At 59.2% G+C, this 110459-nt stretch carries 116 protein-coding genes and 2 pseudogenes (2 of these 118 cut by a window edge); 56 read left to right on the top strand and 62 right to left on the bottom strand.

Annotation, left to right across the window (positions count from 1 at the left end):
* From FEZ21_RS22120 to FEZ21_RS22110, 3 genes are all read left to right on the top strand, one after another.
* Window positions 1-593, top strand: partial view of a molybdopterin-synthase adenylyltransferase MoeB gene (locus tag FEZ21_RS22120; protein ID WP_003439805.1) — the 3' portion only. The gene continues 163 nt to the left of window position 1, outside the view; 593 of the gene's 756 nt are visible here — the last part of the coding sequence; the start codon falls outside the window, past its left edge; the stop codon is at window positions 591-593.
* Window positions 586-1377 carry a glutamate racemase gene (murI, locus tag FEZ21_RS22115; RefSeq protein WP_160628411.1) on the top strand — a complete coding sequence of 264 codons (792 nt, stop codon included), beginning with the start codon at window positions 586-588 and terminating at the stop codon, window positions 1375-1377. The genes FEZ21_RS22120 and murI overlap by 8 nt, the downstream gene beginning before the upstream one ends.
* A gap of 114 nt (window positions 1378-1491) precedes the next feature.
* Window positions 1492-2010 carry an acyloxyacyl hydrolase gene (locus tag FEZ21_RS22110; RefSeq protein WP_160628409.1) on the top strand — a complete coding sequence of 173 codons (519 nt, stop codon included), beginning with the start codon at window positions 1492-1494 and terminating at the stop codon, window positions 2008-2010.
* Between the two features lie 55 nt (window positions 2011-2065).
* Here the strand turns inward: FEZ21_RS22110 and FEZ21_RS22105 are convergent.
* The 11 genes and pseudogenes from FEZ21_RS22105 to FEZ21_RS22055 form a co-directional block, all read right to left on the bottom strand.
* Window positions 2066-2188, bottom strand: a pseudogene (locus FEZ21_RS22105) (YkgJ family cysteine cluster protein); the annotation flags it as partial.
* 107 nt (window positions 2189-2295) lie between these two features.
* Window positions 2296-2601: a YkgJ family cysteine cluster protein gene (locus FEZ21_RS22100; protein ID WP_003439808.1), complete on the bottom strand. Its 306-nt coding sequence runs from the start codon at window positions 2599-2601 to the stop codon at window positions 2296-2298.
* 78 nt (window positions 2602-2679) lie between these two features.
* Entirely contained in the window at window positions 2680-3195 is a 516-nt protein-coding gene (locus FEZ21_RS22095) for a DUF2878 domain-containing protein (RefSeq protein WP_010656042.1), read from the bottom strand.
* Window positions 3188-4459, bottom strand: a complete 1272-nt coding sequence (locus tag FEZ21_RS22090) for a cyclopropane-fatty-acyl-phospholipid synthase family protein (protein WP_127196068.1) — start codon at window positions 4457-4459, stop codon at window positions 3188-3190. The genes FEZ21_RS22095 and FEZ21_RS22090 overlap by 8 nt, the downstream gene beginning before the upstream one ends.
* Window positions 4446-5246 carry a DUF1365 domain-containing protein gene (locus tag FEZ21_RS22085; protein WP_003439813.1) on the bottom strand — a complete coding sequence of 267 codons (801 nt, stop codon included), beginning with the start codon at window positions 5244-5246 and terminating at the stop codon, window positions 4446-4448. The genes FEZ21_RS22090 and FEZ21_RS22085 overlap by 14 nt, the downstream gene beginning before the upstream one ends.
* The gene (locus FEZ21_RS22080; RefSeq protein ID WP_160628407.1) at window positions 5243-6490 is read right to left on the bottom strand and encodes an NAD(P)/FAD-dependent oxidoreductase; all 1248 of its coding nucleotides are present in this window, start codon (window positions 6488-6490) and stop codon (window positions 5243-5245) included. Before FEZ21_RS22080 ends, FEZ21_RS22085 begins: the two co-directional genes overlap by 4 nt.
* Window positions 6487-7257, bottom strand: a complete 771-nt coding sequence (locus FEZ21_RS22075) for an SDR family oxidoreductase (RefSeq protein ID WP_160628405.1) — start codon at window positions 7255-7257, stop codon at window positions 6487-6489. Before FEZ21_RS22075 ends, FEZ21_RS22080 begins: the two co-directional genes overlap by 4 nt.
* Window positions 7250-8695 (bottom strand): deoxyribodipyrimidine photo-lyase, encoded by a 1446-nt coding sequence (gene phrB / locus FEZ21_RS22070; RefSeq protein ID WP_160628403.1) that lies wholly within the window; start codon window positions 8693-8695, stop codon window positions 7250-7252. Before phrB ends, FEZ21_RS22075 begins: the two co-directional genes overlap by 8 nt.
* A 10-nt stretch (window positions 8696-8705) precedes the next feature.
* Window positions 8706-9641: a MerR family transcriptional regulator gene (locus FEZ21_RS22065; protein WP_160628401.1), complete on the bottom strand. Its 936-nt coding sequence runs from the start codon at window positions 9639-9641 to the stop codon at window positions 8706-8708.
* A 2-nt stretch (window positions 9642-9643) separates the two neighbouring features.
* A complete protein-coding gene (locus FEZ21_RS22060; RefSeq protein ID WP_003439822.1) occupies window positions 9644-10612 on the bottom strand; it encodes a DUF523 and DUF1722 domain-containing protein in 969 nt (322 codons plus the stop codon).
* Between the two features lie 185 nt (window positions 10613-10797).
* Window positions 10798-11784 (bottom strand): NAD(P)/FAD-dependent oxidoreductase, encoded by a 987-nt coding sequence (locus tag FEZ21_RS22055; protein WP_003439824.1) that lies wholly within the window; start codon window positions 11782-11784, stop codon window positions 10798-10800.
* A gap of 205 nt (window positions 11785-11989) precedes the next feature.
* On the opposite strand from FEZ21_RS22055, the gene FEZ21_RS22050 reads away from it, so the two are divergent.
* Together FEZ21_RS22050 and hemH are read left to right on the top strand one after the other, a co-directional pair.
* Window positions 11990-12892 (top strand): TIGR01777 family oxidoreductase, encoded by a 903-nt coding sequence (locus FEZ21_RS22050; RefSeq protein WP_003439826.1) that lies wholly within the window; start codon window positions 11990-11992, stop codon window positions 12890-12892.
* A 13-nt stretch (window positions 12893-12905) separates the two neighbouring features.
* Window positions 12906-13931: a ferrochelatase gene (gene hemH / locus FEZ21_RS22045; protein ID WP_003439827.1), complete on the top strand. Its 1026-nt coding sequence runs from the start codon at window positions 12906-12908 to the stop codon at window positions 13929-13931.
* 70 nt (window positions 13932-14001) lie between these two features.
* Here hemH and FEZ21_RS22040 read toward each other — a convergent pair whose 3' ends face one another.
* Both FEZ21_RS22040 and upp read right to left on the bottom strand, forming a co-directional pair.
* A complete protein-coding gene (locus FEZ21_RS22040) occupies window positions 14002-15276 on the bottom strand; it encodes a uracil-xanthine permease family protein (RefSeq protein WP_003439829.1) in 1275 nt (424 codons plus the stop codon).
* 1 nt (window position 15277) lies between these two features.
* Complete coding sequence (gene upp / locus FEZ21_RS22035; RefSeq protein WP_003439846.1) at window positions 15278-15916, bottom strand: uracil phosphoribosyltransferase; 639 nt, start codon at window positions 15914-15916, stop codon at window positions 15278-15280.
* Window positions 15917-16081: 165 nt separating this feature from the next.
* Between upp and FEZ21_RS22030 the strand changes: the two genes are divergently transcribed.
* From FEZ21_RS22030 to FEZ21_RS22020, 3 genes are all read left to right on the top strand, one after another.
* On the top strand, window positions 16082-16639 hold the full coding sequence (locus FEZ21_RS22030; protein WP_003439847.1) for a hypoxanthine-guanine phosphoribosyltransferase: 558 nt from the start codon (window positions 16082-16084) through the stop codon (window positions 16637-16639).
* Between the two features lie 17 nt (window positions 16640-16656).
* Window positions 16657-17130, top strand: coding sequence for a WbuC family cupin fold metalloprotein (locus FEZ21_RS22025; protein ID WP_127196065.1), 474 nt, complete (start codon window positions 16657-16659; stop codon window positions 17128-17130).
* A 79-nt stretch (window positions 17131-17209) separates the two neighbouring features.
* On the top strand, window positions 17210-18151 hold the full coding sequence (locus tag FEZ21_RS22020; protein WP_003439849.1) for an AEC family transporter: 942 nt from the start codon (window positions 17210-17212) through the stop codon (window positions 18149-18151).
* 26 nt (window positions 18152-18177) lie between these two features.
* Here the strand turns inward: FEZ21_RS22020 and FEZ21_RS22015 are convergent, their stop codons facing one another.
* From FEZ21_RS22015 to gatC, 5 genes are all read right to left on the bottom strand, one after another.
* Window positions 18178-19218 carry a calcium/sodium antiporter gene (locus tag FEZ21_RS22015; RefSeq protein WP_003439850.1) on the bottom strand — a complete coding sequence of 347 codons (1041 nt, stop codon included), beginning with the start codon at window positions 19216-19218 and terminating at the stop codon, window positions 18178-18180.
* A gap of 49 nt (window positions 19219-19267) precedes the next feature.
* Window positions 19268-19639 carry a septal ring lytic transglycosylase RlpA family protein gene (locus FEZ21_RS22010; RefSeq protein WP_160628399.1) on the bottom strand — a complete coding sequence of 124 codons (372 nt, stop codon included), beginning with the start codon at window positions 19637-19639 and terminating at the stop codon, window positions 19268-19270.
* Between the two features lie 171 nt (window positions 19640-19810).
* Entirely contained in the window at window positions 19811-21256 is a 1446-nt protein-coding gene (gatB, locus tag FEZ21_RS22005) for an Asp-tRNA(Asn)/Glu-tRNA(Gln) amidotransferase subunit GatB (RefSeq protein WP_003439852.1), read from the bottom strand.
* A 10-nt stretch (window positions 21257-21266) separates the two neighbouring features.
* On the bottom strand, window positions 21267-22718 hold the full coding sequence (gene gatA / locus FEZ21_RS22000) for an Asp-tRNA(Asn)/Glu-tRNA(Gln) amidotransferase subunit GatA (protein ID WP_003439853.1): 1452 nt from the start codon (window positions 22716-22718) through the stop codon (window positions 21267-21269).
* Window positions 22719-22733: 15 nt separating this feature from the next.
* A complete protein-coding gene (gene gatC, locus FEZ21_RS21995; protein WP_003439854.1) occupies window positions 22734-23021 on the bottom strand; it encodes an Asp-tRNA(Asn)/Glu-tRNA(Gln) amidotransferase subunit GatC in 288 nt (95 codons plus the stop codon).
* A 210-nt stretch (window positions 23022-23231) separates the two neighbouring features.
* Between gatC and mreB the strand changes: the two genes are divergently transcribed.
* The 8 genes from mreB to tldD all read left to right on the top strand — a co-directional run bounded on the left by mreB (window position 23232) and on the right by tldD (window position 34529).
* Window positions 23232-24269 (top strand): rod shape-determining protein MreB, encoded by a 1038-nt coding sequence (gene mreB / locus FEZ21_RS21990; protein ID WP_003439856.1) that lies wholly within the window; start codon window positions 23232-23234, stop codon window positions 24267-24269.
* 144 nt (window positions 24270-24413) lie between these two features.
* On the top strand, window positions 24414-25493 hold the full coding sequence (gene mreC, locus FEZ21_RS21985) for a rod shape-determining protein MreC (RefSeq protein ID WP_081481299.1): 1080 nt from the start codon (window positions 24414-24416) through the stop codon (window positions 25491-25493).
* Window positions 25493-25981, top strand: coding sequence for a rod shape-determining protein MreD (gene mreD / locus FEZ21_RS21980; RefSeq protein WP_003439859.1), 489 nt, complete (start codon window positions 25493-25495; stop codon window positions 25979-25981). The genes mreC and mreD overlap by 1 nt, the downstream gene beginning before the upstream one ends.
* Window positions 25982-26033: 52 nt before the next feature.
* A complete protein-coding gene (locus FEZ21_RS21975) occupies window positions 26034-26639 on the top strand; it encodes a nucleoside triphosphate pyrophosphatase (protein ID WP_003439861.1) in 606 nt (201 codons plus the stop codon).
* 56 nt (window positions 26640-26695) lie between these two features.
* A complete protein-coding gene (gene rng, locus FEZ21_RS21970) occupies window positions 26696-28153 on the top strand; it encodes a ribonuclease G (RefSeq protein WP_060781831.1) in 1458 nt (485 codons plus the stop codon).
* A 72-nt stretch (window positions 28154-28225) separates the two neighbouring features.
* On the top strand, window positions 28226-32038 hold the full coding sequence (locus tag FEZ21_RS21965; RefSeq protein ID WP_127196064.1) for a YhdP family protein: 3813 nt from the start codon (window positions 28226-28228) through the stop codon (window positions 32036-32038).
* Between the two features lie 36 nt (window positions 32039-32074).
* The gene (locus tag FEZ21_RS21960; protein WP_160628397.1) at window positions 32075-32914 is read left to right on the top strand and encodes a carbon-nitrogen hydrolase family protein; all 840 of its coding nucleotides are present in this window, start codon (window positions 32075-32077) and stop codon (window positions 32912-32914) included.
* A 172-nt stretch (window positions 32915-33086) separates the two neighbouring features.
* Window positions 33087-34529 carry a metalloprotease TldD gene (gene tldD / locus FEZ21_RS21955; RefSeq protein ID WP_003439875.1) on the top strand — a complete coding sequence of 481 codons (1443 nt, stop codon included), beginning with the start codon at window positions 33087-33089 and terminating at the stop codon, window positions 34527-34529.
* Between the two features lie 45 nt (window positions 34530-34574).
* Here the strand turns inward: tldD and yjgA are convergent, their stop codons facing one another.
* Window positions 34575-35096 carry a ribosome biogenesis factor YjgA gene (gene yjgA / locus FEZ21_RS21950; RefSeq protein WP_003439877.1) on the bottom strand — a complete coding sequence of 174 codons (522 nt, stop codon included), beginning with the start codon at window positions 35094-35096 and terminating at the stop codon, window positions 34575-34577.
* Between the two features lie 107 nt (window positions 35097-35203).
* Between yjgA and pmbA the strand changes: the two genes are divergently transcribed.
* The 6 genes from pmbA to FEZ21_RS21920 all read left to right on the top strand — a co-directional run bounded on the left by pmbA (window position 35204) and on the right by FEZ21_RS21920 (window position 40470).
* Window positions 35204-36550 carry a metalloprotease PmbA gene (gene pmbA, locus FEZ21_RS21945; RefSeq protein ID WP_003439879.1) on the top strand — a complete coding sequence of 449 codons (1347 nt, stop codon included), beginning with the start codon at window positions 35204-35206 and terminating at the stop codon, window positions 36548-36550.
* 151 nt (window positions 36551-36701) lie between these two features.
* A complete protein-coding gene (locus FEZ21_RS21940; protein WP_003439881.1) occupies window positions 36702-37097 on the top strand; it encodes a hypothetical protein in 396 nt (131 codons plus the stop codon).
* Window positions 37090-38466 carry a lyase family protein gene (locus tag FEZ21_RS21935; protein WP_127196061.1) on the top strand — a complete coding sequence of 459 codons (1377 nt, stop codon included), beginning with the start codon at window positions 37090-37092 and terminating at the stop codon, window positions 38464-38466. Before FEZ21_RS21940 ends, FEZ21_RS21935 begins: the two co-directional genes overlap by 8 nt.
* Window positions 38467-38486: 20 nt before the next feature.
* Complete coding sequence (locus tag FEZ21_RS21930; RefSeq protein WP_003439884.1) at window positions 38487-38936, top strand: hypothetical protein; 450 nt, start codon at window positions 38487-38489, stop codon at window positions 38934-38936.
* Between the two features lies 1 nt (window position 38937).
* On the top strand, window positions 38938-39549 hold the full coding sequence (locus FEZ21_RS21925; protein WP_003439885.1) for a superoxide dismutase: 612 nt from the start codon (window positions 38938-38940) through the stop codon (window positions 39547-39549).
* 27 nt (window positions 39550-39576) lie between these two features.
* On the top strand, window positions 39577-40470 hold the full coding sequence (locus FEZ21_RS21920) for a ZIP family metal transporter (RefSeq protein ID WP_003439886.1): 894 nt from the start codon (window positions 39577-39579) through the stop codon (window positions 40468-40470).
* A 47-nt stretch (window positions 40471-40517) separates the two neighbouring features.
* Here the strand turns inward: FEZ21_RS21920 and FEZ21_RS21915 are convergent, their stop codons facing one another.
* The 10 genes from FEZ21_RS21915 to FEZ21_RS21870 all read right to left on the bottom strand — a co-directional run bounded on the left by FEZ21_RS21915 (window position 40518) and on the right by FEZ21_RS21870 (window position 47543).
* Entirely contained in the window at window positions 40518-40790 is a 273-nt protein-coding gene (locus FEZ21_RS21915) for an HPr family phosphocarrier protein (RefSeq protein ID WP_003439887.1), read from the bottom strand.
* Window positions 40791-40806: 16 nt separating this feature from the next.
* Window positions 40807-41664 carry an RNase adapter RapZ gene (gene rapZ, locus FEZ21_RS21910; RefSeq protein WP_003439888.1) on the bottom strand — a complete coding sequence of 286 codons (858 nt, stop codon included), beginning with the start codon at window positions 41662-41664 and terminating at the stop codon, window positions 40807-40809.
* A 5-nt stretch (window positions 41665-41669) separates the two neighbouring features.
* A complete protein-coding gene (gene ptsN / locus FEZ21_RS21905) occupies window positions 41670-42131 on the bottom strand; it encodes a PTS IIA-like nitrogen regulatory protein PtsN (protein WP_003439889.1) in 462 nt (153 codons plus the stop codon).
* Between the two features lie 12 nt (window positions 42132-42143).
* The gene (gene hpf / locus FEZ21_RS21900) at window positions 42144-42452 is read right to left on the bottom strand and encodes a ribosome hibernation-promoting factor, HPF/YfiA family (RefSeq protein WP_003439891.1); all 309 of its coding nucleotides are present in this window, start codon (window positions 42450-42452) and stop codon (window positions 42144-42146) included.
* Window positions 42453-42528: 76 nt separating this feature from the next.
* Complete coding sequence (locus FEZ21_RS21895; protein ID WP_003439892.1) at window positions 42529-44022, bottom strand: RNA polymerase factor sigma-54; 1494 nt, start codon at window positions 44020-44022, stop codon at window positions 42529-42531.
* 184 nt (window positions 44023-44206) lie between these two features.
* Window positions 44207-44932 (bottom strand): LPS export ABC transporter ATP-binding protein, encoded by a 726-nt coding sequence (gene lptB, locus FEZ21_RS21890; protein WP_003439894.1) that lies wholly within the window; start codon window positions 44930-44932, stop codon window positions 44207-44209.
* The gene (gene lptA / locus FEZ21_RS21885) at window positions 44932-45477 is read right to left on the bottom strand and encodes a lipopolysaccharide transport periplasmic protein LptA (protein WP_003439896.1); all 546 of its coding nucleotides are present in this window, start codon (window positions 45475-45477) and stop codon (window positions 44932-44934) included. The genes lptB and lptA overlap by 1 nt, the downstream gene beginning before the upstream one ends.
* Window positions 45464-46036, bottom strand: a complete 573-nt coding sequence (gene lptC, locus FEZ21_RS21880; protein WP_003439897.1) for an LPS export ABC transporter periplasmic protein LptC — start codon at window positions 46034-46036, stop codon at window positions 45464-45466. The genes lptA and lptC overlap by 14 nt, the downstream gene beginning before the upstream one ends.
* Window positions 46037-46044: 8 nt before the next feature.
* Window positions 46045-46569 carry an HAD family hydrolase gene (locus FEZ21_RS21875; protein ID WP_003439907.1) on the bottom strand — a complete coding sequence of 175 codons (525 nt, stop codon included), beginning with the start codon at window positions 46567-46569 and terminating at the stop codon, window positions 46045-46047.
* Entirely contained in the window at window positions 46569-47543 is a 975-nt protein-coding gene (locus FEZ21_RS21870) for a KpsF/GutQ family sugar-phosphate isomerase (RefSeq protein WP_003439908.1), read from the bottom strand. The genes FEZ21_RS21875 and FEZ21_RS21870 overlap by 1 nt, the downstream gene beginning before the upstream one ends.
* Before the next feature lie 291 nt (window positions 47544-47834).
* On the opposite strand from FEZ21_RS21870, the gene FEZ21_RS21865 reads away from it, so the two are divergent.
* The 10 genes from FEZ21_RS21865 to hisC all read left to right on the top strand — a co-directional run bounded on the left by FEZ21_RS21865 (window position 47835) and on the right by hisC (window position 55897).
* Window positions 47835-48644, top strand: a complete 810-nt coding sequence (locus FEZ21_RS21865) for an ATP-binding cassette domain-containing protein (protein WP_003439910.1) — start codon at window positions 47835-47837, stop codon at window positions 48642-48644.
* On the top strand, window positions 48644-49441 hold the full coding sequence (mlaE, locus tag FEZ21_RS21860) for a lipid asymmetry maintenance ABC transporter permease subunit MlaE (protein WP_003439912.1): 798 nt from the start codon (window positions 48644-48646) through the stop codon (window positions 49439-49441). The genes FEZ21_RS21865 and mlaE overlap by 1 nt, the downstream gene beginning before the upstream one ends.
* On the top strand, window positions 49441-49908 hold the full coding sequence (gene mlaD, locus FEZ21_RS21855; protein ID WP_003439913.1) for an outer membrane lipid asymmetry maintenance protein MlaD: 468 nt from the start codon (window positions 49441-49443) through the stop codon (window positions 49906-49908). Before mlaE ends, mlaD begins: the two co-directional genes overlap by 1 nt.
* Window positions 49909-49919: 11 nt before the next feature.
* On the top strand, window positions 49920-50579 hold the full coding sequence (locus FEZ21_RS21850) for a phospholipid-binding protein MlaC (RefSeq protein ID WP_003439915.1): 660 nt from the start codon (window positions 49920-49922) through the stop codon (window positions 50577-50579).
* The gene (locus tag FEZ21_RS21845) at window positions 50576-50881 is read left to right on the top strand and encodes a lipid asymmetry maintenance protein MlaB (RefSeq protein ID WP_003439917.1); all 306 of its coding nucleotides are present in this window, start codon (window positions 50576-50578) and stop codon (window positions 50879-50881) included. Before FEZ21_RS21850 ends, FEZ21_RS21845 begins: the two co-directional genes overlap by 4 nt.
* Window positions 50882-50995: 114 nt before the next feature.
* A complete protein-coding gene (locus tag FEZ21_RS21840) occupies window positions 50996-51235 on the top strand; it encodes a BolA family protein (protein ID WP_003439919.1) in 240 nt (79 codons plus the stop codon).
* Window positions 51236-51266: 31 nt separating this feature from the next.
* Complete coding sequence (murA, locus tag FEZ21_RS21835; protein WP_003439921.1) at window positions 51267-52532, top strand: UDP-N-acetylglucosamine 1-carboxyvinyltransferase; 1266 nt, start codon at window positions 51267-51269, stop codon at window positions 52530-52532.
* A 182-nt stretch (window positions 52533-52714) separates the two neighbouring features.
* On the top strand, window positions 52715-53350 hold the full coding sequence (hisG, locus tag FEZ21_RS21830; RefSeq protein ID WP_003439923.1) for an ATP phosphoribosyltransferase: 636 nt from the start codon (window positions 52715-52717) through the stop codon (window positions 53348-53350).
* 163 nt (window positions 53351-53513) lie between these two features.
* Window positions 53514-54842, top strand: a complete 1329-nt coding sequence (hisD, locus tag FEZ21_RS21825; RefSeq protein WP_003439925.1) for a histidinol dehydrogenase — start codon at window positions 53514-53516, stop codon at window positions 54840-54842.
* Window positions 54843-54844: 2 nt separating this feature from the next.
* A complete protein-coding gene (gene hisC / locus FEZ21_RS21820) occupies window positions 54845-55897 on the top strand; it encodes a histidinol-phosphate transaminase (protein WP_003439926.1) in 1053 nt (350 codons plus the stop codon).
* A gap of 57 nt (window positions 55898-55954) precedes the next feature.
* Here the strand turns inward: hisC and algW are convergent, their stop codons facing one another.
* The gene (gene algW, locus FEZ21_RS21815) at window positions 55955-57112 is read right to left on the bottom strand and encodes a Do family serine endopeptidase AlgW (protein WP_003439928.1); all 1158 of its coding nucleotides are present in this window, start codon (window positions 57110-57112) and stop codon (window positions 55955-55957) included.
* Window positions 57113-57213: 101 nt separating this feature from the next.
* Here algW and FEZ21_RS21810 point away from each other — a divergent pair, with 101 nt between their 5' ends.
* The 3 genes from FEZ21_RS21810 (at window position 57214) to cysN (ending at window position 61030) form a co-directional block, all read left to right on the top strand.
* Complete coding sequence (locus FEZ21_RS21810; protein WP_127196056.1) at window positions 57214-57972, top strand: Nif3-like dinuclear metal center hexameric protein; 759 nt, start codon at window positions 57214-57216, stop codon at window positions 57970-57972.
* Between the two features lie 232 nt (window positions 57973-58204).
* Complete coding sequence (gene cysD / locus FEZ21_RS21805; protein WP_003439932.1) at window positions 58205-59122, top strand: sulfate adenylyltransferase subunit CysD; 918 nt, start codon at window positions 58205-58207, stop codon at window positions 59120-59122.
* Between the two features lie 9 nt (window positions 59123-59131).
* A complete protein-coding gene (gene cysN, locus FEZ21_RS21800) occupies window positions 59132-61030 on the top strand; it encodes a sulfate adenylyltransferase subunit CysN (protein ID WP_003439933.1) in 1899 nt (632 codons plus the stop codon).
* A gap of 121 nt (window positions 61031-61151) precedes the next feature.
* Here cysN and FEZ21_RS21795 read toward each other — a convergent pair whose 3' ends face one another.
* From FEZ21_RS21795 to FEZ21_RS21785, 3 genes and pseudogenes are all read right to left on the bottom strand, one after another.
* A complete protein-coding gene (locus FEZ21_RS21795) occupies window positions 61152-62057 on the bottom strand; it encodes an acyltransferase (RefSeq protein ID WP_003439935.1) in 906 nt (301 codons plus the stop codon).
* Window positions 62058-64157 carry a phosphate acetyltransferase gene (pta, locus tag FEZ21_RS21790; RefSeq protein ID WP_003439937.1) on the bottom strand — a complete coding sequence of 700 codons (2100 nt, stop codon included), beginning with the start codon at window positions 64155-64157 and terminating at the stop codon, window positions 62058-62060.
* Window positions 64158-64216: 59 nt separating this feature from the next.
* Window positions 64217-64526, bottom strand: a pseudogene (locus tag FEZ21_RS21785) (DUF3565 domain-containing protein).
* Between FEZ21_RS21785 and FEZ21_RS21780 the strand changes: the two are divergent.
* Both FEZ21_RS21780 and FEZ21_RS21775 read left to right on the top strand, forming a co-directional pair.
* On the top strand, window positions 64525-65010 hold the full coding sequence (locus FEZ21_RS21780; protein WP_003439940.1) for a peptidylprolyl isomerase: 486 nt from the start codon (window positions 64525-64527) through the stop codon (window positions 65008-65010). The pseudogene FEZ21_RS21785 and the gene FEZ21_RS21780 overlap by 2 nt on opposite strands.
* A 133-nt stretch (window positions 65011-65143) precedes the next feature.
* Window positions 65144-65626, top strand: coding sequence for a glutathione peroxidase (locus FEZ21_RS21775; RefSeq protein WP_003439942.1), 483 nt, complete (start codon window positions 65144-65146; stop codon window positions 65624-65626).
* Here FEZ21_RS21775 and FEZ21_RS21770 read toward each other — a convergent pair.
* Complete coding sequence (locus FEZ21_RS21770; protein WP_037001364.1) at window positions 65623-66816, bottom strand: glycosyltransferase family 1 protein; 1194 nt, start codon at window positions 66814-66816, stop codon at window positions 65623-65625. The genes FEZ21_RS21775 and FEZ21_RS21770 overlap by 4 nt on opposite strands.
* Before the next feature lie 97 nt (window positions 66817-66913).
* Complete coding sequence (cysZ, locus tag FEZ21_RS21765) at window positions 66914-67669, bottom strand: sulfate transporter CysZ (protein WP_003439947.1); 756 nt, start codon at window positions 67667-67669, stop codon at window positions 66914-66916.
* Window positions 67670-67980: 311 nt separating this feature from the next.
* Here cysZ and trxB point away from each other — a divergent pair, with 311 nt between their 5' ends.
* Window positions 67981-68943: a thioredoxin-disulfide reductase gene (trxB, locus tag FEZ21_RS21760; RefSeq protein ID WP_003439949.1), complete on the top strand. Its 963-nt coding sequence runs from the start codon at window positions 67981-67983 to the stop codon at window positions 68941-68943.
* A 120-nt stretch (window positions 68944-69063) separates the two neighbouring features.
* Here the strand turns inward: trxB and FEZ21_RS21755 are convergent, their stop codons facing one another.
* From FEZ21_RS21755 to FEZ21_RS21730, 6 genes are all read right to left on the bottom strand, one after another.
* Window positions 69064-69399, bottom strand: a complete 336-nt coding sequence (locus FEZ21_RS21755; RefSeq protein ID WP_010656030.1) for a HopJ type III effector protein — start codon at window positions 69397-69399, stop codon at window positions 69064-69066.
* Window positions 69392-69688, bottom strand: coding sequence for a DUF1244 domain-containing protein (locus FEZ21_RS21750; protein WP_003439952.1), 297 nt, complete (start codon window positions 69686-69688; stop codon window positions 69392-69394). The genes FEZ21_RS21755 and FEZ21_RS21750 overlap by 8 nt, the downstream gene beginning before the upstream one ends.
* A gap of 15 nt (window positions 69689-69703) precedes the next feature.
* Window positions 69704-70090: a dihydroneopterin triphosphate 2'-epimerase gene (gene folX, locus FEZ21_RS21745; protein WP_003439954.1), complete on the bottom strand. Its 387-nt coding sequence runs from the start codon at window positions 70088-70090 to the stop codon at window positions 69704-69706.
* On the bottom strand, window positions 70090-70650 hold the full coding sequence (gene folE / locus FEZ21_RS21740) for a GTP cyclohydrolase I FolE (RefSeq protein ID WP_003439956.1): 561 nt from the start codon (window positions 70648-70650) through the stop codon (window positions 70090-70092). The genes folX and folE overlap by 1 nt, the downstream gene beginning before the upstream one ends.
* Before the next feature lie 21 nt (window positions 70651-70671).
* Window positions 70672-71382: a dihydromonapterin reductase gene (folM, locus tag FEZ21_RS21735; RefSeq protein ID WP_003439958.1), complete on the bottom strand. Its 711-nt coding sequence runs from the start codon at window positions 71380-71382 to the stop codon at window positions 70672-70674.
* 94 nt (window positions 71383-71476) lie between these two features.
* The gene (locus FEZ21_RS21730; RefSeq protein ID WP_160628395.1) at window positions 71477-72046 is read right to left on the bottom strand and encodes an antibiotic biosynthesis monooxygenase; all 570 of its coding nucleotides are present in this window, start codon (window positions 72044-72046) and stop codon (window positions 71477-71479) included.
* A 242-nt stretch (window positions 72047-72288) separates the two neighbouring features.
* On the opposite strand from FEZ21_RS21730, the gene FEZ21_RS21725 reads away from it, so the two are divergent.
* Window positions 72289-73221: a MerR family transcriptional regulator gene (locus FEZ21_RS21725; RefSeq protein WP_010656028.1), complete on the top strand. Its 933-nt coding sequence runs from the start codon at window positions 72289-72291 to the stop codon at window positions 73219-73221.
* Between the two features lie 3 nt (window positions 73222-73224).
* Here FEZ21_RS21725 and FEZ21_RS21720 read toward each other — a convergent pair whose 3' ends face one another.
* Both FEZ21_RS21720 and FEZ21_RS21715 read right to left on the bottom strand, forming a co-directional pair.
* A complete protein-coding gene (locus tag FEZ21_RS21720) occupies window positions 73225-73833 on the bottom strand; it encodes a hypothetical protein (RefSeq protein WP_003439965.1) in 609 nt (202 codons plus the stop codon).
* 52 nt (window positions 73834-73885) lie between these two features.
* A complete protein-coding gene (locus FEZ21_RS21715; protein WP_010656027.1) occupies window positions 73886-74359 on the bottom strand; it encodes a PAS domain-containing protein in 474 nt (157 codons plus the stop codon).
* A 134-nt stretch (window positions 74360-74493) separates the two neighbouring features.
* Between FEZ21_RS21715 and FEZ21_RS21710 the strand changes: the two genes are divergently transcribed.
* Window positions 74494-74949: a flavodoxin gene (locus tag FEZ21_RS21710; protein WP_003439968.1), complete on the top strand. Its 456-nt coding sequence runs from the start codon at window positions 74494-74496 to the stop codon at window positions 74947-74949.
* Here the strand turns inward: FEZ21_RS21710 and FEZ21_RS21705 are convergent.
* A complete protein-coding gene (locus FEZ21_RS21705) occupies window positions 74930-75826 on the bottom strand; it encodes a LysR family transcriptional regulator (protein ID WP_003439970.1) in 897 nt (298 codons plus the stop codon). The two genes, FEZ21_RS21710 and FEZ21_RS21705, sit on opposite strands and share 20 nt — an antisense overlap.
* A 99-nt stretch (window positions 75827-75925) precedes the next feature.
* On the opposite strand from FEZ21_RS21705, the gene FEZ21_RS21700 reads away from it, so the two are divergent.
* A complete protein-coding gene (locus FEZ21_RS21700) occupies window positions 75926-76312 on the top strand; it encodes a CidA/LrgA family protein (protein ID WP_003439974.1) in 387 nt (128 codons plus the stop codon).
* Complete coding sequence (locus FEZ21_RS21695; RefSeq protein WP_160628392.1) at window positions 76302-76988, top strand: LrgB family protein; 687 nt, start codon at window positions 76302-76304, stop codon at window positions 76986-76988. Before FEZ21_RS21700 ends, FEZ21_RS21695 begins: the two co-directional genes overlap by 11 nt.
* A gap of 258 nt (window positions 76989-77246) precedes the next feature.
* Here FEZ21_RS21695 and FEZ21_RS21690 read toward each other — a convergent pair whose 3' ends face one another.
* Complete coding sequence (locus FEZ21_RS21690; protein ID WP_003439978.1) at window positions 77247-78041, bottom strand: IclR family transcriptional regulator; 795 nt, start codon at window positions 78039-78041, stop codon at window positions 77247-77249.
* Between the two features lie 163 nt (window positions 78042-78204).
* Here FEZ21_RS21690 and hmgA point away from each other — a divergent pair, with 163 nt between their 5' ends.
* The 4 genes from hmgA to FEZ21_RS21670 all read left to right on the top strand — a co-directional run bounded on the left by hmgA (window position 78205) and on the right by FEZ21_RS21670 (window position 82674).
* Window positions 78205-79509, top strand: coding sequence for a homogentisate 1,2-dioxygenase (gene hmgA, locus FEZ21_RS21685; protein ID WP_160628390.1), 1305 nt, complete (start codon window positions 78205-78207; stop codon window positions 79507-79509).
* A 2-nt stretch (window positions 79510-79511) separates the two neighbouring features.
* The gene (fahA, locus tag FEZ21_RS21680) at window positions 79512-80816 is read left to right on the top strand and encodes a fumarylacetoacetase (protein WP_160628388.1); all 1305 of its coding nucleotides are present in this window, start codon (window positions 79512-79514) and stop codon (window positions 80814-80816) included.
* 11 nt (window positions 80817-80827) lie between these two features.
* Window positions 80828-81466, top strand: a complete 639-nt coding sequence (gene maiA, locus FEZ21_RS21675; RefSeq protein ID WP_160628386.1) for a maleylacetoacetate isomerase — start codon at window positions 80828-80830, stop codon at window positions 81464-81466.
* A gap of 167 nt (window positions 81467-81633) precedes the next feature.
* The gene (locus FEZ21_RS21670) at window positions 81634-82674 is read left to right on the top strand and encodes a Glu/Leu/Phe/Val dehydrogenase dimerization domain-containing protein (protein WP_003439985.1); all 1041 of its coding nucleotides are present in this window, start codon (window positions 81634-81636) and stop codon (window positions 82672-82674) included.
* 45 nt (window positions 82675-82719) lie between these two features.
* On the opposite strand, the gene FEZ21_RS21665 is transcribed toward FEZ21_RS21670, so the two are convergent.
* From FEZ21_RS21665 to FEZ21_RS21655, 3 genes are all read right to left on the bottom strand, one after another.
* Window positions 82720-83130 carry a MerR family transcriptional regulator gene (locus tag FEZ21_RS21665; RefSeq protein ID WP_127196051.1) on the bottom strand — a complete coding sequence of 137 codons (411 nt, stop codon included), beginning with the start codon at window positions 83128-83130 and terminating at the stop codon, window positions 82720-82722.
* Between the two features lie 38 nt (window positions 83131-83168).
* Window positions 83169-83744 (bottom strand): NAD(P)H-dependent oxidoreductase, encoded by a 576-nt coding sequence (locus FEZ21_RS21660; protein ID WP_160628440.1) that lies wholly within the window; start codon window positions 83742-83744, stop codon window positions 83169-83171.
* Window positions 83745-83822: 78 nt separating this feature from the next.
* Entirely contained in the window at window positions 83823-84080 is a 258-nt protein-coding gene (locus FEZ21_RS21655; RefSeq protein WP_003439988.1) for a YebG family protein, read from the bottom strand.
* 255 nt (window positions 84081-84335) lie between these two features.
* Between FEZ21_RS21655 and FEZ21_RS21650 the strand changes: the two genes are divergently transcribed.
* Window positions 84336-84836, top strand: coding sequence for a phosphate-starvation-inducible protein PsiE (locus FEZ21_RS21650; RefSeq protein WP_003439989.1), 501 nt, complete (start codon window positions 84336-84338; stop codon window positions 84834-84836).
* Between the two features lie 115 nt (window positions 84837-84951).
* Here FEZ21_RS21650 and FEZ21_RS21645 read toward each other — a convergent pair whose 3' ends face one another.
* Window positions 84952-85380 (bottom strand): HPF/RaiA family ribosome-associated protein, encoded by a 429-nt coding sequence (locus tag FEZ21_RS21645; protein ID WP_003439990.1) that lies wholly within the window; start codon window positions 85378-85380, stop codon window positions 84952-84954.
* Window positions 85381-85818: 438 nt separating this feature from the next.
* Here FEZ21_RS21645 and FEZ21_RS21640 point away from each other — a divergent pair, with 438 nt between their 5' ends.
* The 3 genes from FEZ21_RS21640 (at window position 85819) to FEZ21_RS21630 (ending at window position 89945) form a co-directional block, all read left to right on the top strand.
* A complete protein-coding gene (locus FEZ21_RS21640; RefSeq protein WP_160628384.1) occupies window positions 85819-86373 on the top strand; it encodes an RNA polymerase sigma factor in 555 nt (184 codons plus the stop codon).
* The gene (locus FEZ21_RS21635) at window positions 86370-87362 is read left to right on the top strand and encodes a FecR family protein (RefSeq protein ID WP_160628382.1); all 993 of its coding nucleotides are present in this window, start codon (window positions 86370-86372) and stop codon (window positions 87360-87362) included. Before FEZ21_RS21640 ends, FEZ21_RS21635 begins: the two co-directional genes overlap by 4 nt.
* A gap of 156 nt (window positions 87363-87518) precedes the next feature.
* Window positions 87519-89945: a TonB-dependent receptor gene (locus tag FEZ21_RS21630; RefSeq protein WP_160628380.1), complete on the top strand. Its 2427-nt coding sequence runs from the start codon at window positions 87519-87521 to the stop codon at window positions 89943-89945.
* Between the two features lie 297 nt (window positions 89946-90242).
* Here FEZ21_RS21630 and FEZ21_RS21625 read toward each other — a convergent pair whose 3' ends face one another.
* Entirely contained in the window at window positions 90243-91118 is an 876-nt protein-coding gene (locus tag FEZ21_RS21625; RefSeq protein WP_003440011.1) for a helix-turn-helix domain-containing protein, read from the bottom strand.
* Between the two features lie 134 nt (window positions 91119-91252).
* Here FEZ21_RS21625 and FEZ21_RS21620 point away from each other — a divergent pair, with 134 nt between their 5' ends.
* Window positions 91253-92149: a DMT family transporter gene (locus FEZ21_RS21620; RefSeq protein ID WP_160628378.1), complete on the top strand. Its 897-nt coding sequence runs from the start codon at window positions 91253-91255 to the stop codon at window positions 92147-92149.
* A gap of 120 nt (window positions 92150-92269) precedes the next feature.
* Here the strand turns inward: FEZ21_RS21620 and FEZ21_RS21615 are convergent, their stop codons facing one another.
* A complete protein-coding gene (locus tag FEZ21_RS21615) occupies window positions 92270-93259 on the bottom strand; it encodes a D-glycerate dehydrogenase (RefSeq protein ID WP_003440015.1) in 990 nt (329 codons plus the stop codon).
* Window positions 93260-93343: 84 nt separating this feature from the next.
* Window positions 93344-94276 (bottom strand): LysR family transcriptional regulator, encoded by a 933-nt coding sequence (locus FEZ21_RS21610; protein ID WP_003440018.1) that lies wholly within the window; start codon window positions 94274-94276, stop codon window positions 93344-93346.
* 213 nt (window positions 94277-94489) lie between these two features.
* On the opposite strand from FEZ21_RS21610, the gene FEZ21_RS21605 reads away from it, so the two are divergent.
* The 4 genes from FEZ21_RS21605 to FEZ21_RS21590 are packed head-to-tail and all read left to right on the top strand — an operon-like array spanning window position 94490 to window position 99278.
* Window positions 94490-96001: an efflux transporter outer membrane subunit gene (locus tag FEZ21_RS21605; protein WP_003440021.1), complete on the top strand. Its 1512-nt coding sequence runs from the start codon at window positions 94490-94492 to the stop codon at window positions 95999-96001.
* A 23-nt stretch (window positions 96002-96024) separates the two neighbouring features.
* Window positions 96025-98211 carry an FUSC family protein gene (locus FEZ21_RS21600; RefSeq protein ID WP_003440023.1) on the top strand — a complete coding sequence of 729 codons (2187 nt, stop codon included), beginning with the start codon at window positions 96025-96027 and terminating at the stop codon, window positions 98209-98211.
* Window positions 98201-98401, top strand: coding sequence for a DUF1656 domain-containing protein (locus FEZ21_RS21595; protein WP_003440024.1), 201 nt, complete (start codon window positions 98201-98203; stop codon window positions 98399-98401). The genes FEZ21_RS21600 and FEZ21_RS21595 overlap by 11 nt, the downstream gene beginning before the upstream one ends.
* Before the next feature lie 10 nt (window positions 98402-98411).
* On the top strand, window positions 98412-99278 hold the full coding sequence (locus FEZ21_RS21590) for an HlyD family secretion protein (protein ID WP_003440026.1): 867 nt from the start codon (window positions 98412-98414) through the stop codon (window positions 99276-99278).
* A gap of 52 nt (window positions 99279-99330) precedes the next feature.
* Here FEZ21_RS21590 and FEZ21_RS21585 read toward each other — a convergent pair whose 3' ends face one another.
* Window positions 99331-99726 carry a DUF4440 domain-containing protein gene (locus FEZ21_RS21585; protein ID WP_160628376.1) on the bottom strand — a complete coding sequence of 132 codons (396 nt, stop codon included), beginning with the start codon at window positions 99724-99726 and terminating at the stop codon, window positions 99331-99333.
* Window positions 99727-99740: 14 nt separating this feature from the next.
* On the bottom strand, window positions 99741-100964 hold the full coding sequence (locus FEZ21_RS21580; protein ID WP_160628374.1) for an MFS transporter: 1224 nt from the start codon (window positions 100962-100964) through the stop codon (window positions 99741-99743).
* A 109-nt stretch (window positions 100965-101073) separates the two neighbouring features.
* Between FEZ21_RS21580 and FEZ21_RS21575 the strand changes: the two genes are divergently transcribed.
* On the top strand, window positions 101074-101958 hold the full coding sequence (locus FEZ21_RS21575; RefSeq protein WP_003440032.1) for a LysR family transcriptional regulator: 885 nt from the start codon (window positions 101074-101076) through the stop codon (window positions 101956-101958).
* A gap of 50 nt (window positions 101959-102008) precedes the next feature.
* Here the strand turns inward: FEZ21_RS21575 and FEZ21_RS21570 are convergent, their stop codons facing one another.
* The 8 genes from FEZ21_RS21570 to FEZ21_RS21535 form a co-directional block, all read right to left on the bottom strand.
* The gene (locus tag FEZ21_RS21570) at window positions 102009-102827 is read right to left on the bottom strand and encodes an SDR family oxidoreductase (RefSeq protein ID WP_003440057.1); all 819 of its coding nucleotides are present in this window, start codon (window positions 102825-102827) and stop codon (window positions 102009-102011) included.
* Between the two features lie 10 nt (window positions 102828-102837).
* Entirely contained in the window at window positions 102838-103302 is a 465-nt protein-coding gene (locus FEZ21_RS21565; RefSeq protein WP_003440059.1) for a hypothetical protein, read from the bottom strand.
* A gap of 153 nt (window positions 103303-103455) precedes the next feature.
* Window positions 103456-104907 carry a mannose-1-phosphate guanylyltransferase/mannose-6-phosphate isomerase gene (locus FEZ21_RS21560; RefSeq protein ID WP_160628372.1) on the bottom strand — a complete coding sequence of 484 codons (1452 nt, stop codon included), beginning with the start codon at window positions 104905-104907 and terminating at the stop codon, window positions 103456-103458.
* Between the two features lie 124 nt (window positions 104908-105031).
* Window positions 105032-105688 carry an alginate O-acetyltransferase AlgF gene (locus tag FEZ21_RS21555; RefSeq protein WP_037001371.1) on the bottom strand — a complete coding sequence of 219 codons (657 nt, stop codon included), beginning with the start codon at window positions 105686-105688 and terminating at the stop codon, window positions 105032-105034.
* Window positions 105689-105719: 31 nt separating this feature from the next.
* Window positions 105720-106898, bottom strand: a complete 1179-nt coding sequence (locus tag FEZ21_RS21550; protein WP_010656010.1) for an alginate O-acetyltransferase — start codon at window positions 106896-106898, stop codon at window positions 105720-105722.
* Between the two features lie 12 nt (window positions 106899-106910).
* The gene (locus FEZ21_RS21545; RefSeq protein WP_160628370.1) at window positions 106911-108461 is read right to left on the bottom strand and encodes an MBOAT family protein; all 1551 of its coding nucleotides are present in this window, start codon (window positions 108459-108461) and stop codon (window positions 106911-106913) included.
* Window positions 108462-108700: 239 nt separating this feature from the next.
* Complete coding sequence (locus FEZ21_RS21540) at window positions 108701-109822, bottom strand: mannuronate-specific alginate lyase (protein ID WP_160628368.1); 1122 nt, start codon at window positions 109820-109822, stop codon at window positions 108701-108703.
* An 8-nt stretch (window positions 109823-109830) separates the two neighbouring features.
* Window positions 109831-110459, bottom strand: the 3' end of a protein-coding gene (locus FEZ21_RS21535) for an alginate O-acetyltransferase (protein WP_160628366.1). 805 nt of this gene lie beyond the right edge of the window; only the last 629 of its 1434 coding nucleotides appear in the window; its start codon lies beyond the right edge, outside the window; the stop codon is at window positions 109831-109833.

Raw genomic sequence — 110459 nt, 5'->3', positions numbered from 1 at the left:
AGCTGCACCTGGCCGATTTTGACAGCGTCGACCTGACCAACCTGCAACGCCAGATCATTCATGACAGCGCCAGCATCGGCCAGAGCAAAGTCGATTCGGCCATGCAGCGTCTGGCCGCGATAAACCCGCAAATCAAGCTTGTTGCCCACCGGTCGGCACTGGATGCCGACACGTTGGCAGATGCCGTGTCGCAGGTTGATCTGGTACTCGATTGCTGCGACAACTTCGGCACCCGCGAAGCCGTGAACGCGGCCTGCTTCGTGGCGCGCAAACCACTGGTCAGTGGTGCGGCAATTCGCCTTGAGGGGCAGTTGTCGGTGTTTGACTCCCGCCAGCCGGCGAGCCCTTGCTACCACTGTTTGTATGGTCATGGCAGCGAAGACGAACTGACCTGCAGTGAAGCCGGAGTCATAGGCCCGCTGGTAGGCTTGGTCGGCAGTCTGCAGGCCCTCGAAGCCCTGAAACTGCTGGCCGGCTTTGGTGAGCCGCTGGTGGGGCGTCTGTTGTTGATCGATGCCCTGGGCACGCGGTTTCGCGAACTGCGAGTCAAGCGCGATCCCGGGTGCAGCGTATGCGGTACGGGCCATGAATGAAGCACCGGTAGGTGTTTTCGACTCCGGTGTCGGCGGTCTGTCGGTGCTGCGGGAGATTCATGGTCTGTTGCCCAATGAGTCACTGCTATATGTGGCGGACTGCGGACACATTCCCTACGGCGAAAAAAGTCCTGAATTTATTCGCCAGCGCTGCGCCGTGATGGCGGATTTTTTTCAGCGCCAGGGGGCTAAAGCTCTGGTGCTGGCATGCAACACCGCCACCGTAGCCGGCGTTGCGCAGTTGCGTCAGTCTTACCCCGACTGGCCCATCGTCGGTATGGAACCTGCGGTCAAACCGGCTGCTGCGGCCACACGCAGCGGGGTGGTGGGGGTACTTGCAACCACCGGTACTTTGCAAAGTGCCAAATTTGCCGCCTTGCTTGACCGCTTTGCCAGCGATGTACGGGTGATCACCCAGCCGTGTCCGGGGCTGGTGGAGCTGATTGAAGCCGGTGACTTGCTCAGCGACGAGCTGCGAACCCTGTTGCGCGGCTATGTCGAACCGCTGGTGGCGGCGGGTTGCGACACCATTATTCTCGGCTGCACCCATTACCCCTTCCTCAAGCCCCTGCTGAGCCAGATGCTGCCGTCTTCGATCATCCTGATCGACACCGGCGCCGCAGTGGCCCGCCAGCTCAAGCGGTTGTTGAGTGAAAGAAGCCTGCTGGCAGCGGGCCCCGCCCGGCAAACACAGTTCTGGACCAGCGCCTCGCCGGAGCACATGCAAAATATCCTGCCGCTGTTGTGGAATAAATCAGGGAGTGTGCAAAGCTTCGGTTTGTGAAAAAAGTGTGAAAAGGTTCAAGACGGTTGAACTTTCGGGCGGAGACTGGATTCTTAGCGCTTGTCTGATGAGGCACACAACAATGATCTTTGCATACGGAAGCGGGATTTTCTTATGAAGCGATTTTTTTGCCTGGCTGCGCTGGCAGCCACTGTTCTGGGGCACAGCTACACAGCACAAGCGGCCGGTATCGAGTTTGGGGTAGGGCACACCAGTGAATCGACCATGACTTATCGGCTGGGCTTGAAGTCCGATTGGGACAAGAGCTGGCTACAGAGTGATATTGGTCGTCTTACAGGTTATTGGGATGGGGCTTACACCTACTGGGAAGGTGACAAGTCATCTGCGAACCACAGCTTGTCGTTCTCGCCTGTATTTGTGTACGAGTTTGCCGGTGAAACGGTCAAGCCTTATGTAGAGGCCGGCATCGGGGTCGCAGCGTTTTCCCACACTGAAGTTGAAGGCAACAAGCTGGGGACGGCTTTCCAGTTTGAAGATCGCCTGGGTTTTGGCCTGCGCTTTACCGGTGGGCATGAAGTGGGTATTCGAGCGACTCATTACTCCAATGCCGGGCTATCGAGCACCAACGACGGTATAGAGAGCTACGCCCTGCATTACACAATGCCGCTGTAACGTACGTCTTCCCCGTAGGAGCGAGACAAGCTCGCTCCTACAAGGGATCAAACCGCTACCGATAGGCGGTTGTGATGCCTTGACGTTCGTTCAGGCATTCAACATCACCCATCTCGAACTCGCGGCAAATCAGCGGACGTTTTTCGTAGATGGTGCACATCATGGTGTTGCGATCCAGTCTGCCGCTGTAACGTACGCCTTCCCTGTAGGAGCGAGCTTGTCTCGCGAGCTTTTCAGCGTGATATGCCATACCGCAAAAGCTCGCTCCTGCAAGGGATCAAACCGCTACCGATAGGCGGTTGTGATGCCTTGACGCTCGTTCAGGCATTCAACATCACCCATCTCGAACTCGCGGCAAATCAGCGGACGCTTTTCGTAGATGGTGCACATCATGGTGTTGCGATCCAGCGCTGCACACCAGCCATCATCGAGGCGCAGCATGACCTCGCCGCCCCAGTCATCGGTGTCGATAAAGCGCTCGGGCACACCGGTGTCGGTGATCAACATCACTTCCAGTTGGCAGCAGCATGCCGCGCACGTCGAACAGGTGACGGCGGGTTCGGTAATTTCGGTCAGGGGGATGTTGGTCATAGGCGCGCAGTGTAAGGCAGAGCAGCTGTCAGGTGTAAAACCGCTGACAAACCGCCATTCATCCCTGTAGGAGCAAGCTCATTCTCGCAGCGGAAGTTGGGCTGTCTGCTTGCCCGCCAGCCATTGCAGCGCCGGGAACAACCCCGCCCATAACACCGCGAGCAAGACCAGGGTCGGCCACAGTCCGAACCCGAATTGCACCGCCCCCAGCCGTTGCCCTGCGTAATACGACAATGGCCCGCCAACCGCGCCCAGCAGCACCGCCCGCCATGCCGGTCGTGCCGTCCATGCCAGGCAATGGTTCAGGGTGGTCGCCAGTAATGCCCAGAGCAGCATCAACCAGAACGGGATCAAAATCCCCTCCTGCCGGAACTCAAAAACCCCGGCATTGAGCAGCAGGCTGTCCACCAGGGTGCCGAGCAAGCAGACGCAAATGATCAAGCGCACTTCTGTCCACCGGGCACTTATCCACAGTCCGTTCACCAGTAGTACGCCCGCCGGCAGTAGTAACCACAGGCTATTGCCACCCAGCACACAGGCAAACCAGCCAAGCTGGAACATTCCGGCATTGGCCAGCAGCTTCAGATCAAGCATCAAAGCGCCCGAGCAAGGGTTGCGGCATGGCCCCGGGTTTGGCCAGCAACAATTGCGCGGTGCCGATACTGCGTTCGAGGAAGCCACCTTCGCAGTAGCACAGGTAAAATTCCCACAGACGCAGGAAGTATTCGTCATAGCCCAGCTCGGTCAGACGGCCGTGGGCGCGGCGAAAGTTCTCATGCCACAGGCGCAAGGTTCTGGCGTAGTGCAGGCCAAAGTCCTCCATATGCATCAGGTTCATGTCGGTATCGCGGGTGACGATCTCGAGCATTTTTTGCACGCTGGGCAGTGCGCCGCCGGGGAAGATGTAGCGCTGGATAAAGTCCACGCCGGTTTTGGCTTGCTCGTAACGCTGGTCTCGAATGGTGATGGCTTGCAGCAACATCAACCCCTGGCTCTTTAGCAGGTGCGAACACTGTTTGAAGTAGTTGGGTAAAAAATGATGGCCGACCGCTTCGATCATCTCGATGGACACCAGTTTGTCGTACTGCCCGGTCAGATCGCGGTAATCCTCCAGCAACAAGGTCACCTGATTCTGAAGTCCCAGTGCCTCGATACGCTTACGGGTGTAATCGAATTGTTCCTTCGAGAGTGTGGTGGTGGTCACTTTGCAGTGGTAATGCTGCGCGGCAAAAATTGCCATGCTGCCCCAGCCGGTGCCGATTTCCAGCAAGTGGTCTTCGGGCTTGAGGTCGAGCTTCTGGCAAATGCGTTGCAGCTTATTCAGTTGGGCCTGCTCCAGGCTGTCGTCAGGGCTGAGGAACTGCGCCGCTGAATACATCATGGTGGGGTCGAGAAACTGCTCGAACATCTCATTGCCAAGGTCGTAATGAGCCGCAATGTTTTTTTGCGAGCCTTTGCGGGTATTGCGATTGATCCAGTGCAAGCCCCGTATCAACGGGCGTCCCAGGCTGGCAAGCCCACCCTCCATGGCGTCCAGAACCTTCAGGTTGCTGACCAGTACCCGGACCACTCTGGTCAGGTCGGGCGAGCTCCAGTAGCCGTGGATAAATGCTTCGCCGGCGCCTATGGAACCGTTGCTGGCGATCATCCCCCAGACACCGGGGTCGCTGATGTGCACTTCGCCGATCAGTGTCGCGTTGCTGTCACCGAACAGATGGCGCTCGCCATTTTCAGTCAGCACCAATTGGCCGTGCTGCAGCTGGCTGAGTTGACGCATGACTCCGCGCCGCAGCAGTACGCTGGTCAGATTGTAGGTACTCAATCGTGAGGTTTTGCTCACCAGGCTAGGGCTTTTCATGACGTTTATCCTTGGGTTGCAGGGCGGCAATACGAAAGGCGCCGTCGGCGGCCTGATGGGAAAAGATCGGCGTACGTTTGAGAAACAGGCGCAAGGCTTGCCAGTAAATGGCCAGGCAAGTCTTTGCCGTCATCCATGGAAATTGCCGCAAGTAGCGATGCAAACCTGGACGGTCGAGAGCGCTGCGTTGCAGATTGAGGGTGGCATCGAACATTTTCAGCTCACCTTGCCAATCCGCCATATGCACACCGAGTCGGGCAGCGGGCGGGCTGAAACTCATGCGGTATTCCAGATCGCGGGGCAGAAAAGGCGAGACATGAAATGCCTTGGCCACGGCAAAATGCTGATGGCTGTCACCCAGGGCCGGGAGCACGTAGTGATAGTGCTCGCGCCACGGGGTATTGCTCACTTCGCACAGGATGGCAGCCAGTTGCCCGTCAGCCTCGTAGCAATAAAAGAAACTCACCGGGTTGAAACTCAAGCCCCAGCTGCGGGCCTGAGTCAGTAAGCAGATGGCACCTTGGGGCGTATGCCCGAGGGCCCGGGCGACTTGTTGGCGAACGGCATCCATCAGGCGCATGCCGGTCCTGGTGTAATCCTTCAGGTAATCGGTTTCGCGAAACGAGAAGGGTGCAAAGCGGCTTTTTCCAGCCAGTGGTGACAGCCCCAATACAGCATCCTGTTCGTCCAGGTCGAGATACAACAAGCCGATGCGGTAGCGGAATGCATGGCTGGTCGGCGCAAAACGCCGGTGGGCGATCCAGCCGCTGTACAGGGCGCTGTTCATAGCTGTTGGCCGAATGCTGAGGCGACACGCAAAGCGCTGACCACCCCGTCTTCGTGAAAGCCGTTAGCCCAGTAAGCACCGCAAAAATAGCTGTGCTGCGGCCCCAGCAATTCTTGCCAGCGCCCTTGGGCGGCTACGGCATCGAGGCTGTATTGCGGGTGGGCGTAGGTGTATCGGGCCAGCACTTGCAGCGGGTCGATGGCCTCGGTCTGGTTAAGGCTGACGCAGAATGTGGTCTCGCTCTCGATCCCCTGCAGGATGTTCATGGCGTAAGTCACGCTGGCGCGGCGTTGTCCGACATCGCCCAGTCGATAGTTCCAACTGGCCCAGGCCTGTTTTCGCTCAGGTAGCAGTCGGGTATCGGTATGCAGGACCACGTCGTTATCGGCGTAGGGCAGGGCGCCGAGGATTTGCTGTTCGGCGACTGTCGGCCGGGCCAACAGCTTTAAGGCCTGATCGCTATGGCAGGCAAAAATCACTTTGTCGAAGCGCTCGCTGCCTGCCGGGCTGTGGATGAGTACACCCAGGTCGTCGCGTTCAACCGCCGTAACCGGGCAGTTGAGGCGAATGTGTTCGGCAAAACCTGCGCTCAGCGGTTGTACATAGGCGCTCGAGCCACCTTCGATCACTCGCCACTGCGGGCGATTGGTGATGCTCAGTAAGCCGTGGTTCTTGAAGAAGCGGATAAACGCCTGCAGCGGAAATGCCTGCATCTCGGCCAGTGGCATGGACCAGATCGCCGCGCCCATCGGCACAATGTAGTGCTCGATAAACCGGGGGCCATAGCCACGCTGCTGCAGGTAGTCGCCCAGTCGGGTGTCGCTGGCAATGCGCTGTTGTTGCAGGTCGCGTACGGCCTGGCGATTGAAACGCAGGATATCGCGCAACATGCCCCAGAACCCGGGGGACAACAGGTTGCTGCGTTGGGCGAACAAACTGTTGAGGCTGTTGCCGTTGTATTCGAAATTGCGTCGGGGGTCGTGCACCGAGAAGCTCATCTCAGTGGCTTTGGAGCGCACCCCCAGTCGATCGATCAGCTTGATGAAGTTGGGATAGGTCCAGTCGTTGAACACGATGAAGCCGGTATCAATTTGATAGTGACGCCCGCCGATGCCGACATCCACCGTATGGGTATGCCCCCCCACCCAGTCACTGGCCTCGAACACGCGGATATCGTGTTCTTTATGCAGTAAATAGCCACAGGTCAGACCTGAGATGCCGCTGCCAATGATCGCGATTTTCATGATGGTGTCTCGTCAGAAGTCCGTGCCAGGCGTTTTCCAATCGCCAGTTGCAGGCGTTTTGGCAGGCTCGCCATCAGTTTGAGAGTGGCGATAAATGACCAGGGAAAAGCGATTTCCAGCGGGCGGTTTTCCAGACGCTGGCAAATATGCTGTGCGGCTTTGAGTGCAGGCCAGCGCATGGGCATGGGGAAATCGTTTTTTGCCGTCAGCGGGGTGTCAACGAAGCCGGGGCTGACCAGGGTGACATCCATTCCCTCGTGGGCGAGATCGATGCGCAGTGACTCCAGCAAGTAGCGCAGTCCGGCTTTTGACGCGCCATACGCTTCGGCCCGGGGCAGGGTCCAGAAGGTCACGGAACTGACCACGCCCACCAGGTGCGGGCGGGTGCCTGCACGCAGTAAAGGCAGCGCACTTTCAAGGCAGTAAGCGCTGGCCAGTAAATTGGTGCGCACCACGCGCTCGATCAGGGCTGCGTCGAAGTGCCGGACGTCGACATATTCACAGGAGCCGGCATTGAGAATCACGCAGTCCAGCGCGCCCCAGGTGTGCGCGATACGCTTGCCGATTTCCCGCACTTGCAGGCTGTCGGTCAGGTCGCCGGGCACCAGCAGCACCTGCCCCGGGTAGCGTTCGGATAACGCTTGCAGGGGGGGCAGGGTGCGGGCACTCAATGCCAGGCGGGCACCGCTGTTGAGCAGTTGTTCCGCCAGGTGAGCACCAATCCCGCTGCTGGCCCCGGTAAGCCAGATACGCCGTGTCTCAGCCATCGCACACCTCGTAAAGCTGGCGCGACGGCAGATTCTTGAACGCGCAGAGGGCCCGTTCGCGACTGTGTTTCAAGTCGACAATTGGCCGCGGATAATCGGCAACCCCAAACAGGCCGCCGGCAATGGCCGGGTTATGAATCTCTTTTTTATTCAGCGTCGCAAGTTCTGGCAGCCAGTGCTTGATGAAGCGACCTTCGGGGTCGAAGCGCTCGGACTGACTCAAGGGGTTGAAAATTCTGAAGTAGGGCACCGAATCGGTCCCGGTGGATGAGCTCCACTGCCAGCCGCCGTTGTTGGCTGCCAGATCGCCATCAATCAAGTGCTGCATAAAGAAGCGCTCACCCTCGCGCCAGTCGATCAACAGGTTCTTGGTCAGGAACATTGCCACCACCATCCGCAGGCGGTTGTGCATCCAGCCGGTTGCCAGCAGTTGGCGAATGGCCGCGTCGATGATCGGGATACCGGTGCGCCCCTCTTTCCATGCCGCCAGTTCTTGTGGGGCATCACGCCAGGGCAAGAACTCGGTGTCGGCTCTGAATGCGCGATGCCGGGAAACCCGTGGGTAACCCACCAGAATATGTTTATAGAACTCGCGCCAGATCAGTTCGATGATCCAGGTCGCGCAGCCGACACTGCCGCTTTCAAATTCGCCGTTGTTGCTGAGCAGTGCTGCATGCAGGCATTGGCGGGGTGAGATAACGCCTGCTGCCAAGTAGGGCGAAAGCTGGCTGGTGCCAGGTTTGGCGGGCAAGTCACGCTCTTCTTTGTAGTAGTGGATTTGCTCGTCGGCGAAGCGTGCCAGGCGCTGCCGGGCTTCGTCTTCCCCGGCCGGCCAGAGTGCGCGCAGGGTTTCGTCGGGCGGCGCAAAGCCGCTAACAGATTGAGCAATCGCATCCCGGGCAATGGTCAGCTGCGCCTGGGGCCGGGGTGTGGCCACGATGGGCGGCAGTCCCGTGTGCAGGCGCTCATAGCAAACCTTGCGGAACTGGCTGAACACCTGAAAGTAGGTCCCGGTTTTGGTCAGCACACTGCCGGGTTGAAACAGCAGTTGGTCGAGGTGACGATGAAAGCCGATGCCCTTGGCGTCGAGGGCACGGGCGACGGCTTGATCGCGCCGGGTTTCATGGATGCCGTATTCATCATTTACATGCACGTCCTCAATGCCCAACTGTTGGCACAGTTCAACCAGCACCGCGGGGGCCTGGTCCCAGGCGGGCGCGCTGCGAATCAGTAACGGGATATTCAGTTGCTCGAGGCTGTCGCTCAGGACGCTCAGATTACGCAGCCAAAAATCGACTTTGCACGGCGCGTCGTCATGGGCCAGCCATTGCTCGGGGCTGATGAGATACACGGCCACAGTGGGGCCGCGTTCAGCTGCGGCGTTCAGGGCGGTGTTGTCGTTTTGGCGCAAGTCGCTGCGCAGCCAGATCAGTTGCATGTTTATTCCTCTAGAACAGTCCGAGCTGGCTGAGCCGTTGATGGGCTTCAAGGGGATCGCGAGCAAGAGACAATCCTGCGATTTCAGTAGTACTTACGGCCAGCTCGGCGCTATGGATGCATACCGTCGGTCCGGCAATCAGGATCGGGCAGTCAACGCCCTTCAGTAGCTTTGGCAGTTGCTGGGGGTTCAGGGTCTGGCTCGAATAGAGGACCACGGCGGGTGATTTGAGGCGTTCCACCGCCAATGCCAGTTCACCGCCGGGCAGGGGCGCGTCGATGACTTCAACCGGGCAGTGGCTGCTGCTGACCAGCCAGGCGGTGAGCCACAGCTGGGCTTCGAAAGGCTGGGGTGAATGGTTGATCAGCAGGATGGGCTTGCCTTTGAGTGAGCGATTGTTGTGGTAGATACGGGCGCCCAGTTTGCTGCGTAGCCAGGAGCTGAAAAACACTCGCTCCAGTTGTGCCCCGAACTGGCCCTGCCAGCGTTGTTCCAGCGCGCTCAACAGCGGGATCAGCAGCTGTTCGCACAGGGTGTGGGCCGGATACAGCGACATGACCTGATTGAAGTTGTCGTCCAGTCTGCGCCCGGCCAGCTCAGTGATCGCCAGCGTCAGGGCCTGGCTCCATGCCAGCCAGTCGTTGTCGACGGGTTCGCGGTGGCTCGGGGCCAGGTCGAGCAGTGGCTTGACCTGGCTGACCGACACCCCGCGATTGAGCCAGGTCAGAATGTGCTGGATTCGCTGGATATGGGCGGCTGAGAACAGGCGATGACCTTTGGCGGTGCGGTGCGGGACGATCAGGCCATAACGCCGCTCCCAGGCGCGCAGGGTCACGGCATTGACCCCCGTGATGCGCGCCACTTCGCGTATCGGCAACCAGCCTTCGGCCAGGGCCTGGTTGTAGTCGGGTGCGGCAGAACTGGTCTGCGAAAGGTCCTGGTTCATGGTCAGATCGCATTGCGCAGGCTGAGGTTTTCCGGGTGCGGTTGCAGGTACACCTGCCGCGAGATATAGGGATCCGGATGCTGGCGAAAATGATGCTTGAGCAGTGTCAGCGGCACCACCAACGGCACAATGCCGTGCAGGTACTGGCCAATCAGGTACTGCATTTCTTGCTTGTCTTCGCGGCTGAGGGACTGTTTGAGATAGCCGCTGATGTGTTGCAGCACATTGGTGTGAGTGCGGCGCGTGGCGCATTTTTTCAGGGCTTTCATCAACTCGCTGAAATACTGCGGGGCAATTTCGCGAGGGTCGCCCTTGCCCAGGCTCCCCAGCATGTTGCCCAGGGTTTTGTACTGTTCGGGGTGGTGGGCCATAAGCTGGTATTTATAGCGGGCATGAAACTCGGTCAGGGAGCGGCGGGTGATGCCGTCTCCGAGCAACTGTTGCCAGGCGCTATAGGCGTAAACCCGGGTCAGAAAGTTTTCACGCAATACCGGGTCGTTGAGGCGGCCTTCTTCTTCAACCGGCAAGTCCGGGTGCGCGGCGCAAAACGCTTGTGCGTAAATCCCCCGTCCTCTCAACTCTGCGGGGCGTCCACCGTCCTGATAGACCTTGACTCGCTCGAGTCCGCAGGACGGCGACTTTTGCATAAAGATGTAGCCGCAAATGTCTGTGTGCGCTGCGGCCATGGCCACAGCGTAATCGTGCAGTGGCCGGGTTACGTCCATAGCGCTGTCGACACTGCCTACGGCTTGGGGTTGGGCAGGGTCGCCGATCAGGCGAATGGGCTGGCGCGGAATGCCCAGCCCGATGGCGACTTCGGGGCACAGCGGGACGAACTCGAAATACTCACTCAGGGCCTGGCTGCACAGTTGCGAAGCCTTATGCCCGCCGTTGAAGCGAACTTCGGCGCCCAGCAGGCAGGCACTGATGGCGATTTTCGGTTTGTCGCGGGCTGAGACGGCGCTGACCATGGGATGAACCTCCAGGAATTACTTGTACATCTTTGTAGCGATGTACAACCTGGTTTCATCTTAGGCTTTGCCTTGTACAAGTCAATTATCCTGTACAAGTATTTGGGGCTTCTACAGGAGCGAGCCGTTTTTAAAAGATCGCCAGCAAGCTCGCTCTCACAGAGGTTATACGCCAGCCCTGGGCTTCATTCGAGGTGTTCGATCAAGCGCCGGGCTGCCTCCTGGCCACTGAGCCACGCGCCTTCGACCCGGCCTGACAGGCACCAGTCGCCACAGGCATAAAGCCCCAGATCGGCATCGGTCAGTGCTCCCCATTCATGGGCGGTGGAAGGCCGGGCATAGAGCCAGCGGTGGGCCAGACTGAAGATCGGCGCAGGCATGGGGAAGTGCATCAGTTCGGCAAACGCACCGTGCAAGTGCTCGATGACTGCTTCTTTGGACAGATCCAGGTTTTGCCTGCTCCAGGCGCTGGTGGCATGCAGCACCCAGGTGTCGGGCTTGTGCTCACGCCCCGGTTTACTGCTGTTGCGGGCTAGCCAGTCCAGCGGGCTGTCTTGCACGAAGCAGCCATCCATTTTGGTTTCCAGGGGCGTATCGAAAGCCAGGGCGACGGCCCAGGTCGGGTCCATTTTCACTCCGGCCGCGGTGCTTGCCAGTTTGGGCGCACAAGCAAGCAGGGCGGTTGCCTGAGGTGCCGGCGTTGCCACTATCACATGGCTGTAGGGGCCGTGACTGACCTCGTCGGCATCCAGCAGGTGCCAGTGTTTTTCACCGCGTATCAAGTCAGTAATACGACATGCAAACTCAACCTTGAAATGGCCGAGCATGCCGCGGGTAATCGCGCTCATGCGCGGGCTGCCTACCCAGCGGGTCTGTTCGTCCGGTGACGGTGTGAGCTGGCCGTTCTTGTGGTTGTACAGATGAGGTTCCCATTCAGCAGCCCAGCCCAGGGCTTGCCACTGCTGGACCTCGTCGACAAAGCGGCGATCGCGGGCAGTGAAATACTGGGCTCCAAGATCCAGTGATCCCGCATCACTGCGCTTGCTCGACATGCGTCCGCCGCTGCCGCGGCTTTTATCGAACAGATGCACAGTGTGCCCGGCCTTGTGCAGTGCCCTTGCGGCCGACAATCCGGCGATGCCGGCCCCGATAATTGCGATAGGTACAGTCATATTGGCCTCAATCCCTATTTGCCCAGTCAGCTGCACAAACTACGATGCCGCCAATATCTGTACAAATTAATTTATTAGTATAAGTTTTAGTGCGCTTGCCGGGCCAGCCTAGCCTATTCTTTATGAAGCCAGCGGCCCAAAGAAATGGGAATTTCTTTAAAAATAGACCAGTGCACCCGATAAAACTCCCAGCGAGGATCAACTCATGCACATTTTGCTGACCGGCGGTACAGGCTTGATCGGGCGCCAGCTTTGCCGTCACTGGCTGGCGCAAGGTCATCGCCTGAGCGTGTGGAGTCGTCGCCCTGATCGCGTGAGCGAATTGTGCGGTGCCGGCGTAAGAGGCGTCGCCACACTTGAAGAACTTGGCCAGGAGCCGATTGATGCGCTGATCAACCTTGCCGGCGCGCCGATTGCCGATCGGCCATGGACACGCAAGCGCAAGGCGTTGTTGTGGGGCAGCCGGATTACGCTGACGGAAACCCTGGTGACCTGGCTGGCCAGCCGCGAACAAAAACCGTCGGTGCTGGTGTCAGGTTCGGCAGTGGGCTGGTATGGCGATGGGGGTGAGCGCGAGTTGACCGAAGAGTCGCCTCCGGTGAGCGAAGACTTCGCCAGCCATTTGTGTATTGCCTGGGAGGAAACCGCGCAACGCGCACAGGCCTTGGGCATTCGTGTGGTGCTGGTGCGTACCGGCCTGGTGCTGGCGGCCGAGGGCGGCTTTTTGTCGCGCCTGTTATTGCCTTTCAAACTGGCGTTGGGCGGGCCGATAGGTAATGGTCGGCAATGGATGCCATGGATTCATATCAATGACCAAATTGCCCTGATTGATTTTCTTGTGCATGAGAATGCCGCGTCGGGTCCTTATAATGCCTGCGCGCCGCATCCGGTACGCAACCTTGAGTTCGCCAAAACCCTGGGCAGCGTGTTGCACCGTCCGGCGTTCATTCCCGTTCCCGCCTTTGCCTTGCGCGTTGGTCTGGGCGAATTGTCACAGTTATTGCTGGGCGGCCAACGGGCCACGCCGGCCAAATTGCTGGCAGCCGGTTTCACTTTTCAGTTCACCGATTTGCGTGCGGCCCTGGATGATCTGTCCGCCCGCCTCTGAAATAGGATGTTGCATGACCGAGCACGCACTATTACTGGTTAACCTGGGTTCGCCCGCGTCTACTTCGGTAGCCGATGTACGCAGCTACCTGAACCAGTTTCTGATGGACCCGTATGTGATCGACATGCCGTGGCCATTGCGCCGCCTGATCGTGTCATTGATTCTGGTCAAGCGCCCCGAACAATCGGCCCATGCCTATGCCTCCATCTGGTGGGATGAAGGCTCGCCGCTGGTGGTGCTCAGCCGTCGCCTGCAGCAGGCGATGAGCAAGGAGTGGACCAAGGGGCCGGTAGAACTGGCAATGCGCTATGGCGAACCGTCCATTGAAACCGTGCTCACACGTCTGGCGGCCAAGGGCATTCACAAGGTCACCCTGGCACCTTTGTATCCACAGTTTGCCGACAGTACGGTCACCACCGTGATTGCAGAAGCCAAGCGGGTGATCAAAGCCGCAAAGCTGGGCATTCAACTCTCCATCGTGCAGCCGTTTTACGATCAGCCCGAATACCTCGACGCATTGGTGGCGAGTACCCGGCCGCATCTGGAGCAGGATTACGATCATTTACTGCTCAGTTTTCACGGTTTGCCCGAGCGCCATCTGCATAAACTCGATCCGACCGGTAATCACTGCTTCAAAAATGCTGACTGCTGCCAGAATGCTTCGCCGGCAGTATTGGCAACCTGCTACCGGGCGCAGTGCTTGCGTACGGCTCAGGAGTTTGCCGATCGCGCGGGGTTGCCGGCGGGCAAATGGTCGGTGGCGTTCCAGTCCCGACTGGGCCGGGCCAAGTGGATCGAACCCTATACCGAGGCACGGCTGGACGCTCTGGCCAAAGACGGAGTGAAGAAGATTCTGGTCATGTGCCCGGCGTTTGTGGCGGATTGCATTGAAACGCTGGAAGAAATCGGCGATCGCGGTCGCGAGCAGTTTATTGCGGCGGGGGGCGAGGAGCTGGTGCTGGTACCGTGTCTGAATGACAACCCTGAGTGGGCGGCAGCGTTGAATACCTTGTGTGAGCGGGCGCCGCTGGCGCTGTAAAACTCCGCTTGCAGATACCTTGTGGAAGCCTGGCAGGCCAGGCTTCCACAGGATCCTGGGGACTTGCCGATTAGATAACCGGCCCGTCACCTTTCTTGTGTTTCCAGCTGTCATTGCCCGGCAACAACAGATTCAGCGCAATGGCGACGATGGCACACAGGGCGATGCCCTTGAGGCCGAAGTCTTCCGGGCCCATGCCGGTGCCAATCAGCACTCCGCCGATACCGAACACCAGGGTCACCGAAACAATCACCAGGTTGCGGGCTTCGCTCAGATCGACCTGATGGCGAATCAGGGTGTTCATCCCGACCGCAGCAATTGAACCGAACAACAGGCATAGAATCCCGCCCATCACCGGCACTGGAATGCTTTGCAGCAGTGCGCCGAACTTGCCGACAAATGCCAGGCTAATGGCGAAAATCGCCGCCCAGGTCATTATTTTCGGGTTGTAGTTCTTGGTCAGCATCACTGCGCCGGTCACTTCGGCGTAGGTGGTGTTGGGCGGACCGCCAAGCAGGCCGGCAGCGGTGGTGGCGATGCCGTCACCGAACAGGGTGCGATGCAGGCCGGGCTTTTTCAGATAGTCGCGGCCGGTCACGCTGCCCACGGCAATCACTCCGCCGATGTGTTCAATGGCCGGGGCCAGGGCCACGGGGACGATAAACAGAATCGCCTGCCAGTTGAACTCGGGAGCAGTGAAGTGCGGCAGGGCAAACCATGGGGCGGCGGCAATCTTGGCCGTGTCCACTACGCCAAAGTAAAACGCCATCGAGAATCCCACCAGCACGCCGGCAATGATCGGCACCAGGCGGAAAATGCCTTTACCGAACACGGCTACGATCAGGGTGGTCAGCAGGGCTGGCATCGAGATCAGCATGGCGGTCTGGTAGTGGATCAGCTCGGTGCCATCTTCAGCGCGGCCCATGGCCATGTGCGCTGCAATCGGGGCCATTGCCAGACCAATCGAGATGATCACCGGACCAATCACTACGGGAGGCAGCAGGCGGTCAATAAAACCGGTGCCTTTGAGCTTTACCGCGAAACCGAGGAAGGTGTACACGAAGCCTGCTGCCATCACGCCGCCCATGGTCGCGGCAAGGCCGAACTGGCCTTTGGCGAGAATGATCGGGGTAATGAACGCAAAGCTTGAAGCCAGAAAAACCGGCACCTGGCGCCGGGTCACGATCTGGAACAACAGAGTCCCGAGACCCGCGGTGAACAGCGCGACGTTAGGGTCGAGGCCGGTAATCAAAGGCATCAGGACCAACGCGCCAAAGGCCACGAAGAGCATCTGCGCGCCAGATATGATCTGGCGCCAGAGCGGGTCGTTGAACTCGTCCTGCATGTTATGCGTCCTTTTGCTTGGTGCCGAAGATCTTGTCGCCAGCATCGCCCAGGCCAGGAATGATGTAACCGTGTTCGTTCAGACGCTCATCGATGGAGGCGGTGTAGATGACGACGTCCGGGTGAGCGGCTTCTACAGTGGCAATGCCTTCTGGCGCGGCAACCAGCACCATGGCGCGGATTTCTTTGCAGCCGGCTTTCTTCAGCAGATCAATGGTGGCAACCATGGATGCACCGGTGGCCAGCATCGGGTCGATGATCATCGCCAGACGTTCGTTGATTTCCGGTACCAGTTTTTCCAGGTAGGTGTGGGCCTGAAGGGTTTCTTCGTTACGGGCTACACCGACTGCGCTGACTTTGGCGCCCGGAATCAGGCTCAGTACACCTTCGAGCATGCCAATGCCGGCACGCAGGATCGGGACGACGGTAATTTTCTTGCCGGCGATTTTTTCAACTTTAACAGTGCCGCACCAGCCTTCAATCTCGTAGGTTTCGAGGGTCAGGTCTTTGGTGGCTTCATAGGTCAGCAACGCGCCTACTTCCTGAGCAAGCTCGCGGAAGTTCTTCGTGCTAATGTCTGCGCGGCGCATAAGGCCGAGCTTGTGACGAATCAGCGGGTGGCGTATCTCGCGAATGGGCATGGGGGAAAGGCTCCGTGGGCAGGCAAAAAAAGCGGCCTAGATTAATCTAATACGGGGTGATGTCCTACTAAACATTACTGCACGTTAGTCCATAAATACTTGATCTGAGCCATGCGGGTGCGTACCTTTGCCCGCTTTTCTTGCACAACCCCCCTGGAGAGCGTCATGTCTGCTGATCTCGAGCATATCCGTCAAATCATGCGAGAGGCTGACTGCCTGTACACCGAAGCTGAAGTCGAGGCAGCCATTGCCCGCGTTGGCGCGCAAATCACGGCCGAAATGGCCGAGACCAATCCAGTAGTATTTTGTGTGATGAATGGCGGCCTGATTTTTGCGGGCAAGTTGCTCACCCACCTGAAGTTCCCGCTTGAAGCGTCTTACCTGCACGCGACGCGCTATCGCAATGAGACCACTGGCGGCGATCTGTTCTGGAAAGCCAAGCCAGAAGTGTCGTTCATTGACCGTCATGTTCTGATCATTGATGACATCCTCGATGAAGGTCACACCCTGAGTGCCATCGTCGAGTTCTGCAAACACGCAGGTGCCCGTCAGGTGCACACGGCGGTGCTGATCGACAAGGACCATCAGCGCAAGGCGCGTCCGGACCTTAAAGCCAATTACGCGGGTCTGCCGTGCATTGACCGCTACCTCTTCGGTTATGGCATGGACTACAAGGGATACTGGCGCAATGCCGCCGGGATTTATGCCGTCAAAGACATGTAATAAAGGACGTTGAAACCATGACCCGCCCCAGCTTTCTCGATCAATCGCTCTTCAACGACCTGGCAGAGAAAGCTGCCGGCAACCCCCGTGGTCGCCAGCATCACAACTTGCATCAGATGGAAGAGGCCTGCCATCGCATGGTGGTGGGGCTGCAACCCTCAACCTATGTACCGCCGCACCGTCACCTGGGCAGCGACAAGGCTGAGACCCTGCTGGTACTCAAGGGCACGCTTGGCGTCCTGATTTTCGATGAAGAAGGTCGGGTGCTCGACAAGCGCGTATTGCAAGCCGGGGGCGGGAGTCTGGGGGTCGATCTGCCAGCAGGTATTTTTCATGGGCTGGTGGTGCTTGAGGACGACAGCCTGATGTTCGAGTGCAAAGCCGGGCCTTATCGGCCGGTTGGAGACGGCGAACTGGCACCCTGGGCTCCTCGCGAGGGTGAGCCCGCAGTGGCCGAGTATCATTGCTGGATGCGTGCGCAATTTGATTAAACTGCGGGTTGACGCTGGCTAACTAAACGTCTGATTCCGCATACGATCTTCCTCCCGATCGCCATCAGGCTGACTCGATATGCTGGCTATTTTCCTTCAGACACTCTCTATCACGGCTCCCGTGTTTGCCATGCTGTTTCTGGGCGTTGTGCTCAAGCGTGTGGGCTGGATCAATGACAACTTTATCCACACTGCGTCGGCACTGGTGTTCAACGTCACCATGCCGGCGTTGTTGTTTCTGGGTATTTTGCATGCCGATCTCAGGGCCGCCTTGCAGCCCAAGGTACTCGGCTATTTCACCGTAGCGACGCTGGTCAGTTTTGCCCTGGCCTGGGGCTGGTCGATCTGGCGTTGCCCTCGTGCTGAGCGGGGCATCTACACTCAGGGCGCGTTTCGCGGCAACAACGCGGTCATCGGCCTGGCCCTGGCGGCCAGCATGTATGGCGATTACGGTATCTCCCTGGGGGCAGTGCTCGCGGCCCTGGTGATTCTGCTCTACAACACCTTGTCGACCATCGTGCTGGCGGTGTACAGCCCGGTGATCAAGTCCGATCCCTGGAGCATCTGTAAAAGCGTGTTCAAGAACCCGCTGATCATCAGCGTGCTGGTGGCAGCCCCTTTTGCCGCGTTCAAGATCGGCCTGCCCCATTGGCTGCTGACCTCGGGTGAGTATCTGGCGTCGATGACCTTGCCGCTGGCGCTTATATGTATCGGCGGCACGCTGTCGTTGGCGAGTTTGCGTAAAAGTGGTGACCTGGCGCTGAGTGCAAGCCTGGTGAAAATGGTCAGCCTGCCATTACTGACCACGCTGGGCGCCTGGCTTTGTGGTTTCCGGGGGGCCGAGCTGGGGACTTTGTTTCTGTACTTTGCCAGCCCCACAGCTGCCGCCAGCTATGTCATGGCCCGGGCGGCCAACGGCAATCATGAACTGGCAGCCGCGATTATCGTGATCACCACCCTGATGGCTGCGATCACCACCAATATCGGGATCTTTGTGTTGCAGTGGGGCGGCTGGATCTAGCCAGCCCCGGGTGGTCACAGCGTGGCTCAGTGTTGTCGACGCCAGGCGCGCAAGGTGCTGAGCAGCAGAAACACCAGCAGCGCCGGCAAGACATAAAACAGCATCAGGTGCTCGAGCCTGCCGGCCAGGGGCATGCCGGTAGTAAAGGACACCACGTGCAGTCCGTAAGCCAGGTACAGCGCCAGAAGCAATATGCCTTCGCCGCGGGTGACGCGGTATCCGGTATAGAACACGGGCAGGCACAGTGCCGCGACGCCCAGCATGACCGGCAGGTCGAACGTCAGGGCATTGGGCGAGACCGACAGGGGCTCCGGTGCCACAAGCGCCGTGAGGCCGAGCACACCCAGCAGGTTGAAGACATTACTGCCGATCACGTTGCCGACGGCAATCTCGCGCTGGCCGCGCAGGGCTGCGATCAGCGAGGTGGCCAGTTGTGGCAGCGAGGTGCTGACAGCAATGATGGTCAGGCCGATGATGCGTTCGGACAGTCCCCACTCGGTGGCAATGTCGACCGCTGCGCCCAGCAGCAGGTGCCCGGCCAGACCCAGCAAGACCAGGGCGGCAAGCATTTGCAGGCCGTTGCGCAGGCTTGAAGTGCGGGGCAGGTCGTGGCTGGCGTGATGATGGCCGCTGTGGCGTGACTGGCGCAGCAGCAGACCGAAATAGACCAGCAGGCCGCAGAGCAATATGACGCCATCCAGGCGGTCGAGTTGCCTGTTCAGGGCCAGGGCGAACACCAGACCGCTGGCCAGGATCATCAGTGGAATGTCCAGGCGCACCAGCTGGCGTGACACGCGCAGTGGAATAATCAGTGCCGAGAGGCCGAGAGTGACCAGAATATTGAAGATATTGCTGCCGATGACGCTGCCGACGGCAATGTCCGGGGTGTCATTGAGCGCGGCTTGCAGGCTGACGGTCATTTGCGGCGCGCTGCTGCCCAGGGCGACCACCGTCAAGCCGATCAGCAATGGGCGCACTTTCAGATTGGCGGCTATACGCATGGCGCAGCGCACCAGCAGTTCGGCGCCAGCAATCAGTAAAACAAGGCCGCAGAGCAGTTGCAGCAAGCTCCACGGTGATAATGCGTTCAACCCTAAAATGTCCGGCACTCCTCAATTAATCGCTCAAGCCTTGAACCCTGACTTTGGCTATACCGCTGCTCAGCATACCCAACTGTTTTGCCGCCTGGCGTGAAAGATCGATCAGCCGGCCCCGGGTATGGGGTCCGCGATCATTGATGCGCACGATGACAGACTTGTTGTTGCCAAGGTTGGTGACCAGTACCCGGGTGCCGAATCGCAGGCCGGGGTGGGCGGCGGTGAGACCATGCTGGTTGAAGGGCTCGCCGCTGGCGGTCAGTTTGCCGTGATGGCGGGCGCCGTAATAGGAGGCAATGCCGGTTTTGTCATAGCCGCGGGGGTCTATGTCATGGCTGGCACAGCCGGCGAGCAAGCTGAGCAGGGCGCAGGCGCCGAGTAGCCGCTTCATGGGGGAATCCTTTTATTGCGGGGTGTGTGGGGTTACCCAAATCCTGTGGGGGGCTGGCTTGCCAGCAATGACATCGTCTCCGTTCAATGGACCAGTCGCTTTGCCTGAATCGCTGGCAAGCCAGCTCCCGCGGGAGATCCGGGGTCAACACATCTCCCGCAGGATTGTTGCTTAGCCTTCGAGCTTGCTTTTGAGCAGTTCGTTGACCTGTTGCGGGTTGGCTTTGCCTTTGGAAGCTTTCATCGCCTGGCCCACGAAAAAGCCGAACATCTTGCCGCGTTTGGCTTCATCGGCCGCGCGGTATTGTTCGACCTGTTCTGCGTTGGCCGCCAGCACGTCGTCCAGCACCTTCTCGATCGCGCCGCTGTCGGTCACTTGCTTGAGACCGCGCTTGTCGATCACTTCGTCGGCGCTGCCTTCACCATTGGCCATGGCTTCGAACACCACCTTGGCGATTTTTCCGGAGATGGTGTTGTCGGTGATGCGCAGCAACATGCCACCCAGTTGCTCGGCGCTGACCGGCGACTGGTCGATATCCAGGCTTTGCTTGTTGAGCAGGCTGCCCAGTTCAACCATGACCCAGTTGGCCGCCAGTTTGGCGTCGCCGGCGATGTTTACCACTTTCTCGAAGTAGTCGGCCTGTTCACGGCTCGAAGCCAGAACGCTGGCGTCATAAGCGGAAAGGCCGAACTGCGACTGGAAGCGCTCGCGCTTTTGCGGTGGCAGTTCCGGCAGGGTGGCGCGCACGTCTTCGATGAACGAATCTTCGATGACCACCGGCAGCAGGTCCGGATCGGGGAAGTAACGGTAGTCGTTGGCTTCCTCCTTGCTGCGCATGGCGCGGGTTTCGTCCTTGTTCGGGTCATACAGGCGCGTTTGCTGAATCACCTTGCCGCCGTCTTCGATCAGCTCGATCTGACGTCGTACTTCGCTGTTGATGGCTTTTTCGATAAAGCGGAACGAGTTGACGTTTTTGATCTCGCAGCGGGTACCGAACTCAGCCTGGCCAACCGGGCGAATCGACACGTTGCAGTCGCAACGCAGCGAACCTTCGGCCATGTTGCCGTCGCAGATGCCCAGGTAGCGCACCAGGGCGTGCATCGCCTTGACGTAGGCTACGGCTTCCTTGGCGCTACGCATGTCCGGCTCGGAAACGATTTCGAGCAGGGGCGTACCGGCACGGTTCAGGTCGATGCCGGTGGAGCCGCTGAAGTCTTCGTGCAGGCTTTTGCCCGCGTCTTCTTCCAGGTGCGCGCGGGTGATGCCGACACGTTTGACGGTGCCGTCTTCCAGAGTGATGTCCAGATGGCCCATGCCGACGATCGGCAACTCCATCTGGCTGATCTGGTAGCCCTTGGGCAGGTCGGGGTAGAAGTAGTTTTTGCGGGCAAACACGTTGTGCTGAACGATTTCGGCATCAACCGCCAGGCCAAACATGACGGCCATGCGCACGGCTTCCTGGTTCAGCACCGGCAATACGCCAGGCATGCCCAGATCAACCAGGCTGGCCTGGGTGTTCGGTTCGGCACCAAAGGTGGTGGCGCTACCGGAGAAAATCTTCGATTGGGTGGCGAGCTGAGAATGAATTTCCAGCCCGATCACAACTTCCCATTGCATGTGTTTCTCCTCAGAAGCCGGCAGGTGAGCGCAGATGCCAGTCGGTATTCAACTGGTACTGGTGCGCGACGTTGAGCAAGCGACCTTCCTGGAAGTAGGGCGCAAGCAGCTGCACGCCGACTGGCAGGCCATCGACAAAACCGGCCGGCATCGACAGGCCCGGCAGGCCCGCGAGGTTGGCGGTGATGGTGTACACGTCTTCCAGGTAGGCAGAAACCGGGTCGCTGTTTTTAGCGCCGATTTTCCAGGCCGGGTTAGGTGTGGTCGGGCCGAGGATGATGTCGACTTCATTGAATGCAGTCATGAAGTCGTTTTTGATCAGGCGACGGATTTTCTGCGCTTGCAGGTAGTAAGCGTCGTAGTAGCCAGCCGACAGGGCGTAGGCACCTACCAGGATCCGGCGCTGTACTTCCGGGCCAAAGCCTTCGGCGCGTGAACGCTTGTACAGGTCGGTGAGGTCTTTCGGGTCTTCGCAGCGGTGGCCGAAGCGCACGCCGTCAAAACGCGACAGGTTGGAAGAGGCCTCGGCAGGGGCGATCACGTAGTACGCAGGAATGGCGTGCTGCATGTTGGGCAGGCTGATGTGCTTGATCACGGCACCCAGTTTTTCGAGCTCTTTGATGCTGGTGTGGATCAGCTGCGCGATACGCGGGTCCAGGCCTTCGCTGAAATACTCTTTCGGCACGCCGATGCGCAGGCCCTGCAGCGAACCGTTGAGGCTGGCGCTGTAGTCCGGCACGGGTTCGTCGATGCTGGTGGAGTCCTGCGGATCAAAACCGGCCATGCCCTGCAACAGGATGGCGCAGTCTTCGGCAGTGCGGGCCAGCGGGCCGCCCTGGTCGAGACTGGAGGCGTAGGCGATCATGCCCCAGCGCGAAACCCGTCCGTAGGTAGGTTTCAGGCCGGTGAGGTTGGTCAGGGCGGCCGGCTGGCGGATCGAACCGCCGGTATCTGTGCCCGTTGCAGCAGGCAGCAGACGAGCGGCAACGGCCGCAGCCGAACCTCCCGACGAACCCCCTGGCACGTGCTCCAGATTCCACGGGTTTTTCACCGCGCCGTAGTAGCTCGACTCGTTGGCCGACCCCATGGCGAATTCGTCCATGTTGGTCTTGCCCAGGCTCACCGCGCCTGCAGCGGCCAGTTTGGCGACCACGGTGGCGTCATACGGGGCCTTGAAGTTGTCGAGCATCTTCGAGCCGCAGCTGGTGCGTACGCCCAGGGTGCAGAACAGGTCCTTGTGACCGATCGGTGCACCCAGCAGTGCGCCGGTTTCACCGTTGGCGCGACGTGCGTCAGCGGCCTTGGCCTGCTCGAGGGCGAGGTCTTCGGTGAGGGTGATGAAGCTGTTGAGCTGAGGATCGAGCTGGGCGATACGCGCCAGCAAGGTCTTGGTCAGCTCTTCGGAAGAAAACTTTTTATCGGCGAGTCCGCGGGCGATCTCGGCCAGAGTCAATTGATGCATGCAGGCTCTTTCCCTTTACTCGATGACTTTCGGAACCAGATAAAGGCCATTTTCGACCGCTGGTGCGATGGACTGGTAAGCCTCGCGATGATTGCTTTCAGTCACGACGTCTGCGCGCAGGCGCTGGCTGGCTTCCAGGGGGTGTGCCAGAGGCTCGATACCGGTGGTGTCGACAGCCTGCATCTGATCAATCAGCCCCAGAATGCTATTCAGGGCTTCGGTGGTGCGTGGGATATCAGCATCATTGAGACCCAGACGGGCCAAATGAGCGATTTTTTCCACGTCGGAGCGTTCAAGCGCCATGGGATTCTCCAGTGGAAAACAGGACGGATGCTATCCGTGTGTTAGATTGTCGGAACACTACCGCATTTCTACGGTCATATGGCCGCGATTGTGGGGGTTGGTGCTCTGAAAAGCTGCCAATTTAACATATTGGCGCCTTGCCCAAAATCCCTGTCGTTGTTAGAGTTTGCCGCACTTTTTTACCCACGCGTTGCCTAGGGTCCCTTTCCCATGTTCAAGAAACTGCGTGGCATGTTTTCCAGCGATCTTTCCATCGACCTGGGCACTGCCAACACCCTGATTTACGTGCGTGAGCGCGGTATTGTCCTGAATGAGCCATCGGTTGTGGCTATTCGGACGCACGGTAACCAGAAAAGTGTCGTTGCTGTCGGCACCGAGGCCAAGCGCATGCTGGGCCGTACACCGGGTAATATTGCAGCCATTCGTCCGATGAAAGATGGCGTTATTGCCGACTTCAGCGTTTGCGAAAAAATGCTGCAGTACTTTATCAACAAGGTGCACGAAAACAGCTTTCTGCAGCCAAGCCCCCGGGTTCTGATTTGCGTACCTTGCAAATCGACTCAGGTAGAGCGTCGCGCCATCCGCGAATCGGCACTCGGTGCCGGTGCCCGTGAAGTGTTCCTGATCGAAGAGCCGATGGCAGCTGCTATCGGTGCCGGCTTGCCGGTTGAGGAAGCACGCGGCTCGATGGTTGTCGATATCGGTGGTGGTACCACTGAAATCGCGCTGATCTCCCTGAACGGTGTGGTTTACGCCGAATCCGTACGGGTTGGCGGCGACCGCTTCGACGAAGCGATCATCACTTATGTGCGCCGTAACTACGGCAGCCTGATCGGTGAATCGACGGCCGAGCGCATCAAGACCGAAATCGGTACGGCTTTCCCGGGCGGTGAAGTGCGTGAAGTAGACGTGCGTGGCCGTAACCTGGCGGAAGGTGTACCGCGTGCCTTCACCCTGAACTCCAACGAAGTGCTCGAGGCTCTGCAAGAGTCGCTGGCAACCATCGTTCAGGCCGTGAAAAGTGCACTGGAACAGTCCCCGCCAGAGCTGGCTTCGGACATCGCCGAGCGCGGTCTGGTACTGACCGGTGGTGGCGCCTTGCTGCGTGACCTCGACAAGTTGCTGGCCCAGGAAACCGGTCTGCCGGTAATCGTTGCCGAAGACCCGCTGACCTGCGTTGCACGTGGTGGTGGCCGTGCGTTGGAAATGATGGATAAACACACGATGGACTTGCTTTCCAGCGAATAAGATCGCGTGGTGCAGTCCCATGGTTATCACCAGAAGGTAGCACTTTGCAGTGCTGCCTTTTGGCGTTTATCTTCTGTCAATCTTCATCCAGGCCGTTTTGAAGCCGTATGAATAAATTGAACACTTGCCTGGGAGGAGCGGCTTATTAAACCGCTCTTCGCCAAAGGCCCCTCATTGGGCGTGCGCTTGTTGGTGCTGGTCGTGCTATCGGTCGCGCTAATGGTAGTGGATGCCCGCTTCACATTGCTCAAACCCGTGCGCAGTCAGATGTCGCTGGTGCTGATGCAGTCCTACTGGATCACCGATTTGCCGCAGCGCTTGTGGCAGGGTGTGGCCAGTCAGTTCGGCAGTCGTACCGAACTGGTCGCGGATAACGAGAAACTCAAGACCGAAAACCTTCTGCTTCAGGGGCGCATGCAAAAGCTGGCCGCCCTGACCGAGCAGAACGTCCGCCTGCGCGAGTTGTTGAACTCTTCTGCGCTGGTTAACGAGAAGGTTGAGGTGGCCGAGTTGATCGGCATGGACCCGAACCCCTTTACCCATCGCATCATCATCAACAAGGGTGAGCGCGACGGCGTCGTGCTGGGCCAGCCGGTACTCGATGCTCGCGGCCTGATGGGGCAAGTGGTCGAGTTGATGCCCTACACCTCGCGGGTTTTGCTGCTGACCGATACCACCCACAGTATTCCGGTGCAGGTGAACCGTAACGGTTTGCGTGCCATCGCCAGCGGTACGGGCAATCCCGAGCGTCTGGAATTGCGCCATGTGGCCGATACTGCGGATATCAAAGTGGGCGATTTGCTGGTCAGCTCGGGCCTGGGGCAGCGTTTCCCGGCCGGCTATCCCGTGGCAACCGTCAAAGAAGTGATTCACGACTCGGGTCAGCCGTTCGCCATTGTGCGTGCCGTTCCGACCGCCGCCCTGAACCGCAGCCGCTATTTGCTGCTGGTATTTAGCGACAGTCGCACCCCCGAAGAGCGGGCCAACGATGCCGCCAAGGCCCAGGAGGCCGAGCAAAACGGTGAGGCGCCGCCGATCATTCCGGCAACCGTGCCCAAACCGGCAGCGCCTGTGGTTGTACCTGCGCCAGCGCCAGCGCCTGCTCCGGTTGCTACCCCGGTTGCGCCTGCGGTCAAAGCCGTGAAAAAACCTGTTCCAGCGCCAACCCCCGCCGCGGCCACCCCGCCAGCAGCTGCGCCGGCCACGACTCGGGAGAGGCAATAATGGCGAGTACTCGTTCGAATAATGGCTGGATCATCTGGCTAACGTTCGCCATCGGCCTGTTACTCAGCATTTCACCGATGCCGCAGTTCATGGAAATCCTGCGCCCGCTCTGGCTGGCGTTGCTGCTGGCTTTCTGGACCCTCTACATGCCGCATAAAGTGGGCATGGTCACGGCCTGGTGCCTGGGGTTGGCCGAAGATGTGCTGTACGGCACGTTGCTGGGGCAGAACGCGCTGATTTTGACCCTCATCACCTTCCTCGTACTGTCGCTGCAGCAGCGTCTGCGGATGTTCCCCATGTGGCAGCAGAGTCTGGTGATCCTGGTTATTTTCGGTCTGGCCCAACTGGCCCAGTTATGGCTAAGTGCTTTGACCGGCAACCGTCAGCCGACCCTGGCCCTGATTCTGCCTGCGTTGGTCAGCGCACTGCTCTGGCCATGGGTCAGTTACGGGCTTCGCGGGTTGCGCCGACGCTTCAAAATCAATTAACAGGAGCGCGAGCCATTTCCTGGTTTGTGCACTTTGACAGGGAGATGTCACGATGCTTTCGCTTTATCTGGCTTCCGGTTCGCCACGTCGACGTGAGTTACTGACTCAAATCGGCGTGCCGTTCAACACCATCAGTGCTGCCATTGATGAAACCCCTCTTGCGAATGAGTCCCCTGCGGCCTATGTCGAGCGCCTGGCGCACGAAAAGGCCAGGGCGGGATGCGATCGGCTGCTCAAATCCATACTCAGTAGCACTTTTTGTGTGTTGGGCGCCGACACTGCTGTGGTACTTGATGGCCAGATACTCGGCAAGCCGGTCGATGAGGTCGATGCCATGGCTATGCTCATGGCGCTATCCGGCCGCGAGCATGAAGTGCTGACGGCCATTGCGATTATGGATGCCGAGCGCTGCGAAACCCGCGTGATACGCAGCCGGGTCAGCTTTCGAAACATCAGCAAACAAGAAGCCAGACTGTATTGGGCCAGCGGTGAACCTCAGGATAAAGCAGGCGGTTACGCCATCCAGGGGTTGGCCGCAGTCTTTGTTTCAGGCCTCAATGGCAGTTATTCGGGCGTAGTGGGGTTGCCTGTGTGCGAAACCGCAGAACTGCTGGGGCATTTCGGCATACCCTGTTGGCAAAACCTTAACGTGCACTGAATTGTGCACCTACGAGACGTGGCACTAATGTGATGACGCCTGAACGAGACCCAGCCATGAGTGAAGAGATCCTGATCAACATCACGCCGATGGAATCGCGCGTGGCGGTGGTAGAGAACGGTGTTCTGCAAGAGGTGCATGTCGAGCGTACCCAGCGCCGGGGCATTGTTGGCAATATTTATAAAGGCAAGGTGGTCAGGGTTTTGCCCGGCATGCAGGCTGCCTTTGTCGATATCGGTCTGGATCGTGCTGCTTTTATTCACGCTTCTGAAATTTCCCTGCGCGAAGGCCAGGCCGTTGAAAGCATCAGCGCCCTGGTGCATGAAGGCCAGAGCCTGGTGGTGCAAGTCACCAAAGACCCGATTGCCTCCAAGGGCGCGCGTCTGACCACTCAGTTATCCATCCCTTCACGCTATCTGGTGTACATGCCGCGCACGGCCCATGTCGGTATTTCGTTGAAAATCGAAGACGAAGCCGAGCGTGAGCGCCTTAAACAGGTGGTCAGCGATTGCGTGGCCAAAGAGGGGATCAAGGAAGCCGGTGGTTTTATCCTGCGCACGGCGGCCGAGGGTGCCGGGGCAGATGAAATCCTGATGGATATTCGTTATTTGCGGCGGCTGTGGGACCAGATCGGAGCACAGATCAAAACCGTCGGTGCCCCGACCGTGATCTATGAAGACCTGGGCCTGGCGTTGCGCACACTGCGTGACCTGGTCAGCCCCAAGATTGAAAAAATCCGCATTGATTCCCGCGAGACCTTTCAACGGACCACGCAGTTTGTTGCCGAACTGATGCCGGAAATTGCCGATCGCCTGGAGCACTACCCGGGCGAGCGTCCGATTTTTGATTTGTATGGCGTCGAAGACGAGATCCAGAAAGCACTGGATCGCAAGGTACCGCTCAAGTCCGGCGGTTATCTGGTGGTTGACCCGGCAGAAGCGATGACCACCATCGACGTCAACACGGGTGCGTTTGTGGGGCACCGCAATCTCGAAGAAACCATCTTCAAGACCAATCTGGAAGCTGCCACCGCCATTGCCCGGCAACTGCGCCTGCGCAACCTGGGCGGTATCATCATTATCGACTTCATCGACATGGAAGATGAAGAGCACCAGCGTCAGGTATTGCGCACCCTCGAAAAACAACTCGAGCGTGATCACGCCAAGACCAACATCATCGGCATTACCGAGCTGGGTCTGGTGCAGATGACCCGCAAGCGCACCCGCGAAAGCCTTGAGCAGGTACTGTGCGAGCCCTGCGTGTGCTGTCAGGGGCGCGGCAAGCTGAAAACCGCAGAAACTATCTGCTACGAAATTTTCCGTGAAATTCTGCGCGAAGCTCGTGCTTATCAGGCTGTTGGCTATCGTGTATTGGCTAACCAGAAAGTTGTCGACCGCTTGCTGGATGAAGAATCGGGCAACGTCGCGGAGCTGGAAGGATTTATCGGGCGTACGATCCGTTTTCAGGTCGAAACCATGTATTCCCAGGAACAATACGACGTGGTGCTGCTCTGAAGTATCCTGCATGCCGCATTAAAAAGGGGCTAACTCCTGCCCCTTTGATCATCATTGAAGGGGCCGCCTGACATGGAGCGTCTGACACGCTTTTTTGCCGCGTTGACCCGCTGGGGATTAGGGGCCTGTGCCCTGATTTTGGTACTCACGGCTTTGTACGTCAGCCTGGGCCGCGAGCTCACGCCGCTGATCGCCGAATATCGCCTGGAAGTCCAGAACAAAGCCCGTGAAGCCTTGGGCGTGCCCTTGACCATTGGCAGCCTTGAAGGGCGCTGGGATGGCATGGGGCCGGTGCTGCTGGCCCACGATGTCATGGTCGGCGAGGGCAACAGTGCCCTGCGTCTGGATCAGGTACAGGTGGTTCCCGATGTCTGGGCCAGCCTGCTGAACCGCGACATTCGCCTCGCCCATGTGCAACTCGATGGCCTGCAACTGAGCTTGCGTCAGGACCAGGCCGGTCATTGGGCGCTTGAAGGTTTTGCGCTCCAGGACGATCAGCCGCTGGACCCGGAGCAATTGCTCAATCAACTGCAGCAGGTTGCCCGGGTGTCCCTGCTCGATAGCCAGGTAACTCTGGAACCCTGGAAGCACGCCCCGCTGACCCTGACTTATGTGGGGCTTACCCTTGATGCGGGCGCCTCTGATCAGCGTCTCGATACCCGCTTCACCCTGCCTGACGGCCAGCCTGTGGCGATGAGTCTCAAAACTCAAATCCAGGCCGGTCACTGGCGTGACGGTGCAGCCCAGGCTTATCTGAGCCTGCCACAAAGTGATTGGGCCAAATGGCTGCCAGCCAGCCTGATCAATCCCTGGAAAGTGTCTGAGCTAAAAGCCGGTGGCGAATTCTGGTTTAACTGGAGCAAGGGCTCGGTGCAAAGTGCCGTTGCGCGCTTGAACGCGCCATCCATGCGCGGTGCTTATGCAGAGCGCAAGCCTGAGGCGATTGAGGACCTGGCAATGCGTGCCTGGATTCAGCGCGCAGATCAGGGCTACAAGGTGGTGCTGGACTCGCTGGCGATGAATGTGGGCAAGAGCCGCTGGGAAACCCGCATGCAACTGCAACAGTTCGCAGCCACTGATAAAGAACTGGAGCGCTGGCATCTACAGGCCGATCATCTGGACCTGACCCCGATCACCCCGTTGATGGATTCCCTCGCGCCGGTGCCAGAGGCCGCCGCTGAAGTCATCGACCAGCTGAAAGTGACGGGCACATTACGTAATGTGCTGGTCGACTACCGGCCCGCTGCGACCGACGAGCAAAAGCTCAGTTTCGCAGCCAACTTGCAGCAAGTGGGCTTCAACGCCACCCACGGTGCGCCGGCGGCACGGAATGTCAGCGGATTGATCAGCGGCGACCTGGGCAAGGGCGAGCTGCGACTGGACAGCAAAGATTTCTCGCTGCACCTGGAGCCGATTTTTGCCAAGCCCTGGCAATACCTGCAGGCCAACGCCTTGCTCACGTGGAAGCTGGATGAAAACAGCTTCACCCTGATAGCACCTGCCATCAAAGTGCTGGGGGAAGAAGGCAAGATTGCCGCTGACTTCCTGATCCGTATTCATATGGATCACTCTGAAGAAGACTATATGGACCTGCGGGTCGGCCTGACCGATGGTGATGGGCGCTTCACTCCAAAATACCTGCCTGAGGTATTGAGCCCGGCGCTCACCGAATGGCTGAGTACGGCCATCATCAAGGGCTCGGTTGACGAAGGTTTCTTCCAGTATCAGGGCTCGCTCAGTCACGATGCGGTGGCCGCCGCGCGCAACATCAGCCTGTTCTTCAAGGTTCATGGCGCCGAGCTGGATTTCCAGCCCGGCTGGCCCCATGTGCGCAATGTGTCGGGTGATGTATTCATCGAAGACAGCGGCGTACGCATCATGGCCAGCAAGGGCCAGTTGCTCGACACCCAGGTGCGTAATGTCGCGGTCAGTATTCCCCACGTGCCGACTGGCAAGGTCAGCCATCTGTACCTGGACGGTGACTTCGACGGTGGCCTGGGCGACGGTTTGAAAATCCTCCAGGAGGCGCCGATAGGCACGGCTGAAACCTTTGCCGGCTGGCAAGGCGAAGGCTCGCTCAAAGGCCGGGTCAACCTTGATATCCCGCTGGAGAAAGGTGTCGAACCGAAAATTCTGGTGGACTTCAAAACCGACAAGGCGCGTTTGAAACTGAGCAATCCCGAACTTGAATTGACCCAGCTCAAGGGCGACTTCCGTTTTGACAGCGCCAAAGGTTTGAGCGGTAAAGGTATCAGTGCCAGGGCTTTTGATCGTCCGGTCACCGCGCAGATATTCGCCGATGGCAAACCTGGCAGGCTGAGTACCCGGGTTGTTGCCAGTGGTCAGGTCGGGGTCAAGAAACTCACCGACTGGCTCAAGTTCTATCAGCCGATTCCGGTCTCCGGGGATTTGCCTTATCAACTGCAACTCACCCTGGATGGTGCGGACAGCCAGTTGCGGGTCAGCTCCAGCCTCAAGGGGGCGGTGGTTGACCTGCCTGCACCCTTCGGTCTGGCCGCCAACCAGACCCGCAACAGCGTATTTCGCATGACCTTGCAGGGCGCCGAGCGCCGTTACTGGTTTGACTACGGTGATCTGGCAAACCTGACCTTCGCTGCGCCTGACGGCAAATTCGAAGACGGTCGTGGCGAGTTGTTTCTGGGGGCTGGCGATCCCGTGTTGCCACCCGGTAAAGGGTTGCGTATTCGCGGCGTGCTGTCGGAACTGGATGTTGCTCCCTGGCAGGCACTGGTCGAGCGTTATGCGGGCAAGGACCCCGGAGGCAGCGCCAAGCAGATGCTCAGCAGTGCGGATTTCAAAGTCGGCAAGCTGAACGCGTTTGGTACGCAACTGGATCAGGTCAGTCTGCAAATGAAGCGCAGCGCGGCGTCCTGGGGCTTACAGATCAATAGCAAACAGGCCACCGGCGCAGTGACCTTGCCCGATGCCAAAAATGCCCCGATCGTGATCACTATGCAGACCATTCGCCTGCCGGCGCCTGATCCCAAGGCGGTGACTGACGACAATGCTCCGGACCCGCTGGCTTCGGTTGATCCACGCAAAATACCGGCGCTGGACATCATCATTCGCCAGCTTTATCAGGGGTCTGACTTGTTGGGTGCCTGGTCGCTGAATGTGCGGCCGAACAACCGCGGCATCAGCCTCAACAATCTGAACCTGGGGCTCAAGGGCTTGCTGCTCGAAGGCTCGGGCGGTTGGGAAGGGGGAGCCGGTGCCAGCAACAGTTGGTACAAAGGCCGTATCGGCGGACGCAACCTGGCCGATGTCCTGAAGAACTGGGGCTTTGCGCCGAGTGTGACCAGTAACAATTTCCATGTCGACGTCGATGGGCGCTGGCCCGGCTCTCCGGCCTGGATCGGCCTCAAGCGCTTCTCGGGCACTCTGGATGCCTCGCTGAACAAAGGTCAGTTTGTCGAGGTCGATGGCAGCGCTCAGGTGCTGCGTATCTTTGGCCTGCTGAACTTCAATGCCATCGGCCGCCGCTTGCGTCTGGACTTCTCGGATCTGTTTGGCAAGGGCCTGAGCTATGACCGGGTCAAAGGTGTGCTGAATGCCACAAATGGCGTTTACAGCACCTCCAGACCGGTCCTGATGACCGGGCCGTCGACTAACCTTGAACTCAGCGGCACGTTGAATATGATCACCGACCAGGTCAACGCCAAGTTGCTGGTCACGCTGCCTGTGACCAACAATCTGCCCCTTGCGGCGCTGTTGGTGGGCGGGCCGGCGGCAGGCGGAGCAATGTTCTTGCTCAACAAGTTGATCGGTGATCAGGTGTCGCGCTTCGCCAGCGTGCAATACAGCATCCAGGGCCCGTGGGCCGATCCGAAGATCACCTTCGACAAGCCTTTTGAGAAAAACTAGGAGTAGCATGGCGTCAGACATTTCAAGGAGTGCGCCATGTCGTTTGCAGTGATTCAGATGGTCAGCCAGAGCGATGTGCTGGCCAATCTGGCCCAGGCCCGCCGCCTGTTGGAGCAGGCCGCCGGGCGTGGCGCGCGGCTGGCGGTATTGCCCGAAAATTTCGCGGCTATGGGTCGCCGGGATATCGCCGATATCGGCCGCGCCGAGGCCATGGGGCAGGGGCCGATCCTGCCATGGTTGAAACAGGCCGCCCGAGACCTCAACTTATGGATAGTGGCGGGTACTTTGCCGCTGCCGCCCGAAGGGCAACCAGATGCCAAGGTCAATGCCTGCTCATTGTTGATCAACGCCGATGGCGAGCAGGCCGCGCGATACGACAAACTGCACCTGTTTGATGTGGACGTGTCTGACAGTCGTGGCCGTTACCGTGAATCCGATGACTATGCGCCCGGGGCACAGGTAGTGGTGGCAGATACCCCGGTTGGCAAACTGGGCCTGAGCGTATGTTACGACCTGCGTTTTCCGGAGCTGTATAGCGAACTGCGGGCTGCCGGGGCTGAATTGATTACCGCGCCTTCGGCCTTTACCGCCGTTACCGGGCAAGCACACTGGGACATACTGATCCGTGCCCGGGCGATAGAAACCCAATGCTACCTGTTGGCTGCAGCCCAGGGTGGCGTGCATCCCGGGCCGCGTGAAACCTGGGGGCATGCTGCAATTATCGACCCTTGGGGGCGCGTGCTGGCAGAGCAGGCCCAGGGCGAAGGGGTGCTGCTGGCCGAGCGCGACAATGCCGAGCAGGCGGCCATCAGGGCGCGCATGCCGGTGGTGAATCATCGACGATTTTTTTCCCGGGGCGCTCAGGAGCAGGTTTAGAGGCGTTTCGGTCAGATGCATTTTTTGTGGGAGCTGGCTTGCCAGTGATAGCAGCACGGACAGAGACAGATCAACTCGTCTGCATCGCCGGCAAGCCAGCTCCCGCAGTAATTTTCAGGCCCGTGGGTTCAGCACTCAAAGATGCTGAAGCAGGGGCCAAGACGGAGTGAATATGAGCGACTTGTTGACCTCAGTCAGCGAACATCTGCTGGCACCGGGCGGTGTCACCATTGAAAGCCTGCAAAGTGTTTTGGGTGATCTGGCCGGGCCGGGCATCGACGCAGCAGATCTGTATTTCCAGGGCCAGATATCCGAGTCCTGGGCGCTGGAAGACGGCATCGTCAAGGAAGGCAGCTTCAGCCTTGATCAAGGTGTCGGCGTGCGCGCCCAGTCTGGCGAGAAAACCGGATTTTCCTACAGTAACGCCATCACCCTGGAAGCACTGGGCCTGGCTGCACGTGCTGCGCGCTCGATCTCGCGCGCCGGGCAAAACGGTACCGTTCAGGCTTTCACCACCCAGGACGTGGCGCAGTTGTATGCGCCCGACAACCCGCTGGAAGTGATCAGCCGCGCAGAAAAGGTCGAGTTGCTCAAGCGTATCGATGCTGCTACCCGGGCCCTTGATCCGCGTATTCAGCAGGTCACCGTGAGCATGGCCGGGGTCTGGGAGCGGATCCTGGTGGCATCCACCGACGGCGGTCTGGCTGCGGATGTGCGGCCTTTGGTGCGCTTCAATGTGAGTGTCATCGTTGAGCAAAATGGCCGGCGCGAGCGCGGTGGTCATGGCGGTGGCGGACGTACCGATTACCGCTACTTCCTCACTGAAGACCGTGCCATGGGCTATGCCCGTGAGGCGCTGCGCCAGGCACTGGTCAATCTTGAGGCCGTACCGGCTCCAGCGGGCACCATGCCGGTGGTACTGGGTTCCGGCTGGTCCGGCGTGTTGCTGCACGAAGCAGTCGGTCATGGCCTGGAAGGCGATTTCAACCGCAAGGGCAGTTCGGCCTACAGCGGGCGCATGGGCGAGATGGTTGCCTCCAAGCTGTGCACCATCGTTGATGACGGCACCCTGGCCGGTCGTCGTGGCTCGCTGAGCGTGGATGACGAAGGCACCCCGACCGAGTGCACCACGCTGATCGAAAATGGCGTACTCAAGGGTTACATGCAGGACAAGCTCAATGCCCGACTGATGGGTGTGGCCCGCACCGGCAATGGCCGTCGCGAGTCCTACGCGCATCTGCCGATGCCGCGCATGACCAACACCTACATGCTGGGTGGCGAAAGTGATCCGGCCGAAATCATTGCTTCGGTGAAGAAAGGCATCTACTGCGCCAATCTGGGCGGCGGACAGGTGGATATCACCAGCGGCAAGTTCGTGTTCTCCACCAGTGAGGCGTACATGATCGAAGACGGCAAAATCACTTACCCGATCAAAGGCGCGACCCTGATTGGCAACGGGCCGGAAGCGATGAGCAAGGTGTCGATGGTCGGTAACGATCTGACGCTGGACAGCGGCGTGGGCACGTGTGGCAAGGATGGGCAGTCGGTGCCGGTGGGTGTGGGTCAGCCAACCTTGAAGATTGACGCGATCACCGTAGGCGGTACAGGCGGGTGATAAAGACTGGGTGGACTGCAATGCAGCCCACCCATTGGTCGGGGATCAACGCAGACCGCGTTGAACCTCGTCCAGGTCACGAATGTACTTGAACAATTTGCGGCTTGCGGCCGGCGCCTTGTTATGGGCAAGTTCGTGTTGAGCCTGACGCACGAGCGAACGCAATTGCTGGCGGTCGGTCTCGGGGAAATCGGCAACGAACTTTTCAAGTACGTCGTCGGAGCCCGCAATCAAGCGGTCACGCCAGCGTTCGAGTCCGTGGAAACGTTCGTTGTATTGGCGCGAAGAGGCATCTACTTGATCAATCAATGCAAGGATTTCGTCGATCGGTTGATCACGCATCAGCTTGCCGATGAACATCATATGGCGCTTGCGCGCAATATTGGCCGTGTGTTTTGGAGCATCTGCCAGAGCCTTGCGCAAGGCGTCGGTCAAAGGCAGTTTTTTCAGCAAATCAGGCTTGAGTGTCGTGAGACGCTCGCCCAGATCAACCAGAGCATGCAGCTCTTTCTTGACCTGTGTTTTGCTTTTTTCGCCGTCGAAGGCGTCGTCGTAAGAATCAACCATGGTGGCAGTCCGCAAAGAAACGCCGCCATGATAACCAGTCGGGGGCCGCTTGTCCGGCCCGGTCGCTCGGCGGCCCTGCCGAAAACAGAATTTGAGTGGAGAAAACCATGAGTGCAGTACAAAGCGTCGGCCCGCAGGCCTTGCCGGCACTGCAGGAGCAAGTAGAGCAAATCATTGCTGAAGCCAGGCGTCAGGGGGCCAGCGCCTGTGAAGTGGCAGTGTCACTGGAGCAGGGGCTGTCGACTTCTGTACGTCAGCGCGAAGTTGAAACCGTTGAGTTCAACCGCGACCAGGGATTTGGCATCACGCTCTATGTGGGTCAGCGCAAGGGGTCGGCCAGCACTTCGGCCACCGGTCCCGATGCCATCCGCGAAACCGTTGCGGCGGCTCTGGCAATCGCCAAACACACTTCTGAAGATGAAAGCTCGGGCTTGGCCGACGCCAGCCTGATGGCGCGCGACCTGAAAGACTTTGATGTCTTCCACACCTGGGATATCACCCCGGAACAAGCCATCGAAAAAGCGCTGGCTTGTGAAGCCGCGGCATTCGAGGCCGACAGCCGCATCAAAAACGCCGACGGCACCACCCTGAGCACCCACCAGGGCTGCCGGGTGTATGGCAACAGCAACGGTTTTATCGGTGGCTCGGCTTCGACCCGCCACAGCCTGAGCTGCGTGATGATTGCCGAAGGCGACGGCCAGATGCAGCGTGACTACTGGTATGACGTTAATTGCCAGGGTGAGTTGTTGATGGATGCAGCAACCATCGGCAAGCGCGCTGCAGAGCGGGCGGCCCGGCGACTGGGTTCGCGTCCGGTGCCCACCTGCGAAGTGCCGGTGCTGTTCTCGGCCGAGCTGGCCGGCGGCTTGTTTGGCAGCTTCCTGGGGGCGATCTCGGGGGGCAACCTGTACCGCAAGTCATCCTTCCTGCTGGACGCGATGGGTCAGCAGATCTTCCCTGAATGGCTGACCCTGGATGAGCGCCCGCATTTGATGCGTGCCATGGGCAGTTCGTCGTTCGATAACGATGGCCTGGCCACCTACGCCAAACCGTTCATCAAAGACGGCGAGCTGGTGTCCTACATCCTCAGCACCTATTCCGGACGCAAGCTGGGCCTGCCAAGCACCGCCAACGCGGGCGGCGTGCACAACCTGTTCGTGACCCATGGCGATGAAGACCAGGCCGCGTTGATCCGGCGCATGGGACGCGGTTTGTTCGTCACCGAGCTGATGGGCAGCGGGCTTAACATGGTGACGGGGGATTACTCCCGTGGCGCCGCAGGTTTCTGGGTCGAGAATGGCGAGATCCAGTTCCCGGTTCAGGAAGTGACCATCGCCGGCAACATGCGTGACATGTTCAAGCAGATCGTTGCCGTAGGTAATGACCTGGAGTTGCGCAGCAACATCCGCACCGGCTCCGTGTTGATTGAACGGATGACGGTGGCTGGCAGCTAATTCCTCCCGGCGTACACCAGGGCGTATCACCTGTCGGGGGGATACGCCTTTTTTGTGTCTGCACAAGATTGCGCGGCACAGCCTTTAGCAGGCTTGTGTTGATAATCAATATCGCTTAATAATGAATCTCATTATCGAGTGAGCCTGGGTCATGAGTTCTGCCTTGCATGAAGGGCCTTATCTGGAAAGCTGGCGCTGGATGAGCCGCCAGATCCGTTGCGGGCTGGCGCCTGATGAACCGCGCCTGATTGAGCACTACCTGGCCGAGGGCCGCTATCTGGCCTGCTGCACGTCAACGTCGCCCTGGACGATTGCCGTGACCAGCTTCCGGCTGCTGCTGGACACCGCAAGCGACACTGCGCTGCCCTGGCAGTGGCGCACCCTGTGTCTGGACCACGCCTGGCGTCCGCTGCGCGATATCGAAACTCAAGCCCTGTGTGCCTGCCGCCTCAAGCACTGGCAAAGCTTTGCCTGGCGATTGGCAACCTGCGAGCTCGAGCCCTCCATTTCTCTAACAGAACTGCTGCAAGGATTTCCCGATGAGTAATACCCGTATCGAACGTGACAGCATGGGTGAATTGCACGTGCCTGAGGCTGCGCTGTATGGCGCCCAAACCCAGCGTGCGGTGAATAACTTCCCGATCAGTCATCAGCGCATGCCCGCGCAATTCATTCGCGCACTGATCCTGGCCAAGGCTGCCGCGGCCAAGGCCAACGTAGAACTCAAGCAGATCAGCGAAGCGCAGGGCAGCGCCATAGTCGAGGCCACGCAGATTCTTTTGGCCGGCGATTTCATGGAGCACTTCCCGGTGGATATTTTCCAGACCGGCTCGGGCACCAGCTCCAACATGAATGCCAACGAAGTGATTGCTACGCTGGCCTCCCGGGTACTGGGAGAGGCGGTCAATGCCAATGATCACGTCAACTGCGGGCAAAGCAGCAACGACATCATCCCCACCACCATTCACGTCAGCGCCGCGCTGGGCCTGCATGAGGAGCTGCTGCCGGCGCTGTCCCATCTGGTGCAGGTGATTGAGCATAAGGCTGAACAGGTTCACGTTTACGTCAAAACCGGCCGCACGCACCTGATGGACGCCATGCCGGTGCGCATGAGCCAGGTTCTCAATGGCTGGGCGCAGCAGCTGCGGGCCAATATCGGGCACTTGCACGACCTGCAGCCGGCCCTGCAATCGCTGGCCCAGGGTGGCACTGCTGTGGGCACCGGGGTCAACGCGCATGCGCAATTCGCCGGGCTGTTCAGTCAGCAGCTCAGCGCACTGACCCATGTGCAGTTCACGCCGGGTAAAGACCTGTTCGCCCTGATCGGTTCGCAGGATACCGCCGTATCCGTCTCGGGCCAGCTCAAGGCTACGGCCGTATCGCTGATGAAAATCGCCAACGACCTGCGCTGGATGAACTCCGGCCCGCTAGCCGGCCTGGGCGAGATCGAGCTTGAAGCCTTGCAGCCGGGCTCTTCGATCATGCCGGGCAAGGTCAACCCGGTGATTCCTGAAGCCACGGCCATGGTTGCGGCCCAGGTGATCGGCAATGACACGGTGATCACCATCGCCGGTCAGTCCGGCAATTTCGAACTGAATGTGATGTTGCCGGTGATTGCCCGCAACCTGCTGGGCAGCATCGAACTGCTGGCCAATTCCAGCCGTTTGCTGGCGGACAAGGCGATCGCCAGCTTCAAGGTTAACGACGCCAAGCTAAAGGAAGCGCTGTCGCGCAACCCGATTCTGGTGACGGCGCTGAATCCGATCATTGGCTATCAAAAGGCCGCTGAAATAGCCAAGACCGCCTATCAACAGGGGCGCCCGGTGCTAGACGTTGCCCTTGAATACACAGATCTGCCACGCAGCCAGCTTGAAGTCTTGCTCGATCCCGAGAAGCTGACAGCCGGCGGCGTTTAACCCCTCGCCTGGAGGTTCACATGGAGCACTGGAAACGCACGATCGAAAGAGCCAATCGCTGTTTCGCTGAGGGCGAGCTGGTCGATGCCCGCGAGCATTATCTGCAAGCGCTTGCGCTGGCCCAGGTACTGCTCGAGCGCTGGAGTGATGCCGATGAGGCGGTGGCGGCCTGCGTTATTTCGCACCACAACCTGGCAGATCTGCATCTGCGCCTCAATCAGCCAGAGGAGAGCGTCGAGTACCTCTGCGCCATTCACCAGCGCTTGTTGCAAACCATGCAGAACCCGCGTCTGGGGCCGGCATTGCGAGAAGCAGCGCTGCGTCAGAGCAGCAAAACCTATGTCGAGCTTTTGAACTTCATCAGCGATCACGGCGAATACCCGCGTTCCAATCTGTTGCTCAAAAGACCCGTGGCGCAGTCCGGTCACGGGTTTTCAACAGTCAGCGGCCATCATCCAGGAGCACATTGATATGACTTTTACCTTGCCTGCCTTGCCTTATGCCTACGACGCACTTGAGCCGCATATCGATGCGCAAACCATGGAGATTCACTACACCAAGCATCACCAGACCTATATCAACAACCTGAATGCCGCAGTGGAAGGGACTGAATGGGCGCAGTGGCCGGTTGAAAAATTGCTCGCCGGAGTTCAGCAACTGCCGGAAAAGCTGCGGGCCGCAGTCATCAACCAGGGTGGCGGACATGCCAATCACTCGCTGTTCTGGCAAGTCATGAGCCCGCAGGGCGGCGGTAATCCGGACGGTGCGCTGGCCAAGGCGATTGATCAGCAACTGGGTGGCCTGGAACTGTTCAAGGAGAACTTCACCAAGGCCGCCCTGACCCGTTTTGGCAGCGGTTGGGCATGGTTGAGCGTGACCCCGCAAAAGACCCTGGTGGTGGAAAGCAGCGGCAACCAGGACAGCCCGCTGATGAATGGCAACACCCCGATTCTGGGGCTCGACGTATGGGAGCACGCTTACTACCTGCGCTATCAGAATCGCCGTCCGGAATACATCAATGCGTTTTACAACGTGATCAATTGGCCAGAAGTGGCGCGCCGGTATCAAGCAGCGATTGCCTGAGCCTACTTAAAAGGATTCGGGCCGATTATGGGCACGCAAATATTGGCAGTCGGCGGGGTGCGGATGTTCCGTTATGCCCTCGGCATGCTCTTGCTGTTGGCGGGCACGGCCTTGTTGGTGGCCAAGGGACTGCTCTGGCTGGACCTTGAGCCAAGAATGTTGCGGGCGTTGCAGGGCGGATCGCTCTGCGCGCTGGGCACCGCTTTAGGCGCAGTACCGGTACTGGTTATCCGCAAAATGCCGGTGGCGGTGAGCGATACCTTGTTGGGCTTCGGGGCCGGGGTGATGCTGGCAGCCACGGCTTTCTCGCTGGTTGTGCCCGGCATTGCGTCGGCCCAAAGCCTGGGGTTGTCATCATGGGCGTCGAGCGGGCTGGTCAGCGCGGGCATCCTGCTGGGAGCGTTCTGTCTGTTTTTGCTCGATCGCAAGGTCAGCGGAGCGGGGCCGGAGATGTTCCTCAACCGGCCTGGCGAGCCGCTGATTGCGCCACGTATCTGGTTGTTTGTCATTGCGATTGTGGCGCACAACATTCCTGAAGGAATGGCGGTCGGGGTGTCGGCAGGGGGAGGCATGCCGGATGCCGATAGCCTGGCGATGGGCATCGCCCTGCAGGATGTGCCGGAAGGTCTGGTGATCGCATTAGTGTTGGCGGGTGCCGGGATGTCGCGGGTCAAGGCATTCCTGATTGGCGCCGCTTCCGGTCTGGTCGAACCGGTATTTGCGCTGCTCTGTGCCTGGCTGGTGAATTTGGCCGAGGTGTTGTTGCCACTGGGCCTGGCGCTGGCAGCTGGAGCCATGTTGCTGGTGGTGACGCAAGAAGTGATCCCCGAGTCGCGGCGCAATGGTCACGAGAAGCTTGCAAGCCTGGGGTTATGCGTCGGGTTCTGCTTGATGATGGTGATGGACACGGCGTTGGGGTAAACGCTGCAAACTGCCGGGGGAGCGTCTAGCGGCGCTCCTGCAATTGGTTATTCGCCCTCGTCAAAGTAGTTGTTGATGAGTTTGACCAGTGCATCCAGTGCTTCCTGCTCTTGTTCGCCCTCGGTCTTGAGGTGGATCTTTGTGCCCTTGCCAGCGGCCAGCATCATCATGGCCATGATGCTTTTACCATCGACCATGGATTCTGCGGTACGTCCTGCTCTTACCTGGCATGGAAACTGTCCGGCTATGCCTACGAACTTGGCGGATGCCCGAGCGTGCAAGCCCAGCTTGTTGATGATTTCAATTTCCAGTGCAGGCATCGCGGGGTTGATCCTTTCAAGTAAGGTCGCGGTGGCGAACCTGGACATTCTTCAGAGTTTGTTGCAGGCATTTGCCGAGTCGCTCGGTCAGATACACCGAGCGGTGATGACCGCCAGTGCAGCCGATCCCTATGGTGACATAGGCGCGGTTGCTGGCGGCGAAGCGGGGTAGCCATTTGAGCAGGTAGCTGGAGATGTCCTGGAACATCTCTTCGACATCAGGCTGCGCTGCCAGGTAATCCGCAACGGGCTGATCCAGTCCTGACAGCTCGCGCAGTTCGGGCTTCCAGTAGGGATTGGGCAAGCAACGCACGTCAAATACCAGGTCGGCATCGACCGGCATGCCGCGCTTGAAGCCAAACGACTCAACCAGAAAGGCTGTGCCGGGTTCAGGCTTGTTCAGCAGGCGCAGCTTGATGGTGTCGCGCAGCTGATACAGGTTCAGATTGGTGGTGTTGATCGTCAGGTCGGCAAGGTCGGCAATGGGCCCGAGCAACTGGCTCTCATCACGAATGGCCTCGGCCAGTGAACGGCTCGCGCTGCTCAGTGGATGCCGCCGACGGGTTTCCGAGAAGCGCTTGAGCAAGGTTTCTTCATCGGCGTCGAGGTACAGAACATCGCACTGGATATGCCGGTTGCGCACTTCTTCAAGCAATTGCGGAAAGCGTGACAAATGGCTTGGCAGGTTTCGCGCATCGATCGATACCGCCACCAGCGGCTGCGCCAGTTCAGTATGAATCAGTGCACGTTCCGCCAGCTCTGGCAGCAAGCCGGCGGGCAGGTTGTCGATGCAATAGAAACCGTTATCTTCGAGGACGGCGAGGGCGGTGCTTTTACCGGAGCCGGAGCGTCCGCTGACAATGACTAGGCGCATGATAATTAACCGTTCTGTACGTCCAGAACAACCTGATACAGCGCTTCGTTACTGGGTGCGCTGCGTAATCGTTCACGCACATCTTTGCGGTCGAGCATGCTGGCGATCTGCCGCAGCAGTTCCAGGTGTGCGTCGGTAGCAGCTTCTGGCACCAGCAAAACGAACAACAGGTCGACCGGCGCGCCATCGATGGCGTCGAAATCTATGGGAGCGTCAAGATGTAGCAAGGCACTGACAGGCGACTCGCAGCCCTTGAGGCGGCAATGGGGGATGGCGATGCCGTTACCAAAACCGGTGGATCCCAGTTTTTCACGGGCAATAAGGCTCTCGAAGACATCTTGCATTTCCAGACCCGGCACTTCGCGGCTGATCAGGGTGGCAATTTGTTCGAGTGCGCGCTTTTTACTGCCGCCCGGCGCGTTCACCAAGGAACGGCCGGGGGTCAGGATATTTTCAAGTCGAATCATGGTTATGGAGTATTAACGACCCGTGGCGCCCTGGAGCAGGCTTTGGGTCTTTTCCTTATGCTTTTTCAGTTGGCGATCAAGCTTGTCGTAGAGGCTGTCAATGGCCGCATACATGTCTGGATCGACGGCATTGGCGACAACTTCGCCACCGTGAATGTTGAGGGTGGCCTCGATTTTCTGTTTTAGTTTTTCAACAGAGAGAATCACCTGCACATTGGTGATCTTGTCGAAGTGACGTTCCAGCCGTGCGAATTTTTCGTTGATCGAGTCGCGGAGCGCTTGGGTGACTTCCAGATGTTGTCCACTGATGTTGACTTGCATGCAGTTTCTCCTTCTGTTGCCATTGCATAAAGTGGCAGGCCGACCAGCCTGCCACTGAAACGCTGTGGCCCGTGGCTTACATCAAACGCTTGCGTTCGCTCGAAGGCGCTATCCCTAAGGATTCGCGGTACTTGGCGACGGTGCGACGGGCCACCTGAATACCTTGTGCCTCCAGTAAACCAGCGATCTTGCTGTCACTCAACGGCTTTTTCTGATTTTCAGCCGCCACCAGTTTTTTGATGATGGCGCGTATCGCAGTGGACGAGCATTCACCCCCTTCGGAGGTGCTGACGTGACTGGAAAAAAAGTACTTCAATTCATAAATGCCCCGCGGGGTATGCATGAATTTCTGGGTGGTGACCCGGGAAATGGTTGATTCGTGCATGCCGACGGCTTCTGCAATGTCATGCAGTACCAAAGGTTTCATTGCCTCGTCGCCATACTCCAGAAAACCGCGCTGATGCTCCACGATCTGGGTCGCCACTTTCATCAGGGTTTCGTTGCGGCTCTGCAGGCTTTTGATGAACCAGCGCGCTTCTTGCAGCTGATTGCGCATGAAGGTGTTGTCGGCGCTGGTGTCGGCACGACGAACGAATCCTGCGTATTGCGGGTTGACCCGCAGGCGCGGTACCGACTCCTGGTTAAGCTCGACCAGCCAGCGTTCGTTGTCTTTACGAACGATCACGTCAGGCACGACGTATTCGGCTTCGCCGGATTCGATCTGCGACCCCGGACGTGGATTAAGGCTCTGTACCCGTTCGATGACCTGGCGCAGTTCGTCTTCTTTGAGCTTCATGCGGCGCATGAGCTGGCTGTAGTCGCGGGCGCCCAGCAGGTCGATGTAATCGGTTACCAGGCGCTTGGCTTCGTTCAACCAGGGCGTGTTGGCCGGCAGCTGGCGCAATTGCAGCAGCAGGCACTCGCTCAGGTTGCGCGCACCAATGCCGGCCGGTTCGAATTGCTGGATACGGTGCAGAACGGCTTCGATTTCATCGAGTTCAATGTCCAGCTCGGGATCAAACGCCTCAAGGATCTCTTCGAGAGTTTCGTCGAGATAGCCCTGGTTGTTGATGCAGTCGATGAGGGTGACGCCGATCAGTCGGTCGGTGTCGGACATCGGTGCCAGGTTCAGTTGCCACAACAGGTGACTTTGCAGGCTCTCACCGGCCGAGGTGCGGGTGGTGAAGTCCCATTCGTCATCATCGTTGCTGGGCAGGCTGCTGGCGCTGGTTTGATAAACGTCTTCCCAGGCTGTGTCGACGGGTAGCTCATTGGGAATGCGTTCGCTCCAGTCGCCTTCTTCTAGGTTGTCCACTGTAGGCGCGGACTCTTGATAGGAAGGTTCCTGGATGTCGCTGTTGGGTTTTTGCTCAATGTTGTCGGCTAAAGGATCTGAATTGTCGAAGTCGTCGCCGTCTTCCTGGCGCTCGAGCATCGGATTGGATTCCAGAGCCTCCTGGATCTCCTGTTGCAGGTCCAGGGTCGACAATTGGAGCAGGCGGATGGCCTGTTGCAGCTGCGGTGTCATCGTCAGCTGCTGGCCCATTCTCAGGACTAGCGATGGTTTCATGGCTGGGGCTTAAGACCTTATTCGCCGGCGCGCATGGCGCCATCCACTACCAAGGCGCGTGAGCGCCAAACATAAGCAAATTATATGCCTGAAACCGGTGCGTTTGCCTAGAGCACCAAGGTAATAAAAGTCGTGACGACTTTTTGCTGTCCTTGGCGCCCGGGAATTCGCGATGCATCTGGCCTTACAGGCGGAACTCGTGGCCCAGATACACTTCTCTGACCAATTCATTGGCCAGAATGGTTTCAGCATCACCTTCGGCTATCAACTGCCCGTCGTTGACGATATAGGCGGTTTCGCAGATGTCGAGGGTTTCACGGACGTTGTGATCGGTGATCAGTACGCCAATGCCCTTGGCCTTGAGGTGATGAATGATTTGCTTGATGTCGCCCACAGATATCGGGTCAACGCCGGCAAAGGGTTCGTCGAGCAGGATGAATTTCGGGGCGGTTGCCAGTGCCCGGGCGATTTCGACCCTGCGTCGCTCACCACCGGACAGGCTCATGCCGAGGCTGTCGCGGATGTGGCTGATGTGGAACTCCTGCAGCAGGCTTTCGAGTTCCTTGCGACGACCGGCCTTGTCGAGTTCTTTGCGCGTTTCGAGGATCGCCATGATGTTATCGGCGACCGAAAGCTTGCGAAAGATCGAGGCTTCCTGGGGCAGGTAACCGATGCCGGCGCGTGCGCGGCCGTGCATCGGCTGGTGGCTGACATCCAGGTCGTCGATCAGTACGCGTCCCTGGTCAGCCTGGACCAGGCCGACAATCATGTAGAAGCATGTGGTCTTGCCTGCACCGTTAGGGCCGAGCAAACCCACGATTTGCCCGCTGTCGATTGACAGGCTGACATCACGTACCACCTGGCGACTCTTGTAGCTTTTAGCCAAATGCTGGGCTTTGAGGGTTGCCATTACTGGGCCTTCTGCTGGTCGGTTTTCTTCTTCGGCTGGATCACCATGTCGATGCGCGGGCGTGGTGCGGTGACTGTGGAGCCATTGGCGCGTCCGGCGTTTGCGACCTGTTTCACCGTGTCATAGACGATCTTCTCGCCTTCGGTGGTGTTGCCGTCGTTGATGACCTTGGCCTTGTCGATCAGCACAATGCGGTTTTGCGGCGCATGGTACTGAATGGTTACGGCGTAGGCCTGAACCGGCTTGGAGTCGGTTGCTTTTTGCAGCTGCTCGAAATAGGCCAGGTTGCCAACTGAGGTCACGATATCAATTTCACCCGCAGCATTGCGGGTAATAGTGACGGTGTTGCCGGTGATTTTCATCGAGCCCTGGGTGATGATTACATCGCCCTTGTAGGTCGCGACGCCTTGTTTGTCATCCAGCTGGGCTTCATTGGCCTGGATGCGGATTGGCTGTTCGTTATCGTTCGGCAGAGCCCAGGCGCTCACGCTTCCCAGTGCTGCGCTCAGGCTGAGCAATAAAGGGAGGGATTTAACGAGACTCATACTGTCCTCTTACGTTGGACAGCAGGTCCATCCTGCCGTCTTTCAAATATGCTTTCATGCCCTTGCCAGTTGTTACGCCGCCAGCGCCGTCGATTCTAACGTCTCGCTCGGTCTGCGCATATTGCTTCTGGGGGAATACAGTCATGCGGGAACTGGTAATAACCGTAGTGCGATTTTTTTCATCTGTGCGGGCCACACGTACCGAGTCGATCAGCTCGACCTCGGTGCCGTCCGGATTAACTTCTCCGCGCTCGCTCTGTACGTGCCACGGGAAGGCCGTGCCGCGGTACATTTGCAGGTCGGGCTTGGTCATCAGGGTGACTTCCGATGACAGCACATGCTCGATTTTGTCGGATGTCATTTCATACTGCAGTTTGCCGTCCGGCAAGAACTGCAGGCTGCGCGCATTAAGCGCGTAATAGTCGATAGCGCTTTCATCGACGGCCGCTTTAGGGGTGTCGAGAAAACGTTCGGGGCTGATATTCCAGTAGCCAACTGATGCGAACAACGCAGCAATGACCGTGAATAACAGGATGTTACGGATCTTTTTGCTCAGCATGGAAAACTCTATAGGTAGGCTGCGTGGGCCGCGTCTAGACGGCCTTGAGCGCGCAAAATCAACTCGCAGAATTCGCGTGCGGCACCTTCTCCGCCTCGTGCCTGAGTGACGCCATGGGCGTGCTCGCGAACAAAGCTGGCAGCATTGGCAACTGCCATGCCCAGACCAACTCGGCGGATAACCGGTAAATCAGGCAGATCATCGCCCAAATAGGCGACCTGTTCATAGCTTAGGTTGAGTTGGCCAAGAAGCTCGTCCAATACCACCAACTTGTCTTCGCGCCCCTGATACAGGTGCGCGATACCCAGGTTTTGTGCGCGACGTTCAACCACCGGGGTTTTACGGCCGCTGATAATCGCGGTCTGAACCCCGGCGGCCATCAGCATCTTGATACCCAGACCGTCCAGCGTGTTGAAGGTCTTGAACTCGCTGCCGTCTTCAAGGAAGTACAGGCGGCCGTCGGTCAAAACCCCGTCAACGTCGAAAATGGCAAGTTTTATGTCTTTGCCGCGCTTGAGTAGTTCAAGGGTCATTACATCACTCCTGCGCGTAGCAAGTCGTGCATGTTCAAGGCACCAACCGGCCGGTCTTCCTTGTCGACTACAACCAGTGCGTTGATTTTGTGGTCTTCCATGATTTTCAAGGCTTCGGCGGCGAGCATGTCGGCCCGTGCGGTTTTGCCATGGGGGGTCATGACTGCATCAATGCTTGCGTTGCGGATATCGATTTCGCGATCCAGGGTTCTGCGCAAGTCACCGTCAGTGAAGATTCCGGCCAGGCGACCATCTTCTTCTATAACCACGGTCATGCCGAGACCTTTGTGCGTCATTTCCATCAATGCATCCTTGAGCAGCGTGCCGCGGACAACCTGCGGCAAGTCTGCGCCCGAGTGCATGACGTTTTCGACTTTCAGCAGCAGGCGGCGGCCCAGGGCTCCACCGGGATGCGAAAAGGCAAAGTCCTCAGCGGTAAAGCCACGGGCTTCGAGCAAGGCTATGGCCAGAGCATCACCCAGCACCAGCGCGGCAGTAGTCGAGGAGGTCGGTGCCAGGTTCAACGGGCAGGCCTCCTGAGCCACGCGGGCGTCCAGGCTGACATCGGCGGCTTTGGCCAGTGGCGACTCGGGGTTGCCGGTGATGCAGATCAACTGGATACCCAAACGCTTGATCAGGGGCAGCAGGGTGACGATCTCTGCAGTCGACCCCGAGTTGGACAGCGCGAGAATAATGTCATCTCGGGTAATCATGCCCATGTCGCCATGGCTGGCTTCGGCCGGATGGACGAAAAAAGCGGTGGTACCGGTGCTGGCCAGAGTCGCAGCAATTTTGTTGCCGATATGCCCGGACTTGCCCATGCCGACCACGACTACCCGGCCCTTGCTGGCCAAAATCATCTCGCAAGCGCGTACGAAGTCTGCGTCGATATGAGCCAGCAAACCTTCTACGGCTTGCAGTTCGAGGCGGATGGTACGCTGAGCAGATTGGATCAGGTCGCTGGATTGGCTCATGTTTGAAGTCAGATAGCCTGAGAAAAGGCAAAGATTATAGCGGTAATGCGCAATTCCCTCACGCTAGATCGTCGTGCTTTGTTGTCTGCGCTACAAACTACTGCCGGGATTACAGCTGAATCGAATTTATTTCGCTGTCTGGAACCTGATACGGCACTCCTTCGGCCTTGGGCGGTCACTATCAGCAGTGCTATAGTTCGCCGCCAGTTCGGCCCGCTCAGGGAACGCGCCTCCCGATAAAGGGGCAAAGTGTCCGGGTGAGAGGCAGAGGCTGCATCGCAAGGAGTTTAGATGAGCGCCGATAACGCCTACGCGGTCGAGCTGAAGGGAGTGTCCTTCAAGCGCGGTACGCGCAGCATCTTCAATAATGTCGATATTCTGATTCCGCGTGGCAAAGTCACGGGAATCATGGGGCCTTCCGGCTGCGGCAAGACCACCCTTTTACGTTTGATGGGAATGCAACTGCGTCCCAGCAGCGGTGAGGTGTGGGTCAACGGTCAGAACCTGCCGACGTTGTCGCGCAGTGATCTGTTCGATGCCCGTAAGCACATGGGGGTGTTGTTTCAAAGCGGGGCGTTGTTCACCGACCTGGACGTATTCGAGAATGTGGCCTTCCCGCTACGGGTTCACACCCAGTTGCCGGAAGAAATGATTCGCGACATCGTGCTGCTTAAATTGCAGGCGGTGGGACTGCGCGGAGCCATTGATCTGATGCCCGACGAGTTGTCTGGCGGCATGAAGCGCCGGGTTGCCCTGGCGCGTGCGATTGCCCTGGACCCGCAGATCCTGATGTATGACGAACCTTTTGTCGGGCAGGACCCCATCGCAATGGGGGTTCTGGTTCGCCTGATTCGTCTGCTCAATGATGCCTTGGGCATCACCAGCATCGTGGTTTCTCACGACCTGGCTGAAACAGCGAGTATCGCTGACTATCTGTATGTAGTCGGCGATGGTCAGGTACTGGGGCAGGGTACGCCCGAAGAGTTGATGAACGCCGATAACCCGCGTATTCGTCAGTTCATGAACGGCGACCCGGATGGTCCTGTTCCGTTTCACTTTCCGGCGTCGGACTACCGAACCGATCTTCTGGGGAAGCGCTGATGCGCAAGCATTCAATTATGGATCGTGTCGGACTATTCGGCCGGGCCGGTATCGATATCGTCTCGGTACTGGGCCGTTCGGGGATATTCCTCTTTCATTCTTTGCTGGGGCGTGGCGGCATTGGTGGCGGGTTCGGACTGTTGCTCAAGCAGCTGCACTCCGTGGGCGTCATGTCGCTGGTGATTATCGTGGTGTCCGGTGTGTTCATCGGCATGGTCCTGGCGCTGCAAGGCTTCAGTATCCTGTCCAGCTACGGCTCCGAGCAGGCGGTCGGGCAGATGGTTGCCCTGACGCTTCTGCGTGAACTCGGGCCGGTGGTCACTGCGCTGTTGTTTGCCGGGCGTGCGGGCTCTGCCCTGACCGCCGAGATTGGCAACATGAAATCCAGCGAACAACTGTCCAGCCTGGAAATGATCGGGGTCGACCCGCTTAAATACATCATTGCCCCGCGCTTGTGGGCCGGGTTCATTTCCCTGCCGATACTGGCGATGATCTTCAGCGTGGTCGGGATCTGGGGTGGTTCGTGGGTCGCGGTTGACTGGCTGGGCGTCTACGACGGCTCATACTGGGCCAATATGCAAAACAGCGTAACCTTCAGTGGTGACGTACTTAACGGGATCATCAAAAGCATCGTTTTTGCCTTTGTGGTGACCTGGATTGCCGTGTTCCAAGGTTATGACTGTGAGCCCACTTCAGAGGGGATCAGCCGTGCCACTACCAAGACCGTGGTGTATGCCTCGTTGGCAGTCCTCGGGCTGGACTTTATTTTGACTGCCTTGATGTTTGGAGATTTCTGATGCAAAACCGCACCATGGAAATCGGTGTCGGCCTGTTTTTGCTGGCTGGCATCCTGGCTTTGTTGTTGCTTGCCCTGCGAGTCAGTGGACTGTCCCCGACCGCCAGCACCGACACCTACAAGCTCTACGCCTACTTCGACAATATTGCCGGTCTTACCGTGCGCGCCAAAGTCACCATGGCGGGCGTGACCATCGGCAAGGTCACGGCAATTGATCTGGACCGGGACAACTTCACTGCCCGGGTCACCCTGCAGCTCGAAAAGAGCGTGGATAACCTGCCGACCGATTCGACAGCGTCTATCCTCACTGCTGGCTTGCTGGGGGAGAAATACATCGGTATCAGCGTCGGCGGCGAAGACGCTGTGCTCAAAGATGGTGGCACCATCCATGACACGCAATCATCGTTGGTCCTTGAAGATCTGATCGGGAAATTCCTGCTCAACACCGTTAGCAAAGAAGCCAAATAAGGAGCTTTTAGATGATTTCTCTCTTGCGCCGTGGCCTGCTGGTAATTCTGGCAGCAGCCCTTCCTTTGGTGGCAAATGCTGCTCCGGGGCAGTCTGCCCACGACATCGTTTCAGATACCACCAACCGCTTGCTGGCAGACCTGTCCGCCAATAAAGAGCTGTACAAGACCAACCCGAGCAAGTTCTACGATGCCCTGAACGGCATTGTCGGTCCTGTGGTGGACGTCGACGGTATTTCCAAAAGCATCATGACCGTGAAGTACTCGCGTAATGCCACCCCGGCGCAAATGCAGCGCTTCCAGGAAAACTTCAAGCGCAGCCTGATGCAGTTCTATGGCAATGCCTTGCTCGAGTTCAAGAACGAAGGCATTACCGTGTCGCCGGCCAAGGATGAAAGTGGCGATCGCACCAGCGTCGACATGACGGTGAAGGGCGACAAGGGCGCGATTTACCCGCTGTCCTACACCCTTAACAAGGTCAACGGCGAGTGGAAAGTTCGTAACGTGATCATCAACGGTATCAATATTGGCAAGCTGTTCCGTGACCAGTTCGCCGACGCCATGCAGCGCAATGGCAACAATCTGGACAAGACCATCGATAACTGGGCGGGCGAAGTTGCCAAGGCCAAGCAAGTTACCGATCAAGCGGCTCCCAAGGCTGCCGGCCAATGAGTGAGGCGGCAGTGACCCTGGCCGGCGAAAGCGAGTTGCGCCTCAGCGGCGTACTCGACTATCAGACCGGCCCTCGCTTGCGCAAGGAAGGTCAGGCCCTGATCAAAAAGGCTCTGGCCAAGACCCTGGTGGTGGATTGCTCGGCGGTCACCAAATCCAGCAGCGTCGGTTTGTCGCTGCTGCTCTGTTACATCCGTGATGCACAAGCCCTGAACAAGCCATTGAGCATCAAGGCAATGCCCGAAGACATGCGCGAAATCGCCCAGGTCTCGGGCTTGACCGAGTTGCTGGCACATCATTAATAGCCATTTATAGAAAAGCCCCCCGTCAGAGTCCTGTTAAGTGGGGTTCGCAGGCGCGGGGCTTTTTTGTATGATGGCCGACCCGCGCGCATCAGGCGCCGATTGAGGTTGAGCATGCAGGCCGTAGAAGTGAAGAGCTTTCTTGAAGGAAAGCTGCCTGGAACCCAGGTAGAAGTTGAGGGCGAAGGCTGCAACTTTCAGCTGAACGTGATTAGTGACGAACTGGTGGCCTTGAGCCCGGTTAAGCGTCAACAAAGCATCTATGCCCATTTGAACCCTTGGATTGCTGATGGCAGTATCCACGCGGTCACTATGAAATTCTTCAGCAGCGCGGCCTGGGCCGAGCGCACCTGAGCCCCCTGAGCCCATTGGCGTCGAGATTGTTATGGATAAATTGATTATTACCGGTGGTGCTCGTCTTGATGGCGAAATCCGCATTTCCGGGGCGAAAAACTCCGCTCTGCCAATTCTTGCTGCAACCCTGCTGTGCGATGGCCCGGTTACCGTTGCCAACTTGCCGCACTTGCACGACATCACCACCATGATCGAGTTGTTCGGTCGCATGGGCATCGAGCCTGTGATCGATGAAAAACTCAGCGTCGAAATCAACCCGAATACCATCAAAACCCTGGTGGCTCCGTACGAACTGGTTAAAACCATGCGTGCGTCGATCCTGGTACTGGGCCCGATGGTTGCCCGTTTTGGTTACGCTGAAGTTGCGTTGCCAGGCGGTTGCGCAATCGGTTCGCGTCCGGTCGACCTGCACATCCGTGGCCTTGAAGCCATGGGCGCAGAAATCGATGTTGAAGGCGGTTACATCAAAGCCAAGGCGCCAGAAGGCGGCTTGCGCGGTGCCAACTTCTTCTTCGATACCGTCAGCGTAACCGGTACCGAGAACATCATGATGGCCGCCGCACTGGCCAAGGGCCGCAGCGTTCTGCAGAACTCTGCCCGCGAGCCTGAAGTCGTCGACCTGGCCAACTTCCTGAACGCCATGGGCGCCAAGGTCAGCGGTGCAGGTACCGACACCATCACCATTGATGGCGTTGAGAAGCTGCACCCGACCACTTACAAAGTAATGCCGGACCGTATCGAAACCGGTACTTACCTGGTGGCTGCTGCAGTGACCGGTGGCCGGGTCAAGGTCAAGGACACTGATCCGACCATCCTCGAAGCAGTTCTTGAAAAACTCAAGGAAGCTGGCGCCGAGATCACCACCGGTGAAGACTGGATCGAGCTGAACATGCACGGCAAGCGCCCGAAAGCGGTGAACGTGCGTACTGCACCGTACCCGGCGTTCCCGACCGACATGCAGGCGCAGTTCATTTCGCTTAACGCCATTGCCGAAGGCACGGGTGCAGTGATCGAGACCATCTTCGAAAACCGCTTCATGCACGTATACGAACTGCATCGCATGGGCGCCAAGATCCAGGTCGAAGGCAACACGGCCATTGTCACCGGTACCGAAACCCTCAAAGGCGCGCCAGTCATGGCGACCGACCTGCGGGCATCGGCCAGCCTGGTGATCTCGGCGCTGGTCGCCGAAGGTGACACTCTGATCGATCGCATCTACCACATAGACCGCGGCTACGAGTGCATCGAAGAAAAATTGCAAATGCTGGGTGCCAAAATCCGCCGCGTTCCGGGCTAGTTTCTGGTATTTGGCATCATGGGCACAGGGATGGTGTCCAGCCGCCAGGTGACGTAACGGCTTGCAAGCGTTACCTTACCCGGCCTCGAATCGTTCAAGTCGAGCCTGATTATCAGGCTCGATGCATGTCCGGCACCGCTTGTGTCCGGACATAAGTACCCTGATAAGGACTTACGTTTCCCATGTTGACCATTGCACTGTCCAAGGGCCGTATCCTTGACGACACCCTGCCGCTTCTGGCTGAAGCAGGTATTGTGCCGACCGAGAATCCGGACAAAAGCCGCAAGCTGATCATCCCGACCTCCCAGCCCGACGTCCGCCTGCTGATCGTCCGCGCCACTGACGTGCCGACCTATGTAGAGCATGGCGCGGCCGACCTCGGTGTGGCCGGTAAAGACGTGTTGATGGAGTACGGTGGCCAGGGCCTCTACGAGCCGCTGGACCTGCAGATTGCCCAGTGCAAACTGATGACTGCCGGTGCCATCGGGGCTGCCGAGCCCAAAGGCCGGCTGCGCGTAGCAACCAAGTTCGTCAATGTCGCCAAGCGTTACTACGCCGAACAAGGCCGTCAGGTCGACATCATCAAGCTCTATGGCTCGATGGAGCTGGCCCCGCTGATTGGCCTGGCCGACAAGATCATCGACGTGGTCGATACCGGTAACACCTTGCGTGCCAATGGCCTGGAACCCCAGGAATTCATTGCCGCCATCAGCTCCCGTCTGGTGGTCAACAAGGCTTCGATGAAGATGCAGCACGCCCGTATTCAAGCCCTGATCGACACCCTGCGCAAAGCAGTGGAGTCGCGACACCGCGGCTGACTCACCTGCGCGGCCCGGGGTCTGTACCCTGAAGTCGCGCCCATCCATCCGTGTAAAAGCCAGAAATCTCAGGTACCCGCGCGGATGGCTTGGTAGTCTTGCGGTGCCTGTGCTGTGCAAAACCATAAACTCTAAGCATTCGCCAATTTCCGAGGCCCTCGCTATGACCGCTCCCACTGCAATTCGCCGACTCAACGCTGCTGACCCGGACTTCGCGCAGCATCTGGATCATCTGCTGAGCTGGGAAAGTGTGTCTGACGACTCGGTCAACCAGCGTGTGCTCGACATCATCAAAGCCGTACGCGAACGCGGCGACGCCGCACTGGTTGAGTTCACCCAGCGTTTTGACGGGCTGAGCGTCAAGTCGATGGCGGACTTGATCCTGCCCCGCGAACGCCTTGAGCTGGCACTGACCCGCATCACGGCCCCTCAGCGTGAAGCGCTGGAAAAAGCCGCGCAACGGGTTCGCAGCTACCACGAAAAACAGAAGCAGGAATCCTGGAGCTACACCGAAGCCGACGGCACGGTGCTGGGCCAGAAAGTCACGCCACTGGATCGTGCCGGCCTGTACGTACCGGGCGGCAAGGCGTCGTACCCGTCGTCGGTATTGATGAACGCGATTCCGGCCAAGGTGGCAGGCGTCACCGAAGTGGTGATGGTCGTGCCGACGCCCCGTGGCGAACTCAATGAACTGGTACTGGCAGCTGCCTGTATCGCCGGTGTCGACCGGGTGTTCACCATCGGCGGCGCCCAGGCGGTTGCGGCATTGGCCTACGGCACCGAAAGCGTGCCAAAAGTCGACAAGGTGGTCGGCCCCGGCAACATCTACGTTGCCACTGCCAAGCGCCACGTGTTCGGTCAGGTCGGCATCGACATGATCGCCGGCCCTTCGGAGATCCTGGTGGTGTGCGATGGCCAGACGGATCCGGACTGGATCGCCATGGACCTGTTCTCCCAGGCCGAGCATGACGAAGACGCGCAAGCGATTCTGGTCAGCCCCGACGCCGAGTTCCTCGACAAGGTGGCGGCCAGCATCGCCAAACTGCTGCCAACCATGGAGCGGGCCGAGATCATCAACACTTCGATCAATGGTCGTGGTGCGCTGATTCTGGTCAATGACATGCAGCAAGCCATAGACGTAGCCAACCGCATCGCCCCGGAGCACCTTGAGTTGTCGGTTGCCGACCCGCAAGCCTGGCTGCCGCAGATCCGCCACGCCGGTGCGATCTTTATGGGCCGTCACACCTCCGAGGCGCTGGGCGACTATTGCGCCGGTCCCAACCACGTATTGCCTACGTCCGGTACCGCGCGTTTCTCTTCGCCCCTGGGTGTGTATGACTTCCAGAAGCGCTCCTCGATCATCTTCTGCTCCGAGCAGGGCGCTTCCGATCTGGGCAAGACGGCCTCGATTCTCGCCCGTGGAGAATCACTGACCGGCCACGCCCGTAGTGCCGAATACCGGATCATTGCTGACAGCGAACAGGGGCAATAAGCATGAGTAAATTCTGGAGTCCGTTCGTTAAAGAACTGGTGCCTTACGTGCCGGGCGAACAACCTAAGCTGGCCAGACTGGTCAAGCTCAACACCAACGAAAACCCCTATGGCCCTTCGCCAAAAGCGCTGACAGCGATGCAGGCGCAGATAAACGACAACCTGCGCCTGTACCCGGACCCGAACAGTGACCTGCTCAAACAGGCGGTTGCCGAGTATTACGGCGTGCAGACCGGCCAGGTGTTTGTGGGTAACGGCTCTGACGAAGTGCTGGCCCATGTTTTCAACGGTTTGTTTCAGCACGACAAGCCGCTGCTGTTTCCGGACATCAGCTACAGCTTCTATCCGGTTTACTGCGGCCTGTATGGCATAGAGTTCGACGCGGTGCCGCTGGACCAACAGTTCCAGATCCAGCCTGCGGATTACGCCAGGCCCAATGGCGGCATCATCTTCCCCAACCCCAATGCTCCGACCGGCTGCCTGCTGGCACTGGATGCCATTGAGCAAATACTCAAGGCCAGCCCGGATTCCGTGGTGGTCGTGGATGAGGCCTATATCGACTTTGGCGGCGAGACGGCCATCAGCCTGGTCGACCGCTACCCGAACCTGCTGGTGACGCAAACCCTGTCCAAGTCCCGCTCGCTGGCCGGTTTGCGTGTAGGGCTGGCGGTGGGGCATCCCGACCTGATCGAGGCGCTGGAGCGGATCAAAAACAGCTTCAACTCCTACCCGCTGGATCGCATGGCGATTGCCGGTGCGGCGGCGGCGTTCGAAGACCGTGAGTATTTCGAGCACACCTGCAAAGTCGTGATCGACAGTCGCGAGCAAGTGGTCGGGCAGCTACAGGCGCTGGGGTTCGAGGTGCTGCCATCGGCGGCGAACTTCATCTTCGCCCGTCACCCGGAGCATGATGCGGCCGCGCTGGCGGCAAAATTGCGGGAGCAGGGGGTGATAGTGCGTCACTTCAAGCAACTGCGCATCGCCCAGTTCTTGCGCATCACTATCGGCACGCCGGAGCAGAATGCGGCGTTGATTGAAGGCTTGTCCGACCTGTAAACCTGCTCTCCTGCTCGCGAGCTTTTAAAAGATCGCGGGCAGGCTCGCTCCTGCAGGTTATTCCTCTTGCTGCGGCGGCTGCTCTTGCGGTGGACGCAGGCCAACCTCGGCGGTGAGCTTGATCTCTTTGCCATTGCGCATGACGACTATCGACACCTTGTCCGAAGGCTTGATGCGCGCCACTTGATTCATTGAGCGGCGGCCGTCGCTGGCCGGTGCACCGTCAATGCTCAAGATCACATCGCCCAGTTGCAGGCCGGCTTTCTGCGCCGGGCCGTCACGGAAAATCCCCGCCACCACAATCCCCGTGCGTCCGGCCAGGCCAAAGGACTCGGCCAGCTCAGCAGTCAACGGCTGCACCTCAATCCCCAGCCAGCCCCGAATCACTTGCCCGTGTTCGATGATCGACTTCATGACTTCCATCGCCAGGTTGATCGGGATCGCAAAGCCTATGCCTTGTGAACCGCCGGACTTGGAGAAGATTGCAGTGTTGATGCCGGTCAGGTTGCCATTGGCATCCACCAGTGCGCCACCGGAGTTGCCGGGGTTGATCGCGGCGTCCGTCTGAATGAAGTCTTCATAGTTGTTCAGCCCCAACTGATTGCGGCCGGTGGCACTGATGATGCCCATGGTAGTGGTCTGGCCGACCCCGAACGGGTTACCGATCGCCAGGGCGATGTCACCAATGCGCAGGGTGTCCGAGCGGCCGATGGTGATCGCCGGCAGGTTTTTCAAATCGATCTTGAGAACCGCCAGGTCTGTTTCCGGATCGCTGCCAATCACCCGGGCCAATGTTTCGCGGCCGTCCTTGAGTGCCACCACAATCTGGTCGGCGCCCGTTACCACGTGGTTGTTGGTCAGCAAATAGCCCTCGGGGCTCATGATGACCGCCGAACCCAGGCTGGACTCCATGCGTTTTTGCTTGGGCGCGTTATTGCCGAAGAAGTGCCGGAACTGCGGATCTTCGAACAGGGGCTTGGCGTTTTTGTTCACCACCTTGGTGGTGTACAGGTTGGCCACAGCGGGCGCCGCGCGGGTCACGGCGTCGGCATAGGTGACCGGGCCCTGCTGCACGTAAGTGGTTTGCGGGGCCTGCTGCAGATTGACGTCCTGGCTCGGCAACCCGACCCACTGCGGGTAGCGCTGAATAATCAGCATGGCGACAAGCACGCCCGCCAGTAGTGGCCAGCCGGAATAACGCAAAGCCTTAAACATTGAACTCAGTCCTGAAGGTTGCAGAGCCATCTTGACGGCCCATAATGGCGGCCATTATACGAGGGCCGAACGCCTCTGAACGCTATATTTAGGAGTCTTTTATGGCTGTTGCCCTGAGCACACTGGTAGAAGAAGCAAATCGTTACCTGAACTGCGCTGCAATCAGCGATTACTGCCCCAACGGGCTGCAGGTCGAGGGCCGGCCACAGGTGCTGCGAATCGTCAGCGGCGTGACCGCCAGCCAGGCGTTGCTGGATGCGGCAGTCGAGGCCCAGGCCGATCTGGTGCTGGTGCACCACGGTTACTTCTGGAAGGGCGAAGACCCCTGCATCACCGGGATGAAGCAGCGCCGCCTCAAAACCTTGCTCAAACACGATATCAGCCTGCTGGCGTATCACCTGCCCCTCGACCTGCACCCCGAAGTTGGCAATAACGTGCAACTGGCGCGGCAGCTGGACATCACTGTTGAAGGGCCGCTGGACCCGAACAACGCCAAAGTGGTGGGGCTGGTGGGTTCTTTGGCCGAGCCGGTGACGGCCCGTGATTTTGCCCGCCGCGTGCAAGAAGCCCTGGGCCGTGAGCCGTTGCTGATTGAAGGCAGTGCAATGATTCGCCGCGTAGGCTGGTGTACCGGTGGCGGTCAGGGTTACATCGATCAGGCGGTACTGGCCGGGGTTGATCTGTACCTGAGCGGCGAAGCGTCGGAGCAAACTTTCCACAGTGCCCGGGAAAACGACATCAGTTTCATTGCTGCCGGCCATCACGCCACCGAGCGTTATGGTGTGCAAGCCCTGGGTGACTACCTGGCCCGCCGCTTTGCCCTTGAACATTTGTTCATCGACTGTCCGAACCCGATTTAACCCTTATGCCCTCTGGGGAGCAGCCGGTCGGCACTCGATTGGCCGCGAGCTTTCAAGATCAAAACATCGCGAGGCAAGCTCGCTCCAGCAGAGGTAAAGAGGCAAACTCGTCGATCTATTCTTAGACCGTTTCGATCTAGTTGGCGCCCTCAATAGAAGAGAGCGCTGTGCTAGGATTCTCCCCTCGAACACGGCCCGCAGGCCGTTCATAAGATAGCTTTCGTGAGTAGCCATGGTCGACAAACTGACGCACCTGAAACAGTTGGAGGCGGAAAGCATCCACATCATCCGCGAGGTGGCAGCCGAGTTCGATAACCCGGTAATGCTGTACTCGATCGGTAAAGATTCTGCCGTGATGTTGCACCTTGCACGCAAGGCGTTTTTCCCTGGCAAGCTGCCGTTTCCGGTGATGCATGTCGACACCCAGTGGAAATTCCAGGAGATGTACCGCTTTCGCGACAAGATGGTTGCCGAGCTGGGCCTGGACCTGATCACTCACGTCAACCCGGACGGCGTGGCGCAAGGGATCAACCCCTTCACCCACGGCAGCGCCAAGCACACCGATATCATGAAGACCGAGGGTCTCAAGCAGGCGCTGGACAAATACGGTTTTGATGCCGCCTTTGGTGGCGCGCGCCGCGACGAAGAAAAGTCCCGTGCCAAAGAGCGCGTGTACTCTTTCCGCGACAGCAAGCACCGCTGGGATCCGAAAAACCAGCGCCCCGAGTTGTGGAACGTTTACAACGGCAACGTCAACAAGGGCGAATCGATTCGCGTGTTCCCGTTGTCGAACTGGACCGAACTCGATATCTGGCAGTACATCTATCTCGAAGGCATTCCTATTGTGCCCCTGTACTTCGCGGCCGAACGCGATGTGATCGAGAAGAACGGCACCCTGATCATGATCGACGACGAGCGCATCCTTGAGCACCTGTCTGACGAAGACAAGGCTCGCATCGTCAAGAAAAAGGTCCGTTTCCGTACGCTTGGCTGCTACCCGCTGACCGGCGCGGTGGAGTCCGAGGCTGAAACCCTGACCGACATCATCCAGGAAATGCTCCTGACCCGAACTTCCGAGCGCCAGGGCCGAGTCATCGATCACGATGGTGCCGGCTCGATGGAAGATAAAAAACGTCAGGGTTATTTCTAAGGGGTTGTCATGTCGCATGTATCTGATTTGATCAGCGAGGACATCCTCGCCTACCTGGGCCAGCACGAGCGCAAAGAGATGTTGCGCTTTCTGACCTGCGGCAACGTCGACGACGGCAAGAGCACCCTCATCGGGCGCCTGCTGCACGACTCCAAGATGATCTACGAAGATCACCTGGAAGCCATCACCCGTGACTCGAAAAAGAGCGGCACCACCGGTGACGACATCGACCTGGCGCTGCTGGTGGACGGTCTGCAAGCCGAGCGCGAGCAGGGCATCACCATTGACGTGGCGTACCGTTATTTCTCGACCGCCAAGCGTAAATTCATCATTGCCGACACCCCGGGCCATGAGCAGTACACCCGCAACATGGCCACCGGTGCTTCGACCTGTGACCTGGCGATCATTCTGGTGGATGCCCGTTACGGCGTGCAGACCCAGACCCGTCGCCACAGCTTCATCGCTTCGTTGCTGGGCATCAAACACATCGTGGTGGCCATCAACAAGATGGACCTCAAGGACTTCGATCAGGGTGTTTTCGAGTCGATCAAGGCCGATTACCTGAAGTTCGCCGAAGGCTTGCAGATGAAGCCCACCAGCATGCACTTTGTGCCGATGTCTGCCCTCAAGGGCGACAACGTGGTGAACAAAAGCGAGCGCTCGCCGTGGTACACCGGCCAGTCGCTGATGGAAATTCTTGAGACCGTTGAAGTGGCGGCCGATCGCAACCTCACCGACCTGCGCTTCCCGGTGCAGTACGTGAACCGTCCCAACCTGAACTTCCGTGGCTTTGCCGGTACGCTGGCCAGCGGCATCGTGCGCAAGGGCGACGAAATTGTGGTGCTGCCGTCGGGCAAGAGCAGCCGGGTCAAATCCATCGTCACCTTTGAAGGTGAACTGGAACACGCCGGTCCGGGTCAGGCGGTGACGCTGACCATGGAAGACGAGATCGACATCTCCCGTGGCGACCTGTTGGTGCATGCCGACAACCAGCCGCTGGTGACCGACAACTTTGAGGCCATGCTGGTGTGGATGGCTGAAGAGCCGATGTTGCCGGGCAAGAAATACGACATCAAGCGTGCCACCAGCTATGTGCCGGGTTCGATCGCCAGCATCGTCAACAAGGTCGATGTAAACACCCTGGAAGAAGGCCCGGCCAGTGCCTTGCAGCTGAACGAGATCGGTAAGGTCAGGATCAGCCTCGATGCACCGATTGCGCTGGATGGCTATGCCAGCAACCGCACCACGGGCTCATTCATTATTATCGATCGCCTGACCAACGGCACCGTCGGCGCGGGCATGATTGTCGCCCAGCCGCAGAGCCATGGCAGCGCGACCCATCATGGTGAACTGGCCCATGTGACCACCGAGGAGCGGGCCCAGCGTTTTGGCCAGCAACCGGCCACCGTGCTGTTCAGCGGTCTCTCCGGGGCGGGCAAAAGCACCCTGGCCTACGCCGTTGAGCGCAAGCTGTTCGATATGGGGCGTGCAGTGTTCGTACTGGATGGCCAGAACCTGCGCCACGACCTGAACAAGGGCTTGCCCCAGGATCGTGCCGGGCGTACCGAGAACTGGCGTCGTGCTGCCCATGTGGCGCGTCAGTTCAATGAAGCCGGTTTGTTGACCCTGGCCGCGTTCGTGGCTCCGGATGCCCTGGGCCGTGAAGAGTCCAAGGCACTGATCGGTGATGATCGCCTGCTGACCGTCTATGTGCAGGCATCTCCGGCCGTATGTGCCGAGCGTGACCCGCAAGGGCTGTATGCAGCCGGTGGCGATAACATCCCGGGAGAATCTTTCCCGTATGACGTGCCGTTGAATGCCGATCTGGTGGTCAATACGCAATCGCTGTCGCTGGATGAAAGTGTGAAGCTGGTACTGGAACTGTTGCGCAAACACGGCGCTATCTAAGCCGTACGAAAAAGCCCGCCACCGAGTACTCGGTGGCGGGCTTTTTTATGCGCGTGTATTTCCCCTCTGCAGGAACGAGCTTGCTCGCGATCTATTCCAGGCACGCGAGCAAGGGGATAGCTCAGGCGCCGGGGTATTTGCGATGCAACTCGTCCAGCAGCCGGTCCTTGTTTTCCCACAAGGTATTGATCCAGCTCTGAAACGCCCGCTTGTACTCAGGGTCCTGGTCGTAGTTTTTACCGATAAACCCGGCCGGGATTCTCAGCTCTTCGAAATCCACCACCACCTCCCGCACGTTGCCGCACAGCAGATCCCAATAACCCGGTCTGCCGCCTGGGTAGTGGATCGTCACGTTGATGATCGATTGCAGCTGTTCGCCCATCGCATCCAGGACAAAGGCAATGCCGCCGGCCTTGGGCTTGAGCAGGTAGCGAAACGGGGAGTTCTGCTGCGCGTGTTTGGCCTCGGTAAAGCGTGTGCCTTCAACGAAATTGAAAATCGCTACCGACTGGTTTTTAAACTTGGCGCAGGTTTTACGGGTGGTGGCCAGGTCCGCGCCTTTTTTCTCCGGGTGTTTGTCCAGGTAAGCCTTGGTGTAGCGCTTCATGAACGGGAAGCCCAGAGCCCACCACGCCAGACCGATCACCGGGACCCAGATCAGCTCCTGCTTGAGGAAGAACTTGAGCGGACGAATACGTTTGTTGAGCACGTACTGCAGCACCATGATGTCAACCCAGCTCTGGTGGTTGCTGGTGATCAGGTAGGAGTGCTGGTAGTCCAGCCCCTCAAGGCCTTCGATGTGCCAGCGGGTCTTGCGCAGTAAATCCATCCAGCGCGAATTGTTGCTGACCCAGGCTTCGTGGATCCGGCGCATCAACTCGTCGGTCACACGCTGCGCCGCCGGGAATGGCAGGCACAGCTTGAAAATGGCAACTACGAACAGCGGCGTGCAACACAGGATAGTGTTGATCGCCAGTAGCAATGAAGCGATGACGCCGCGTAACGGCGCAGGCAGGAAATCCAGCATTTACACATCCATAGGTCGGTTGGCGGCTTGAATCGCCGTGAGGGCGATGGTGTAGACAATGTCGTCGACTTGCGCGCCGCGAGGCAGATCATTTACCGGTTTGCGCAGACCTTGCAGCATAGGCCCAAGGCTGACGCAATCGGCGCTGCGTTGTACCGCCTTGTGCGTGGTGTTGCCGGTGTTCAGGTCCGGGAACACAAAGACCGTCGCCCGGCCCGCCACTTTGCTGTCGGGGGCCAGTTGTCTGGCGACCGCTTCATTGGCAGCGGCGTCATATTGCAGAGGCCCGTCGATCAGCAATGAATGCTGGGCCTCATGGGCCAGCAGGGTGGCTTCGCGTACTTTTTCGACCTCTTCGCCACTGGCCGATTCGCCGCTGGAGTAGCTGATCATTGCCACCCGCGGGGTGATGCCGAAGGCGGCGGCCGAGTCGGCGCTTTGCAAGGCAATTTCGGCCAGTTCACTGGCGGACGGATGCGGGTTCATCACGCAGTCGCCATATACCAGCACTTGTTCGGGAAACAGCATGAAGAACACCGATGACACCAGGGTGCAGCCCGGTGCCGTCTTGATCAGTTGCAGGGCCGGGCGGATGGTGTTGGCGGTCGAGTGAATAACCCCGGAAACCAGCCCGTCCACTTCGTCCAGGGCCAGCATCATGGTGCCGATCACCACGGTGTCCTCCAGCTGTTGCTCGGCCATCGGCGCATTGATGCTTTTGGTTTTACGCAGCGCCACCATCGGTTCGACGTAACGCCCGCGAATCAGATCCGGGTCCAGAATTTCCAGCCCCTCAGGCAGCTCGAAACCGTGGGCCTTGGCCACTGCCAGAACCTCTTCAGGTTTGGCCAGCAATACGCAGCGGGCAATTCCGCGGGCATGGCAAATGGCAGCCGCCTGCACGGTCAATGGCTCGCTGCCCTCGGGCAGGACGATGCGCTTGTTGGCTTGCTGGGCCCGCTGGATCAGTTGATAGCGGAACACCGCCGGGGTCAGGCGCATTTCCCGCGGGGTGCCGCAGCGTTGATGCAGCCAGTTGGCGTCCAGATGGCCGGCAACAAAGTCGGTGATGATTTGCGCGCGCTCGCGGTCATCAATCGGGATTTCCTTGTTCAGCTGGTTGAGCTGGTTCGCCGTGTCATAGGACCCGGTACTCACTGACAGCACCGGCAGCCCGGCCTGCAGCGCGCCACGGCACAGTTCCATAAGGCGCGGGTCGGGCTTGGTGTCGCTGGTCAGCAGCAGCCCGGCCAGCGGCACGCCATTCATGGCCGCCAGGCTGACAGCCAGAATAATGTCATCGCGATCGCCGGGGGTAACCACCAGCACCCCGGGTTTGAGCAGTTGCAAGGTGTTGAGTACGGTGCGGGCGCACAGAATGATTTTCGACATGCGCCGGGTTTCGTAGTCCCCGGCATTCAGCACCTGGGCACCCAGCAGGTCGGCCACGTCGCGGGTGCGTGGCGCGTTGAGTTCGGGTTGGTAAGGAATGCAGCCCAGCAGTCTGAAATCGCCACTGCGCAGCAACGGCGAGTGCTCTTTGAGGCGCGCCGAAAAAACTTCCATGCTTTCGTCGGTGCGCACCTTGTTGAGGATCACGCCGAGCACTTTCGGATCTTTGGGGCCACCAAACAACTGTGCCTGCAATTCAACCCGGCCGGAGAGCTCGGTCAGCACTTCGTTTTCCGGGGCCGACACCAGAATCACCTCGGCATCCAGGCTCTTGGCCAGGTGCAGGTTGACCCGTGCGGCGTAACTGGCGGTGCGGGTGGGCACCATGCCTTCAACGATCAGTACATCTTTACCAATGGCTGCTTCTTGATAAAGGCTGATGATTTCTTCGAGCAGTTCATCCAGTTGGCCGTCACCCAGCATGCGTTCCACATGGGCCAGTCCCAAAGGGGTTGGCGGCTTGAGACCGTGGGTGCGGGCGATCAGTTCGGTCGAGCGCTCAGGGCCGATATCACCCGGATGCGGCTGGGCAATCGGCTTGAAAAAGCCGACTTTCAACCCCGCGCGCTCCAGCGTGCGAACCAGTCCGAGGCTAATAGATGTCAGGCCCACACCGAAATCAGTGGGGGCAATAAAGAAAGTTTGCATGCGAGCTTCCTGACGTGGCAGTGCAGGGCAGCGTCCGATGTGCGGGACGGGTGCCTGAATCAATTGCCAAGATTAGCGCTATCTGCGTCTTGAGCACACCAGCCACAGGTAAAGGGCTGACCTATTTTTTTCTGGCGTTGCTGCGGGTCAAGGACCCAGGGCCTGGATTGCCAGGGTGGCTGGTGACGAAGGTGCTGGGTATGGCCACATGACAACACTGCGACCCAGTGCTGCTCTTCATCTTGACGCCAGCCAATGATCGTTGAAGTTTTCAAAGTTATCCGTTGGTCTTTGTTGTATTCGCTTTCGGGCGATTGCTTGGTTAGACTTGCGAACTCACTTATTTTTTTGCAAAAGGTCTCGCCCCATGACGATCGCCGCCAACAAGGCTGTCTCCATCGAATATACCCTGACCAACGACGATGGTGATGTCATCGATAGCTCTGCCGGCGGTGCACCGCTGGTTTACCTGCAAGGCGCAGGTAACATCATTCCGGGTCTGGAAAAGGCGCTTGACGGCAAGGCCGTTGGTGAAGAACTGACAGTGACCGTTGAACCTGAAGACGCTTACGGCGAGTACTCTGCCGAACTGGTCAGCACCTTGAGCGCCAGCATGTTCGAAGGCGTAGACACACTGGAAGTGGGCATGCAGTTCCACGCTTCCGCGCCGGACGGTCAGATGCAGATCGTGACTATCCGTGATCTGGACGGTGACGACGTAACTGTAGACGGCAACCACCCGTTGGCAGGCCAGCGCCTGACCTTCAAGGTCAAGGTTGTTGCTGTACGTGACGCGAGCGAAGAAGAAGTTGCTCACGGTCACGTGCACGGTGAAGGCGGTCATCAGCACTGATCACTGCTGCTACGCTCAATTGCGAGCTAGCCAGAAAAAGGCGCCTACGGGCGCCTTTTTGCTTTTTGAAGAATATGGCAATCGGCACTTCAGGCGATTGTTTATACATGGCCCGGGAATTCAGGAGTTTGTCATGAGCGCTTTTCACGAACTTAATCTCCACGCACTGGACGGCAAGCCGCTGCTCCTGGAAACCTTCAAAGACCAGGTTGTGCTGGTGGTGAACGTTGCCTCGAAATGTGGATTGACCCCGCAATATGCCGCGCTGGAAAACCTTTATCAGCAGTACAAGGCCAGGGGCTTCAGGGTGCTTGGCGTGCCCTGCAACCAGTTCGCCGGGCAAGAACCGGGCACTGAAGAGCAAATCCGCGAATTTTGCAGCCTGAACTATGGCGTGACTTTCGAACTGAGCGCCAAGCTGGACGTAAACGGTCCGGAGCGTCATCAGCTGTATCGCTTGCTGGCCGGCGAAGGGGCAGAGTTCCCGGGTGACATCAGCTGGAACTTCGAGAAATTTCTGGTGGGGCCGGACGGCCGCGTGCTCGAACGCTTTTCACCGCGTACCGCACCGGACGATGCGACGGTTATTCAGGCGATTGAAAAAGCCCTGTCCTAAACCGGCACCTCGACGGCGCCGGTGCAGCCCCGGGCAGCCCGCAGCAAATGGCCTTCGAACTGCTCGATGATGCCCTGCCAGCTTTGACGGCTGGCATGCCGGCGGGCATTGAGACGAATGGTGCGCAGGGTTTCCGGGTCTTCGAGCAGCCAGCAGGCGGCTTCAAGCCAGGCATACTCATCACCCGGCATGGCCAGCACGCCGTTATAGCCATGGCGAATATGCTGGCCGGCAGCGGCCTCGTCATAGGCCACGACCCCCAGCCCCGAGGCCTGGGCTTCAAGCACCACGTTGCCAAAGGTCTCGGAAAGGCTTGGAAATAAAAACACATCTGCGCTGGCGTAATGGTTGGCCAGGGCTTCTGCGCACTGCACCCCGCAAAAAACCGCCTCGGGCAACGATGCCTCGAGAGCAGCCCGCTTTTGTCCGTCACCGACCACAATCAACTTGAAGCGCCGTGCCGGATAGCGTGCTTGCAATGCATCAAGGCAACGTTTGAGGGCTCCGAGGTTTTTTTCCGGTGCCAGGCGCCCGACATGTAGCAGCGCAATATCGTTTTCCCTCAGGCCCCAACTTTGGCGCAAAGACATTTGTCGTCTGGACGGACTGAACAGCTGACTGTCGACGCCGCGGGCGAGTAACTCCAGCCGCTCGAAATGTCTGCGCGTCAGTTCCAGGCGCTGGCTGGCACTGGGCACCAGGGTCAGGCTGGAGCGGTTATGGAACCAGCGCAGATAGCGGGTCAGGGCGCGGCTGAAGAAGGTCAAACCATATTGGTTGAAGTACTGTTGAAAGTTGGTGTGAAAACCGCTGACCACCGCGATGCCCAGGCGTCGGGCAACACGCAATGCACACAATCCCAATGGCCCTTCAGTCGCGATGTACACCACATCCGGGCGCTGCTGCTGCCAGCGTCTGGTCAGCCTGTGGGTCGACGTCATGCCCCATTGCAGACCCGGATACCCCGGCAAAGGCCAGCCCCGACATAGCATCAGCGTCGGGGTACTGCGCTGGTTGGCATCCTCAGTCTGGCGCGGGCGCACCACTTCCACGAGATGATTGCGCGCACGCAAGCCGTCACTCAAATGGCTGAGGGTATTGGCCACTCCATTGATTTCGGGCGAGAAGGTTTCAGTGATCAGGGCTATGTGCAGGGCTGTTGTCATGACCTCAGTGTCAGGTACAGCCATGTCGACAATATGTCAGCGCCATGTTGGATTTATGACGCGGGCAAAAATAATAGCTGCAGGTGCCTCGCGTCAGAGCATTGCGAGGCCCCTGCAGTGATCAGGCTCTGGTTCTGGCCAGTGCTTCGTCGCCCCGCTCACGCACCCAGAACAGTGTCGCGCCTGCGACAGCGGCCGGCATCATCAGAATGTTGACCACCGGAATCAGCAGCACCAGATACACGATCCCGCCAAAGCTCAGGCTCTGCCAGCGCTTTTCACGCAGCCAGGCGAGCATCTCATTCCACCCAAGCTTGTGGTTGTCCGCCGGGTAGTCGATGTACTGGATGGCCATCATCCAGACCCCGAAAATCAGCCACAGGGGCGCGGCTACCAAATTGAGCACCGGAATAAACGACAGGATCAGCAGGGCAATCGCCCGCGGCAGAAAATAGCCCAGCTTGCGCATTTCACGGGCCAGGGTGCGTGGCACCATGGCGATCAGTTCGCCCCAGCTAAAAGGCGGCGAGTTATCCACCCCGCGCACCACAGCTTCGACTTTTTCCGAGAGAAAGCCGTTGAAAGGAGCGGCAATGATATTGGCGAGCATGGTGAAGGTGAAAAACACCATCAACGCCACCAGCACCACGAACAGCGGCCACAATAAATAGTTGAGGAAGCTGAGCCAGTGGGGCAGCGACGGCATCAGGGCATCGACCCACAGGCTGAACTGGTGCCCGGCGAAATAAATCAGCCCGACGAACAGCACCAGATTGATCAGCAGTGGCAACAGCACGAACAGGCGCAGGCCAGGGCTGAGGACCAACTTGAGGCCTTCACGCAAGTACTGTGGGCCAGAGAGAACGGGTGCGGGCATAGTGTGCTCCGAGCAGTGGAAAACCGGGCGACCTTAACGGCTTTATCTGTAGGGCGAAAGTCTTGCGTAAGAATCGACAATTGCTGTAACAAAGACGTCCAGGCATCTATTTGACTACATAGAGACCAGCTATGAGCTGGATTGTTATTGCGTATTTCCTTACTCTCTGCGGCCTCTATACGCTGCACCTATATTTTTCAGGATCTGCGTGTTTCAGGCGTTGCCTGAGCAGGTTTGCGATTTCTTTTTATTCCAGCCGGTCAATCGGCGTTCCGACCCGGTTTCGACACGGGCGGTCATAGGAGTGAGTCATGTCTGAAGTACGTCATTCGCGTGTGATTATTCTGGGTTCCGGCCCTGCCGGTTACAGCGCCGCGGTCTACGCGGCCCGCGCCAACCTCAAACCACTGCTGATCACGGGCATGCAGGCTGGCGGTCAACTGACCACCACCACCGAAGTCGATAACTGGCCAGGGGATGTTCATGGCCTGACCGGTCCGGTCTTGATGGAACGCATGCGCGAACACGCCGAGCGTTTTGAAACCGAGATCGTGTTTGATCATATCAACGCCGTTGATCTGAAAAACAAACCGTTCAGCCTTACCGGCGACAGCGGTGTTTACACCTGCGATGCGTTGATCATTGCAACAGGCGCCAGCGCCCGTTACCTGGGTCTGCCGTCTGAAGAAGCGTTCATGGGCAAAGGCGTTTCCGCCTGTGCCACCTGTGACGGTTTCTTCTACCGCAACAAGCCTGTGGCTGTGGTTGGCGGTGGCAACACCGCTGTTGAAGAGGCGCTGTACCTGGCCAACATCGCCAGCAAGGTGACTCTGGTTCACCGTCGCGAAACATTCCGCGCCGAGAAGATCCTGATCGACAAGCTGCACGCACGTGTGGCTGAAGGCAAGATCGAGCTCAAGCTCAACGCCACCCTGGACGAAGTGCTGGGTGACAACATGGGTGTGACCGGTGCGCGCCTGAAAAACAACGATGGCAGCTTTGACGAGTTGAAAGTCGACGGCGTCTTCATTGCCATCGGCCACACGCCGAACACCTCGTTGTTTGAAGGCCAGCTGGAACTCAAGGATGGCTACATGGTTGTGCAGGGCGGCCGTGAAGGCAACGCTACTGCCACCAGCATCGAAGGTGTGTTTGCGGCCGGCGACGTGGCTGACCACGTCTACCGTCAGGCCATCACTTCGGCAGGTGCGGGCTGCATGGCTGCACTGGACGCCGAGCGCTACCTGGACGGCCTGCAGAACGCGCAGTTCTGACAGTTTGCGACATAAAAAAACCGGCTTCGGCCGGTTTTTTTGTGTGCGGCAAATTGTAGGAGCGAGCTTGCTCGCGAGATTTTCAGAGCAGCAAAGAAGAGCTCGCGAGCAAGCTCGCTCCTACAGGGTCAACGGTGGGGCGGTGAATTCAACCCCGGCCAGACCATGGGCGATCAACCCGCGGATGTTGCTGTGGTCCGTGCCGTCCGGAGTCGCCACCACCGAGCGATAGTGCTCGCCGAAAGCCAGCAGCGCTTCTTTATCGCTCAGGCCTTCCAGCAGGGCCAGACCCAGTGTTTTGCACGAGCCCTCATTCTGCCCGGCCGCGTTCTCTACACCACCATTGGTGAAGGCTTGTGGCTGGTAATCGTAGTGCGCTGCGATAAACGCCAGGGTATCGGCGAACAGGTGCTCGCCGCTGTTGAGGCTGGCGCGCAGGGTATTCAAATCAGTCATGCTTTTTTCCTGTAGCGAAGGCCGCAGCCTGTTCGGCGCTGGCTTCTTTCTGGTATTGGGATTTCCACTCGGCATAAGGCATGCCGTACACCACTTCACGGGCGTCATCGAGGCTGAGGTCGATCTGACGCTCGTCCGCCGCTGCCTTGTACCACTTGGACAGGCAATTACGGCAAAAACCCGAGAGGTTCATCAGGTCAATGTTCTGCACGTCCTTGCGGCTGTCCAGGTGCGCAACCAGGCGACGAAAGGCGGCGGCTTCGAGTTCAAGGCGTTCTTGGGGCGTCATGGGATTCACCGACATTTAAAGGGTGGGTGCCTGGCGGCTTGCCGCCAGCGTAATTGAAACCGATTCGGCGAAGCGCAACGCGTGCGGCTTGTCGACTTCGACTTCGGCGTACAGAACGGCGCCATTGGCCATGACCAGATCCAGCAGTTCCTGGGTCAGACGCTCAAGCAGGGCGAAGCGGTTGTCTTCGACATGCTGGATCACCGCTTTGGTGATGGTCCGGTAATTGAGGGCGTGATCGATATCGTTGTCACGCACGGCTTGCTGGGCGGCATAGAGGATGGTGAGGTTGATCAATACATCCTGCTTGTTGAGGATTTCTTCCTCGTTGATCCCGATGTACGTGCGCAGACACAGGTCTTTGACGCGGATGCGGGCCATTCCTGGCTGAAGTTGTGGCATTAAGACTTGCTCCGTCCTATCAATTGCAGGAACTCCATGCGGGTGCTGGATTCGCGAAATGCGCCGAGCATGACCGAGGTGTTCATGGTTGAGTTCTGTTTTTCTACGCCGCGCATCATCATGCACATGTGCCGGGCTTCAATCACCACGGCAACACCGGCGGCCTGGGTAATGTCCTGAATGGCATCGGCGATTTCCCGGGTCAGGTTTTCCTGGATTTGCAGGCGGCGGGCGAACATGTCGACGATGCGGGCAATTTTCGACAGGCCCAGCACTTTGCCGGTCGGGATATAGGCCACATGCGCCTTGCCAATGAACGGCAGCAAATGATGCTCGCACAGCGAATACAGCTCAATGTCGGAGACGATCACCATTTCATCGCTGTCCGAGGCAAACAGGGCGCCATTGACGATGGTTTCAACGCTTTGTTCGTAACCATGACACAGGTACTGCATGGCTTTTGCTGCGCGTTCTGGGGTGTCGAGCAAGCCTTCGCGGTCAGGGTTTTCACCGAGACCGATGAGGATCTCGCGATATTGCTCAGGCAGTGTTGCGCTCATGAAGTACTTCCTCGGGGACGGCTATTTGAGATGCCGGCCGCCATTGACGGTCAAGGTGGTGCCGGTCACATACGGGTTATCCAGCAGGTAGCGCAGGCTCTGATAAATCACCTCGGCGCCGGGTTCAATCCCCAGCGCCGACTTGGCCAGGGTGCTGGCGCGGTACGCCGCGTCATCGTCCGGGTTGAACATCAGCAAGGCCGGGGCAATGCCGTTGACTTTGATGCGTGGCGCCAGTTTAGCGGCGAATGACAGGGTCAGGCTGTCGAGCCCGGCCTTGGTCGCGCAATAGGCAATATGCTTGCTGCTGCCCTTGCGGGTGACATCGTCGCTGATATGCACAATGTCCGCCGGAGTCGAGCGCTCCAGCAGTTCAGTGCAGTGCAGGTTGATCAGGTAGGGTGCGAGCATGTGCACGCTGAACATCTGCGTGAAGGCAGCGGTCTGGTCGTCGACGGTATCCACAAGCCAGGCCGAGGCATTATGGACGATGGCCCGCAGCGAGTCAGTGTGGCTTTTCAGGCGCTGGATAAAATCGAGAATACCTTCTTCGTTTGAAAAGTCGGCAAACAGCGTCGTGGCGCCCAGTTCGCGCAAGGCTTGTACGCCGGGTTTTTCACTGCGGTAGGTGATGATCACCCCATGACCGTCCGCCAGCAGTTGCCTGGCGCAATGCAAACCAATGCGCTGGCCAGCGCCAGTGATCAGAATCGGTGCAGAAGGAGAGGGCATGACGGACTCGGTGAGGTAAGGCCGGAAACTGTCGCGGCGTAGTAGCAAAACTATACCAGCGTCCGCGACGTAACGGCCAAGCCCGAATCCGGGTTTAGCTGCGATGGGATGCGATTGCGCCGGCCGGCGGCTTGTTTGGAAGGCTGTGAAGCCAGTTGGCCAGCAAGTGGGTTGAGAGTGGAATAAACCAGAACACCATCAGCGGGGTCAGGGCCAGGGTGCTGACAAATATGCGTGGCAGCAAACTCAGCTCGCCCAGCAGCGGGCCCAGTACAAAGTTGAACAGCAGTGACACCGGAAAGAAAGCCAGCCAGATGGCCACCGCTTGCTTCCAGCGGGGCGGGCGCTGACCGCTGGCACCGAACCAGCCATCGATACCCTTCACGCGGCGCTCTGAAGGATGGGCAAACAGGTCACTGCCACGCAGCAACCAGGCCTTGCGCGAGACCGAGTGTTCCCAGGCGTGGAGGGTGGCTTCGTCGGCAAAGCGAAAAATGATCTGAAACTCGTCATCGCCCGCAGGCGGGGCCAGAACGCCGGAGCCCAGGTAACCGGGAAAGTCTGTGGCCAATTGCTCACCCTCATGCAGCCAGGCGATCAATTCCTGATAGCGGCCTTCAGCGACACGGCGTGCAACCAGCAAGGTGACAGGAGTGGTAGACATTGTGTATCTCCAGAAGGCTGATGCTGCCCGGGTAGGGCAGCCACAAAACACAGCACCGGGGTGGTGGGCCGTGTTCTGGAAAACAAGCAAGGATTGTTCCTCCTGAGCTCTTTTGCGCCGGTTTGTATCGCTGACAAGTCTGATCCCGCAAAGCATCGTGAAAATCCCGGCCCCTGTTTGAGCACCAGATGACGCGATGAGGCGTAGAATCCCCTGCATATCCTCTTGGTCCTTGCCCTCCAATGCCCGTGATTACTGAACTTGAGCCCGTAGCGTTATCTGCCGATTGCCCTGAACAGCAAGGCTTGTATCCGATCAGGGAAGTCGCGCGGCTCACAGGCATCAACCCGGTGACCCTGCGCGCCTGGGAGCGGCGCTACGGTCTGATCCAGCCAACGCGCACCATAAGCGGGCATCGTCTGTACTCCGTGACCGATATTGAGACAGTGCGCCGGGTCATGGGCTGGCTGGAGCGCGGGGTGGCCGTCAGCAAAGTCGCGCAGTTACTGGCCAACGACTCTGCACATGAGCGCCCGCAGCCTGTCGCCAATGAGCACCGTGAATGGCAATGCCGTGCAGGGGCTGCGCTGAGTGCATTCAACGAGCCCGAGCTGGAACGCCTGTACGGGCAGATTTATTCCGGTTACCCGGCAGAAACCGTTTTCCAGGATATTTTTCTGCCGCTGTGGCAGCAACTGCTCAGGGGGCGGGATGAGTTCGGCCGCACCAGTGAATGGCTGATGCTGGACGGGTTCCTGCGCGCACGGGTACAGCACCGGCTGCAGATGCAGGCGGCACAAGCCGCACAGTGTGTGGTGATGGTTGCAGTGCCGGAGCTGTGTCATGAGCTGGAGCTGCTGGTCGCCGGCTTGCTCCTGAGCCGCCACGATCGGGTGGTCAGGGTGTTGGCGACAGGGCAGCCACTGGACGAGCTTGCGCTGATTTGCGAGAAGATCAGGCCCCAGGCCGTTGTGCTGTTTGCTCAGCGTACCCTGGGCGCCGCGCACCATCGGCGGCTGACGCGGTTGGCGCCGAGCCTGAACTGTCCGCTGTTTTTGGCGGGCGAGGCTGTGCACACGGCGCAAGAGGCGCTGCAGGGAACATCGGTTGTCTGTTTGGGGCGCCAGGCTGCTGGGGTGAGTCAGCAGCTGGATGCTGAACTCAAGGGGCGCTGAGGGCTATGAGCTGTGAAATGCCGGATGCGCCAGACGATGCTGTTGCAGGATGAACTGGCGCAGACGCTCGGTCTGGCCTTTATCGTGCTGGCCAAGCCGGTAGGCATACAGGCCTGATTCGGTCTTGCGCTCCAGCGTGCCGCGTACGGCGATCCGTTCATAGCCCACGGGGCTGAACCATTGGGCAAACTGACGCGGTGGCTGACTGTTGTTGCGCACCTCCACCAGCAGTCCCTTGAACGATACCTGGGTGACCCACAGGTTTCCGGGTCTGGCCCGAATATTCTCCAGTGCCACCGGTTCTTCCAGGGTCAGGCGCCACGGGCGGCCAAGGGGCCCGTCTTCAAAAATGCTCGGCGCTCCCAGCTGCAAATGCTGTGCATGGAACTCGTCTTCCACCAGGCTTAACGGAAAGCTCATTTGCTGGTCGGCAAATTGCGCCTGGATCGTGACTTGTTCATGGGCGGCCAGGCGGGTGAGCAGATCACGTATTTGCGAGACCCCTTTAACCGTGAGGCTCGACGAAGCGTCCCGCTGATTGAGCTGCGGGTTCTGATGCATCGTCTGGATAAAATCCAACTCGTCCTGAGTCAGAAGGGTCTCGTGGGACATTATCTGGCTCGTAAATTAGCGTTACAAATCAGCGCAGGTGAGACTAAGACCTTCAAATCTGTGTTTTGTTAACTCCGTTCGTCGCCTTGAGCGCCTGGAGTTCGGCTTTTACCCCGGCCAGTTCGGCTTCCAGTTGCGCCACCCGCTGTTGGGCTTTGACCTGGGCCGTGACATCTTTTTGCACGCCAATAAAGTAGGTGAGCTGATCGTTCTCGTTAAACACGGGGGTGATCGACAGCTCGTTCCAGAAATGCGCACCATCCTTGCGATAGTTGCGCAGTATCTGGCGAGTCGGCTGGCCGCTGGCGATGGCATCGCGGATCAATTGCAGGCCGGTTTGATCGCGGTCACCGGCCTGCAAAAAGCGACAGTCCTGATACAAAATATCGTCGCTGCTGTAACCGGTGAGCGTTTCAAATGCCTTGTTCACGTAAATCAGAATGTTGTCTTCGCCCTCCTGTTCGGCAATCACAATGCCGTCCTGGGACGCGTCCACCATGCGTTGCAACAAGCGGGAAGTAATCATCGTGGGGTTCTCCGGAGGGGCGGCAAAGTGCTGGCATTTTAAGCCGGTCGCAGGTGCAGTCTACGTGCCATCACCGAAAGCTGCGCCTCACCTGCTAATATCCCGGACTTTTAGTCAGTTACAGGATCAGATTGATGAAAGTCGCCATCCTTTCCGGCTCGGTGTACGGCACCGCAGAAGAAGTCGCCCGCAACGCCAGACAACTGCTGACCGATGCCGGCTTTGAGGTTTTGCTCAATCCTCGCGCCCGCCTGGCAGATATTCAGGCCTTCGCTCCTGAAGCCTTTTTGGCCGTCACCTCGACCACGGGCATGGGCGAGCTGCCCGACAACCTGATGCCGTTGTACTGCGAGATCCGTGATCTGCTGCCGGCCGCCTGGCGTGGCTTGCCCGGTGCCGTGATCGCCCTTGGTGATGAAAGTTATGGCGACACTTTCTGCGGCGGCGGCGAGCAAATCCGTGAGCTGTTCGCAGAGCTGGGGCTGCGCGAGGTGCAGCCCATGCTGCGCCTGGACTCCAGCGTCACCGTTACCCCGGAAGAGGACGCCGAGCCCTGGCTGCAGGACTTGATCAAGGCACTGACGCAATAACCGGCCGCTCGCGCAGCAGCTCCAGCCAGGCTTGGGCTGCCCGCGACAAATAAGCCCCGTCGCGCCAGATAAAGGCGATATCCCAGCGCAGGTAATCCGGCGCGATCAGCTTCAAACGCACGACCCCCGGCCGTACCAGAGCCCGGGCCACCACGCTGGGCAGCAGCACCACGCCTTGTCCGGCGGCCACCAGCGCCACTAAAAAATCCGATTGCCCGCTGCGGCCACCTTCTTTGGGTGTGAAGCCCGATTGATGGCACGCCTGCAGCAAACGCTCGTTGAGCATGAAGCTGCGCTGGTAGAGCAAAAACGGTGTATCGGCCAATTGCTCCAGACGCACGCTGCCGTCCTGTGCAAGCGGATGATCCTCCGGCAGCAGCGCATCCAGCGGTTCATCGCAAAACGGTTGATAGCCGAACAGCGGGTTTTTCGGGGTCAGACTGCCGCCCAGCTCCAGTTCTCCGCTCATCACCGCCTGCTCAATATGCATGCTGCCGCCTTCGAGCAGTTGCACCTGAATATTGGGGTAACGCCGCCGGTACTCGGCAAACAGGCTGGCGAACAAGGTATTACTGCCCAGTAGCGGCAGCCCTACCCGTAACTCGCCCCGGGTCAACTGGCTCAAGTCGTCCAGCTCGCTGAGCAGCTCATTGTGCAGGCGCAGCATGCCTTCTGCGCGCTGCAGCACCACATTTCCCGCCGCCGTCAGGCGCACCTGCGAACCCAGGCGATCGAACAGTGGCGTGCCAAGGTTCTGCTCAAGTTGCGCCACCTGTTTACTCACCGCTGACTGGCTGATATGCAGCAGATGGGCGGCCTGGGTAAACCCGCCCTGACGCGCCACTTCAACGAATGTGCGCAGTTGTTTGAATTCCATGTGCGTGATTCCGTTTTGGAATAGCTTCCAGTCTAACAATTCGTTTTAGGGATGGAAGGCCTGTCTTTAAACTGAAGTCCAGTCTGCACTGGAACCCATATGAAACGCTTCGATGTAAAACGCTTTGCCCGTCTGGTCAGTGAGGTGGCGGTATTGCTGGCCATTTATTTTCTCGGCTGTCAGATCGCGGCGTGGTGGCACCTGCCAATACCCGGCGGGGTGATTGGCATGGTCTTGCTGCTGCTGGCATTTGCCCTGGGGCTGATCAACCCGGCGACCCTGCAATTGGGTGCCGGGGTATTGATGGCCGAAATGTTGCTGTTCTTCATCCCGGCGCTGATGAGCCTGCTCGACTACGGCGCACTGGTACGCGATGACGGATGGCGGATATTGCTGGTGATCGGGGTCAGCACCTTGTTGGTCATGGTGGTGACCGCCTTTACCGTCGAAGCCGTATGCCGCTGGAGACTGCGCCATGAAGTTTGAATGGATGCCTCTGTTCTGGCTGCTCCTCACCCTCGGGGCCTACGGTCTGAGCCGCTGGCTGTACCGGCGCACCGGGCGCTATCTGCTGTCGCCGCTGATTCTGGTGCCTGCCCTGTTGCTCGCAGTGGCCGTACCGCTACACACCGCCTATGCCGAGTACTCAAGCGATACCCATTGGTTGATGCTGGTATTGGGCCCGGTGACAGTGGCCTTCGCCGTGCCGATCTGGCAGCAGCGCAAGTTGCTGGCGCGGCATTGGGTCGCCTTGTTGCTGGGGATGCTGGCGGGGAGTGTGGCCTCCATTGGCAGCTCATTCTGGCTGGCCAGGGCACTGGCGCTCGACACATCGCTGACCATGTCTTTGGTGCCCCGTTCCATCACCACGCCGTTCGCCATGCCCCTGGCCCAACACCTGGGCGGAGTCCCCGAACTGACTGCGGTGTTTGTAATGTTTACCGGTGTATTTGGCGCACTGCTGGGGGGGATTCTGCTCAAGTGGCTACCGCTGCGCAGCAGTCTGGCGCGGGGTGCCCTGTTCGGCATCGGGGCCCACGGAGCGGGGGTCAGCCGCGCCCGCGAGGTCGGCAGTGAAGAGGGGTCAGTGGCGGGGCTGGTCATGGTCCTCACCGGGATCCTCAACCTGTTTGCGGCGCCATTGCTGATGCTGCTGCTTTGAACCGCGGCAAATTCCGGGCATAAAAAAGGCCGCTGAAGGACAGCGGCCAACGAAGACGTTCATCAAGGAGCAACAAATCAACGTCAGGGTAAATCTGGGGGAGAGTCGAGTTGACTCAATCCGTGTGACCGGCAGCCGTGCCGGAAAGTTCGATAAGAATAATGGCTGTCTTGTTATGGAGTAAGGCCGCTTTTCGACAATCTCTGTTACCGCTTCGGCAATAGTCGAAAGCCGAACGTTATACCGCGGCAGGCGTTGTTAACCCGGTTGATAACCCATCCGCCAGCTGATGGCCGTGCTCGCTTCCAGCAGCCGCTTGGCTGCGGGGCCGTTTTCATCGGCATGGAACAGCGACGCCGGCCCGACCACGGTCAGTACGCCAGCCACATGACCGGTGGCATCAAACACCGGTGCCGATAATGCATCGACCCCGGGCATCAGCAAGCCATGGACAAAATGCAATCCCCGTTCACGGATCTGTACACCGGTTGCGGCGTAGGTTTCAGGTTTTTTCAGCGGATGAATTTTATCGGTTTGCAACTCCAGCTCGCGCAATGTGGCGGTTTCCCGGTCAGGCAGAAAGGCATTGAACACCAGCCCCGTGGACGAACTCAGCAGGGGCAGCACCGAACCCAGTTTGGTCACCACCGTGACTGCGCGAACCGCGGCTTCAATATGCACCACGGTTGCCCCCTGATTGCCCCACACCGCCAGAAAGCAGGTTTCATTCAAGTCATCGCGCAGTTCGGCCATGGGCAGGGCGGCGACTTTCAGCACATCCATGCTGTTGAGTGCGGCCAGCCCCACACGTAACGCCTCACGCCCCAGTCCGTAATGATTGGTGGCTGCATTCTGCTCGGCAAAACCACTGGCAATTAATGCCTGCAAGTAGCGATGCACCTTGCTCGCCGGCATTTGCACGTGCTCGGCCAGACGCGACAGGGAAGTGGAAGGTGACAGCTCGGCCAGGGCCTTGAGGATGTCAGTGCCGACTTCGGCGGAGCGCACTTTCTGTTTGCCAGTGCTGTCGTTACTGCTGCGTGGCTTTTCCATGGGCTGCTGGGATCTCAGGACGAATGGGCGTCTTTATAGCTTGACGCTTAATACCAATCAAATTACGTTATGCGTAATTGAATTACGATAAAAATAACGCAGCGACGCGCAAGCTGTTTTCGGGCCGGGCGCAGTCAGCTGTATTCTCCACACTGGAGGCGCCATGAACCTCGACTCGTCTTTGTCCGATCTCGTGTATCAATCCGGGTTTGGCAATGAATTCAGCAGCGAAGCATTGCCCGGCGCGTTGCCGGTCGGCCAGAACTCCCCGCAACAAGTCCCCTACGGCCTGTACACCGAGTTGTTGTCGGGTACCGCGTTCACCATGGCGCGCAGCGAATCGCGCCGCACCTGGATGTACCGGATCAAGCCATCAGCCAACCACCCGGCATTCGTCAAGCTCGGGCGGCAACTGGGCGGCGGCGGATTGGGCCCGGTAACCCCCAATCGCCTGCGCTGGAACCCGCTGCCAATCCCGGATGAGGCCACAGACTTCATTGACGGTCTGGTGGCTATGGCGGCCAATGGCGCTGCGGACAAACCTGCGGGTATCAGCATTTACAGCTACTGCGCGAACACCTCGATGCGGCGCGTGTTCTTCAATGCCGACGGTGAATTGCTGCTGGTACCCGAGCAGGGCCGTCTACGGATTGCGACCGAGTTGGGGGGGCTGGAGCTTGAGCCTCTGGAGATTGCCGTGATCCCCCGTGGCCTCAAGTTCCGTGTTGAACTGCTCGACCCGCAAGCCCGTGGCTACGTGGCCGAAAACCATGGGGCGCCGCTGCGCCTGCCGGATCTGGGCCCCATTGGCAGCAATGGCCTGGCCAATCCCAGGGATTTTCTGGCCCCGGTGGCCCACTACGAACATAACGGGCAACCGACCCCTCTGGTGCAAAAATTCCTCGGTGAGCTGTGGGGTTGCGAGCTGGATCACTCGCCACTCAACGTGGTCGCCTGGCATGGCAATAACGTGCCGTACAAATATGACCTGCGGCGCTTCAACACCATTGGCACCGTCAGCTTCGATCATCCCGACCCCTCGATCTTCACGGTATTGACCTCGCCCACCAGCGTGCCGGGTCTGGCCAACCTCGACTTCGTGATCTTTCCGCCGCGCTGGATGGTGGCTGAAAACACCTTCCGGCCGCCATGGTTCCACCGCAACCTGATGAACGAGTTCATGGGCCTGATCCAGGGCAGTTACGACGCCAAGGCCGAGGGGTTCCTGCCCGGTGGTGCTTCGCTGCACAGCTGCATGAGCGCCCATGGCCCGGACGCCGAAACCTGTACCAATGCCATTGCAGCAGAGCTGCAACCGAGCAAAATCGATAACACCATGGCCTTTATGTTTGAGACCAGCCAGGTGTTGCGCCCCAGCCGGTTCGCCCTTGAATGCCCGCAGTTGCAATCCAGTTACGACGCTTGCTGGGCTTCGCTGCCCACAACCTTCAACCCGAATCGGAGATAAACATGACCCAGTCCACATTTACCCGCAGCTGGATCGCCTCCGCCAACGGCCACAGTGATTTCCCGTTGCAAAACTTGCCCATGGGGATCTTCAGCCTCAATGGCTCGGTGCCCCGTAGCGGCATCGCCATCGGCGAGCACATTTTTGATCTTGAGGCGGCGCTGGCTGCCGGTTTGTTTGAAGGTCAGGCCAAGGTCGCGGTGGAAGCCTCGCTGGGCGGCGCCTTGAATACCTATTTTGCGTTGGGCCGCAGTGCCCGGGTAGCCTTGCGCGAACGCTTGCTGGAGCTGCTGGGCGAGGGCAGCACCCTGCGGGGCAAGATCGAAGCCCAGGGTGCGAAACTGCTACCGCTGGCGGCGGATTGCCAATTACACCTGCCGGCCAAAATCGGTGACTACACCGATTTTTATGTCGGCATCGAACACGCGAAAAACGTCGGCAAACTGTTTCGCCCTGACAATCCTTTGCTGCCCAACTACAAGTACGTGCCAATCGGCTACCACGGCCGCGCTTCCACCATTCGCGCATCGGGTGCCGAGGTGCGTCGTCCTAAAGGACAAACCTTGCCCGCCGGTCAGACCGAGCCGACTTTTGGGCCCTGTGCACGTCTGGATTACGAACTGGAACTGGGTATCTGGATTGGCCAGGGCAATGACCTGGGGGATGCCATCCCGGTCAGCGAAGCGGGCGAACACATTGCCGGTTTCTGCCTGCTCAACGACTGGTCGGCGCGTGATATCCAGGCCTGGGAATACCAGCCGCTGGGGCCGTTCCTGTCCAAAAGCTTCATCACCAGCATTTCCCCGTGGGTGGTGACGGCCGAAGCGCTGGAGCCGTTCCGCCGCGCGCAGCCGGCCCGTCCTGAAGGCGACCCGCAGCCCCTGGCGTACTTGCTCGATCCCAAGGATCAGGGCCAGGGCGCGTTGGACATCGAGCTCGAAGTGCTACTGCTGACCCAGGGGATGCGTGAACAAAATCTGCCGGCCCATCGACTGGGCTTGAGCAACAGTCTGAACATGTACTGGACTGCCGCGCAGCTGGTGGCTCACCACAGTGTCAACGGTTGCCAGCTGCAATCGGGCGACCTGTTCGGTTCGGGCACCCTGTCGGGCCCTGACCGCTCGCAACTGGGCAGCCTGCTGGAAATCACCGAGGGCGGTAAACACCCGATCGAACTGGCGTCGGGCGAGGTTCGCAAGTTCCTTGAGGACGGCGACGAAATCATCCTGCGTGCCCGTTGCACCCGTGAAGGGTATGCCTCCATCGGTTTTGGCGAATGCCGGGGCAAGGTCGTCGCTGCGCGCTAAAGGAGCGAGCCATGCAACTCTTTACCTACTACCGCTCGACCTCGTCCTACCGGGTGAGGATCGCGCTGGCGCTTAAAGGTCTGGATTATCAGGCGGTGCCGGTCAACCTGATTGCCGCTGGCGGCGGCGAGCACCGCCAGCCGGCATATCTGGCGATCAATCCCCAAGGCCGGGTACCGGCCTTGCGTACGGAGGAGGGCAGGGTGCTGACCCAGTCCCCGGCGATTATCGAATACCTCGAGGAGCGGTATCCGCAGGTGGCGTTGCTGTCCGAAGATCTGGACACCCGTGCCCGCGAACGTGCGGTGGCAGCCCTGGTGGCCTGTGATATTCATCCGCTGCACAACGCCAGCGTGCTCAATCAACTGCGCCAGACGGGGCAGACCGAAGAGCAGGTCATGCAATGGATAGGTCACTGGGTCAGCCAGGGCCTGGCGGCCATTGAACAACTGATTGGCGATAGCGGCTATTGCTTCGGCCCGGAGCCCGGGCTGGCGGATGTGTACCTGATCCCGCAGCTGTATGCGGCTGAGCGCTTCAAGGTATCGCTGGTGCCATACCCGCGGATCGCCCGGGTTTCGGCATTGGCAGAGCAGCACCCCGCGTTTGTCGCTGCACACCCCGCGCGGCAACCGGATACACCCGCCTAGCGGCACACAAGACAATGGCCGGGCCGGGGTTCAGACGCACAAACTGTAGCCCCGGCAGGTTATGTCTGAAACCCTGAAAACAGCTCAGACTTATTCCTGCGCACTTCAACGATTTTTCTGGCGCCACCTATACTGGCGTTTACCTTTTATCGTTCGAGGGCTGGTTAATGTTTGCTCTCATGCAAAGTGCTCATGTGGAGTCGTTGCACCTCAGTGTCGATCCTGTCACCGGGCTCAAGGCAGTGATTGCCATTCATAGCAGTCGTCTGGGCCCCGCCCTGGGTGGCTGCCGTTATCTGGCGTATCCCAACGATGAAAGTGCAGTCAACGATGCCATCCGCCTGGCCCAGGACATGAGCTATAAAGCGGCGCTGGCCGGTTTGGCGGTGGGCGGCGCCAAGGCAGTCGTCATGCGGGCGGCCCATGTCGAAAGTCGCGCGGCGCTGTTTGAAGCATTCGGTCGCTGTGTCGAGCAACTCGATGGACGCTATATCACCGCGATCGACAGCGGCACCTCTACCGCCGATATGGATTGCATTGCCCAGAGCACCCGCCACGTAACCAGTACCACTGCGGCAGGCGACCCGTCACCGCATACGGCGATGGGGGTGTTTGCCGGTATTCGCAGCACTGCGTCGTCGCGTCTGGGCAGTGACAACCTGGAAGGATTGCGGGTTGCCGTGCAGGGGCTGGGCAAGGTCGGTTACGCCCTGGCCGAGCAACTGCATGCGGCGGGTGCCGAGTTGCTGGTGTGCGATACCGATCCCGGTAAAGTTCGCCTGGCCATGGATCAGCTTGGCGCCCATCCGGTTGCCTGTGAAGCCTTGCTCAGCACCCCCTGTGACATTCTTGCACCCTGCGGTCTGGGCGGCGTGCTGAACTGGCACAGCGTGGCGCAACTGCGTTGCTCGGCAGTGGCCGGCTGTGCGAACAACCAGCTGACCAACCTGCAAGTTGCCGATCAGCTCGAACGTCGGGGGATATTGTATGCGCCTGACTATGTGATCAATTCGGGCGGTCTGATTTACATGGCGCTGACCCATGAAGGCGCGACCCCCGAGGCCATTAACCAGCAGTTGTTGCGTATCAGCCAGCGCCTGACGGGCATCTACGCCCACGCCCAGGCCGAGAAGCGTTCACCGGCACGGGTTTCCGATGAGCTGGCGCAGCGGTTGTTGTACCCCAAAAGCACTGCGACCTCATCGTAGGCGCAGGCTTGCCCAGGAAACTGATTAAGCCGAACAGTCAGACCTTCAGGCCATTGCCAGCAATCGAGCATCCACCGGCTGCTCCAGCAGGTTGCTTGCCTGACAGGATTGATCAGCGGCCAAAAAACGGGTCTCGAACGCGACCAGCCCGGCATGCTGGTTGTGCAGGGCCTGGATCTGATCCAGCACTGACTGTTTTTTGTCGGTGATGGCGTTTCGCACCACATCCCATGGCAGTGCCTGCCCGTGGTGCTCATCAAGAATCGCCAGCATTTCCTTCAGTTTGAAGCCCAGTTGCTGGGCGCATTTTATGAACATCAGCCGCTCCACACTCTGCTCGCTGTAGACGCGATAGTTGCCACGGCGCTGCGGCGGCGGCAACAGGCCGATGTCTTCATAGTGACGAATGCTTTTGATGGTGGTGCCCGATCGTTGGGCGGCTTTGCCGATGTACATGAAAAGTCCTTTTTAATGGCCGCCCGCATATTGGAGCCTTACCTGGCAGCGAGTTTGCGGATTTGCCCGAGCCAAATGTCCCGCTGCCTGGCGGTTGAATCCAGAATCGGGCCGAATGTCAGGGTCACGAGGGGTTTTATGCCACAAAAGGCCAGAGTGGTCCTGCGCATTTGATGCAATGCCGGCATGCAGTACACCCATTTGTAATACCAGGGCGGGGTGTCCATGGTCACCAGCAGACAGGCGCTGCGTCCTGACAACAGTTTCTCTGGAAAAGCTTTGCCCTTGCGGTAGCTAAAGGCGAAGCCGGGTAGCAGGATGCGCTCGAGAAAGCCTTTGAGCAAAGCCGGAACCCCGCCCCACCAGACCGGAAACACCAGTACCAGATGCTCCGCCCAGGTGATGTCAGCCTGGGCCTTGAGCAAGTCCGGCTCCAGCGGCTGGATCTGTTTATAACCCTCGTGCAGCACCGGATCGAAACACAGGGCTGCGAGATGCAACACGCGGACATCCTGACCGGCGCCAATGGCCGTTTCGACATAGCGGTCGGCCAGGGCTGCACAAAAGCTGTCGGTAGAGGGATGTCCCAGAATTACCAGTACTCGCTTGCTCATCATTACACCAACCTGAAAGACGGCCTTTCAGGATAGGGTCTGCCCCCAGGGGGAGAGTCAAGCGAGGGCTCGGTGCTGTTACTCGCTTTCGACCAGCAACTCGGACAGGGCGTCCGGCTGGCTCTTGAAGGCCTTGGCAAACACATCGCGGTTTTTCGCCATGTAAATGCCGGCTTCTTCGACCTGCTGCTCGCTCAGCGACGGCACGGCTTTTTGCAATACTTCAGCCAGCAACTCTGCAAGTTCCAGCATTTTGTCATGACGGTCAGCTTCGGCTTTATCCATGAACAAACGCTCCAGATCTCGGCTGCTGCGGTATACCACTTCGACGGCCATTTACCACCTCATATGCCTTCACGTAAATTATCTAGCGATTACTGTATTTATATACAGCGAAAAGAATAAGCCAATCCCCGGGATTTGAATAGCGGCTTTTTTACTCTAGCCGCAATTGGTGTGCGCAGCGGGCATCCGAGGTGTCTAATAGCCGGCCGCCACCATCTCACTGGGGATGCCTGGCCTTATTTCTGCATGCAGAAAGGGCCATGTACATGCGGATGATCCGTTCGAGTCGATTCAAGGAGCTGCATCGTGAGAGTTAACAAAGCTGAAAAGCTACGTCGCCAGGTTCATGAACTGGCCGAATCGATGGGCAATCTGTTCGTCGAGACCTTCCACTATATGGCGTTGTTTGCCATTGGCGCAGTCACTGCCTGGGCGGCGGTGATGGAGTTTTTGCAGATGGTGGAGAAGGGCAATATCTCCATCGATGACATTCTGCTGCTGTTCATCTACCTCGAACTGGGCGCCATGGTCGGAATTTATTTCAAGACCAACCACATGCCGGTACGTTTCCTGATTTACGTGGCGATTACGGCCTTGACCCGCTTGCTGATCTCCAACGTCTCCCATCACAACCCGCCGGACATGGGCGTGGTGTACCTGACCGGAGCGATCTTGTTGCTGGCGCTGGCGATTCTGGTGGTGCGCTATGCATCGTCGCAGTTCCCGTCGGTGAAAATAGAGAACCCCCGGCGCAAGACCGGCGCAGGTTCAGGTGAACACCCGGAAGTGGAGAAGGGCGAGTTGTAGACGCTGTGTAAATTTGTCTCCTGCAGATTTGCGTCTCGGCAGTTTCTTCAAAGCATAAAAAAGGGCGGGCTTACCGAAGTAAGCCCGCCCTTTTTAGTACGCTCTGGGCGCTGAATCAGCTGATTTTATCGAGTTCTTTTTCTTTCTCCAAAAACTCTTCTTCAAGCAAATCATCAGCAGTCTGTTTTGGCTCTTTTTCTTCAAAGCCTTCAACGGCCAGTTTAGGGGTGTGTTTGCCACGCAGCTTGCCGAAAAGGTGCTCCAGCTTGTGCTCCAGTTTTGTCGCGGCACCTTCTACCGCTTCTGTCAGGGAATCAGCGTCGTGGGAAACGAGAAATGGCTGGTGTCCTTTAGGTCGTGCCTCCATTTTGCAACGTTTGTCTTTAGTACCTGACTTGCCACCGTTTTCATCGCTGACATGCACGATGACTCGAGTCAGGTCTTCCAAATGACGTTCGAGCGTAACTTCAACTGTCGCTGTTACCCAGTTCTGGGTACGTACGTCAACGGCGATGTTCTTATCGGAAAAGACTTCAGTTTGCATAATTCTTCCCTTATATAGCGTGCTCGTGTGAGGTCTGACGGCCTCGTGTATTCAAAGGTTCCTCGTCATCGCTCAGTTACAGTGTTTGGGCCGATGAACAAATATTTCAAGCACTATTTTCCGCAAGTCTCGCCAGCCATGACCGGCGTCAGTCTTTGATGAGACGGACAAGCCCGCGTGTGCAGGCTATGGTCGATTTATATCAAAATGCGACGACGGCTCGCCGGCTCAGATTATGTAGAACAGCATCAGGCTGCAGGAGCGAGCTTGCTCGCGAACGGTCTGCAATCATGGCGAAAAGCTCGCTCCTGCGGGGGCTGGCTCAGGTTCCGGGTTCAATCGACACCCGTAGCTGCAGGCCGTCATCTATTTTTGCATCTGATAATGTTTATCATTAGTATCGCTTTCCTTTTCGACCTGTATACCGATCCCCCACCCATGACCTCTCCCGAACTCAATGAAGGCCCCGGCAGTGACACGCGTCATGGACGAGCGCATTTTCTGCAGGTGTTTTTATCTCAGCGGTTACAAATGGAAGCCCTGGTGAGCCGCCGTGTCGGATGCCGGGCTACGGCGGCCGATCTGGTTCAGGACTTGTTCCTGCGGTTCTGGCGCCGGCCCCTGGTGCAGGTCGAAGAACTCAGCACTTATTTACTGCGCAGCGCCGGAAATATCGCCATCGACCATCTGCGCAGCGAAGGGGCTCGCGGGCGGATCAATCAGCACTGGCAGCCCGAGTCGGACGCCCGCAGCTGCGAGCCCCAGGCAGCACTGGAGGCGGGCAATGACTTGCGCCAGGTCGAGGCCGCCTTGCGCAGCCTGCCCGAGCGCACCCGGCATATATTTTTGCTCAACCGGATTCACGGTCGTACCTATGCCGATATCGCCAGGGTCATGGGACTGTCTCAAAGTGCCGTCGAAAAACACATGATGCGTGCCCTGGAGGCCTGCAAGGCCAGTTTGCGTGAGCCGCCAGCAGGGACCGCGCCGTGATCAATCGTCCGGATATTGCGGTCACTGCCGAACAGGAGCGCACCGCGCTGGCGTGGCTCAGTGTGTTGCACGATCAGCCCGACAGCGGTGATCAGGCCACCTTCAGCCGTTGGCTGCTGGCCGATCCCGCCCACGCCGAGGCGTACTCCCGGGCGCAAGTGATATGGGAGCTGAGCGAAGTGGCGGGCAGTACTTTGGCGGCCGAAGAGGCGCAGGTGTTGCAAGGTTACTTGTCGGCGATCAAGGTTTCCCGGCGCAGCAGAATCAAGCACTGGTCCAGTGGGCTGGCGGTTGCTGCGTGCCTGTTGTTGACGGTCGGGGTGTTCGCGGGCTGGCAGCCGATACGCTGGCTCGATAATCTTGGCGCCGATTACGTCAGCGCGCCGGGGCAGGTACGCACCGTGACCCTGGCCGATCAGTCATGGGTCACCCTGGATGCCGACAGTGCCATTGCGGTGAATTTCAGCGCTGGTGAGCGGCATGTGGAGTTGCGGCGCGGGGTTGCGTTTTTCCACGTTACCCATACTGGCGAACCCTTTGTGGTGGATGCCAGTGGTGGCGAAGCGCGGGTACTGGGCACTGAGTTTGAAGTACGGCTGCAGCCTGCCGGGGTGCAAGTTACCGTGTTATCCGGCCGGGTCGGGGTCAAGGCGGGCGAGCACGCGCCACAGCAGATTCTTGCGGCTGACCAGCAAGTGGCCTATGCCGACGGTGCTGTGAGCGATGCGGTGCAACAGGTCGACAGTCAGGCCCGACTGGCGTGGCGCAACGGCTCGCTGAGCTACTACAAGACGCCGCTGGCCGATGTGGTGGCCGATCTGAGGCGCTACTACCCCGGGCAAATCCTGTTGCTCAATAGCCAGTTGGGCACACGCCGCATCAGCGCCAGCTTCCCCACTCAGGACCCGCAAGCAGTGCTTGCCTCCCTGCAAGGTGTGCTCGGGTTTGAACAGCACACCTTGTTCGGTCGGGTGATTGTGCTGCGTTGAGTTTCATACATGTTGATTGATCGTGGGAGCTGGCAAGCCAGCTCCCACAGGATTTTTTTCAATCAAGGGGTGAGGTAAACCCCGGGGCCATCCGTGTAGTGCTTGAAAATGCGAAAAATTCGCATTCCGTATCAGGTTGGCACACAGGTCATGAGCATGAAGTCCACGTCAGCGGCAGGCGGTTCGGTTAAACAGTGGTTGAGCGTTTCGGCTTTGATGGCCGGTCTGGTGTTAACGCCTTTGTCTGTGGCCATGGCAGCCGGTGCCACTGTGCAGCAAACCGGTGCTCTGTTTGATTTCAATCTGCCGGCCGAGCCGTTGCCCCGGGCCCTCAGCGACTTCAGCCGGCTGACCGGCCTCAGTGTGGTCTACACCGACGAAGCACCCTTCGGCCTGCAAGCCCCGGCGGTCGAAGGGCGCATGGGTGCCGAGCAGGCGTTGCAGCAGTTGCTCGCGCAGTCGGGCTTGAATGCACGGCGCACCGATGCCAGCACCTTTGCCCTCGAACCCCGACCCGAGGCCGGCGCCCTGAACCTGGGGGCCACCAGCATCACCTCCCAGGCCGTCAGTGACACCAGCTATCAGCCCCCGGCCAGCACCTCGGTGATGCGTGGCACGGGCACGTCGATGGAGATTCCGCAGACCATCAACGTGGTCGCCGCCCAGGTCATTCGCGACCAGGTGCCGCGCAATCTGGATGACGCGCTGAACAATATCAGCGGCATCACCCAGGGCAACACGCTGGGCGGGACCCAGGACTCGGTAATGAAACGTGGCTTTGGCGACAACCGCGACGGCTCGATCATGCGCGATGGCATGCCGCTGGTGCAGGGCCGGGCGCTGAATGCCGCCACCGAGCGGGTCGAAGTGCTCAAGGGGCCGGCGTCCTTGCTCTACGGAATCCAGGACCCGGGCGGGGTGGTCAACGTGGTCAGCAAAAAGCCGCAACTGCAGCAGTACAACGCACTGACGGTAAAAGGCTCCAGCTATGGTGCCGGCAAAAACGGCAGTGGCGGGACACTGGACAGCACCGGACCGCTGGGGGATTCCGGGCTGGCCTACCGGATGATCATCGATCACGAAGATGAAGATTACTGGCGCAACTTTGGCCTGCACCGCGAGACCCTGATCGCCCCTTCGCTGGCCTGGTATGGCGACAACACCCAGGTGCTGCTGGCCTACGAACATCGCGAGTTTCTGACCCCCTTTGACCGGGGCACGGCGATCAACCCGGCCACCAATCATCCGCTGGATATCCCGGCCACGCGCCGCCTCGACGAACCCTTCAACAACATGCAGGGGCGCTCGGACCTGTATCGCCTTGAAGTCGATCACGACCTCAATGACGACTGGAAAGCCCATTTCGGCTACAGCTGGAACCGCGAAACCTACGACGCCAGCCAGGTCCGGGTGACGGCCGTCGACCCGGCCAGCGGTACCCTGACCCGCAAAATGGATGGCACCCGGGGCGCCATCACCACCGACCGCTTCACCACTGTCAGCCTGCAAGGCAAGGTTCAGGTTGCGGGCATGCAGCATGATCTGGTGTTCGGGGTGGATGACGAGTACCGCAAAATCTATCGTGCGGATCTGATTCGGCAGAACAGCCAATACCCGTTCAGCTATCTCGACCCGGTATATGGTCGCGAAGTGGCGGGCACCACGGTCAGCGCCAGTGACAGCAACCAGACCGACTTGCTGCGCAGCGATTCATTGTTCGCCCAGGACTCCATCCACCTGACCGATAAATGGATTCTGGTGGCAGGCGGCCGTTTCCAGAAGTACGACCAGCTCGCGGGCAAGGGCATCCCGTTCAAGGCCAACACCGATACCAACGGCGTCAAATGGATACCGCGGGCGGGTCTGGTCTATCAATACAGCGATGAATTGTCGTTCTACGGCAGCTACACCGAATCGTTCAAGCCCAACTCCAGCATCGCTCCCCTGACCGGCGGCGTGGTCCTGGATTCGGCCATCGCCCCGGAGCAGGCCAAGTCCTGGGAACTGGGGGCCAAACTGGATATTCCGGGGCGCATCACCGCCAGCGCGGCGCTGTTCGACATCAAAAAGCGCAACGTTCTGGTATCCACCACCGTGGGTGATGACACGTTGTACTCGACGGCAGGCCAGGTCAGCTCCCGCGGCCTGGAACTGGATGTCAGCGGTCAGTTGAGCGAACAGTGGAGCCTGATCGGCAGCTATGCCTACACCGATGCCGAAGTCACCAAGGACGCCACCTACCAGGGCATGCGCTTGCAGAACGTGGCTAAAAACAGCGGCTCGCTATCGGCGGTCTATGACTTTGGCAACATTGTTGGCGGCGACAAATTGCGGGTCGGTGCCGGAGCGCGCTATGTGGGTGAGCGTGCAGGCGACGCCCTGAACGATTTCGACCTGCCGTCCTACACCGTGGCCGATGCCTTTGCCACCTACGATACCCAGCTCGAAGGGCAAAAGCTCAAAGTGCAGCTCAACGTCAAAAACCTCTTCGACCGGGTTTACTACACCTCGGCGGCGAGCCGGATGTTTGTCTCCATGGGCGATGCGCGGCAAGTGAGCGTATCCACCACCCTGGAGTTCTGACCCGCCCCCGCCCCCCTGCAGGAGCGAGCTTGCCTCGCGAGCTCTTCAGCAATCTCGCAGGCAGCCCCGCCCCCCTGTAGGAACGAGCTTGCCTCGCGAGCTCTTCAGCAATCTCGCAGGCAGCCCCGCCCCCTGTAGGAGCGAGCTTGCCTCGCGAGCTCTTCAGCAATCTCGCAGGCAGCCCCGCCCCCTGTAGGAGCGAGCTTGTCTCGCGAGCTCTTCAGCAATCTCGCAGATAGCCCACAGCTCGCGAGGCAAGCTCGCTCCTACAGGTTAATTTGGTTGATGTTGTGGCTTTCAAGGCCTGAACGCCGCCCGATACTCCCCCGGCGTCCCCCCCAGGGTCTGTTTGAACCGGTTGGCGAAGTGGCTGGCGCTGGCAAAGCCGCAGGCCAGTGCAATGTCACCCAGCCCCATCGCGCTGTTGCGCAGCAAATCCCGGGCGCGAGCCAGGCGGCGCGCCAGCAGATACTGGTGAGGCGGCACGCCGAAACTCTGGCGAAACATGCGGGCAAAGTGGTAAGGCGACAATGCGCAGTGCGCGGCCAGTTGGCCAATGTTCAACGGCTCGGCCAGCTGCTGCTCAATCATGTCCACCAACTGGCGCCGTTGATACGCCGCCAGCCCGCCCTTGAGTTGCAGCCCGCTGCGCATCCCCACCTGACTGAGCAACGCATGATCGAGCAACTCGCTGGCCAGGCTGCTGGTGAGCAGGCGTTCGCCGGGTTCGCTCCAGTTCAGCTGGATCAACTGATGAAAGCGCCGGGTTTGTTGTTCGTCATCGAAAAAGGTGATTTCGCGCAGTTGCAGCTCGCGAGGTTCGCGGTCGAGCAATGTCACGCAACCCAGGGCGAATTGCTCCTGGCTGACATACACATGGGCCAGGCGAATGGCGCCATTGATCACCCAGGCCGACTGATGATCGGCAGGCAGCACGCAGAGTTTGCCCGGCGCACCCGTTGCCCCCGGCTGCTCCCGGCGAAAGGTCCCGGTGCCGCCCGAGATGTAGCACGACAGGGTGTGGTGAGTCGGCGCCTGATAGTCGCGGGCATCGTGATGGTTGGTCCACAAGGCTGCGGCCATACCGTCACCGAGCTCGGCACTGTGCTCCAGACGGGCATTGGGCGAGCGGCTCATGGATTGAAAAACTTGCAGGGTATCGAATGCAGACATGGTGATTACTCCAACCCTTCGCATCCTACTCCGTCGCATCAGCGCTGCCAGCCCCGGGGCCACAAAAGCGCAAGAATCTGCAAGTGCGCCCCGGCATTGCATCGCAGACTGCAAGCCATCTCCAGGAGCTTGCCATGAACCTATCCCTGTACTTGTTGACCGTGTTGATCTGGGGCACGACCTGGATCGCCCTCAAACTGCAATTGGGGGTGGTGGCCATACCGGTGTCCATCGTCTATCGCTTTGGCCTGGCGGCACTGGTGCTGTTCGCGGTGTTGTTGCTGACGCGTCGGCTGCAAACCATGAACCGGCGCGGGCATCTGATTTGCCTGGCGCAGGGCCTGTGTCTGTTCTGCGTCAACTTCATGTGCTTTTTGACCGCCAGTCAGTGGCTGACCACAGGCTTGATCGCCGTGGTGTTTTCCACCGCCACGCTGTGGAACGCGCTGAACGCGCGGATCTTCTTCAAGCAGAAAATCGCCCGCAACGTAATCGCCGGAGGTGCACTGGGGTTGTTCGGGTTGGGGCTGCTGTTCTGGCCGGAGTTGAGCGGGCATACCGCGACCCCGCAGATCCTGCTGGGGCTGGGGCTGGCATTGATCGGCACCCTGTGTTTTTCGGCGGGCAACATGCTGTCGAGCCTGCAGCAAAAAGCCGGGCTCAAACCGCTGACCACTAACGCCTGGGGCATGCTCTATGGCGCCGGCATGCTGGCGCTGTACTGCGCCTTCAGCGGCATTGCGTTCACCATGGAATGGAACGCCCGTTACATCGGCTCGTTGTTGTACCTGGTGATCCCGGGTTCGGTGATAGGTTTCACCGCCTACCTGACCCTGGTCGGGCGCATGGGCCCGGAGCGGGCAGCGTACTGCACGGTATTGTTTCCGCTGGTGGCACTCAATGTGTCGGCGTTTGCCGAGGGCTATCAGTGGACAGCACCGGCACTGGCCGGTCTGGTACTGGTGATGCTGGGCAATGTGCTGGTGTTTCGCAAACCCCGGGTGGTACCTATGGCCGCAAAGCTGGCCTGAACCCCGAACACCGCCCCCCTGTAGGAGCGAGCTTGCTCGCGAGCTGTTCCAAAAGCTCGCGAGCAAGCTCGCTCCTACAGGATCAGATCAGGATCAGATCAGGATCAGATCAGTGCCGTATCAGCCTTTAAAGACCTGCGGGTTCACCAGATCCTGCGGGCGTTCGCCCAGCAGGGCACTGCGCAGGTTGTCCAGAGCACGATTGGCCATGGCTTCCCGGGTTTCATGGGTCGCCGAGCCGATGTGCGGCAAGGTCACGGCGTTTTTCAACGCAAACAACGGTGACTCTGCCAGCGGCTCTTTCTCATACACATCCAGTCCCGCGCCGCGAATCGTACCGTTTTGCAGGGCTTCGATCAGCGCCGGTTCATCCACCACCGGACCACGGGAGATATTCACCAGAATCGCGCTTTTCTTCATCAGCCCCAGCTCGCGCCGGCTGATCAGGTGTCTGGTTTTTTCGCTCAGCGGTACCACCAGGCACACGAAATCGGCTTCGGCCAGCAACTGGTCCAGGCTGCGGAACTGCGCCCCCAGCTCTTGCTCAACGGCAGTCTTGCGGCTGTTGCCGCTGTAGAGGATGGGCATGTTGAACCCCAGGCGACCACGACGGGCGATGGCCGCGCCGATATTGCCCATACCCACAATGCCCAGGGTCTTGCCATGTACGTCGCTGCCAAACAACGCAGGCGGTACGCTGGCCTGCCATTGCCCGGCCTTGGTCCATGCATCCAGTTCCGCCACCCGGCGGGCGCTGCTCATGATCAGGGTGAAACCCAGGTCAGCGGTGCTTTCGGTGAGCACGTCCGGGGTGTTGGTCAGCATGATCCCGCGTTCGTTGAAGTAGTCGACATCGTAGTTGTCGTAGCCCACCGATACGCTGGAGACCACTTCCAGTTGCCTGGCGTTCTCCAGTTGCTTGCGCCCCAGCTTGCGGCCCACGCCGATCAAACCGTGGGCGTGGGGCAGGGCTTCATCGAACTGGGCATTGAGATCGCCCAGCTTGGGATCGGGCACGATGACGTTGAAATCCTGTTGCAGGCGCTCGACCATCCGGGGGGTGACACGGCTGAAGGCAAGTACGGTTTTCTTGGTGCTGGAAAGGCTCATCTGAACAAGACTCATCGGCTGTCGGGAATGTAAGCACGCTAACATTCCCGCCGTTCATCCGCCAATACCTGAAGGTTTCAACTGTCAGCTATAGGTCGCCAGCTCAGTCTGATGGGCTGCCAGAATCTCCGGCAACGACCCGCGCATGTACTCCACCCAGGTTTTGATCTTCGCATCCAGGTACTGGCGCGAGGGGTAGATGGCGTACAGGTTCAGCTCCTGGGAACGGTACTTGGGCAGCATGCGCACCAGGGTGCCGTTGCGCAGACCTTCGATGGCCGCATACACCGGCAAAATACCGACGCCCATGCCGCTGGTAATGGCGGTTTTCATCGCATCGGCCGAGTTGACCAGAAACGGCGAGGAGTTGATCAAGACCATCTCCTGACCTTCCGGCCCTTCGAATACCCATTTATCCAGCGCGATCACCGGGCTTACCAGGCGCAGGCAGGCGTGGTTGAGCAGGTCGCCGGGCTTGTCCGCGGTGCCATTGGTTTTCACGTAGCCGGGGGAGGCGCAGACGATGCTGTAGGTGATGCCCAGACGTTGCGAAACAAACCCGGAATCCGGCAGCTCGCTGGCGAGCACGATGGACACGTCGTAGCCCTCGTTGAGCAAGTCCGGCACGCGGTTGGCCAGGGTCAGGTCGAAGGTCACATCAGGATGGGTCTTGCGATAACGGGCGATGGCGTCGATCACATAGTGCTGACCGATGCCGGTCATGGTGTGCACCTTGAGCTGGCCGGCCGGGCGCGAGTGGGCGTCACTGGCCTCGGCTTCGGCTTCTTCGACATAGGCCAGGATCTGCTCGCAGCGCAACAAATAACGTTTGCCGGCTTCGGTCAGGGCGATGCGTCGGGTGGTGCGGTTGAGCAGGCGGGTTTGCAGGTGGGCCTCAAGGTTGGAGACCGCGCGCGAGACGTTGGCCGTGGTGGTATCCAGCATGGCAGCCGCGGCGGTGAAACTTCCGGCTTCGGCTACGCAACTGAAGGCGCGCATGTTTTGCAAAGTGTCCATGGAGTGCTCTCAAGTAGGGGCAACGACAACAAGCAGCGACAAATTGTGACACGAAGTTTCAGCGTTTACTGGCAGGTTTGCATAAGACCAACGGATTATCCCAAGAATGGTAATAAAGATTCACATTAATGCCAGCTTATCGCTGCACCTGCCAGAGCCTAGAATTGTGTTCTTCAGTTTTATCCCTCCTTTCTCCCTCAGGTATTTGCAGCAGTGCAACGTCGCATCAGCAGAGAGCTTAAAGCCCTCAGTGTTCTGGCTTTATCGTTGGCATTAAACGGCTGCATCAGCTTCGGTGGTATCGGTCCAAAAGACACGATGCTCGCCGCTAATACTCTGGTCACCGACGAGGCCATTGAAAACGCCGCGCAAGACGCCAACTGGCCCAAGGCTCAATGGTGGCACGCTTATGGCGACCCGCAACTGGATGCCTGGATCAGCCTTGCAGTGCAGGGTAGTCCAACCATGGCCATGGCTGCCGCCCGTGTGCGTCAGGCCCGGGCCATGGCCGGGATCGCCGAGTCGGCGCAGTCGCTGCAGATCAATGGCGACTCGACGCTCAAACGCCACAACTGGCCGTCTGACCAATTCTATGGCCCCGGTGAGCTGGACAATTCCACCACCTGGGACAACAACGCGGCATTGGGCTTCAGTTTTTCCCTCGACCTGTGGGGCCGCGACAGCAACACCACCGAACAGGCCGTGGACATGGCGCACATGAGCGTCGCCGAAGCGCGCCAGGCGCAACTTGAATTGCAGAACAACGTGATTCGCGCCTATATCCAGTTGTCCCTGCACTTTGCCCAGCTCGATATCATCGAGTCGACCCTGCATCAGCAAGAGCAGATCCTCGATCTGGCGCAAAAGCGTCTGGACGGCGGCATCGGCACGCATTTCGAAGTCAGCCAGGCGCAAGCCCCGCTGCCCGAAATCCATCGCCAGATCGACGCCCGGGAAGAAGAAATCGCCCTCACCCGCAACCAGCTGGCCGCCCTGGCGGGCAAAGGCCCGGGGGAGGGTGCTCGTCTCAAGCGGCCGGTGCTGGCGCTCAATACTGCACTCAAACTGCCTTCCAGGCTGCCGGCCGAACTGCTGGGCCAGCGTCCGGACGTGGTGGCCAGCCGCTGGGAAGTGGCGGCCCAGGCCCGTGGCATTGACGTGGCCCATGCCGACTTCTATCCCAACGTCGACCTGGTGGCCAGTCTTGGCTTCATGGCCACCGGTGGCGGCGCCCTGGAGTTTCTGAGCGCGAAAAAACTCAACTACAACGTCGGCCCGGCGATTTCGCTGCCGATCTTTGATGGCGGCCGCCTGCGCTCGCAACTGGGTGTGGCTGCCAGCGGTTATGACATGGCCACAGCCAAGTACAACCAGACCCTGGTCACTGCGCTCAAGGGCATTTCCGATCAGTTGATCAAGCGCGAGTCCATGGACAAGCAGCAGGTGTTCGCCGCCGAGTCGGTTGCGGCAGCACAAAAAACCTATGACATCGCCATGCTTGCCTATCAGCGCGGCCTTACCGACTACCTCAACGTTCTCAACGCGCAAACCCTGCTGTTCCGTCAACAGCAAGTGCAGCAGCAGGTCCAGGCCGCACGCCTGGTTGCCCATGCCGAGTTGGTGACAGCGCTGGGTGGCGGCCTTGGTGCCGGCAGCGATGTGCCGAAACAAGATCGTTACGTGCCCGACAAACCGCCAGCTGTCATGGCTCCGTTTGTACATTGATGCTCAACCCCGAGAGCCTGTAAATGAACCACTTGCCCGCCCCGGTACGCTGGCTGTATTCCCTGGAATGGCGCCGTGGCTTCTATGACTGGGCGCGCAGCGATGGCGTGACCTGGGTGCACATTTTCAAAGTATTGGTCGCGGCCTTTTTGACCCTGTGGCTGGCCATGCGCCTTGAACTGCCACAGCCACGCACCGCGATGATCACCGTATTTATCGTGATGCAACCGCAAAGTGGCCAGGTGTTCGCCAAAAGTTTTTACCGGTTTTTGGGCACCCTGACCGGCTCGGCGGTGATGGTCGCGCTGATCGCTTTGTTCGCTCAGAACACCGTCTTGTTCCTCGGCTCGCTGGCGATCTGGGTCGGCATCTGCTCGGCCGGTGCGGCCCGTTGCCGTAACTTCCGGGCCTATGGTTTTGTCCTGGCCGGTTACACCGCAGCGATGGTCGGCCTGCCCGCACTGGCCCATCCCGATGGCGCCTTTATGGCCGCGGTCTGGCGAGTGCTGGAAATCTCCCTGGGCATCCTCTGTTCTACGGTGGTCAGTGCTGCGATCTTGCCCAAGACCGCAGGCGCGGCCATGCATGACGCGCTGTACAAACGCTTTGGGGTCTTCGCCGGTTTTGTGGCTGAAGGCCTGCGGGGGCAGTCCTCGCAAGAGGAGTATGAAGCCAGCAACGTGCGTTTTATCGCCGAGAGTGTTGGCCTGGAAGGCATGCGCAGCGTAACGGTGTTTGAAGACCCGCACATGCGTCGTCGCAGTGGCCGTTTGAGTCGTTTGAACAGTGAGTTCATGGCCATCACCACCCGCTTCAATGCTCTGCACCAATTGCTTGCGCGTCTTCGTAGCCGCGGTGTGGTGCAGGTGGTATCGGCCATCGAACCGGAACTGGAATTGCTCGCGCAGTTGCTCGAGACCTACGCCGGGCGCTCGTTGACGGACAAGGACGCGGTGCTGCTGGCCGAGCAGCTGGAGACATTCAAGGCCGGCCTGCCGGGGCATGTGCGTGCACTGCGGGTGAGCTTCCTTGAAACCGATCCGGGCCCTTCGGATTTCCTGGACTTCAACACGGCCTATGAACTGTTGTTCCGCTTTGTTGACGACCTGCACAACTACGCACAGACCCACGCCTCGCTGGTTGATCACACCCACGAGCGGGAGCGTTGGGACCAACCCTTCATCTCGCAAACCAACTGGTGGTCGGCGGCCGCCTCGGGGATTCGGGCAGCGTTCATTCTGGTGGTGCTCGGCACCTACTGGGTGATGACGGCCTGGCCCAGCGGCGCCACCATGACCCTGATTGCCGCTGCTACCGTGGGGTTGTCCGCAGCCACCCCCAACCCCAAACGCATGGCGTTCCAGATGGCCTGCGGCACCTTTATCGGTGCGTTGGTGGGCTTTGTCGAAATGTTCTTCGTACTGCCCCGCATCGACGGTTTCCCGCTGTTGTGCCTGGTACTGGCGCCGGTGATCATATTTGGCTCGTTCCTCACCTCGCGGGCCAAATACGCCGGGGTAGGCCTGGGCTTGCTGATCTTTTTCAGTACCGGCTCGGTTCCGGACAACCTGACGATCTACAACCCGTACCAGTTCATCAATGACTACATCGCGATGGTGCTGGGCATGCTGGTCTGCGCGGCAGCGGGGGCGATCATTCTGCCGCCCAACAGCCGCTGGTTATGGAGCCGTCTGGAGCAGGACCTGCGCGAGCAGGTGGTGTACGCCATCAGCGGCAAGTTGCGCGGCCTGGGTTCCAGCCTGGAAAGCCGTACCCGCGACCTGATGCACCAGGCCTATGGTCTGGCTGCCGGTCAGCCCAAGGTGCAGCGCCAATTGTTGCGCTGGATGTTTGTGGTGCTGGAAGTCGGCCACGCGATCATCGAGTTGCGCAAGGAGCAGGCAATTCTGCCTGTGCATCCGGCCTACGCCGAGTCTCAGCCATGGCGGCAGGCCATCCGGGTGATGGGCCGGGCGCTGGTGCGTCTGTTCATCGCGCCCAGTAACAGCAACCTTGAACGTGCACTGATTGCGGTTGATCACGCCATCGGCCGGGTTCAGGCCACCGATGAACCTTTCGCCCGTAACTTTGATACCTCGGCGCTGGTCCGGGTGCAGAGCTACCTGCACTTTATCCGTACCTCTCTGCTTGATCCGCAATCGCCGCTGGCGGCCTACGCCCGGCCGCAAGGAACTGAACATGCCTCGTGAAATCGCCTTCCACGGCGTCTACATGCCCAGTATGACCCTGATGTTTTTTATCGCGGCGGGGTTGGCATGGGGGTTTGACCGACTGATTTCCGGTTACGACCTGTACCGCTTCTTCTGGCACCCGGCGCTGCTGCGCCTGAGCCTGTTTGCTTGTCTTTTTGGCGCCATGGCGCTCACTGTTTACCGTTGAGACCGATCCGATGAAAAAGTTTTTCAGCCTGCTTGCCACCTTGCTGGTTCTGGCCCTTGCCATATGGATCGGCCGCACCCTCTGGGAGCATTACATGAATACCCCCTGGACCCGTGATGGTCGGGTGCGGGCCGACATTATCAACGTCGCTGCCGACGTTAACGGCTACGTGGTCGGGGTACCGGTCAAGGACAACCAGTTGGTGAAAAAGGGCGACGTTCTGCTGGAAATCGACCCCGAGCACTACCAGATCATGGTCAAGCAGGCGCAATCACTGGTGGCGTCCCGCAAGGCCACCTGGGAGATGCGCAAGGTCAATGCCCATCGCCGGGCAGACATGGACAGCATGGTGATCTCCCGCGAGAACCGCGACGACGCCAGCAACATCGCCGACTCGGCCCTGGCCGATTACCAGCACGCCCTGGCCCAGCTGGACGCGGCGCAACTGGACCTCAAGCGGACCAAGGTACTGGCTACGGTGGACGGTTACGTGACCAACCTCAATGTGCATCGCGGTGACTATGCACGGGTCGGCGATCCGAAAATGGCGGTGATCGACATGGACTCGTTCTGGGTTTATGGCTTCTTCGAAGAAACCAAACTGCCGCACATTCGCGTGGGCGACAAAGCCGACCTGCAGATGATGAGCGGCGAAGTATTGAAGGGCCATGTTGAAAGCATTTCCCGGGGCATCTACGACCGCGACAACCCCGAGAGCCGGGAGCTGGTGGCCGACGTTAACCCTACATTCAACTGGGTGCGCCTGGCGCAGCGGGTACCGGTGCGGATCCACATCGACGAAATCCCCGACGGCTTCCTGCTGGCAGCGGGCACCACCTGCACGGTGATCGTGCAGCAGGATGCAGCAGCGCAATAATGTTTTTTTGTGGGAGCTGGCTTGCCAGCTCCCACAGGGCCTGCCCGGGGTATCAATCCGCGCTGAAGGTCTCATGCAAATGGCGCCACAGCACCTTGGCACTGGCGTCCTTTTCAAACACCACGGTGGCGCGTCGATCGGTACGGTTGCCGTTGTGTTCCTCTTGCAACTCGCGGTAGCTGACCACCGCGCCGTCCCTATACAGGGCGATGCCCTTGAAGTCACTCAGGGTGATCTTCAGCCCCGGACGGGCACCGCGCAGCTGTTCAAACAGCGCCTCTACAGCGTTTGCATCCAGCTCTTTGCCGCTGGGTGTGATCATCGAAAACTGCTCTGAAAAACGCCCGAGCAAGGTGGGCAGCACCCCAGGCTCAAGTCCGGAAAACCAGCCTTCAATCTCGACGTGGGTTTCGGTTACAAGGTCGAAGTAGCGCGAATAGTCAGTCATCAATTTCTCTTCGGTCAGGGTGCCAGCAACGCCAGCACGCGTGGGGTATTGAGGCGTAACACTGCAAACAGCGGCAACAGGGTCAACGCGGCGCCGATGGCAAAGCATAGGGCAAAGGCGCGGGGCGTCGAGGTGAGCGCGGTCAAAGCCGCGAACAGGCCCATCATCAACGCCGGGCCGAGCAGAAAACTCAACTGCCGGTTGATATTCCACAGCGCGCTGGCATGGCCCATGCGCTGGGCACTGACATCAATAAACGCGGTGTTTTGCGCGGTACTGCTGCACAGGCTGCCGCCAAAGCCCATGAGTCCGTACAGCGCCATCGTCTGCCATGTGCTTGATGCATCCACCTGGATCAACAGCGCAATACCCGCTGCCTGGGCCGTCATGCCCAGCAGGAGCAGGGGTTTTGGCCCGAGGTGATTGAATTGATAGCGGCTCAGGCTAATGCCCAGGGCCGAGGCCAGTGCCCACGGCAGCATCAGGGCCCCGGTCTGCGCGGGGCTTAAACCCGATTGATGAAAATACAAAATACTCACCAGCTGGGTGCCGATAAAAATCCCGGGGATGAACAGATAAGTGAGCATCGCCACCCGCAACAACGGGCTTTTCAGCAAGCCCCCCATGCTCCGGGCTCCGGTTGCCAGGCTGTGGTAATTCAGCGTCGGGCGTGGGGTCGGGGGCGACTCTGATTTGAGCCAGCAGCCGGCCAGCAACAGCGCCAGTAACGCCAGCGGCAAGTTGGCATAAAACACCCAGCGCCATGACCATGCCTCCACGATCCGCCCACCCAGGGTCGGCGACAGCGCGGGCACCAACAACGCCACCAGCAAAATCATCGAGGTCAGGCGAGCCCGTTCGCGTACGGGGAAATGCCGATAGACCATGGCCTGGCCGACCGGAATCAATAACCCGCCGCCCAGCCCCTGCAGCAGGCGCCAGCCAATCAGCGCCTCAATCGAGCCTGCCTGCGCCACGCCCCATGACGCGAGGCTGAACAGCAAGAGCGAGGCCATGATCAGGCGCTTTTCGCCAAACACTGCCGCCAGCCACACGCCGGGGATGATGACCAGGGTCAGGCCGAGCATGTAGGCATTGCCGACCCAGCCCAGCTGGCTGACCGAAGCCTGCAGTTGCTGGCTGATGTCGGGGTAGGCAATGGCGGCGGCGAACATGTTCAGCAGATCCAGTGCGAAGCCCAGTAAATACACCAGGGCGATTTTGTTGCGATAGGCCATGACCGGCTCCTTGATTGCGCCGGGCACAGTAGGCTGCTTTTGCGATTGGAGGAACGGCGTCCGGGCTGCTAGATTGTCAAAATTATTTTGACAATGGACGGTATTCAGCATGGTCAGCCTCGATCGATTCGACACCTTCAAAGCTGTGGTCGAAGCCGGCTCCCTGACCGCCGCCGCCGATTTGCTGGGCCAAACCCGCGCGGTGGTGAGCTTTAACATCAAGCGGCTGGAGGCCGAGCTGGGGGTGACCCTGCTGACGCGCAACACCCGGCGGCTGGCGCTGACCGAGGCCGGCGAGCGTTTTTATCTGCACTGCCTGAGCATGCTGGAAGCCGCGCAACTGGCGATAGACGAAGCCCGCAGCGAACACACCGAGCTCAAGGGCACATTACGCATTACCACCACTGTGGAATATGCACTGGCCAAGGTGGTGCCGGCGCTGGAGCTGTTTCGCGACCTGCACCGCGATCTCAAGGTGCAGTTGTCCACTTCATCGACCCACGCAGACTTGATCTCCGAGCGTTTTGACGTGGCCCTGCGGCTCGGCCGGGTGGTGGACTCCAGCCATCGGGCCGTGCAATTGAGTACTTTCGCTATTCTGCCCGTGGCCTCACCGGCATTTGTCGCCAGCGTGGCGCCCATCGACTCCGTGCATGCCCTTGAGCAGACCCCGTGGCTGGAGCACGGGCGGGTCGGGGAGTTGAGTATCAGCCATGTCGGCCATGCAGCGACTCAGGCCTATCAACCCAACCCCGCCAGGGCGCGGATCAAGGCCGACAATTCCTCGGTGTTACGCGCCTTTGCCCTGACCGGGCAGGGCGTGGCGATCCTGCCCGACTGGCTGATCGAAGACGACTTGCGCACCGGCCGCCTGATTCACCTGCTGCCTGAATGGCAACTGACCCGCCAGGGGGTGTACGCCCTGTATCCCGATACCCGCCATCTGCCGCTCAAAGTGCGGGTGTTTATCGATTTCATGAAACACCAGAGCTAAAAAACGGCAGGCGCGAGCCTCTAAAGCTCGCTCCTACAGGTGACAGTTCTTCAGTTCCCGGTATTTAACCCGAACCGCTTCATGAGGATTTTTTGCAGCAGGCAGCCCGGCAGCAACGCGGCCAGCAGCGGCAGGGCACGGCTGCCATTGCCGTAACGCAATAGCGCCGGCGGCCTGGTTTTTTGCGTGGCGTTGAACACCGCTTCGGCAAGCGCTGCCACCGGCGTCGGCTTGTCTTGTGAAGCCCTGGCGCGAGCGCGGATACCTTCACGCATCGGCCACCAGGGCGAATCCTGGGCAATCAGCACTTCAGCCTCGGCGCAGGCATTGCTGGCGAACGAGGTATCGATGGCGCCGGGCTGTACTTCCAGCACGCGAATGCCAAAGGGTGCCAGTTCCATGCGCAGGGCATCGCTCAGGGCGTGCACGGCGGCTTTCGAGGCGCAGTAGGCTCCGGCAAACGGAGTGACCAGCACCCCGGAAACGCTGCCTATGTTCACCACCAGTCCGTTGTTGCGGCGCAATGCCGGAAACAGGGCACGGGTGACGCCGACCACGGAAAAAACATTGGTTTCAAACTGGCGCTGCATGCCCTCGACGCCGGCATCGAGCACCGGACCCATGGCGCCATAACCGGCGTTGTTGATCAGCATGTCCAGACCGTCATCGGCCAGACGTTCGGCCAGGAGCGCCAGCGCTGGCGGATCATTCACATCCAGTTGCACCGCGTTAAACCCGGCCGTGGCCAGTCGGGCCACATCTTGCGGTTTGCGGGCACAGGCCCAGACCTCATGGCCGGCCTTGTGGAAGACATCGGCCAGCGCGCGGCCAATGCCACTGGAACAACCGGTGATCAAGACACGGGGCATCAAAAAATCCTTAGTTGGAAAAGCTGCCTTGCAGGCGCTCTGCGCGAAATTCCAGGGTCTGCGGGCGATAGCCGGCGCGCAAGGTCGGCATGGGCAAACAGTCATGCCAGCTCGCAGCGCCTTGCAGCTCGCCGGGTCCGCGATAGCGCGGGGCAGTGTAGAGGTTGTCGGCGAGGTTGACGGTATCGCCCGGAGCATAGGCCGCGATACGCCAGCTCAGCTCGATCAGCGGTACGTCATTGCCATTGCGCAGGGTAACAGAGAGGGGGCGGTCAGCCGGGCATTCGCCGGGGGCATAAGTAATGCGCAGCTCAAGCCGTGCCAGTTGCCGGGCTTCGCGGTTGTCCAGCCACGCCACTGAGGCTGCCACCAGACCCAGGCCGATCACTGCCGCCAGCGACACCGGCAAGGCCTTGGACGGATAGCGCAGCAGCAGGATGAGCCAGGTGAAGATCAGTAAAACGCCGATAAGCATGACGCTCGCCTTGACTGAAGATGAGCTGTCAGCATGAGGGGTGAAGCGCGCGGCATCAAGCACGATGCCGCTCTGCGGCACTTGTAATCGCTGCCGCAGGCTGCGAGGTCTTTTGTTCGCCGCAGAGCCGAAAGCAATGGCCTGCGGCAGCGACTACTGGGCGATGGTCTTGATCGACACGCCACGGCCCACTGGCGTCGAGCGTCCGTATACATCTTCAAAGCGCTCGATGTCGTCTTCGCCCAGATAGCTGCCGGACTGCACTTCGATAATTTCCAGGGCGATTTTCCCCGGGTTGCGCAGGCGGTGGACCGAGGCAATCGGGATATAGGTCGACTGATTTTCGGTGAGCAGGAACACGTTCTCGTCGCAGGTCACCTCTGCCGTGCCCGAAACCACGATCCAGTGCTCGGCGCGGTGGTGGTGCATTTGCAGCGACAGGCAGGCGCCGGGCTTGACCGAAATATGTTTGACCTGGAACCGCCCGCCCATGTCCACCGAGTCATAGGAGCCCCACGGACGATAGACCTCGCAATGGTTCTGGGTTTCGCTGCGGCCTTGTTTGTTCAGAGTGTTGACCATCTGTTTGACCCCCTGAACCTTGTCCTTGTGGGCGATCATCATTGCGTCCTTGGTTTCCACCACCACAATGCTGTCCAGACCGATCACCGATACCAGTTTGCCGTTGCCGTGGATCATGCAGTTGGTACTGTCCTGAATGACCACATCGCCCTTGCAGACGTTGCCGTTGACGTCTTTTTCATTGACGTCCCACAGCGATGACCAGCAGCCCACGTCACTCCAGCCTGCGGTCAGCGGGACAACACAGGCGCGCAGGGTTTTTTCCATCACGGCATAGTCGATGGAGTTGTCCGGGCAGCAGGCGAAGGTGGCGTCGTCGATGTCGATGGTGTCGACATCCTGCTGGCTGCGCTCCAGGGTCAGCACACAGGTGTCATAGATATCCGGCTCATGCTGTTTGAGCTCTTCGAGAAAGCGGCTGGCGCGGAACAGAAACATGCCGCTGTTCCAGAAATAGCCGCCGTTTTTGACAAACTCGGCAGCGCGTTTGGCATCAGGTTTTTCGACGAAGGATGCGACCCGGCTGACGCCTTCGGGCAGTAAGCCGTCGGCTGCGGACTTGATATAGCCGTAGCCGGTTTCAGGCTTGAGGGCCGGCACGCCGAACAACACCATTTCGCCGCGCTCGGCGGCCACGGTGGCCAGGGCCAGCGCCCGTTGCAGGGCTTTCTGGTCTTCCAGCACGTGGTCGGCGGGCAGTACCAGCATCAACTCGTCGCGGCCTTCATTGATCAGCATCATCGCCGTCAACGCCACGGCGGGCGCGGTGTTGCGCCCGAAAGGTTCCATGAGGATGCGCTGGGTCTCGAGCCTGCGGTTGGCCAATTGCTCATTGACGATAAAACGGTGGTCTTTGTTGCACACCACGATCGGCGCCTGCATGCCTTCGAATACCAGGCGTTCGAGGGTTTGCTGGAACAGGGTCTGCTCGCCGGTCAGGGCCAGAAACTGCTTGGGAAACTGCTTGCGCGACAAAGGCCACAGACGCGAACCGCTACCACCAGAAAGAATTACCGGAATCATGTTGTCTCTCCAAATCTGAAATAGGTTTTCCCCGTAGGAGCGAGCTTGCCTCGCGATTTTTTGATTGTTGAAACAACATCAAAAGATCGCGAACAAGCTCACTCCTACAGACAAGGGCAGGCTTTTAGCGGGTCGAAACCGGGCGCTTTACCCAGGTCGGCGAGACGCTGGCGCCGCTGCCGATGACGTACAGCACGGCGGCTTCACCGCGTTCCAGGGCTACAGGCTTGAGATCGGTGATTTTTTGCTCGCCATCGAACAGCGCAAAGCTGACCTTGACCGGGTTGATCTCGCGCTCGCCCCGGCCCTTGGCGGCCACGGCCTTGACCACCTCGGTCTTGCCGTCTGCGGTTTTCAGGGTCAGGGTTTTATCGGTGAGGTTCTGCACCCGCACCAGGGACTTCTGTTTGTTCTTGAACGGTGGTTCTTCAATCAATTGCGGCTGGCCGCTGGCGCTGTTGACCAGGGTGTAATAGTGATCGGCGGCCAGTTGCACCGACAGGTTCTGACTGCCGACTTTGGCGCTGTAATCACCCTGGGGCATAAAGCTGAACTCGCTGCTGCCCTGGGCGGGCACGTCGTCGAGGGCGGTGTTGCCCACGGTGGCACTGACTTGCTGGGGGCTGGCGTTGAAAATACGCACAAAGCTCGAGCCCTTCGGCGCAACCGGGCCGTAGAGGGCGGCATCACCGCCGGCCAAGGCTTGCATTGAGAGCAGGCTCATGCCCGCAACCAGCGCGAGGGATTTGGCGAGACGACGTGGAGCAGGTGTAAACGGCATGGCTTTGAATGACATCAGTAGTACCTCTCTTTCAGTTTTGCGCCCGGTCGGGCGTCTCGGATTCAGCAGTGTTCTGTGCGACTTGCGGTTGGCGGCCGGTGGCCTGTTTCAGACTCGCGACCCACTGCGGGTCGGCGTCGCCAATCTCGTTGTCCACCGGCAGGTAACGCTCGGGGAATTCCCAGATCAGCACCTGGGGCGGGCTGTTTTTGAACCCATCGCTCTGCAGGTAAGCGAGCATCGGCAGGATCGGCCCGTGGCCGTCTGTGGAGTCATTGATCACATCACTGCGCAGCGCCTGTTTCAGGGCGCCGACAAAGTTCCAGTTGGGGTTGGCGCTGTAGCTGGTACCCACCAGCGTCACCGGCACTTCGCTGTCGGTGAACAATGAATCTTCGCTGTCAGCAGCCGATTCGGCGGGACGGGTGCTGCGTTTTTCCAGGGGTTCGGACGGCGGCAGCAGGTTGCTGAACAACGGGTCCAGTGGCAGGAACCGCTCCAGGTCGCCGTTGTGTTGCACAACTTTTTGCGCCTGGGTCACAAACTGTTGCGGGCTGCCGCTGAGGGGGAATTGCTCGGCAATCGAAGCCCCCAGTTGTTGGGCCGCAATCAGTGCGCCGTCCGGCGTCCAGTGCGTGTCGGTACGCAAGAACACCTGGGCCCCGGCCTGCTTGGCCTGTTGCAGCGGGCCCAGCAGGTCTGGCGCCAGCACCTTGCTGGCGGCCAGGCGGGCATGGAAGTCACGGTACAGATCGGCATAAATGGCGGCCGGGCGCTGCTCACCCATATGTTCGGGATACAGGCGCACCTTGGTCGGCACCACGGCCATTACCAGTTTGATCCCGCGCTCCTCGAGGGTCCGGCGCACGCCCTCAACCAGGGCATAGTTGTCTGCCACGTGCTGCTCGGCATCGGGCCACGGCTTGAACTCCTCGTCGCTGTACAGCCATTGATCGCGGCCCAGCACCACGCCGGGGCGACCTTCGTTGAACAGGGTGAAATCCAGTGCTGCCCAGAGGTTGGTGCCCAGACGCTTGATCGGGAATTCATCGTCGTAACGGGTTTCGACGGCTTTGCTCCAGCGACCGTTGAGTACGGTGTCTTTGTCGGTGGTGTTGAAACCGATGAAACTGCGGGTGGCCAGCAGCCCAAGGCCCACCAGCAGGCCGCAGAAGAAGGTGACGTAGAGGATGCGTAAAGTCCGGTTCATGATCGGCTCCCCTTAGAACTGGAAGTAGAGGAACGGCGAAAAGCTTTGCGCCGAAAGTTTGAGAATCGAGGCGATGAACAGCAGCACGATCAGGCTGCGCATGGCGTAGCGCGGCCAGTCAGCGACCCAGTACGGCGGTTGCACAGTGGCCTCGGTGCCCTGGGTATAACCGGGCAGGTGCAGGCTGCCCGGCACATCGCCGGGGACGGCCTTGATCAGGCCCGGTTGCGCGGTGGCAGGGCCGTCGGCGTCTGTTTTACCGGCTGTTTTTGGCGTGTGGTACAGGTCGCGCAGGCCGAAAAAGGCCAGGGTCAGGTAGGCAACGATCAGGGTGGCAACCTGCAGGCCGGTGAGGTTGGCGCTGTTGAGTTCCGACAGTGACCACTGGCCGAAGCTGAACATGGCGCCATACATGCGAGCGGCGACGTGCAGGTTTTCGGAGCGGAAAATCACCCAGCCCAGCACCACGATGAAGAAGGTCAGTACCCAGCGGATCGGGTTCAGGGCCCGGGGATTGGTGTTCAGGCCCAGGGCTTTTTCCAGCGCCAGCCACAGCCCGTGCCAGGCTCCCCACAGGATGTAGGTGATGTTGGCGCCGTGCCACAAACCGCCGAGCAGCATGGTCAGGAACAGGTTGCGGTAGGTGGTCAGCGTGCCTTTGCGATTGCCGCCCAGGGTGATGTACAGGTAATCACGCAGCCAGGTGGACAGGCTGATGTGCCAGCGGCGCCAGAACTCGGTGATCGACTGGCTGATGTAGGGCTGCTTGAAGTTTTCCATAAAACGGAAACCCATCATCAAGCCCAGGCCGATCGCCATGTCGCTGTAACCGGAGAAGTCGAAGTACAGTTGCGCGGTGTACGCCAGCGCGCCGAGCCAGGCATCACCGGTGGTCGGGTCCTGCAGGGCAAAACAGTGATCGGCGACCACTGCCAGGGTGTCGGCGATGAACACCTTCTTGATAAAGCCCTGCATGAACCGCGTGGCGCCCTCGCTGAATTTATCCAGAGTGTGGGTGCGGTTGTTGAACTGGTCGGCCAGGTCGCGAAAGCGCAGCACGGGACCGGCAATCAGGTGCGGGAAGATCGCCACAAAGGCGGCAAAGTCGATGAGGTTGCGGGTAGCGGGGGTGTCACCGCGGTACACGTCGATGATGTAGCTGATGGACTCGAAGATGTAGAACGAGATCCCTATGGGCAGCAGTACGTTGGTCAGGATAAACGGGTCGAGGCCGACCGAACTCATCATGGCGTTGATGCTGTCGACGCCAAAGTTGGCGTACTTGAAGTAGCCCAGAATCGCCAGGTCGACCACTACCCCGAGCAACAGCCAGCGCTGGGCAGGTTTGGTGCGCACCCCGGCGGCCCCGACTTTGAGGCCGATCCAGTAGTTCCAGAGGGTGACGGCGATAAACAGTGCCAGGAAATCCACCCGCCACCAGGCGTAGAACCCATAGCTGGCGAGCAGCAGCAGCAGATTGCGATAGCGTTGCCCGCTCAAGTAATACAGCGCCAGAAATACTGGCAAGAACATAAACAGGAACACATTGGATGAAAAAACCATCCTGACTTCTCCGTGTTGACCAACAGTAAAGGGCCAGGCCCCCCCAAACCCCCCATGAAAAACTCGGGGGGGTAAATCGATGCAATCCCTTCTTCGCGTTTTCCCTTTTCCCCTCTGTAGGAGCGAGCTTGCTCGCGATCTTTTGATCTTTTGATCTTTTGATCTTTTGATCTTTTGATCTTTTGATCTCGAAGAGCTCGCGAGCAAGCTCGCTCCTACAGAAGGGTCAGGGTGGTGGGCTATTTGCCTTTTTCGTGGGCCGGGTCGTAGACCCTGGTCAAGTCACCACCCAGGCGAAAGGTCTTGAACGGTTGCATGCCGCGTTTCATTTCAATCACCTGCGGGGTGCAGGTGTAGAGGGTGCAGAACGGTTCGAGCCAGGCGAATTTGGCGTCGACTTTCAAGTCGGTCATGTCCTGCTTCTTGCCGTTCTTTTGTTCGAACTCATCCGGGTTCTTGACCCCGCTGAGCACGCGCTCGCCCAAGCGTTTCAGGGCCCCGTTGTTTTCGTTGCGCAGGTCCACGCCATTGACCAGGGCAAAGCTGGCGATCATCGACAGGGGCGGCAGGGCGTAGTTGTGATAGGCCAGGGCGCGTTGCTGGCGCTTGAGTTCGTTGGGCAAAAAGCCCTGGGCGTCGACTTGACTGGCGCCGACCCTGAACTCTTTCACCGACCAGTCGAACAGGTCGCGACGATTGGTGGCGATGGCGGTGGCCATCACTGACCAGGCCGACCAGTACGAGTGGTTATTGGTTTTTTCCAGCGGCAGGTTGTCCCAGTCGCTGACCACCTGATCCGCCATTTTGCTGAACCAGGCCTCGATCACCTGCGCCTGCTGTGGATGCCGGGCCAGGGGCTGCGAACTGGAGAATTTCAGGCGGATATAAGACGAGGCCATGCTGCCCAGCGCCCATTTGCGCATCGACTTGCCGGTGTGATTGAAGTCTTTGCTCATCAGCGCATCGGCCTCGGCCCAGGCAGTGAGCCAGTTCAGCGTGCATTCAAGCTGTTGCGGGCGACCGTCACGCATGAACTGCATCACCTTTTTACTGGTACTGCGTTCCAGGGTGGTGATGCCGGAGGTGGCGTCGCGGAAGGCTTTTTCCGAGTCGACATTAAGTGTCGAGCGGGCCTTGTCCGAGCCTTCGTATTTGCTGCGAAATTCCAGCTTGCCGGTATACGGCTGCGGCATGCTCCCGCAGTCGTTTTTGAAATCGCCGGTTTTAAAGGCTTCCACCGGGGCGTAATAACCCTGGGGCGGGCGCAGTGCTCCGGCGGCGTTGGCGGTGCTGGCAAACATCGCCAGCCCGAGAAGGGCGGGGGTCAGTAATGAACGTAGTGTGATCGGTGCAGTTGGCATCAGATACCTCATCGTCCGGCCTGCGCGTCGGGATGCGCAGGGGAGGGGAATACGTTGCGTTTGCAGAGTCGGGCCTCGACTTTCTGCGGCTCGGCCCCGGCTTGCGGGCCCTCGATTTCAATGGCCAGCAAGTTCTGGCTGGCCCAGTCTTCGTCAGTGCGCAGCTCGAAGGCGAAACGCCCGTCGGTGTCGGAAGTGGTCGGCTTGTCGATTTTCAGATTCTCGTGGCGTCCGTTCATGTACCAGAGGGTGGCTTGCAAGGTTTTCACCGACGGATCGGCGAAGCGGATGTCGATTTGGTGATTGGCGTTGCGCAGGTCCAGGTTGCGGCTATTGACCAGCATCTGGTTCGCGCCGGGCTTGAGCGTGGTGCTGTTGCTCAGGAGCGCGGGCTTGCCTTGGCAACCGTTGTCGAGCAGGGCCAGCATTTGCCGGTAGGTGACCTCCTGATCGAGGCGATACAGCGGCGAGAACTCCCAGATCAGCACCTTGGGCGGGGTTTTCTGGAATTCTTCGCTGCCCAGGTACTGCAGCATCGAGCCTTCAAGGCCGCCACCGGGGAAGGCGACGTTGAGCACGTCGGCACCGATGTACTGCTCCAGAAAGCCCGAGAAGTTGTAGTTCTTACCGCTGTGGC

The organism is Pseudomonas sp. 9.1(2019) (assembly GCF_009910445.1).
Taxonomy (GTDB): Bacteria; Pseudomonadota; Gammaproteobacteria; order Pseudomonadales; family Pseudomonadaceae; genus Aquipseudomonas; species Aquipseudomonas paraversuta.
This window is presented reverse-complemented; position numbering and strand designations above follow the sequence as displayed.

Excerpts from the sequence above, each read along its gene's own strand:
- FEZ21_RS22085 (WP_003439813.1), bottom strand. The coding sequence starts at position 5,246 with ATGAACAGCGCCCTGTACAGCGGCTGGATCGCCCACCGGCGTTTTGCG.
- FEZ21_RS21560 (WP_160628372.1), bottom strand. The coding sequence starts at position 104,907 with ATGATTCCGGTAATTCTTTCTGGTGGTAGCGGTTCGCGTCTGTGGCCT.
- FEZ21_RS22040 (WP_003439829.1), bottom strand. The coding sequence starts at position 15,276 with ATGCAGGACGAGTTCAACGACCCGCTCTGGCGCCAGATCATATCTGGC.
- FEZ21_RS21810 (WP_127196056.1), top strand. The coding sequence starts at position 57,214 with ATGGCTGTTGCCCTGAGCACACTGGTAGAAGAAGCAAATCGTTACCTG.
- upp (WP_003439846.1), bottom strand. The coding sequence starts at position 15,916 with ATGCCCATTCGCGAGATACGCCACCCGCTGATTCGTCACAAGCTCGGC.
- lptC (WP_003439897.1), bottom strand. The coding sequence starts at position 46,036 with ATGCTGAGCAAAAAGATCCGTAACATCCTGTTATTCACGGTCATTGCT.
- FEZ21_RS21940 (WP_003439881.1), top strand. The coding sequence starts at position 36,702 with ATGAGTTCTGCCTTGCATGAAGGGCCTTATCTGGAAAGCTGGCGCTGG.
- FEZ21_RS22095 (WP_010656042.1), bottom strand. The coding sequence starts at position 3,195 with ATGCTTGATCTGAAGCTGCTGGCCAATGCCGGAATGTTCCAGCTTGGC.
- FEZ21_RS21620 (WP_160628378.1), top strand. The coding sequence starts at position 91,253 with ATGAACCTATCCCTGTACTTGTTGACCGTGTTGATCTGGGGCACGACC.
- gatC (WP_003439854.1), bottom strand. The coding sequence starts at position 23,021 with ATGGCGCTTGAACGCTCCGACGTGGAAAAAATCGCTCATTTGGCCCGT.
- FEZ21_RS21965 (WP_127196064.1), top strand. The coding sequence starts at position 28,226 with ATGGAGCGTCTGACACGCTTTTTTGCCGCGTTGACCCGCTGGGGATTA.
- FEZ21_RS21975 (WP_003439861.1), top strand. The coding sequence starts at position 26,034 with ATGCTTTCGCTTTATCTGGCTTCCGGTTCGCCACGTCGACGTGAGTTA.
- FEZ21_RS21690 (WP_003439978.1), bottom strand. The coding sequence starts at position 78,041 with ATGGAAAAGCCACGCAGCAGTAACGACAGCACTGGCAAACAGAAAGTG.
- FEZ21_RS21775 (WP_003439942.1), top strand. The coding sequence starts at position 65,144 with ATGAGCGCTTTTCACGAACTTAATCTCCACGCACTGGACGGCAAGCCG.
- lptB (WP_003439894.1), bottom strand. The coding sequence starts at position 44,932 with ATGGCAACCCTCAAAGCCCAGCATTTGGCTAAAAGCTACAAGAGTCGC.
- FEZ21_RS21595 (WP_003440024.1), top strand. The coding sequence starts at position 98,201 with ATGCCTCGTGAAATCGCCTTCCACGGCGTCTACATGCCCAGTATGACC.
- tldD (WP_003439875.1), top strand. The coding sequence starts at position 33,087 with ATGAGCGACTTGTTGACCTCAGTCAGCGAACATCTGCTGGCACCGGGC.
- FEZ21_RS21645 (WP_003439990.1), bottom strand. The coding sequence starts at position 85,380 with ATGCAAACTGAAGTCTTTTCCGATAAGAACATCGCCGTTGACGTACGT.
- FEZ21_RS21875 (WP_003439907.1), bottom strand. The coding sequence starts at position 46,569 with ATGACCCTTGAACTACTCAAGCGCGGCAAAGACATAAAACTTGCCATT.
- mreD (WP_003439859.1), top strand. The coding sequence starts at position 25,493 with ATGGCGAGTACTCGTTCGAATAATGGCTGGATCATCTGGCTAACGTTC.
- FEZ21_RS21665 (WP_127196051.1), bottom strand. The coding sequence starts at position 83,130 with ATGTACATCGGCAAAGCCGCCCAACGATCGGGCACCACCATCAAAAGC.
- FEZ21_RS21865 (WP_003439910.1), top strand. The coding sequence starts at position 47,835 with ATGAGCGCCGATAACGCCTACGCGGTCGAGCTGAAGGGAGTGTCCTTC.
- FEZ21_RS21640 (WP_160628384.1), top strand. The coding sequence starts at position 85,819 with ATGACCTCTCCCGAACTCAATGAAGGCCCCGGCAGTGACACGCGTCAT.
- FEZ21_RS21660 (WP_160628440.1), bottom strand. The coding sequence starts at position 83,744 with ATGAGCAAGCGAGTACTGGTAATTCTGGGACATCCCTCTACCGACAGC.
- FEZ21_RS22025 (WP_127196065.1), top strand. The coding sequence starts at position 16,657 with ATGACCCGCCCCAGCTTTCTCGATCAATCGCTCTTCAACGACCTGGCA.
- rapZ (WP_003439888.1), bottom strand. The coding sequence starts at position 41,664 with ATGCGCCTAGTCATTGTCAGCGGACGCTCCGGCTCCGGTAAAAGCACC.
- FEZ21_RS21590 (WP_003440026.1), top strand. The coding sequence starts at position 98,412 with ATGAAAAAGTTTTTCAGCCTGCTTGCCACCTTGCTGGTTCTGGCCCTT.
- FEZ21_RS22065 (WP_160628401.1), bottom strand. The coding sequence starts at position 9,641 with ATGAACCAGGACCTTTCGCAGACCAGTTCTGCCGCACCCGACTACAAC.
- FEZ21_RS21585 (WP_160628376.1), bottom strand. The coding sequence starts at position 99,726 with ATGACTGACTATTCGCGCTACTTCGACCTTGTAACCGAAACCCACGTC.
- FEZ21_RS21630 (WP_160628380.1), top strand. The coding sequence starts at position 87,519 with ATGAAGTCCACGTCAGCGGCAGGCGGTTCGGTTAAACAGTGGTTGAGC.
- folM (WP_003439958.1), bottom strand. The coding sequence starts at position 71,382 with ATGCCCTCTCCTTCTGCACCGATTCTGATCACTGGCGCTGGCCAGCGC.
- FEZ21_RS21920 (WP_003439886.1), top strand. The coding sequence starts at position 39,577 with ATGGGCACGCAAATATTGGCAGTCGGCGGGGTGCGGATGTTCCGTTAT.
- hisG (WP_003439923.1), top strand. The coding sequence starts at position 52,715 with ATGTTGACCATTGCACTGTCCAAGGGCCGTATCCTTGACGACACCCTG.
- FEZ21_RS21915 (WP_003439887.1), bottom strand. The coding sequence starts at position 40,790 with ATGCCTGCACTGGAAATTGAAATCATCAACAAGCTGGGCTTGCACGCT.
- FEZ21_RS21670 (WP_003439985.1), top strand. The coding sequence starts at position 81,634 with ATGTTTGCTCTCATGCAAAGTGCTCATGTGGAGTCGTTGCACCTCAGT.
- cysN (WP_003439933.1), top strand. The coding sequence starts at position 59,132 with ATGTCGCATGTATCTGATTTGATCAGCGAGGACATCCTCGCCTACCTG.
- FEZ21_RS21565 (WP_003440059.1), bottom strand. The coding sequence starts at position 103,302 with ATGCTTATCGGCGTTTTACTGATCTTCACCTGGCTCATCCTGCTGCTG.
- FEZ21_RS22090 (WP_127196068.1), bottom strand. The coding sequence starts at position 4,459 with ATGAAAAGCCCTAGCCTGGTGAGCAAAACCTCACGATTGAGTACCTAC.
- FEZ21_RS21580 (WP_160628374.1), bottom strand. The coding sequence starts at position 100,964 with ATGGCCTATCGCAACAAAATCGCCCTGGTGTATTTACTGGGCTTCGCA.
- FEZ21_RS22100 (WP_003439808.1), bottom strand. The coding sequence starts at position 2,601 with ATGACCAACATCCCCCTGACCGAAATTACCGAACCCGCCGTCACCTGT.
- trxB (WP_003439949.1), top strand. The coding sequence starts at position 67,981 with ATGTCTGAAGTACGTCATTCGCGTGTGATTATTCTGGGTTCCGGCCCT.
- FEZ21_RS21935 (WP_127196061.1), top strand. The coding sequence starts at position 37,090 with ATGAGTAATACCCGTATCGAACGTGACAGCATGGGTGAATTGCACGTG.
- yjgA (WP_003439877.1), bottom strand. The coding sequence starts at position 35,096 with ATGGTTGATTCTTACGACGACGCCTTCGACGGCGAAAAAAGCAAAACA.
- FEZ21_RS21705 (WP_003439970.1), bottom strand. The coding sequence starts at position 75,826 with ATGGAATTCAAACAACTGCGCACATTCGTTGAAGTGGCGCGTCAGGGC.
- FEZ21_RS21925 (WP_003439885.1), top strand. The coding sequence starts at position 38,938 with ATGACTTTTACCTTGCCTGCCTTGCCTTATGCCTACGACGCACTTGAG.
- phrB (WP_160628403.1), bottom strand. The coding sequence starts at position 8,695 with ATGCAACTGATCTGGCTGCGCAGCGACTTGCGCCAAAACGACAACACC.
- cysD (WP_003439932.1), top strand. The coding sequence starts at position 58,205 with ATGGTCGACAAACTGACGCACCTGAAACAGTTGGAGGCGGAAAGCATC.
- lptA (WP_003439896.1), bottom strand. The coding sequence starts at position 45,477 with ATGAGTCTCGTTAAATCCCTCCCTTTATTGCTCAGCCTGAGCGCAGCA.
- FEZ21_RS21710 (WP_003439968.1), top strand. The coding sequence starts at position 74,494 with ATGAAAGTCGCCATCCTTTCCGGCTCGGTGTACGGCACCGCAGAAGAA.
- rng (WP_060781831.1), top strand. The coding sequence starts at position 26,696 with ATGAGTGAAGAGATCCTGATCAACATCACGCCGATGGAATCGCGCGTG.
- FEZ21_RS21615 (WP_003440015.1), bottom strand. The coding sequence starts at position 93,259 with ATGAGCCTTTCCAGCACCAAGAAAACCGTACTTGCCTTCAGCCGTGTC.
- FEZ21_RS22075 (WP_160628405.1), bottom strand. The coding sequence starts at position 7,257 with ATGGCTGAGACACGGCGTATCTGGCTTACCGGGGCCAGCAGCGGGATT.
- FEZ21_RS22060 (WP_003439822.1), bottom strand. The coding sequence starts at position 10,612 with ATGGTCAGCGCCGTCTCAGCCCGCGACAAACCGAAAATCGCCATCAGT.
- FEZ21_RS21715 (WP_010656027.1), bottom strand. The coding sequence starts at position 74,359 with ATGATTACTTCCCGCTTGTTGCAACGCATGGTGGACGCGTCCCAGGAC.
- mreB (WP_003439856.1), top strand. The coding sequence starts at position 23,232 with ATGTTCAAGAAACTGCGTGGCATGTTTTCCAGCGATCTTTCCATCGAC.
- algW (WP_003439928.1), bottom strand. The coding sequence starts at position 57,112 with ATGTTTAAGGCTTTGCGTTATTCCGGCTGGCCACTACTGGCGGGCGTG.
- folX (WP_003439954.1), bottom strand. The coding sequence starts at position 70,090 with ATGCCACAACTTCAGCCAGGAATGGCCCGCATCCGCGTCAAAGACCTG.
- FEZ21_RS21960 (WP_160628397.1), top strand. The coding sequence starts at position 32,075 with ATGTCGTTTGCAGTGATTCAGATGGTCAGCCAGAGCGATGTGCTGGCC.
- FEZ21_RS21725 (WP_010656028.1), top strand. The coding sequence starts at position 72,289 with ATGCCCGTGATTACTGAACTTGAGCCCGTAGCGTTATCTGCCGATTGC.
- cysZ (WP_003439947.1), bottom strand. The coding sequence starts at position 67,669 with ATGCCCGCACCCGTTCTCTCTGGCCCACAGTACTTGCGTGAAGGCCTC.
- FEZ21_RS22020 (WP_003439849.1), top strand. The coding sequence starts at position 17,210 with ATGCTGGCTATTTTCCTTCAGACACTCTCTATCACGGCTCCCGTGTTT.
- hemH (WP_003439827.1), top strand. The coding sequence starts at position 12,906 with ATGACCGAGCACGCACTATTACTGGTTAACCTGGGTTCGCCCGCGTCT.
- murI (WP_160628411.1), top strand. The coding sequence starts at position 586 with ATGAATGAAGCACCGGTAGGTGTTTTCGACTCCGGTGTCGGCGGTCTG.
- FEZ21_RS22030 (WP_003439847.1), top strand. The coding sequence starts at position 16,082 with ATGTCTGCTGATCTCGAGCATATCCGTCAAATCATGCGAGAGGCTGAC.
- FEZ21_RS21550 (WP_010656010.1), bottom strand. The coding sequence starts at position 106,898 with ATGAACCGGACTTTACGCATCCTCTACGTCACCTTCTTCTGCGGCCTG.
- FEZ21_RS21930 (WP_003439884.1), top strand. The coding sequence starts at position 38,487 with ATGGAGCACTGGAAACGCACGATCGAAAGAGCCAATCGCTGTTTCGCT.
- FEZ21_RS21770 (WP_037001364.1), bottom strand. The coding sequence starts at position 66,816 with ATGGCTGTACCTGACACTGAGGTCATGACAACAGCCCTGCACATAGCC.
- FEZ21_RS21780 (WP_003439940.1), top strand. The coding sequence starts at position 64,525 with ATGACGATCGCCGCCAACAAGGCTGTCTCCATCGAATATACCCTGACC.
- FEZ21_RS21545 (WP_160628370.1), bottom strand. The coding sequence starts at position 108,461 with ATGGTTTTTTCATCCAATGTGTTCCTGTTTATGTTCTTGCCAGTATTT.
- FEZ21_RS21840 (WP_003439919.1), top strand. The coding sequence starts at position 50,996 with ATGCAGGCCGTAGAAGTGAAGAGCTTTCTTGAAGGAAAGCTGCCTGGA.
- folE (WP_003439956.1), bottom strand. The coding sequence starts at position 70,650 with ATGAGCGCAACACTGCCTGAGCAATATCGCGAGATCCTCATCGGTCTC.
- FEZ21_RS22110 (WP_160628409.1), top strand. The coding sequence starts at position 1,492 with ATGAAGCGATTTTTTTGCCTGGCTGCGCTGGCAGCCACTGTTCTGGGG.
- FEZ21_RS21600 (WP_003440023.1), top strand. The coding sequence starts at position 96,025 with ATGAACCACTTGCCCGCCCCGGTACGCTGGCTGTATTCCCTGGAATGG.
- FEZ21_RS21850 (WP_003439915.1), top strand. The coding sequence starts at position 49,920 with ATGATTTCTCTCTTGCGCCGTGGCCTGCTGGTAATTCTGGCAGCAGCC.
- mlaD (WP_003439913.1), top strand. The coding sequence starts at position 49,441 with ATGCAAAACCGCACCATGGAAATCGGTGTCGGCCTGTTTTTGCTGGCT.
- FEZ21_RS22050 (WP_003439826.1), top strand. The coding sequence starts at position 11,990 with ATGCACATTTTGCTGACCGGCGGTACAGGCTTGATCGGGCGCCAGCTT.
- FEZ21_RS21695 (WP_160628392.1), top strand. The coding sequence starts at position 76,302 with ATGAAGTTTGAATGGATGCCTCTGTTCTGGCTGCTCCTCACCCTCGGG.
- FEZ21_RS21895 (WP_003439892.1), bottom strand. The coding sequence starts at position 44,022 with ATGAAACCATCGCTAGTCCTGAGAATGGGCCAGCAGCTGACGATGACA.
- murA (WP_003439921.1), top strand. The coding sequence starts at position 51,267 with ATGGATAAATTGATTATTACCGGTGGTGCTCGTCTTGATGGCGAAATC.
- FEZ21_RS21755 (WP_010656030.1), bottom strand. The coding sequence starts at position 69,399 with ATGACTGATTTGAATACCCTGCGCGCCAGCCTCAACAGCGGCGAGCAC.
- pta (WP_003439937.1), bottom strand. The coding sequence starts at position 64,157 with ATGCAAACTTTCTTTATTGCCCCCACTGATTTCGGTGTGGGCCTGACA.
- ptsN (WP_003439889.1), bottom strand. The coding sequence starts at position 42,131 with ATGATTCGACTTGAAAATATCCTGACCCCCGGCCGTTCCTTGGTGAAC.
- pmbA (WP_003439879.1), top strand. The coding sequence starts at position 35,204 with ATGAGTGCAGTACAAAGCGTCGGCCCGCAGGCCTTGCCGGCACTGCAG.
- FEZ21_RS21540 (WP_160628368.1), bottom strand. The coding sequence starts at position 109,822 with ATGCCAACTGCACCGATCACACTACGTTCATTACTGACCCCCGCCCTT.
- FEZ21_RS21720 (WP_003439965.1), bottom strand. The coding sequence starts at position 73,833 with ATGTCCCACGAGACCCTTCTGACTCAGGACGAGTTGGATTTTATCCAG.
- FEZ21_RS21575 (WP_003440032.1), top strand. The coding sequence starts at position 101,074 with ATGGTCAGCCTCGATCGATTCGACACCTTCAAAGCTGTGGTCGAAGCC.
- FEZ21_RS21845 (WP_003439917.1), top strand. The coding sequence starts at position 50,576 with ATGAGTGAGGCGGCAGTGACCCTGGCCGGCGAAAGCGAGTTGCGCCTC.
- hisD (WP_003439925.1), top strand. The coding sequence starts at position 53,514 with ATGACCGCTCCCACTGCAATTCGCCGACTCAACGCTGCTGACCCGGAC.
- gatB (WP_003439852.1), bottom strand. The coding sequence starts at position 21,256 with ATGCAATGGGAAGTTGTGATCGGGCTGGAAATTCATTCTCAGCTCGCC.
- FEZ21_RS21750 (WP_003439952.1), bottom strand. The coding sequence starts at position 69,688 with ATGACGCCCCAAGAACGCCTTGAACTCGAAGCCGCCGCCTTTCGTCGC.
- FEZ21_RS21555 (WP_037001371.1), bottom strand. The coding sequence starts at position 105,688 with ATGCCGTTTACACCTGCTCCACGTCGTCTCGCCAAATCCCTCGCGCTG.
- FEZ21_RS21570 (WP_003440057.1), bottom strand. The coding sequence starts at position 102,827 with ATGCCCCGTGTCTTGATCACCGGTTGTTCCAGTGGCATTGGCCGCGCG.
- FEZ21_RS21625 (WP_003440011.1), bottom strand. The coding sequence starts at position 91,118 with ATGTCTGCATTCGATACCCTGCAAGTTTTTCAATCCATGAGCCGCTCG.
- FEZ21_RS21870 (WP_003439908.1), bottom strand. The coding sequence starts at position 47,543 with ATGAGCCAATCCAGCGACCTGATCCAATCTGCTCAGCGTACCATCCGC.
- FEZ21_RS22010 (WP_160628399.1), bottom strand. The coding sequence starts at position 19,639 with ATGAAGCGGCTACTCGGCGCCTGCGCCCTGCTCAGCTTGCTCGCCGGC.
- hpf (WP_003439891.1), bottom strand. The coding sequence starts at position 42,452 with ATGCAAGTCAACATCAGTGGACAACATCTGGAAGTCACCCAAGCGCTC.
- hmgA (WP_160628390.1), top strand. The coding sequence starts at position 78,205 with ATGAACCTCGACTCGTCTTTGTCCGATCTCGTGTATCAATCCGGGTTT.
- FEZ21_RS21610 (WP_003440018.1), bottom strand. The coding sequence starts at position 94,276 with ATGGACACTTTGCAAAACATGCGCGCCTTCAGTTGCGTAGCCGAAGCC.
- mlaE (WP_003439912.1), top strand. The coding sequence starts at position 48,644 with ATGCGCAAGCATTCAATTATGGATCGTGTCGGACTATTCGGCCGGGCC.
- FEZ21_RS21730 (WP_160628395.1), bottom strand. The coding sequence starts at position 72,046 with ATGTCTACCACTCCTGTCACCTTGCTGGTTGCACGCCGTGTCGCTGAA.
- FEZ21_RS21795 (WP_003439935.1), bottom strand. The coding sequence starts at position 62,057 with ATGCTGGATTTCCTGCCTGCGCCGTTACGCGGCGTCATCGCTTCATTG.
- maiA (WP_160628386.1), top strand. The coding sequence starts at position 80,828 with ATGCAACTCTTTACCTACTACCGCTCGACCTCGTCCTACCGGGTGAGG.
- FEZ21_RS21700 (WP_003439974.1), top strand. The coding sequence starts at position 75,926 with ATGAAACGCTTCGATGTAAAACGCTTTGCCCGTCTGGTCAGTGAGGTG.
- FEZ21_RS21655 (WP_003439988.1), bottom strand. The coding sequence starts at position 84,080 with ATGGCCGTCGAAGTGGTATACCGCAGCAGCCGAGATCTGGAGCGTTTG.
- fahA (WP_160628388.1), top strand. The coding sequence starts at position 79,512 with ATGACCCAGTCCACATTTACCCGCAGCTGGATCGCCTCCGCCAACGGC.
- FEZ21_RS22055 (WP_003439824.1), bottom strand. The coding sequence starts at position 11,784 with ATGACTGTACCTATCGCAATTATCGGGGCCGGCATCGCCGGATTGTCG.
- gatA (WP_003439853.1), bottom strand. The coding sequence starts at position 22,718 with ATGCATCAATTGACTCTGGCCGAGATCGCCCGCGGACTCGCCGATAAA.
- hisC (WP_003439926.1), top strand. The coding sequence starts at position 54,845 with ATGAGTAAATTCTGGAGTCCGTTCGTTAAAGAACTGGTGCCTTACGTG.
- FEZ21_RS22080 (WP_160628407.1), bottom strand. The coding sequence starts at position 6,490 with ATGAAAATCGCGATCATTGGCAGCGGCATCTCAGGTCTGACCTGTGGC.